Source organism: Streptomyces aculeolatus, assembly GCF_020400605.1.
GTDB classification, from domain to species: Bacteria; Actinomycetota; Actinomycetes; order Streptomycetales; family Streptomycetaceae; genus Streptomyces; species Streptomyces aculeolatus.
Genome location: NZ_JAINRD010000004.1, coordinates 343433 through 458775 on the forward strand (window position 1 = coordinate 343433; position 115343 = coordinate 458775).

105 protein-coding genes, 1 tRNA gene and 3 pseudogenes (1 of these 109 cut by a window edge) are annotated in these 115343 nt (G+C 70.9%); 50 read left to right on the forward strand and 59 right to left on the reverse strand.

Annotated features, from left to right (window positions below; translation table 11 throughout):
• The 6 genes from LG396_RS10105 to LG396_RS10130 all read left to right on the forward strand — a co-directional run.
• Positions 1-1619 carry the 3' portion of a tetratricopeptide repeat protein gene (locus LG396_RS10105; RefSeq protein WP_225794459.1) on the forward strand. 961 nt of this gene lie to the left of the window's left edge, so only the last 1619 of its 2580 coding nucleotides appear in the window; its start codon lies off the left edge, out of view; the stop codon is at positions 1617-1619.
• Between the two features lie 73 nt (positions 1620-1692).
• Positions 1693-3171, forward strand: a complete 1479-nt coding sequence (locus tag LG396_RS10110; RefSeq protein WP_130456037.1) for a vWA domain-containing protein — start codon at positions 1693-1695, stop codon at positions 3169-3171.
• The gene (locus tag LG396_RS10115) at positions 3168-4154 is read left to right on the forward strand and encodes a GlnX family signal transduction membrane protein (RefSeq protein WP_145897349.1); all 987 of its coding nucleotides are present in this window, start codon (positions 3168-3170) and stop codon (positions 4152-4154) included. The genes LG396_RS10110 and LG396_RS10115 overlap by 4 nt, the downstream gene beginning before the upstream one ends.
• A gap of 2 nt (positions 4155-4156) precedes the next feature.
• Entirely contained in the window at positions 4157-5431 is a 1275-nt protein-coding gene (locus LG396_RS10120) for an extracellular solute-binding protein (protein ID WP_372483481.1), read from the forward strand.
• Positions 5432-5581: 150 nt separating this feature from the next.
• Entirely contained in the window at positions 5582-6307 is a 726-nt protein-coding gene (locus LG396_RS10125) for an ABC transporter ATP-binding protein (RefSeq protein ID WP_225794460.1), read from the forward strand.
• On the forward strand, positions 6304-7371 hold the full coding sequence (locus LG396_RS10130) for an ABC transporter permease (RefSeq protein WP_225794461.1): 1068 nt from the start codon (positions 6304-6306) through the stop codon (positions 7369-7371). Before LG396_RS10125 ends, LG396_RS10130 begins: the two co-directional genes overlap by 4 nt.
• A 39-nt stretch (positions 7372-7410) precedes the next feature.
• Here LG396_RS10130 and LG396_RS10135 read toward each other — a convergent pair whose 3' ends face one another.
• A complete protein-coding gene (locus LG396_RS10135) occupies positions 7411-9234 on the reverse strand; it encodes a serine/threonine-protein kinase (protein WP_308190083.1) in 1824 nt (607 codons plus the stop codon).
• Positions 9235-10446: 1212 nt separating this feature from the next.
• Here LG396_RS10135 and LG396_RS10140 point away from each other — a divergent pair.
• The 5 genes from LG396_RS10140 (at position 10447) to LG396_RS10160 (ending at position 18797) form a co-directional block, all read left to right on the forward strand.
• Positions 10447-10863, forward strand: a complete 417-nt coding sequence (locus LG396_RS10140) for a hypothetical protein (protein WP_225794463.1) — start codon at positions 10447-10449, stop codon at positions 10861-10863.
• Between the two features lie 13 nt (positions 10864-10876).
• Positions 10877-11281 (forward strand): globin, encoded by a 405-nt coding sequence (locus LG396_RS10145; protein WP_037752727.1) that lies wholly within the window; start codon positions 10877-10879, stop codon positions 11279-11281.
• A gap of 133 nt (positions 11282-11414) precedes the next feature.
• Complete coding sequence (locus LG396_RS10150) at positions 11415-14864, forward strand: ABC transporter permease (RefSeq protein ID WP_225794464.1); 3450 nt, start codon at positions 11415-11417, stop codon at positions 14862-14864.
• Positions 14865-14923: 59 nt separating this feature from the next.
• Positions 14924-17803, forward strand: a complete 2880-nt coding sequence (locus LG396_RS10155) for a hypothetical protein (protein WP_225794465.1) — start codon at positions 14924-14926, stop codon at positions 17801-17803.
• Between the two features lie 31 nt (positions 17804-17834).
• A complete protein-coding gene (locus LG396_RS10160; RefSeq protein WP_225794579.1) occupies positions 17835-18797 on the forward strand; it encodes an ABC transporter ATP-binding protein in 963 nt (320 codons plus the stop codon).
• 116 nt (positions 18798-18913) lie between these two features.
• Here the strand turns inward: LG396_RS10160 and LG396_RS10165 are convergent, their stop codons facing one another.
• From LG396_RS10165 to LG396_RS10195, 7 genes are all read right to left on the reverse strand, one after another.
• Complete coding sequence (locus tag LG396_RS10165) at positions 18914-19741, reverse strand: DUF8185 domain-containing protein (RefSeq protein WP_225794466.1); 828 nt, start codon at positions 19739-19741, stop codon at positions 18914-18916.
• Positions 19738-20226, reverse strand: coding sequence for an acyl-CoA thioesterase (locus tag LG396_RS10170; protein WP_225794580.1), 489 nt, complete (start codon positions 20224-20226; stop codon positions 19738-19740). The genes LG396_RS10165 and LG396_RS10170 overlap by 4 nt, the downstream gene beginning before the upstream one ends.
• Position 20227: 1 nt before the next feature.
• Entirely contained in the window at positions 20228-21892 is a 1665-nt protein-coding gene (gene ettA / locus LG396_RS10175; protein WP_037752739.1) for an energy-dependent translational throttle protein EttA, read from the reverse strand.
• 386 nt (positions 21893-22278) lie between these two features.
• Complete coding sequence (locus tag LG396_RS10180) at positions 22279-23697, reverse strand: thioester domain-containing protein (protein ID WP_026276012.1); 1419 nt, start codon at positions 23695-23697, stop codon at positions 22279-22281.
• A gap of 294 nt (positions 23698-23991) precedes the next feature.
• Positions 23992-24495: a single-stranded DNA-binding protein gene (locus LG396_RS10185; RefSeq protein WP_037752741.1), complete on the reverse strand. Its 504-nt coding sequence runs from the start codon at positions 24493-24495 to the stop codon at positions 23992-23994.
• A 118-nt stretch (positions 24496-24613) separates the two neighbouring features.
• Entirely contained in the window at positions 24614-26710 is a 2097-nt protein-coding gene (locus LG396_RS10190) for a GTPase (protein WP_225794467.1), read from the reverse strand.
• Positions 26711-27480: 770 nt separating this feature from the next.
• A complete protein-coding gene (locus LG396_RS10195; RefSeq protein WP_225794468.1) occupies positions 27481-29379 on the reverse strand; it encodes a GTPase domain-containing protein in 1899 nt (632 codons plus the stop codon).
• A 294-nt stretch (positions 29380-29673) separates the two neighbouring features.
• Between LG396_RS10195 and LG396_RS10200 the strand changes: the two genes are divergently transcribed.
• Positions 29674-29746: transfer RNA gene (locus LG396_RS10200), tRNA-Arg, on the forward strand.
• Positions 29747-30003: 257 nt separating this feature from the next.
• Here the strand turns inward: LG396_RS10200 and LG396_RS10205 are convergent.
• Together LG396_RS10205 and LG396_RS10210 are read right to left on the reverse strand one after the other, a co-directional pair.
• On the reverse strand, positions 30004-31179 hold the full coding sequence (locus tag LG396_RS10205) for a tyrosine-type recombinase/integrase (RefSeq protein ID WP_225794469.1): 1176 nt from the start codon (positions 31177-31179) through the stop codon (positions 30004-30006).
• 197 nt (positions 31180-31376) lie between these two features.
• Entirely contained in the window at positions 31377-31574 is a 198-nt protein-coding gene (locus LG396_RS10210) for a helix-turn-helix transcriptional regulator (RefSeq protein WP_225794470.1), read from the reverse strand.
• Positions 31575-32679: 1105 nt separating this feature from the next.
• On the opposite strand from LG396_RS10210, the gene LG396_RS10215 reads away from it, so the two are divergent.
• Positions 32680-33186 carry a hypothetical protein gene (locus LG396_RS10215; protein ID WP_225794471.1) on the forward strand — a complete coding sequence of 169 codons (507 nt, stop codon included), beginning with the start codon at positions 32680-32682 and terminating at the stop codon, positions 33184-33186.
• A gap of 228 nt (positions 33187-33414) precedes the next feature.
• On the opposite strand, the gene LG396_RS10220 is transcribed toward LG396_RS10215, so the two are convergent.
• The 14 genes from LG396_RS10220 to LG396_RS10285 all read right to left on the reverse strand — a co-directional run bounded on the left by LG396_RS10220 (position 33415) and on the right by LG396_RS10285 (position 48450).
• Entirely contained in the window at positions 33415-33759 is a 345-nt protein-coding gene (locus LG396_RS10220) for a cyclic nucleotide-binding domain-containing protein (protein WP_225794472.1), read from the reverse strand.
• Between the two features lie 482 nt (positions 33760-34241).
• Positions 34242-34703 carry a LexA family protein gene (locus LG396_RS10225; RefSeq protein ID WP_225794473.1) on the reverse strand — a complete coding sequence of 154 codons (462 nt, stop codon included), beginning with the start codon at positions 34701-34703 and terminating at the stop codon, positions 34242-34244.
• Positions 34704-35082: 379 nt separating this feature from the next.
• Positions 35083-35802, reverse strand: a complete 720-nt coding sequence (locus tag LG396_RS10230; RefSeq protein WP_225794474.1) for a hypothetical protein — start codon at positions 35800-35802, stop codon at positions 35083-35085.
• A gap of 352 nt (positions 35803-36154) precedes the next feature.
• Positions 36155-37135, reverse strand: coding sequence for an ATP-grasp domain-containing protein (locus LG396_RS10235; RefSeq protein WP_225794475.1), 981 nt, complete (start codon positions 37133-37135; stop codon positions 36155-36157).
• Positions 37136-37357: 222 nt separating this feature from the next.
• Positions 37358-38332 carry a hypothetical protein gene (locus LG396_RS10240; RefSeq protein WP_225794476.1) on the reverse strand — a complete coding sequence of 325 codons (975 nt, stop codon included), beginning with the start codon at positions 38330-38332 and terminating at the stop codon, positions 37358-37360.
• 920 nt (positions 38333-39252) lie between these two features.
• Entirely contained in the window at positions 39253-39837 is a 585-nt protein-coding gene (locus LG396_RS10245) for an NUDIX domain-containing protein (RefSeq protein ID WP_308190084.1), read from the reverse strand.
• Positions 39838-39908: 71 nt separating this feature from the next.
• Positions 39909-40424 (reverse strand): HAD family hydrolase, encoded by a 516-nt coding sequence (locus tag LG396_RS10250; protein ID WP_225794478.1) that lies wholly within the window; start codon positions 40422-40424, stop codon positions 39909-39911.
• Between the two features lie 1009 nt (positions 40425-41433).
• Entirely contained in the window at positions 41434-42648 is a 1215-nt protein-coding gene (locus LG396_RS10255) for a cytochrome P450 (RefSeq protein WP_225794479.1), read from the reverse strand.
• Positions 42645-43259, reverse strand: a complete 615-nt coding sequence (locus LG396_RS10260) for a GTP-binding protein (RefSeq protein ID WP_225794480.1) — start codon at positions 43257-43259, stop codon at positions 42645-42647. Before LG396_RS10260 ends, LG396_RS10255 begins: the two co-directional genes overlap by 4 nt.
• Complete coding sequence (locus LG396_RS10265; protein WP_225794481.1) at positions 43246-43584, reverse strand: DUF742 domain-containing protein; 339 nt, start codon at positions 43582-43584, stop codon at positions 43246-43248. Before LG396_RS10265 ends, LG396_RS10260 begins: the two co-directional genes overlap by 14 nt.
• A gap of 8 nt (positions 43585-43592) precedes the next feature.
• Positions 43593-44066 (reverse strand): roadblock/LC7 domain-containing protein, encoded by a 474-nt coding sequence (locus LG396_RS10270; protein ID WP_225794482.1) that lies wholly within the window; start codon positions 44064-44066, stop codon positions 43593-43595.
• Positions 44063-46408 carry a sensor histidine kinase gene (locus LG396_RS10275; protein WP_225794483.1) on the reverse strand — a complete coding sequence of 782 codons (2346 nt, stop codon included), beginning with the start codon at positions 46406-46408 and terminating at the stop codon, positions 44063-44065. The genes LG396_RS10270 and LG396_RS10275 overlap by 4 nt, the downstream gene beginning before the upstream one ends.
• 639 nt (positions 46409-47047) lie before the next feature.
• Positions 47048-47614 carry a hypothetical protein gene (locus LG396_RS10280; RefSeq protein WP_225794484.1) on the reverse strand — a complete coding sequence of 189 codons (567 nt, stop codon included), beginning with the start codon at positions 47612-47614 and terminating at the stop codon, positions 47048-47050.
• Complete coding sequence (locus LG396_RS10285; protein ID WP_308190088.1) at positions 47611-48450, reverse strand: SAM-dependent methyltransferase; 840 nt, start codon at positions 48448-48450, stop codon at positions 47611-47613. Before LG396_RS10285 ends, LG396_RS10280 begins: the two co-directional genes overlap by 4 nt.
• Positions 48451-48652: 202 nt before the next feature.
• Between LG396_RS10285 and LG396_RS10290 the strand changes: the two genes are divergently transcribed.
• Together LG396_RS10290 and LG396_RS10295 are read left to right on the forward strand one after the other, a co-directional pair.
• Positions 48653-49123, forward strand: a complete 471-nt coding sequence (locus LG396_RS10290) for a DNA-processing protein DprA (RefSeq protein ID WP_308190085.1) — start codon at positions 48653-48655, stop codon at positions 49121-49123.
• Positions 49124-49138: 15 nt separating this feature from the next.
• Entirely contained in the window at positions 49139-50476 is a 1338-nt protein-coding gene (locus tag LG396_RS10295; RefSeq protein ID WP_225794486.1) for an NsdA family TPR-like regulatory protein, read from the forward strand.
• Positions 50477-50963: 487 nt separating this feature from the next.
• Here LG396_RS10295 and LG396_RS10300 read toward each other — a convergent pair whose 3' ends face one another.
• The gene (locus tag LG396_RS10300) at positions 50964-51413 is read right to left on the reverse strand and encodes a hypothetical protein (RefSeq protein WP_225794487.1); all 450 of its coding nucleotides are present in this window, start codon (positions 51411-51413) and stop codon (positions 50964-50966) included.
• 69 nt (positions 51414-51482) lie between these two features.
• Positions 51483-52697, reverse strand: a complete 1215-nt coding sequence (locus LG396_RS10305; RefSeq protein ID WP_225794488.1) for a helix-turn-helix domain-containing protein — start codon at positions 52695-52697, stop codon at positions 51483-51485.
• A 130-nt stretch (positions 52698-52827) separates the two neighbouring features.
• On the opposite strand from LG396_RS10305, the gene LG396_RS10310 reads away from it, so the two are divergent.
• The 8 genes and pseudogenes from LG396_RS10310 to LG396_RS10345 all read left to right on the forward strand — a co-directional run bounded on the left by LG396_RS10310 (position 52828) and on the right by LG396_RS10345 (position 58923).
• On the forward strand, positions 52828-53514 hold the full coding sequence (locus LG396_RS10310; protein ID WP_225794489.1) for an HAD family hydrolase: 687 nt from the start codon (positions 52828-52830) through the stop codon (positions 53512-53514).
• 50 nt (positions 53515-53564) lie between these two features.
• The gene (locus tag LG396_RS10315; RefSeq protein ID WP_225794490.1) at positions 53565-54041 is read left to right on the forward strand and encodes a hypothetical protein; all 477 of its coding nucleotides are present in this window, start codon (positions 53565-53567) and stop codon (positions 54039-54041) included.
• A 50-nt stretch (positions 54042-54091) separates the two neighbouring features.
• Complete coding sequence (locus LG396_RS10320; RefSeq protein WP_225794491.1) at positions 54092-54406, forward strand: hypothetical protein; 315 nt, start codon at positions 54092-54094, stop codon at positions 54404-54406.
• A 146-nt stretch (positions 54407-54552) separates the two neighbouring features.
• Entirely contained in the window at positions 54553-55356 is an 804-nt protein-coding gene (locus LG396_RS10325; protein ID WP_308190086.1) for an NUDIX hydrolase, read from the forward strand.
• 31 nt (positions 55357-55387) lie between these two features.
• A pseudogene (locus tag LG396_RS10330) lies at positions 55388-55712 on the forward strand (dTDP-4-dehydrorhamnose reductase); the annotation flags it as partial.
• A gap of 68 nt (positions 55713-55780) precedes the next feature.
• A complete protein-coding gene (locus LG396_RS10335; protein WP_308190087.1) occupies positions 55781-56242 on the forward strand; it encodes an NUDIX hydrolase in 462 nt (153 codons plus the stop codon).
• A 122-nt stretch (positions 56243-56364) separates the two neighbouring features.
• Positions 56365-56970, forward strand: a complete 606-nt coding sequence (locus LG396_RS10340) for a 3'-5' exonuclease (protein WP_225794492.1) — start codon at positions 56365-56367, stop codon at positions 56968-56970.
• Positions 56971-57162: 192 nt separating this feature from the next.
• Positions 57163-58923 carry a hypothetical protein gene (locus tag LG396_RS10345; RefSeq protein ID WP_225794493.1) on the forward strand — a complete coding sequence of 587 codons (1761 nt, stop codon included), beginning with the start codon at positions 57163-57165 and terminating at the stop codon, positions 58921-58923.
• 59 nt (positions 58924-58982) lie between these two features.
• Here the strand turns inward: LG396_RS10345 and LG396_RS10350 are convergent, their stop codons facing one another.
• Together LG396_RS10350 and LG396_RS10355 are read right to left on the reverse strand one after the other, a co-directional pair.
• Positions 58983-59354, reverse strand: a complete 372-nt coding sequence (locus LG396_RS10350) for a hypothetical protein (protein WP_225794494.1) — start codon at positions 59352-59354, stop codon at positions 58983-58985.
• A 66-nt stretch (positions 59355-59420) separates the two neighbouring features.
• Positions 59421-59753, reverse strand: a complete 333-nt coding sequence (locus LG396_RS10355; protein WP_225794495.1) for a hypothetical protein — start codon at positions 59751-59753, stop codon at positions 59421-59423.
• A gap of 47 nt (positions 59754-59800) precedes the next feature.
• Here LG396_RS10355 and LG396_RS10360 point away from each other — a divergent pair, with 47 nt between their 5' ends.
• Positions 59801-60814, forward strand: coding sequence for a hypothetical protein (locus tag LG396_RS10360; RefSeq protein ID WP_225794496.1), 1014 nt, complete (start codon positions 59801-59803; stop codon positions 60812-60814).
• A gap of 468 nt (positions 60815-61282) precedes the next feature.
• On the opposite strand, the gene LG396_RS10365 is transcribed toward LG396_RS10360, so the two are convergent.
• Complete coding sequence (locus LG396_RS10365; RefSeq protein ID WP_225794497.1) at positions 61283-62167, reverse strand: phosphotransferase enzyme family protein; 885 nt, start codon at positions 62165-62167, stop codon at positions 61283-61285.
• Positions 62164-63558 (reverse strand): helix-turn-helix transcriptional regulator, encoded by a 1395-nt coding sequence (locus LG396_RS10370; RefSeq protein ID WP_504968055.1) that lies wholly within the window; start codon positions 63556-63558, stop codon positions 62164-62166. The genes LG396_RS10365 and LG396_RS10370 overlap by 4 nt, the downstream gene beginning before the upstream one ends.
• Positions 63559-63721: 163 nt before the next feature.
• Here LG396_RS10370 and LG396_RS10380 point away from each other — a divergent pair, with 163 nt between their 5' ends.
• Entirely contained in the window at positions 63722-64234 is a 513-nt protein-coding gene (locus LG396_RS10380; RefSeq protein WP_225794498.1) for an ATP-binding protein, read from the forward strand.
• Positions 64235-64401: 167 nt separating this feature from the next.
• On the opposite strand, the gene LG396_RS10385 is transcribed toward LG396_RS10380, so the two are convergent.
• Positions 64402-65598: a helix-turn-helix domain-containing protein gene (locus tag LG396_RS10385; protein ID WP_225794499.1), complete on the reverse strand. Its 1197-nt coding sequence runs from the start codon at positions 65596-65598 to the stop codon at positions 64402-64404.
• A 6-nt stretch (positions 65599-65604) separates the two neighbouring features.
• A complete protein-coding gene (locus LG396_RS10390; RefSeq protein ID WP_225794500.1) occupies positions 65605-66021 on the reverse strand; it encodes an NUDIX domain-containing protein in 417 nt (138 codons plus the stop codon).
• A 126-nt stretch (positions 66022-66147) separates the two neighbouring features.
• On the opposite strand from LG396_RS10390, the gene LG396_RS10395 reads away from it, so the two are divergent.
• The 10 genes from LG396_RS10395 to LG396_RS10440 all read left to right on the forward strand — a co-directional run bounded on the left by LG396_RS10395 (position 66148) and on the right by LG396_RS10440 (position 77810).
• A complete protein-coding gene (locus tag LG396_RS10395) occupies positions 66148-66993 on the forward strand; it encodes a TauD/TfdA family dioxygenase (protein WP_225794501.1) in 846 nt (281 codons plus the stop codon).
• Positions 66990-68123 carry a sugar-transfer associated ATP-grasp domain-containing protein gene (locus tag LG396_RS10400; protein WP_225794502.1) on the forward strand — a complete coding sequence of 378 codons (1134 nt, stop codon included), beginning with the start codon at positions 66990-66992 and terminating at the stop codon, positions 68121-68123. Before LG396_RS10395 ends, LG396_RS10400 begins: the two co-directional genes overlap by 4 nt.
• A 19-nt stretch (positions 68124-68142) precedes the next feature.
• Positions 68143-69075 (forward strand): hypothetical protein, encoded by a 933-nt coding sequence (locus LG396_RS10405; RefSeq protein ID WP_225794503.1) that lies wholly within the window; start codon positions 68143-68145, stop codon positions 69073-69075.
• A gap of 39 nt (positions 69076-69114) precedes the next feature.
• Positions 69115-70518, forward strand: coding sequence for a cysteine--tRNA ligase (gene cysS / locus LG396_RS10410; protein WP_225794504.1), 1404 nt, complete (start codon positions 69115-69117; stop codon positions 70516-70518).
• Positions 70470-71069 carry a 2OG-Fe(II) oxygenase gene (locus tag LG396_RS39645; RefSeq protein ID WP_225794505.1) on the forward strand — a complete coding sequence of 200 codons (600 nt, stop codon included), beginning with the start codon at positions 70470-70472 and terminating at the stop codon, positions 71067-71069. The genes cysS and LG396_RS39645 overlap by 49 nt, the downstream gene beginning before the upstream one ends.
• 360 nt (positions 71070-71429) lie before the next feature.
• Positions 71430-73382: an ABC transporter ATP-binding protein gene (locus tag LG396_RS10420; protein ID WP_225794506.1), complete on the forward strand. Its 1953-nt coding sequence runs from the start codon at positions 71430-71432 to the stop codon at positions 73380-73382.
• Positions 73383-73432: 50 nt separating this feature from the next.
• Entirely contained in the window at positions 73433-74056 is a 624-nt protein-coding gene (locus LG396_RS10425) for a DUF5753 domain-containing protein (RefSeq protein ID WP_225794507.1), read from the forward strand.
• 195 nt (positions 74057-74251) lie between these two features.
• Positions 74252-74872: a 2'-5' RNA ligase family protein gene (locus tag LG396_RS10430; RefSeq protein ID WP_225794508.1), complete on the forward strand. Its 621-nt coding sequence runs from the start codon at positions 74252-74254 to the stop codon at positions 74870-74872.
• 216 nt (positions 74873-75088) lie between these two features.
• Complete coding sequence (locus LG396_RS10435) at positions 75089-75904, forward strand: SAM-dependent methyltransferase (protein WP_225794509.1); 816 nt, start codon at positions 75089-75091, stop codon at positions 75902-75904.
• Between the two features lie 136 nt (positions 75905-76040).
• Positions 76041-77810, forward strand: a complete 1770-nt coding sequence (locus LG396_RS10440) for an NUDIX domain-containing protein (protein WP_225794510.1) — start codon at positions 76041-76043, stop codon at positions 77808-77810.
• A 66-nt stretch (positions 77811-77876) separates the two neighbouring features.
• Here LG396_RS10440 and LG396_RS10445 read toward each other — a convergent pair whose 3' ends face one another.
• Entirely contained in the window at positions 77877-78248 is a 372-nt protein-coding gene (locus tag LG396_RS10445) for a hypothetical protein (RefSeq protein ID WP_225794511.1), read from the reverse strand.
• A gap of 305 nt (positions 78249-78553) precedes the next feature.
• On the opposite strand from LG396_RS10445, the gene LG396_RS10450 reads away from it, so the two are divergent.
• Positions 78554-79126 carry a hypothetical protein gene (locus LG396_RS10450; RefSeq protein ID WP_225794512.1) on the forward strand — a complete coding sequence of 191 codons (573 nt, stop codon included), beginning with the start codon at positions 78554-78556 and terminating at the stop codon, positions 79124-79126.
• A 44-nt stretch (positions 79127-79170) separates the two neighbouring features.
• Here the strand turns inward: LG396_RS10450 and LG396_RS10455 are convergent, their stop codons facing one another.
• Both LG396_RS10455 and LG396_RS10460 read right to left on the reverse strand, forming a co-directional pair.
• The gene (locus tag LG396_RS10455) at positions 79171-79947 is read right to left on the reverse strand and encodes a helix-turn-helix transcriptional regulator (protein WP_225794513.1); all 777 of its coding nucleotides are present in this window, start codon (positions 79945-79947) and stop codon (positions 79171-79173) included.
• Between the two features lie 210 nt (positions 79948-80157).
• The gene (locus LG396_RS10460; RefSeq protein ID WP_225794514.1) at positions 80158-80964 is read right to left on the reverse strand and encodes an MmyB family transcriptional regulator; all 807 of its coding nucleotides are present in this window, start codon (positions 80962-80964) and stop codon (positions 80158-80160) included.
• Between the two features lie 1272 nt (positions 80965-82236).
• Here LG396_RS10460 and LG396_RS10465 point away from each other — a divergent pair.
• The 8 genes from LG396_RS10465 to LG396_RS10500 all read left to right on the forward strand — a co-directional run bounded on the left by LG396_RS10465 (position 82237) and on the right by LG396_RS10500 (position 89364).
• Entirely contained in the window at positions 82237-83130 is an 894-nt protein-coding gene (locus LG396_RS10465; RefSeq protein WP_225794515.1) for a helix-turn-helix domain-containing protein, read from the forward strand.
• A 7-nt stretch (positions 83131-83137) separates the two neighbouring features.
• Complete coding sequence (locus tag LG396_RS10470; protein WP_225794516.1) at positions 83138-83836, forward strand: zinc finger domain-containing protein; 699 nt, start codon at positions 83138-83140, stop codon at positions 83834-83836.
• A gap of 129 nt (positions 83837-83965) precedes the next feature.
• The gene (locus tag LG396_RS10475; protein ID WP_225794517.1) at positions 83966-84607 is read left to right on the forward strand and encodes a WhiB family transcriptional regulator; all 642 of its coding nucleotides are present in this window, start codon (positions 83966-83968) and stop codon (positions 84605-84607) included.
• A complete protein-coding gene (locus LG396_RS10480) occupies positions 84604-86241 on the forward strand; it encodes a hypothetical protein (protein WP_225794518.1) in 1638 nt (545 codons plus the stop codon). Before LG396_RS10475 ends, LG396_RS10480 begins: the two co-directional genes overlap by 4 nt.
• Positions 86238-86432 (forward strand): hypothetical protein, encoded by a 195-nt coding sequence (locus tag LG396_RS10485; protein ID WP_263978913.1) that lies wholly within the window; start codon positions 86238-86240, stop codon positions 86430-86432. Before LG396_RS10480 ends, LG396_RS10485 begins: the two co-directional genes overlap by 4 nt.
• Entirely contained in the window at positions 86432-87058 is a 627-nt protein-coding gene (locus LG396_RS10490; RefSeq protein ID WP_225794519.1) for a plasmid mobilization protein, read from the forward strand. Before LG396_RS10485 ends, LG396_RS10490 begins: the two co-directional genes overlap by 1 nt.
• Positions 87055-88791: a relaxase/mobilization nuclease domain-containing protein gene (locus LG396_RS10495; RefSeq protein ID WP_225794520.1), complete on the forward strand. Its 1737-nt coding sequence runs from the start codon at positions 87055-87057 to the stop codon at positions 88789-88791. The genes LG396_RS10490 and LG396_RS10495 overlap by 4 nt, the downstream gene beginning before the upstream one ends.
• A 123-nt stretch (positions 88792-88914) precedes the next feature.
• Positions 88915-89364, forward strand: a complete 450-nt coding sequence (locus LG396_RS10500; RefSeq protein ID WP_225794521.1) for a hypothetical protein — start codon at positions 88915-88917, stop codon at positions 89362-89364.
• Positions 89365-90645: 1281 nt separating this feature from the next.
• Here the strand turns inward: LG396_RS10500 and LG396_RS10505 are convergent.
• The 4 genes from LG396_RS10505 to LG396_RS10520 form a co-directional block, all read right to left on the reverse strand.
• Positions 90646-91167, reverse strand: a complete 522-nt coding sequence (locus tag LG396_RS10505) for a hypothetical protein (RefSeq protein WP_225794522.1) — start codon at positions 91165-91167, stop codon at positions 90646-90648.
• Between the two features lie 331 nt (positions 91168-91498).
• The gene (locus LG396_RS10510; RefSeq protein ID WP_225794523.1) at positions 91499-92434 is read right to left on the reverse strand and encodes an IS110 family transposase; all 936 of its coding nucleotides are present in this window, start codon (positions 92432-92434) and stop codon (positions 91499-91501) included.
• A 60-nt stretch (positions 92435-92494) separates the two neighbouring features.
• On the reverse strand, positions 92495-93310 hold the full coding sequence (locus LG396_RS10515) for an SPDY domain-containing protein (RefSeq protein ID WP_225794586.1): 816 nt from the start codon (positions 93308-93310) through the stop codon (positions 92495-92497).
• Positions 93311-93331: 21 nt separating this feature from the next.
• Entirely contained in the window at positions 93332-93604 is a 273-nt protein-coding gene (locus tag LG396_RS10520; protein WP_225794587.1) for a hypothetical protein, read from the reverse strand.
• 490 nt (positions 93605-94094) lie between these two features.
• Here LG396_RS10520 and LG396_RS10525 point away from each other — a divergent pair.
• A pseudogene (locus LG396_RS10525) lies at positions 94095-94391 on the forward strand (SAM-dependent methyltransferase); the annotation flags it as partial.
• 288 nt (positions 94392-94679) lie between these two features.
• Here LG396_RS10525 and LG396_RS10535 read toward each other — a convergent pair.
• Positions 94680-96287 carry a hypothetical protein gene (locus LG396_RS10535; RefSeq protein ID WP_225794524.1) on the reverse strand — a complete coding sequence of 536 codons (1608 nt, stop codon included), beginning with the start codon at positions 96285-96287 and terminating at the stop codon, positions 94680-94682.
• A 660-nt stretch (positions 96288-96947) separates the two neighbouring features.
• Here LG396_RS10535 and LG396_RS10540 point away from each other — a divergent pair.
• Together LG396_RS10540 and LG396_RS10545 are read left to right on the forward strand one after the other, a co-directional pair.
• Positions 96948-98528 carry an ISL3 family transposase gene (locus LG396_RS10540; protein WP_225794525.1) on the forward strand — a complete coding sequence of 527 codons (1581 nt, stop codon included), beginning with the start codon at positions 96948-96950 and terminating at the stop codon, positions 98526-98528.
• Positions 98525-99073 carry an SAM-dependent methyltransferase gene (locus LG396_RS10545; RefSeq protein ID WP_225794526.1) on the forward strand — a complete coding sequence of 183 codons (549 nt, stop codon included), beginning with the start codon at positions 98525-98527 and terminating at the stop codon, positions 99071-99073. Before LG396_RS10540 ends, LG396_RS10545 begins: the two co-directional genes overlap by 4 nt.
• A gap of 135 nt (positions 99074-99208) precedes the next feature.
• Here LG396_RS10545 and LG396_RS10550 read toward each other — a convergent pair whose 3' ends face one another.
• The 3 genes from LG396_RS10550 to LG396_RS10560 all read right to left on the reverse strand — a co-directional run bounded on the left by LG396_RS10550 (position 99209) and on the right by LG396_RS10560 (position 101462).
• On the reverse strand, positions 99209-99754 hold the full coding sequence (locus tag LG396_RS10550) for a hypothetical protein (protein WP_225794527.1): 546 nt from the start codon (positions 99752-99754) through the stop codon (positions 99209-99211).
• 445 nt (positions 99755-100199) lie between these two features.
• On the reverse strand, positions 100200-101033 hold the full coding sequence (locus LG396_RS10555; RefSeq protein WP_225794528.1) for an HNH endonuclease family protein: 834 nt from the start codon (positions 101031-101033) through the stop codon (positions 100200-100202).
• A gap of 174 nt (positions 101034-101207) precedes the next feature.
• The gene (locus LG396_RS10560) at positions 101208-101462 is read right to left on the reverse strand and encodes a hypothetical protein (protein WP_225794529.1); all 255 of its coding nucleotides are present in this window, start codon (positions 101460-101462) and stop codon (positions 101208-101210) included.
• 329 nt (positions 101463-101791) lie between these two features.
• Here LG396_RS10560 and LG396_RS10565 point away from each other — a divergent pair, with 329 nt between their 5' ends.
• From LG396_RS10565 to LG396_RS10575, 3 genes are all read left to right on the forward strand, one after another.
• Positions 101792-102403 carry a hypothetical protein gene (locus LG396_RS10565; protein ID WP_225794530.1) on the forward strand — a complete coding sequence of 204 codons (612 nt, stop codon included), beginning with the start codon at positions 101792-101794 and terminating at the stop codon, positions 102401-102403.
• Between the two features lie 340 nt (positions 102404-102743).
• Entirely contained in the window at positions 102744-103061 is a 318-nt protein-coding gene (locus LG396_RS10570) for a hypothetical protein (RefSeq protein ID WP_225794531.1), read from the forward strand.
• The gene (locus LG396_RS10575) at positions 103061-103378 is read left to right on the forward strand and encodes a hypothetical protein (RefSeq protein ID WP_225794532.1); all 318 of its coding nucleotides are present in this window, start codon (positions 103061-103063) and stop codon (positions 103376-103378) included. Before LG396_RS10570 ends, LG396_RS10575 begins: the two co-directional genes overlap by 1 nt.
• A 516-nt stretch (positions 103379-103894) precedes the next feature.
• On the opposite strand, the gene LG396_RS10580 is transcribed toward LG396_RS10575, so the two are convergent.
• From LG396_RS10580 to LG396_RS10655, 16 genes and pseudogenes are all read right to left on the reverse strand, one after another.
• On the reverse strand, positions 103895-104485 hold the full coding sequence (locus LG396_RS10580) for a hypothetical protein (RefSeq protein WP_225794533.1): 591 nt from the start codon (positions 104483-104485) through the stop codon (positions 103895-103897).
• A 525-nt stretch (positions 104486-105010) separates the two neighbouring features.
• A complete protein-coding gene (locus tag LG396_RS10585) occupies positions 105011-105412 on the reverse strand; it encodes a hypothetical protein (protein WP_225794534.1) in 402 nt (133 codons plus the stop codon).
• A gap of 124 nt (positions 105413-105536) precedes the next feature.
• The gene (locus tag LG396_RS10590) at positions 105537-105977 is read right to left on the reverse strand and encodes a hypothetical protein (protein WP_225794535.1); all 441 of its coding nucleotides are present in this window, start codon (positions 105975-105977) and stop codon (positions 105537-105539) included.
• Positions 105978-106010: 33 nt separating this feature from the next.
• Positions 106011-106880: pseudogene (locus LG396_RS10595) on the reverse strand (SPDY domain-containing protein).
• 44 nt (positions 106881-106924) lie between these two features.
• The gene (locus tag LG396_RS10600; protein WP_225794536.1) at positions 106925-108157 is read right to left on the reverse strand and encodes an ATP-grasp domain-containing protein; all 1233 of its coding nucleotides are present in this window, start codon (positions 108155-108157) and stop codon (positions 106925-106927) included.
• A 47-nt stretch (positions 108158-108204) separates the two neighbouring features.
• On the reverse strand, positions 108205-108507 hold the full coding sequence (locus tag LG396_RS10605; RefSeq protein ID WP_225794537.1) for a hypothetical protein: 303 nt from the start codon (positions 108505-108507) through the stop codon (positions 108205-108207).
• A 38-nt stretch (positions 108508-108545) separates the two neighbouring features.
• On the reverse strand, positions 108546-109781 hold the full coding sequence (locus LG396_RS10610; RefSeq protein ID WP_225794538.1) for an MFS transporter: 1236 nt from the start codon (positions 109779-109781) through the stop codon (positions 108546-108548).
• Positions 109778-110293 carry a regulator gene (locus LG396_RS10615; protein WP_225794539.1) on the reverse strand — a complete coding sequence of 172 codons (516 nt, stop codon included), beginning with the start codon at positions 110291-110293 and terminating at the stop codon, positions 109778-109780. Before LG396_RS10615 ends, LG396_RS10610 begins: the two co-directional genes overlap by 4 nt.
• The gene (locus LG396_RS10620) at positions 110290-111060 is read right to left on the reverse strand and encodes a winged helix-turn-helix transcriptional regulator (protein ID WP_225794588.1); all 771 of its coding nucleotides are present in this window, start codon (positions 111058-111060) and stop codon (positions 110290-110292) included. Before LG396_RS10620 ends, LG396_RS10615 begins: the two co-directional genes overlap by 4 nt.
• Before the next feature lie 98 nt (positions 111061-111158).
• Positions 111159-111557, reverse strand: coding sequence for a hypothetical protein (locus LG396_RS10625; RefSeq protein WP_225794540.1), 399 nt, complete (start codon positions 111555-111557; stop codon positions 111159-111161).
• A 10-nt stretch (positions 111558-111567) separates the two neighbouring features.
• Entirely contained in the window at positions 111568-112011 is a 444-nt protein-coding gene (locus tag LG396_RS10630; protein WP_225794541.1) for a hypothetical protein, read from the reverse strand.
• On the reverse strand, positions 112008-112475 hold the full coding sequence (locus tag LG396_RS10635) for a hypothetical protein (protein ID WP_225794542.1): 468 nt from the start codon (positions 112473-112475) through the stop codon (positions 112008-112010). Before LG396_RS10635 ends, LG396_RS10630 begins: the two co-directional genes overlap by 4 nt.
• A 284-nt stretch (positions 112476-112759) precedes the next feature.
• On the reverse strand, positions 112760-113503 hold the full coding sequence (locus LG396_RS10640; protein ID WP_225794543.1) for a hypothetical protein: 744 nt from the start codon (positions 113501-113503) through the stop codon (positions 112760-112762).
• Positions 113504-113519: 16 nt separating this feature from the next.
• Positions 113520-114233: a winged helix DNA-binding protein gene (locus LG396_RS10645; RefSeq protein ID WP_225794544.1), complete on the reverse strand. Its 714-nt coding sequence runs from the start codon at positions 114231-114233 to the stop codon at positions 113520-113522.
• Positions 114230-114706, reverse strand: coding sequence for a hypothetical protein (locus LG396_RS10650; protein ID WP_225794545.1), 477 nt, complete (start codon positions 114704-114706; stop codon positions 114230-114232). Before LG396_RS10650 ends, LG396_RS10645 begins: the two co-directional genes overlap by 4 nt.
• Positions 114703-115254, reverse strand: coding sequence for a DUF4913 domain-containing protein (locus LG396_RS10655; protein WP_225794589.1), 552 nt, complete (start codon positions 115252-115254; stop codon positions 114703-114705). The genes LG396_RS10650 and LG396_RS10655 overlap by 4 nt, the downstream gene beginning before the upstream one ends.
• Positions 115255-115343: the final 89 nt, after the last annotated feature.

A 115343-nucleotide genomic window follows, 5' to 3' on the forward strand; every position in this document is an offset into this window, starting at 1 on the left:
TCGGCCGCACGCTCCAGGAGCTGGCCCGCTTCGCCGCCACCCGCGACATCCCCGGCACGGGCATCACCTCCTTCCGGTACGTCGTGGAGTGCGCCACGGCGCCGGAGCCGGGCGACCGGTTCGCCTCCGCCGCCGAGATGAGCGAGCAGCTGCGCGGCGTGCTGCGGGAGATCCGGGCGCTGCGCAACAAGCCCGACCGGCCGGAGCCGTCGGCCCTGTTCATGCCGACGCGGCTGCTGCTCGACGCCGGTCTCGGCCAGTTGCCGCCGCTGCGCAGGCTGGTGGAGCGCCGGGCGCCGCGGCGGAGCGCGCGGCAGGTGTCGGAGCCGCTGGACACCCGGCCGCCGGAGGCGGGCGACGTGGCGGCGGCGCTGCCGGTGCCGCACCCGCACGCGGAGGACGGCCAGCGCGGGCTGTTCGGGCTGTCGTCGACCCACCCGGGCAAGAAGCTGCACCAGCCGGCGGGCGAGCCGTCCGCGGAGATCTGCTTCCACAACGTACGGCTGCATCTGCGCAGGTGGCCGGCGCTCGCGCGGGCGCGGGCGGCGGCGGACGCGGAGTTGGCGAGAGCCAGGAGGAAGGCGAAGGCCAAGGGGAAGGGGAAGGCCGACGCCCGGCCGGCGGAGGCGCGGGCGGCGGCGGCCGAGGCGGCGGCGGAGGGCGAGCTGGCCGCCGCGGCGGCCGAGTTGGCCGCGGCACGGGAGATCCTGGCCGGCAGCCCGCACCGGGCCTGGCAGCTCGACTGGTACGAGGGGCTGGTCGACCTGGTACGGGCGCAGGCCGCCGCGGCCGTCGCCCCGGAGGGTGAACCCGGGACGGGCGACGCGGTGTCACCCGAAGTGGCGGCGCTGAGCCGGGCGTACGGCCACTACGAGAGGGTCTACCGGCGGCTGCCCGGCGAGTACGCGCCGAAGCTGGCGCTCGGCTACTGCGCCGAGCGGCTGGCCGCCGCCGGCCCCGCCGCGGCGGCCGGCGGGCGCGCCCCGGAGGAGCTGCGCCGCATCGCGACCGACCACTACCGCACCGTCTGGTACCGCAACCGGATGCAGGGCAACGGGGCGTTCGGCCTGGCGCGGCTCGCGCTGGCCCGCGGCAGCCGGCAGGAGGCGGTGGACGTGCTGGACAACATGCCGATGGACTCCCCCGACCACGGCGCCGCGTGGATCGCGACCCTGCGCGTCTCCTCCGCGCGGCTGGGCCCCGGCGACGGGACGCTGCCGCCGCTCGGCGAGATCGGCAGGGCCCGCGACCGGCTCGCCGCCGCCGCGGACGACGGCAGCGCGGCACCGCGGCATCTGGCACAGGAGCACGGGCTGCTGCTGGAGGCGGAGTTCCTGGAGTGGGCGCTCGACCTGGTCACGGGGTCCGGAGCGGCACAGGAGGACGCGGACTTCCCGTACGGCCGGCTCTTCGGCGAGCCGTACCGCCCGCGCGTCGGCGAACGCCGCCTGCCCCACGCCCTGCCGACCCGGGCGGCCGCCGCCCGCGACACCCCCGAGCGGAAGATCCGGCTGCTGCTCGCCGCCTGCTACCGGAAGCTCTCCCGGCACTGCCGGGACGACGACCGCGCGAAGCTCGTCGAGCTGCACAACGCGGTCCGCCCGCCCACCGTCAGCTGACCGCCCGCGCCGCCCGGCCGCCTGCCCGGCCCCGCGCACCTACTGCCCGACCGCCCACTGGAGGCGAGACCCGATGGACACGCTGCGGTTCGGCGTCACCCTCGCGGACGCCGCGGAGGCGCGGCACCGGCTGCGCGCCGACGTCGCCGCGCACACCGTCGACAGCACCGTGGAGATCACCGCGGAGACCGCGGGCGGCCCGGCCCCCGCGGCCGCCGACACGGGCGTCATCGTGGCCCTCGACTTCGCGCCGGAGCGGCTCGCGGAGACCCGCCGCGCGGTGGCCGCAGCGATCACGGCGCTGCCCGACGGCACGGCGTTCGCCGTGCTGCACGGCGGGGGCGCGCCGCGCATCTGCTACCCGTACGACGCCAGCGAGGTCTGGGCGTACGCGGACGGCATCAGCCGCAACACGGCGCGGTTCGAGGCGGAGCGGCTGCTGCCCGCCGGCGGCGCGGGCAGCGCGGGCGGCGGCACCGGCGGCTACGCGGCGTGGCTCGACGCCGCCCGCGCGCACGTCGCCCGCGAGCCGCGCCGCATCGCCCACCTGCTCATGGTCACCGACGGCCGCGGCCACGACGACGGCCGTCTCGACGCCGCGATCGACGCCTGCACCGACACGTTGACGTGCGACGTCATCGGCGTCGGCGGCGACTGGGAGCCGGCGCTGCCGGCCCGGATCGCGACCCGGCTGCACGGCAGGGCGGAGCTGGCGGAGGGCGCGGAGCCGCTGGCCGCGCGGCTCGCGGACATCGCCGGGCGGCTGCGGGCGACGCGGGTGCCCGCGGTGCGGGTCGAGGTGCGGCTGCGTACCGGTGTCGCGCTGCGGTCCTTCCGCGAAGCCGCCCCGGTCAGCCGGGAGTTGCGGCCCGACCCGCGGCCCGCGGGCGCGGACCCGTGGCGGTACGTGTTCACCACCCGGCTGTGGGACGCCGGCGTCCGCCGCTACATCCTGTCCGTCGAGGCCCGCCCGGACGGCGATCCGGCGGCCGGGCGGGACGCCGACCCGCTCGACACCGACCTGCTGCTGGCCCAGGTCGCGCTGGAGCCGGGGCTCGCGGCGGCGCCGGAGGCGGCCGCGGCGGCGGTGCGGGTGCGCTGGTCGTACGAGGCGGCCCCGGGCGGGGTGCGGGCCCGCGGCGCGAGCATGACGTACCGGCTGCGCGACCGGCTGGCCGACGCCTTCAACGCGGGCTGCACCGCCATCTCCCGGCGCGACCTGCGCACGGCGGAGGCGATGCTCGGCGAGGCGGCGCGGCTCGCGTACGAGCTGCAGGACCGGGACTTCCTCGACCACGACCTCGACCGCGTCGCCGAGGTGCTCGACGCGCGCAACGGCGTCGTACGGGTACGGACCGGCGCCACGGTCGACCGCACGGCGCTGCTGCGCAGCCGGCTGTCGCGCGGGCAGCACCGGCCGCTGGACCTCCCCGCGGCGGCGCCGGCCGGCGTCCCCTGCCCCGACCCGGCCTGCACCCGGCTCTCCACCGCCGCGGCCGGCTTCTGCGTCGCCTGCGGCACCCGCCTCGCGCCCGCCGGGAGCCCGCGGTGAGAGCGCGGCTGCGGCGCCTCGCCCGCGCGCTGCTGTTCCCGGAGACCGTCAAGTACCGGCTGCTGCGCCTGCTGACGGCGGTGCTCGTGCTCGGCGCGGTCGGCAGCACCGCGCTGCTCGTGTCGTACGACAAGGTGCACCGGGTGCCCGCGGAGCTGCAGGCCCGCTCGGTGCCCGCGGTCCAGGACGCGGTCGCGTTCCGCACGGCGCTGCTGGCGGCGGATGAGCAGGCGCACCAGTCGTACGTGAACGGCCTGATGGACACCGTCGGCCCCGGCGAGCGCTACCGGCAGCAGAGCGGCGCCGCCGACCAGGCGCTGTCGCGGCTCTCCGACCGGCAGATCGAGGGCGACGACGGCCGCCGGGTCGTCGAGGTGCTGAACGTGCTGCACAAGGCGTACCAGGACGCGGTGTACGAGGCCGCCTACTACCGCGGCGCGGAGAACCGGCCGATGCGGGAGCAGAAGCTGCGCGAGGCCGAGGTGGTGCTCGGGCGGGATCTGACGGGCATCGTGCCGCGCCTCACCGAGCTGCAGCGGGACCAGCTCGCGAGCATCGAGGACGAGACGGACGTGAGCGCCGCGGAGAAGGCCGGCTGGATCGCCGCCGAGTCGGCGCTGCTGCTGCTGGCGCTCGTGCTGGTGCTGGCCTGGCGGGTGCTGTGGCGGTCCTGCGGGCGGCTGTTCAGCGGCTGGCTGGCCGTCGCGCTCGTGCTCGTCGGCGTCCTCGGCGCGGTGCCCCTGGCGGCGACGTACGACACCCAGGAGAAGTTGGACGCGGTGCACACCGCCCTGGTGCGCGTCGACCGCACCGAGGAGCAGAACCGCATCGACGACGGCGCCGCGACGGTGCGCGACACCATCGCGTCCACCTCCGCGGCGGCCCGCGCCCTGCCGTGGGTGGCCGCGGGCTGCGGCGTGGCCGTCGTCTGCGCCGCGGGCGGGCTGCTGTGGCGGCTGTACGACGACTACGGGAGGGACTGACCGTGATCCGGATGTCCCGGCTGCGCCGGGTGCTCGCGGCGGCCGCCGCGGGGGCCGTGCTCGCCGGCTGCGTCGGCGGGCAGCCGCCGGTCGACGAGACGGCGGACCGCCCGGTCACCGTGCTCGGGCCGTGGACGGGCACGCAGGAGGACACGTTCGAGGAGCTGCTGGCGGGCGAGGGCTTCGACTACGTCTACCAGGGCACCGCCGCCCAGCGCGAGGTGCTGCTCTCCCAGGTGCTGGCCGGCACCCCGCCCGACATCGTGATCATGCCGAACACCGGCGAGCTGGCGGAGTACGCCGCCGAGGGCCTTCTGGAGCCGCTCGACGGGCGCGGGCTCTACGAGCCGGACCAGTACGACGCCCCGTGGACGCCGCGGGCCACCGGGGAGTCCGGCGAGCATGTGTACTGGGTGCCGGTGCGGGCCGCGCTGAAGAGCATCGTCTGGTACCGGGCGGCCAACGGCAGGCCGGAGTTCGTCGGGGCCCGGGAGTGGTGCATGGGCATGGGCGACGACGGCGCCGCCGGCTGGCCGGGCAGCGACTGGATCGAGGACCTGGTGCTCCAGACCGCCGGGGCGCGCACCTACGCACGCTGGGCGCGCGGCGAACTGGAGTGGACGGCGGAGCCCCTCGTACGGGCCTGGACCGCGTGGGGCGAGCTGATGAAGTCGGACGGCACAGGACCGGCGCGCTGGGCGCTGCTCAACGACTACCGGGGCGCCGCGGGCGAGGAGGGGCTGCTGTTCGGCGGGCGGGTGGAGACCGAGGAGCGGTGTGTGGCGGAGCACCAGGGCTCGTTCGCCCGCGACCTGTACGGGGAGGCGGCCGGCCGGGCGGACTACGCGCCCTCCACCGCGTACCTGCCGGGTGCGACGGTGCCGCGCGGGCGGGAGGTGAGCGGCGACTTCGCGGCGCTCTTCGACGACCGGGCCAAGGCGCGGGAGGTGTTCCGGTTCCTCGCCTCCCGGGACGGGCAGCGGGTCTGGGCCGCGTCCTCGGAGTCCCCGGTGTACAGCGCCAACTCCGCGCGGGGCATGCCGCGTCCGGAGGACGCGGTGACGCAGCGGATCGTCCGCGACCTGGAGGACACTGCGCTGCCGCGCTGCCTGGACGCCTCCGACGTGATGCCGCCGGCGGTGCGCGACGCCTTTTACAACGCGGCGCTGCAGTACCTCGCGGCGGACGGCCTGGACCCGCTGCCGTGGCTGCGCAGCATCCAGAAGGTGCAGGAGTTCGAGAAGCGGCGGCCGTGGATGACAGGCATCTGCGGCTGATCCGCCGCCCGGTACGGGCCCGGCCGCACGGCCCGTACCGGCCGCGCACAGCCCGCGCGGGCCCGCATCCGGCCGGTGCACGGCCCGCGAACTGCATGAACGGCGCCCCGCCCCTCCCGAGGCCCGCACTCCGCCATTAGGGTCGGCCCCATGGCCACCGCGATCTCCGTCCAGGACCTGCGCAAGCGCTACGGCGACGTGCACGCGGTCGACGGCGTCAGCTTCGAGGTCCGCGAGGGCGAGTTCTTCGGGCTGCTGGGGCCGAACGGCGCCGGCAAGACCACCACCCTGGAGATGGTCGAGGGCCTGCGCCGCCCCGACGAGGGCCGCGCGGTGCTGCTCGGCGAGCCGTCCTGGCCGCGCAACCCGGCGCTGCTGCGGCGCATGGGCGTCCAGCTCCAGGCGTCGGCGTTCTTCGAGAAGCTGACCGCCCGCGAGCAGATCCGCACCTTCGCCTCCCTCTACGGCATCGGCGACGAGCGCGCCGACGCGATGCTCGCCGAGGTCGGCCTCACCGAGAAGGCCGGCACCCGCGAGGACAAGCTCTCCGGCGGCCAGGCGCAGCGGCTCTCCATCGCCTGCGCGCTGGTGCACGACCCCGAACTGGTCTTCCTCGACGAGCCGACCACCGGCCTCGACCCGCAGGCCCGGCGCAACCTGTGGGACCTGCTGCGCGGCATCAACGCGGCGGGCCGCACGGTCGTGCTGACCACGCACTACATGGACGAGGCCGAGGTGCTCTGCGACCGCGTCGCGGTGATGGACGCGGGCCGCATCCTGCGCATCGGGGCGCCCGCCGAGCTGGCCGCGGAGCTGGAAGCGGACTCGCTGGAGGACGTGTTCCTGCAGCTGACCGGGCGGGAGTACCGCGAGTGAAGCCGTTCGTCAGCCTGTCGAAAGCCATGGCGCTGGGGCTGCTGCGCGACCGTGCCTCCGTGTTCTTCATCCTGATCTTCCCGCTGATGTTCCTCGCCCTGTTCGGCGCGCTCTTCAAGGACGCGGGCGTCTCCCGCGCCACGGTGGTGCAGGTCGGCGCCGTCGAGGTCTTCGACGACCTGCCGGCGAAGGCGCGGGCCGGCCTCGACGACGTCCTGGAGATCGAGAAGTCCGGGGACCGGGCCGAGGCGCTGGAGAAGGTCCGCGACGGCGACGCCGACGCCGCCGTGTGGGAGGAGCCCGGCGGCAAGGTCCAGATGCGCGTCTCGGCCGCCGACCCGGTGCAGGCGGGCAGCGTCGGCGGGGTCCTCAGGTCCGTCGTGGACCAGGCCAGCATCGCGGCGACCGGGCAGGAGCCCGCGTACACGCTGACCGGCGGGCAGGTCGAGGACGAGTCGCTGAAGGCCATCCAGTACTTCACCCCCGGGCTGCTGGGCTGGGCGGTGGCGATGGGCGGGGTGTTCAGCGCCGCGCTCGGGCTGGTCAGCTGGCGCAAGAAGCGCATCCTGCGGCGGCTGTGGCTGGCGCCGGTGCGCGCCGGTCCGGTGATCTCCGCGCGCCTGGGCGTGAACATGCTGCTGGCCTTCGGCCAGACCGCCATCTTCCTGCTGGTGGCCACCATCCCGTACTACGGGCTGAAGCTGGACGGCGACTGGTGGCTGGTGATCCCGCTGGTGGCCTGCGGCAGCGTGGCGTTCATGTCGATGGGCTTCGCGATCGGCGCGTGGGCGAAGACCGAGGACGCCGCCAACGGGCTGGCGCAGATCGTCGTGCTGCCGATGGCGTTCCTGTCCGGCTCGTTCTTCCCGCTCGACGAGGCGCCGCCGTGGGTGCGGACGATCTCCGAGGTGCTGCCGCTGAAGCACCTGGTGCAGGCGATGCAGGACGTGCTCACGCGCGGCGGGAGCTGGTCGGACGCGCTGCCGGTGATGGGCGGGCTGCTGCTGACGGCGGCGGTGTTCACGGCGCTGGCGCACCGGCTGTTCCGCTGGGACGCCTCGTAGCGGGCGGGCGGTGGGCATCTGGTACGGGCCGAGGGCGGCTCAGTCCTCGGGCGTGGCGGTTCCGGCGGGCAGTTGAGAGTCGACTCCTTCGAGTCCGCATGTCACGATACGAAAGCCTTCGTCCCAGTCGTCGGAATTGGCCCAGCCGAAGACGTCCTGCTGCTGGGTGCGCACCCACTCCTGTTCGAACCGGCTGGCGCAGATCGCGTACATGCTCACGTTCTCGTAGGGAACCTCTTCGGACACCTTGACATGCCCGATGACCTGCTGGTCGTGCGGCTGGGTACAGTCCGCCAAGATGATGTCGTCGTCCTCGTCGTTGACGCAGTCCCCGACGCTCAGTTGCGAGATGTAGAGGGAGGAACCCTCCTCCCGGCGTTCGCCCAGATTCCCACCGGTGAGGATGCCGCGTTGGAAGACCAGGCACGCTGCCTCGGCCTGTGTGGCGGAACCGCGCTCGTCATCAGGTCGCAGGACGGTCAGGACGGGGTCGGCCAGACTTCCGCGCAGTTCAGCGGTTCGCTTGTGGCACTCCTGGCGCACGGACATCTCGCCGTCCTCGGCGTCGGCGTCGGCGTCCGGAACGGTGGCGACGACCTGGCCTGCCGGGGTGGGGCTCGATTCCGTCTCCACACAGTCCACGGTCACCACATCGGTCAGAACCGTGTAGTCCTCGTTGTGGGTGCCGACGATGACGCAGTCCCCCGCCTCAAGTGGCTTCCGCAACCCGACGTCGGTGCCGTAGAGCACCCCGGCCTGGGTGCCGGCTTCGCCGGTGCCGGCCTGACCGGTACTGCCGGTCCGCTGCACCGAAGAGTCCGGCCGGTCGGTGCTCCTCTCGTCGTCGCTCAGGGCCACGGCGGTCAACGCGATGGCGCTCGACGCGACCGCGCCGGCAATCCCCCACGCAAGAATCCTGGGGGACCGGTGAGGGAGGCTCTTCCGGGTCGGGCTCCCGTCAGAACCGCCGGATGGGGCCGCCGCGGCGCGTGCGGCCGCTTCGACAGCGGCGAGTTCGGTGATGGCGGTGTGCAGGGTGGGGCGGTGTCCGGGCTCTTTCGCCAGCAGGGCCACGATGATGTCGGCCAGCGGGCCGCAGGCATGCGGGGGCCGGGGAGGTACTTCGGTGAGTGGCGCGACGAATGTGGCGGTGCTGTCGCCGTCGCCGTCGTCGCGGTGAAAAGGAGGGTGTCCCTCCGAAGCGCAGTAGAGCGTGGCCCCGAGGGAGAACAGGTCGGAAGCCGGTGGTTCCGCGCCATGGACGCGCTCCGGTGCCATGTAACCGGGAGTGCCGATCACACCGTTGGTCATCCGGGTCTGCCCGGAACCCGCATAGAGGGAGATCCCGTAGTCGGCCAGCATCACCCGTCCGTACCGGTTCCCGGAGTGATCCGGGGCCAGGAGGATGTTGGCGGGCTTCACATCGCGGTGCACGATGCCCAGAGAGTGTCCGGTGCTCAAAGCCTTCAGCACGGCGATACCGACGCGGGCGATGTCCGCATCGCACAGCCTGCCCTGGTCATTCACAACGGCCCGCAGGTCACTCGCGCCGGTGACGTACTCCATGACGATCCACGGCAGCCCGTCCTGCTCCACGATGTCCACGACGTTCACCACGTGCGGATGGCCGCGTAACTGCGCGGCGTTGCGAGCCTCTGCCCGAGCCCGTGAGATGCGCTGTGCGCGGGTGCCCTCGCCCAGGTCACTCGACACGTCGATCTGCTTGATCGCGACCTGGATTCCGAGGTTCTCGTCCTGGGCCAGCCATACGCTGCCCATTCCGCCGGCTCCGAGCAGACGGAGCAACCGATACCGCCCCACCAGCGACCCACTCAACTCCGTCACTGCCGTTCTCCGTTTCACGCCCGACCGTCGACCAAGCCCTTCAATCTCGCCACTCGACCGGGCCTCCCGCAACCACACCGACCGGCTGTTGCCCTTCCGGTACAACCGCCGTGCGGTTCCGCCGGCCTGCCGGGACGTACGGACCCCGGCTCCGGCCTCCCGCTGGCACGAACTCGCGGTAGCAGCGGCCCTGGCCCAACGCCTGTTCCGCTGGGACGCGACGTAGCGCGTACGCGGGCGGGCCGGAGGCGGGCAGCGCCGCTCTCCCGGCTTGAGTACCCGTACTCAGGACCGACGTGACGAAGGTGGGCGACGCTGGGGGCCCCGGGCCCGGGCCCGCCTGACTCCCGCGAACGGAGCGCCACGTGTTACCGAAATCGATCGCCGCATTGGTCGGGTGTACCGGCCTCGGGACGGGGGTGGCGTGGGTCGGCGTCAGTCTCTCGGATGCCGCCGGCGCATACGAGCGCGAAGAATGCGGAGACTCCCCCACCCTGTGCCTCACCGGTGCCGAGCCGGCCGCCGCGGTCGGCTGGTTCCTCCTCGCGGTGTTCGCATTCGCCCTGCTCATCGGCGTGATCGTCCGCGAACGACGCCAATGGCTGTACGGCCGGGCTTCTCGTCGGGTCCGCTTCCGTCCTTGTGCCTCTGTGGCTCGAAGAACGTCTGGGCGACGGGGTGGGCCCCGCCTCGGGGGTCGGCACGTCGGCCATCTTCTGGGCGGGTTCCGCGATGGTGCCCGGAGCGCTCGGATACCTGCTCACCCGGAGGGCGGCCGCTGACGCCGAGGGCGTAGCGCGTGAACGTCACCGGTCCCCCACTCCCGAGAGGGGCGGGCCTCCGCCGCCCCCTCCGACCGAAGCCGAGGCCGCTCACGCCGAGTCAGAGCAACCCCCGAAAGACCCGCGGCAACGCGCCACGCATCGACGCTCTACGCACGACCAGGGCCTTACGACGTGACCCGGCGGGGGCGACGCGCTCGCCCTCTCCGGCCGCGGGCTGTTCCTGGTCGGAGAACTCGCGGATCGGTGGGGCGCGGTCCGAAGGCTCGCGGGCACCAGCGTATGGGCACGACTGGCGATCCCCGTGACCGCGGCGAAGGCGGCGTACGAGCCGTCGGACGGCATGCCCTCGGGCAGCAGCGGACCGTGAGTTCCGCGAGGCCCTGCACCGGGCCGCGATCGGCGGCCCGCCTCGATCCGCTCACGACGAAGAGACGAGGGAACAACAATGACCAACGGAGACACGACGAGGGGCCCGGCCGAGGAACCGTCCGCGTCGGTCCACGTCACGAGCTTCACCTACGCGCACGGTCCGGTCCCCGTCGCGGACATCACCCTCGACCTGCGTCGGTTCGGCGACTCCCTGGATCTGGAGCCCGGCGACCTCACCGGCATCCCCGTCTGCGACACCTGCTCCCCCCTGCCGCCGGAGGCGGACGGTCTTCCGGAGCTGATCGAGGGGATCGTCCCCTTGGTACGTGCGCTCCGGAGCGGGCCGGGTGACGGGCCGGTCACCGTGGCCGTGGGAGGCGCGGAGGGCCGTCTGGCCGCGACCGTCGCGGCCGCGATGCACCGGCGGATGGGCCATCGCAGCCGCGTGACGGCCACAGGTCCTACGACTTCGGTCCTCGGCCGGGCGGGATGAGACGATGGGAACGATGACAGACATTCCAGTGGGACCGCCGCCGCCAGGGACGTTCTACGAGCAGGTGGGCGGCGAGGAGACGTTCCGCCGCCTCGTCCACCGGTTCTACGAGGGCGTGGCGGACGATCCGCTGCTGCGCCCGATGTACCCCGAGGAGGACCTCGGCCCGGCGGAGGAGCGGCTGCGGCTGTTCCTCATGCAGTACTGGGGCGGCCCGCGCACGTACAGCGAGGAGCGCGGCCACCCGCGGCTGCGCATGCGGCACGCGCCGTTCGCGGTGGACCGCGCGGCGCACGACGCCTGGCTGCGCCACATGCGCACGGCGGTGGACGAGTTGGAGCTGCCCCCGGCGCAGGAGAAGCAGCTCTGGGACTACCTCGTGTACGCGGCGGCGTCGATGGTCAACACCCCCGGCTGACCGGCGGATTCCGTTCCGTACCGGGCGGGTCGGGACCGGTCACGATCAGGTCAAGTTCCGCCGCCACTCGCTACCGCGTGCGAACGCACTCTGACAGCATCCAGACAATTCGACGGTGGTGTCAGGGGGATGCGTGACGGGGTTCGTTCTGCTGCGGGCACGTGCCCACCGGCTGCTCCTCGCCGCTGCCCTCCTCGCCGTACTGCTCACCACCGCCGTACTGGCCACGCTCGCCGCCTTCTCCGGCACCGTCGGCGACGCCGCGCTGCGCCGCACGCTGGCGGGTGACGCGGCGGCCGACGCGGCGCTGACGCTGGAGGTCCCGTACCTGTCGGGCGGGGACCGCGCGGCGGCGGGCAAGGCGGTCGAGGCCAACGCGCGCGACGCCTTCGCCGGGCTGCCGGTACGGGTGCAGAGCCTGGACCGCTCCGGCCCCTACGAACTGCCGCGCCGGCTCCAACCGCCGGCGGCGCGGGCCGGTGAGGACCCGGACCTGACGCATCTGGGGGCGCTGGAGCGCTCGGAGGTCACGCTGGCGGCGGGCCGCTGGCCGGGGGCGGCGGACAGGGCCCCCGACTCCGGCGGCGCCGCGGACTCCGCGGACTCCGGCGGCTCCGCGGACGGCCCGGACGCCCGCGCCGTGCAGATCGCCGTGCCGCAGATCGCCGCCGACCGGCTCGGCCTCGCCCCCGGCGACACCCTCACCCTCGCCGGCCGCGGCGACGACGACCCCCCGCTGCCCGTCGAGATCACCGGCGTCTACCGCCCCCTCGACCGCGACGCCCCCTACTGGCTCGCCGACGAACTCCGCGGCAAGGGCGTCCAGCAGGGCGGCTACACCACGTACGGCCCGCTCCTCGCCGACCCCGGCTCGTTCGCCTCCGGCCGGGTGGCGCAGGCCGCCGGCGCCTGGGTGCTGCGCGCCGACTTCGACGAGATGACCGCCGGCCGCTCGGACGCCCTGCGCACCTCGGTGAAGAAGGCGACCGGCGCGCTGGCGGACGAGCCGGTCTTCGACGGCCGCGCGGTGGCCGCCACCCGGCTCCCGCAGCTCCTCGACGGCACCGAACGCGCCCTGCTCGTCAGCCGGTCGACGCTGCTGATCGTCGCCCTCCAGCTCGTGCTGCTCGCCGGGTACGCGCTGATGCTCGTCGCCCGCCTGCTCGGCGCGGAGCGCCGCGGCGAGACGGACCTGCTGCGCGCCCGCGGCGGCTCGCGCCGGCGCATCGGCGTGCTGACCGCGGCCGAGTCGATGCTCCTGGCGCTGCCCGCGGCGATCGCCGCGCCGCTGCTCGCCGGGCCGCTGATCCGGCTGCTGGCCTCGCGCGGCCCGCTGGAGCAGGCCGGGCTCACCCCGGACTCCACGGCGGGCAGGGGCACCTGGCTCGTCGCCGCCGCCTGTGCGCTGGGCTGCGCCGCGGCCGTCGTCGCGCCGTCGCTGCTGCGCGGCGGCGGCGCCGACGGGGTGCTGTCCGCGGGCCGTACGGTACGGGCCAAGCCGCTGCCCGCGCCGCTGCGCGCGGGCGCCGACGGGGCGCTGCTTGTGGTGGCGGGCGTGGCGTACTGGCAGCTCGACCGGCAGACCTCCGGCAGCGGCACGCTCAGCGGCGACCGCTCCGGCACGCTGGGCATCGACCCGGTGCTGGTCGCGGCGCCCGCGCTGGCGCTGCTGGCCGGCACCGTACTGACGCTGCGCCTCCTGCCGCCCGTCGCCCGGCTCGCGGAGCGCCGCGCGGTGGCGGGCCGGGGCCTGCCCTCGGCGCTGGCCGGCTGGCAGTTGAGCCGCCGCCCGCTGCGGGGCGCGGGTCCCGTGCTGCTGCTGGTGCTGGCGGTGGCGATCGGCATGCTGGCGCTGGCCCAGGGCGCCTCGTGGGACCGCTCGCAGCGCGACCAGGCGGACTTCCACGCGGGCACGGACGTACGGGTCCTGGCCAGCCGGGTTCCCGAGCTGGGCCAGGGCGGCATGATGGAACGCGTCCCGGGGGTCGCCGCTGCGGCCCCGGCGGCCCGCTGGGGCATGAGCCTGTCGGGCGGCGAGTCGGCGGAGGTGCTGGCCCTGGACACGGGCCGGGCGGCGGCGGGCCTGCGCCTGCGGCCGGACCTGGCGGAGGGCGCGGACGGTGCGGAACTGCTGCGCGGGCAGGCCGCGGAGGGCGGCTCCGGGAAGGACGCGGCGACGGCCGCGGGGAAGGCCGCCGGCGGGCTCGAACTGCCCGGCGCACCCGGGGAGTTGCGGCTCGTGGCGCGGCTCGGCGCCGACGGGGGCGGGGGCGCCGCGGTGACCGTGCTCGTCGAGGACCGGTACGGGGCCGCGTACGAACTGCCCGCAGGCGACCTCCCCGCGGACGGCCGCACGCACACGCTCACCGCCGATGTCGCCGCCGCCGCGGGCGCCCCCGACGGCCGCCCCGCCGGGCCGCTGCGGCTCACGGGGCTCCGGCTCGTACACCCGCAGCCCGCGGACGGCGCGGAGCGCCGGCTCGACGTCGAGCGCGTCGAGGTCGCCAAGCCCCTCGGCGGCAAGGGCGAGGACACCGGTGCCCGGGACGTGCCCCTGCCCGACGGGTTCAAGTGGCACGCCCGCGCGGTCTCCGAGCCCGAGGCGCTGCACGACGAGATCCCCGCCTCGGTCGTCGACCGGCCCCGCGCCACCGGCGGCTCCGCGCTCTCGCTGCGCTACGACACCGGCGACCAGTACTACGACGACTGGAGCGGCCCGCCGCTGGTCACCCTCACGGTCACCGCCGCGCGCGGCGCGACCCCGGAGGCGACCGCGCTGGCCACCGACAGGATGCTGCGCTCCACCGGGTCGAAGGTCGGCGACACCATCAGCGTCCCCGTGCCCGGCGGCAGCCTGTCCGTGAAGATCACCGGCGCGCTGCGGGAGCTGCCGACCACCGGCCCGGGATCCCCGGCCGCCACCGCCGAGCCGTCGCGCGCCAAGTTCGGCGGGGCGCTCCTCATCGACCTGCCCACCGCCAACCGCGTGCTGGGCCAGCGCGGCCTGGCCACGCTGGTGCCCACCGAGTGGTGGCTGACGACCCGGCCGGGCGAGACCGGCACCGCCGTCACCGCGCTGCGCGACCGCGCCGACACCGACCCCGGCAACGTCCTCGTACGCGACGAGCTCGCCGGCGAACTCGGCAGCGACCCCCTCGGCGCCGGCCCGCAGGCCGCGCTCGCCGCCACCGCCGTCGCAGCGGCGGTGCTGGCGGCGCTCGGCTTCGCCGTCAGCGCGGCGGCGTCCGTACGCGAACGCACCCGCGAGTTCGCCGTGCTGCGCGCGCTCGGCGCCCCGCAGCGGCAGTTGGCGCGCACGTTCGCCGTCGAGCAGAGCGTGCTCATCACGCTCGCGCTGGCCGCCGGGTCGCTGCTCGGCTGGGTGCTGGCCCGCGCCGTCATCCCGCTCATCACCCTCACCGGCCGGGCCGCGCAGCCGGTGCCGCCGGTGGCGGTGGAGCTGCCGGCGGGGTCCGTGGTGGTCCTGCTGGCGGCGGTCGCGGCGGTTCCCGTCCTCGTCACCGTGCTCGTCGCGCTGCGCCGCGGCGACCCGGCGACGGCACTGCGCCTGGGAGGCGAGTGACATGCCGCCCGTACGGACCGCGCCACGGCCGGCCGGCCAGACACCGGGAGGTCGGTGACATGCCCCCCGCACAGGACCCGCGGGAGACCCCGGAAGAACCGGAGACCCCGGAGCGCCCGGACCCGGCGGACGCGTCCGGCGCCCCCGCCGGGCCGAAGGCCCCCGGTGCCGCGCCCTGGGTGCGGACCCGGCTGAAGGCCGCGCCCGGCGGCGCGGTCGCCCTCGCGCTGCTCGTGCTCGTGACCGCGTTCCTCGCCGCCGCGTTCCCGCGCGGCGTCGACACCTTCGAGGACCGGGAGGCCCGCCGGCTGGTCGAGGACGCCTCGGCCGCCGACCGCAACGTGTCGCTCACCGCGCAGGCGGACCCCGAGGTGACGTTCGAGGACCAGGCGGAGTCGATGTCCGCGACGGCGGTCCGGGCGTTCGTGAAGCCGTTGCTCGAGGAGTTCCGCGACCCGCTGCGGGCGGCGCGGGACCAGGTCTCGTACGGCGTGCGGACCGAGCCCGTGCTCGTCACCGACGACCCGTGGCTGCCGAAGACGGACGGGCAGCGGCCCGAGGTGCAGCTCGACGCGCGCGCCGGTGTCGAGGAGCACGCCCGCGTCGTCGACGGGCGGCTGCCGGAGCCCACGGAGTTCGCGCCCGCCGGCGGCGGAGATGTCGTCCTCCAGGCCGCCGTCTCCGCCGCCACCGCCGACAAGCTGAGCCTGCGCGTCGGCTCCCGCGTCCACCTCCCGCAGGCCGAGGGCACGGTCGTCGTCCACGTCACCGGCATCGTCGAGCCGAAGGCGCCGAAGAGCGACTACTGGTCCGTCGACCCGCTCCTGCGCACCCCCGAGCTGCGCCAGCGGCCCGCCACGCTCGAACCACAGCGCTACTGGGCCGCCGCCTTCCTCCTCCACCCCGACAGCGCCCCCGCGCTCTACGCCGCGACGCAGGCGTTCGGCACGTCCTTCGAGAACGCCGGGACCTCCCCGTACTGGAACGTGCCCGTGGCCGGCGGCGCGCTGCGCGGCCGGGACGTGCCCGCGGTGCTCGACGCCCTGTCGGCCCTCCAGGAAGGCCCCGGCTTCGAGCGGCTCGCCATGCGGACCGGCGCCGGGCTCGACATCTCCTCCGGCGTCAGCGGGCTGCTCGGGAGCTACCGCGGCGTGCGCGAGGCCGTCACGCCCGTCGTGGCCGTCGCCGCCTTCGGCGTCGGCGCCGTCGCCGCCGTGGTGCTGGGCATGAGCGGCGGCCTCGCGCTTTCCCGGCGCCGCGCCGAACTGGCGCTGCTCCGCTCCCGCGGCGGCTCCCTGCGGGGCATCGCCGTACGCCTCCTCGCCGAGAACGCCGCCGCCGTCCTGCCCGCCGCCGCGGCCGGCTACGGCCTCGCCGTCCTGCTGCTGCCCGGCGGGCGGCACGGGCCCGCGCTGCTCGCGGCGGGCGCGACGGCCGCGCTGGCGCTCTGCGCGCTGCCGGCGCTCGCGGTCGCCGCCGTCCGCCGGCCCAGGGCCCCGGTACGCAGCGACCTCATCCGGGCGCGGCCCTCGCGGCAGCGGCTGGTGGCGGAGCTGACCGCGGTGGTGCTGGCGCTGGGCTCCCTGGTGGCGCTGCGCCGCAGGGGCGCCGCGGACGGCGGCGCCGACGCGCTGGTCAGCGCGGCGCCGGTGCTCGTCGGGGTGGTCGCCGCGGCCGTGTTCGTACGCCTCTATCCGCTGCCGCTGCGGCTGGCCGCCCGCCCGGCCTCCTGGGCGCGCGGGGCGATCGGCTTCCTGTCGCTGGCCCGCGCCGGGCGCGCCCCCGCGGCGTCCGCGCTGCCGCTGCTGGCGCTGCTCGTGGCGCTGACCACCGCCTCCTTCGGCGGCTCCGTACTCGCCGGGGTGGCCGACGCGCGCACGACGGCCTCGCTGCACACCGTCGGCGGCGACGCCCGCCTCACCTCGGCTGCGCCGCTGCCCGACGGGATCGCCGAGAAGGCGGGCGAGATCGACGGCGTACGGCATGTGGCCTCCGTCAGCACCGAGAGCGGACTGCAGGTCATCGGGCTGAGCGGCGAGGTGACGCTGCTGACCGTCGACGCCGGCGCGTACGCGCGGCTCAGCGCCGACCTCGGCCTCGGCCCCTTCGACGCCGGGCTGCTGCGGGACGAGGACGGCGGCAAGGCGCTGCCCGCACTCGTCTCCCCCGCCGTCGCCGACCTGATCGGCGACGGCACCCTCGGACTGCAGTCGTCCCGGGGCCGGATCACGGCAGAGGTCGCGGCGGTACGGCGGTTGACCCCGGCGCTGACGGGCGGGCAGTTCGCTGTGCTGGACGCCGAGAGCGTGGCGCGGCACCTGCCCGGCACCGAGGCGGTGCCCGAGGCGCTCCCCGACACTCTGCTGCTGGCCGGCGGCGGCCTGGACCGGGCTGCTCTGCGCACCCTGGCCCGCGACTCCGCGCCCGCCGCCGCCCTGCAACTGCGCGGCGACGTGACGGACGAACTCGCCGCCTCGGAACTCCAGCGCGGCGCGGAGCGGCTCTACGCCGTCGCCGCCGTCGCCGCCACCGGCTACGCCCTGCTCGCCGTCCTGCTGTCGCTGCTGCGGGCCGCGCCCGAGCGCGTCGCGCTGCTGGCGCGGCTGCGCACGATGGGCTTCAGCCGGCGGCACGGGCGGCGGCTGCTGGTGCTGGAGGCGATGCCGCAGCTGGTGGCGGCCGGCCTGGTCGGGGCGCTGGCGGGGCTGGTCACCGTACGGCTGCTGGGCCCCGGCATCGACCTGACCGCGCTCGCGCTCGGCGAGGAGAGCCCCGACCTGCTCGGCCCCGGCGGCGCGGAGCTGCGCGCGGACCCGCTGGCGCTGGCGCTGCCGTCGGTGGCGGTGCCGGGGCTGGCGCTGGCGGCGGTGCTGATGCAGGCGTGGTGGGGCGGCAGAAGGCGGGCCGTACGGGAACTGCGGGCAGGGGACGGGGAGTGAGATGGCCCAGACGCGAGAGGGCACAGGCGCTATGACGAGCGGCACGACTCTGGAGGACCTGGAGCGGCGGGCGGCGGAGCAGCGCGCCAAGCCGGCGTACGGGCACGACGCGCTGATCTCGTGCGACCAGCTCGTGCGCATCTTCCGCACCGACGGCGTCGAGGTGCAGGCGCTGCAGGGGCTCGACCTGCTGGTCGCCGAGGGCGAGCTGCTGGCCCTGGTCGGCGCCTCCGGCAGCGGCAAGTCCACCCTGCTGGGCATCCTCGCCGGCCTCGACGTCCCCACCGCGGGCACCGCCACGGTGGCGGGCTTCGACCTGCTGGCGATGGACGCGCGGGCGCGGCTGCGCTACCGCCGGGAGGTCGTCGGCTTCGTCTGGCAGCAGACCGCGCGCAACCTGCTGCCGTACCTGACCGCCGCGCAGAACGTCGTGCTGCCGATGCAGCTCAGCGAGGGCGGCGGCGGCCGGCACGCGCGCCGCCGCCGGGTGGCGTTCGCCGAGGACCTCCTGGGCCTCCTGGGCCTCGCCCACTGCCGCGACCGCCGCCCGCAGCAGATGTCCGGCGGCGAGCAGCAGCGCGCGGCGATCGCCGTGGCGCTGGCCAACTCCCCCGCGGTGATCCTGGCGGACGAGCCGACGGGCGAGCTGGACTCGGCGACGGCGGAGCAGATCTTCGCCGCCTTCCGCACGGCGAACGAGGAGCTGGGCACGACGATCGTCATCGTCACCCACGACCAGGCGGTGGCCACGCAGGTGCGCCGCACGGTCGCGATCCGCGACGGCCGGATGGCGTCGGAGGTGGTCCGCCGCACGGAGGTCGACGCGAGCGGGCAGGAGCGGGTGGTGGCCCGCGAGTACGCCGCGGTCGACCGCACGGGCCGCCTCCAGCTGCCGCAGCAGTACACGGAGGCCCTGGACATCCGCGAGAGGGTGGTCCTGGACCTGGAGGAGGACCACATCCGGGTGACCCCGGACCGGGAGAACGGGACGTAGCCGCGGACTTCGGCGGCACGGAGGCTGGACGGGCGGCCCGCCAGGGCCAAGGCCCGCCTCGCCGGGCGCCTGCGGCGCCTGCGGGCGGCGGGCGCGCAGTCTCGCCCTCCGGGGGGTCAGACCGGGGTGACGCCCAGGCGGCCCAGGCCGCCCTGGCGGCGCAGCGCCACCGAGCCGTACGGGGTGCGCAGGCGGAGCCAGTTGCCCGCGGCGAGCAGCGCCGGCTCCGCGGTGTCCGCCGTCGGCGGCAGCAGGCCGAAGACGCGGGCGGCATGGGCGGCGCGCAGCGGGAGAGGGGTGTCCGCCAGCGTGCGGCTCCAGATGTCGCCGCCTATGCGGTCCACCTCCGTGCGCGTCCGCTTCTCCTCCGGCAGCGCCTCCACCCGGGCCTTGAACTCCGCGACCCCCGCCGCCACCGCGACGTGCAGCTCCTCCGGCCGCGGCAACCCCGCCACCGGCTTCCAGCCGCCCCGAGGCGGGAGCAGCCCGGCCCACCCGGGACCGCTCACGGGCTGCGGCAACGCCACGGCCGACTCCCGGAACTCCCGGCGTACGGGCGGGGATCCGGACCCGCTGCCGACGGGCTGCCCGGCCCCGGTGTCCGCACCGGTGTCCGCGCCGGATTCCGCACCGGTGTCCGCACCCGCGTGCGCCGCCGCGTCGATGGCCTCCGCCAGCTCCCCCGCAGACACCGTCTCGTCCAGCTCCTCCGCCGACGCCGCCGTCAGCAGCGCCGTACGGACCACGATCACCTCCAGCGCCGGCGCGTGCCCGAAGACGGCCAGCGCCGCTCCCCCGGCCCCGCCGCCGGCGCCGGGCGCCGCCGCACCGGGTGCCACCCGCAGCCGCACCGCCGCGCCCCTGTCGTACCGCAACAGCCGCCCCAGAAACACCGCCAGGCCCTCCGCCTGCCGTGCCTCGGCGAACACCAGCCGCCGCGTCATGCCGCCGCAGCCTCCCCCGGCTCTCTCCGCCCGGCCCGGCCCGGGGGCGGCGGGCCCAGGTACTTCTCCAGGAACGACCGCTCCGCCTCCGTCAGCCGCCGCGGCCGGCCGGCCTCGAAGTCGAACGGGACGATGACCGTCGACGCCTGCGCGTACACCGCACCGCCGTCCTCCGGGTCGTCCTTCACCTCGTACGCCAGCTTCGCCGACGCCGCCCGGATCTCCGTCACCCACACCTCGACCGTCACCGGGTCGTACCGGTGCACCAACTGGCGCCGGTAGTCGATCTCGTGCCGGGCCACGACCGACCCGCCCGCGAAGGAGGTGCCGCCGCCGGCGGCGGCACCTCCTTCGGCAGGCGCCAGCCGGAACATGAAGTCGATCCTGGCCTCCTCCAGATAGCGGAGGAACTCCACGTTGTTGACGTGGCCGTACGCGTCCATGTCCGCCCACCTCAGCGGGCAGCGGTAGACGTGCTTGGCCACGTCAGCCACGGGTGAGCTTCTTGTACGTGGCGCGGTGCGGGCGCGCGGCGTCCGGGCCGAGCCGCTCGATCTTGTTCTTCTCGTACGACTCGAAGTTGCCCTCGAACCAGAACCACCTGCTGTCGCCCTCGTACGCCAGGATGTGCGTCGCGATGCGGTCCAGGAACCAGCGGTCGTGGGTGATGACCACGGCGCAGCCCGGGAACTCCAGCAGCGCGTTCTCCAGCGAGGAGAGGGTCTCGACGTCGAGGTCGTTGGTCGGCTCGTCGAGCAGCAGCAGGTTGCCGCCCTGCTTGAGGGTGAGCGCGAGGTTGAGGCGGTTGCGCTCGCCGCCGGAGAGGACGCCGGCCGGCTTCTGCTGGTCGGGGCCCTTGAAGCCGAAGGCCGACACGTACGCCCGCGAAGGCATCTCGACCTGGCCGACGTTGATGTAGTCCAGGCCGTCGGAGACGACCTCCCACAGCGTCTTCTTGGCGTCGATGTTCCCGCGGGACTGGTCGACGTAGCTGACGTTCACGGTGTCGCCGACCCGGATGCTGCCCGAGTCGGGCTTCTCCTGGCCGAGGATCATCTTGAACAGGGTGGTCTTGCCGGCGCCGTTGGGGCCGATGACGCCGACGATGCCGTTGCGCGGGAGCGTGAAGGACAGGTCTTCGATGAGCAGCTTCTCGCCGAAGCCCTTGCTGAGCTTCTCGACCTCGACGACGACGCTGCCGAGGCGCGGACCCGGCGGGATCTGGATCTCCTCGAAGTCGAGCTTGCGCATCTTCTCGGCCTCGGCAGCCATCTCCTCGTAGCGGGCGAGGCGCGCCTTGGACTTGGCCTGCCGGCCCTTGGCGTTGGAGCGGACCCACTCCAGCTCTTCCTTCAGGCGCTTCTGCCGCTTGGCGTCCTTCTGGCCCTCGACCTTCAGGCGCGCGGCCTTGGTCTCCAGGTACGTGGAGTAGTTGCCCTCGTAGGGGTAGGCGCGGCCGCGGTCCAGCTCCAGGATCCAGCCGGCGACGTTGTCGAGGAAGTACCGGTCGTGGGTGATGGCGACGACGGTGCCCTCGTACTGCGCGAGGTGCTGCTCCAGCCAGGCGACGGACTCGGCGTCGAGGTGGTTGGTGGGCTCGTCGAGGAGGAGGAGGTCGGGGGCCTCCAGCAGCAGCTTGCAGAGCGCCACACGACGGCGCTCGCCGCCGGAGAGGTTGGTGACGGGCCAGTCGCCGGGCGGGCAGCCGAGGGCGTCCATGGCCTGTTCGAGCTGGGCGTCGAGGTCCCAGGCGTTCTCGTGGTCCAGCTCCTCCTGGAGCTTGCCCATCTCCTCCATCAGCTCGTCGGTGTACTCGGTCGCCATCTGCTCGGCGATCTCGTTGAACCGGTCGAGCTTGCCCTTGGTGTCGGCGACGCCCTCCTGGACGTTCTCGAGGACGGTCTTCTCCTCGTTCAGCGGGGGCTCCTGGAGGAGGATGCCGACGCTGTAGCCGGGCGAGAGGAACGCGTCGCCGTTGGACGGCTGCTCCAGTCCGGCCATGATCTTGAGCACGGTGGACTTCCCGGCTCCGTTGGGGCCCACGACACCGATCTTGGCGCCGGGCAGGAAGTTCAAGGTGACGTTGTCAAGGATGACCTTGTCGCCGTGCGCCTTGCGTGCCTTGCGCATGGTGTAGATGAACTCAGCCAAGAGAAACCGTCCGGCAGATCCGAGGTGGGCAGATGCACCCATCTTGCCGCACGCGCCGCCCCGCGCGAAAACGCCCCCGGTCGCGCCCGCCGCCCGCGGCGGCCGGGGCGGCCCGGGACGCGGACGCGGGCGCGGTACGGGGCGTATGCGGCAGCGCACGGGCAGGCCGCACGCGCGCGGCACCCGCGCCGCGCGCGAGGCGCGCGCGAGGCGCACAGCGCCGCGGGGAGCGCCTCGCGGGCATGCGAAACGGGCATGCGAAAGGGGCCGGATCCCGAAGGATCCGGCCCCTGTGCCGTGCAGAGCGTCAGCCGTCAGCCGACGTCCGCCGGCCGGCACCGCTGGGCGCGGTCACGCGCTTCCCGGCGCCGGCCGGAGGGTCGTCGTCAGGCGGCGTCGGCGCCGCCGCCGGCGCGCCGGCGGAGCAGGAAGACGGTCGCACCGCCGACCACGACCAGGCCGATGGCCACGCCCGCGATCACCGGGGTGGCACTGCTGCCACCGGTGTTCGCCAGGTCGCCGCCGTCGTCACCCGCGTCGTCGCCGCCGGCGGAGCCGCCCGCGGAGGCCGGGCTCGGCTCGCTCGGGGCCGGAGTGTCGTTGCCCGCGGTCTCGCAGTCGAGCACGCCGGTGAACTTCTCGCTGAAGCCGTCGTCACCGTTGATGGTGATCTCGTACGCCTGGTCCTCGGCGACCTCGACCAGCACGGTCTTGGACTCGCCCGGCGCCACGGTGTGGGACTCGCCCGCCAGCTCGAAGGAGAAGGGCTGGTCGCCCTTGTTCTCGGCGGTCACGTCCACGCCGCCCTTGGCGCAGTTCTTGTCCGCGGACAGCGCCGGGATCGGACCCTCGCTCGCCCACGTGGCGGTGGCCTGGGCGGTGACGGTGGTGTCGCTGGAGCCGGCCAGGATCTGGGTCTGGCTCTTCGCGTGCTCACCGACGCCGGCGAAGGCACGGCCGACCGGCACCTGGGTGGTGGCCTCGGCGGTCAGGGTCGCGGACCCGTCGGGGGTGCCCGAGGGCACGTCGAGGAAGACCTCGGCGCCGTCAGCGGCGCTGGTCAGCGCCTTGCCGTCGGCGTCGACGACCTTGACGCCGGCGGACTCGGCCTCCGGCGACAGCGAGAGGTTGGCGCTCGCGGCGTCGGTGTTCACCGTCACCGGGCCGAGCTTCTCGCCCGACTTGCCGGAGACGGCGGTCGGACCGAGGTTCAGCGAGGCCGCGGGCTCCTCGATGGCCTCGGCACCGGCCTCCAGGTAGTCGGCCAGCTTCTCCGCCTCGGGGTCCTTGGCCTCGACGTTCACCTTGTCGGAGAAGCGCCAGATGGCGATCTGGGTGCCGGCCGCGGCGGTGTTCTCGGTCAGCTCACCCGCACCGGCCTTCTCCGCGAGCGCGGCCAGGTCGTCCACCTGCGGGTAGGAGTTCTGCAGAATCCAGTTGATCTTCCCCGCGTCGGGGTTGTTCTGCAGCGAGGAGGAGCTCCAGGCCACCTCCTGGTACTTGGCCTCCGGCTGGGTCGGGTTGCCGAAGTCGATGCAGTAGGTCTGGATGGAGCCGCCCTGGTCGACGGCCATCTCGAACAGACCGGCACCGATCTCGCTGTCACCGCTGTCACCGTGGACGATGGCGGTGTCCTTGATCGTGAGACCGCCCAGGGTGGCGGTGGCGCCGTTGGCGGGCGGCGCGTCCTGCGCCGCGGCCGGACCGGCGCCGGCTATCGCACCGGCGGTGGCCAGGCCCGCGGCCAGCACTGCCGCGGTAAGCCGAGCGGACCGTCGGTGTGACGGCCTCCGAACAGAAGTCATGGTCGAAAATCCCCTCCGGGCGGGTTGGTCAAGGCTCGGATTGCCCCCGCCGTAAGAACGCCTTCGCTCCGGGCTCGTCGAGCCGCTCGGAATCCTAGGGACTCCCCTCGTCCCGCGAACCTCAAATGCCCCATGGGGACAGGGTTTTAGAACGCAATCGTTACATCGGGCGACGACTATTCCGGGCAGACCCCAGCGGACCGGCAGAAGTTCGAGTCGCGCACTCGAACTGATCGTCTCGGAACCGTCACCAGCCAGCCACCGGCAGGCCCACCGCCGGCCATGGGTTCCGGATCAGCCGAGGTCCGGTGTCAGCACCGGATGGCGCTCCCCCTGCTCCGCCGCGTCCGGCGCCCCGCCCGCCGGCACCGGGGCCAACGCGTCCCGCACCGCTGCGTCGAGGTCCCCTCTGGGCGGGTCCGCGAACGACGGCTTGAGCCGGGAGACCCGGCGGAACGCCGCCGTGCCCCAGCCGAGGTCGTGGCCCACCGCCGTCGCGTCGATCGTCGGGTCCGTGCAGCGCACGCCCTCCTTCTCGTACTCCCTGACCCGCAGCCGGCCCCGCACCAGCAGCGGTTCGCCGATGGCCACGGAAGCCGCCACGTTGTCCGCGAGCTGGCGCCAGGCCCAGACCGTGAAGAAGTTCGTGTACGCATCGGTCCAGCTGCCGCTCGCCTGGTCGAACCTCCGCACCGTCGCCGCCAGGCGGAAGCGCACCGCCGGCACCCCCGACTGCGTCGTGCGGTAGTCCGCGCTCGTCGCGGCGTTCCCCACCACGGTCACCATCGTCTCGTTCATTTCCAACGCACCTCCCCCGTCCGGGCACTTCACCTGCCCGCTGACCCCATGCTGCCCCCTGCCACCCGAACCCCGCGACCCCTGTGGATAACTCCGGCCCGGGTGGCGTAATCGCAGGTCAGGTCCGTGCACTGCCGCCCGAGGCAACGGCGTACTGCTCCCGCACCTCGCGGTAGCGCAGCAGCTCCGCCGCCATCGGCTCCAGCACCCGCGCCCGCCCGCTCGCGGCCGCCGACTCCCGCAGCCGGCGCTCCGCCTCCTCGCCGTACCGCCGCGCCGGGGCGCGGGCCACGAACCGGCAGGCCAGCGCCAGCCCGGGGCCGCCGGCCGCGGCGACCGCCACGAGGCCCAGCGGCAGCAGCCACGGCCCGCCGGCGACGCCGAAGAACGCCGCCACCAGCCACAGCAACGCCAGCGCCTGGAGGCCGAGCAGCCCGCGCTGCACCGCACCCACCACCGACCACCACCGCGGCCGCGGCACAGGCCCGAGCCCGGTCCCGTCACCGGCACCCGGACCGGCCGCACCCGCCTCGCCCGCGTCACCCGCACCGGACCCGCCCGAAGTCGGTTCACCTCCGGACGCCGCCGTCTCCGCACCCGGGCCCGGGGCCTGCCGCGTCAGCCCGTCCGCGAGCCCCTCCGCACCGCGCACCCCCGCCTCGCGCACCGCCTTCGCCCACGGCGCCGGCAGCCCGGCGCCCGCCTCGTCGGCCACGGTCCGTACGGCCTGCTCCACCACCGCCCGCGCGGGGGCCAACCTCCGCTCCCCGTCCCGGGGTTCCGGCATCAGCGCGCCCGCGTCCGCGGCCGGCCGGTCGGCCGCACCGGCGGCCGAGCCGCCCGCCGTCCCCGCCCGCCGGCGCCGCCACAGCTCCACCAGCCGTGCCCCGCACGCCTGTTCCGCCGCCCGCAGCCACAGCTGCTCCGCCGCCTGCCCCGTCGCCGCCGCCCCCACCGCCTCCGCGAGCCGGTCCTCGAACTCCGCCCTGATCCGCTCGTCGAGCCCGCCCCCGCCGCCGTCGCCGACGTACACCTCGCGCAGCCGCGCCGTCGCCTCGTCCACGTCCGCTGTCAGCCGGCTTTCGGCCGCCCGGCGCTCCGCGATGAACGACACCAGCTCCGCGCGCAGATCGCCCACGCCCTCGCCGGTGAGCGCGGACAGCGACAGCACGCACGCGCCGGGCTCGCCGTGCTCGCCGAGCGCGAGGCCGTCCTCGTCGAGGAGCCGGCGCAGGTCGTCGAGCACCTGCCCGACGGCGTTCGCGGGCAGCCGGTCCAGCTGGTTGAGGACGACGAACATCACCTCTGCGTAGCCGGCCAGCGGTTGCAGATAGCGCTCGTGCAGCGCCGCGTCCGCGTACTTCTCCGGGTCGACCACCCAGATCACCGCGTCCACCCGGCGCAACAGGTCCTCCACGCGGCGGCGGTGCTCCTCCACCGCCGAGTCGTGGTCGGGCAGGTCGATGAGGACGAGCCCGCGCAGCCCCAGGTCGTCGCGGAGCGGGCGAGCGGCGCGCGCCGGGAGGCCGAGGCGTTCGAGGAGCAGGGTCGGCGCGTGGTCCCCGGCGCCGCGCCAGGCGCACGCGGACGGCAGCGAGGTGGTGGGCCTGCGCACGCCGACGTCGGAGAGGGGGGCACCGGCGAGCGCGTTGAAGAGGCTGGACTTGCCGCTGCCGGTGGCGCCCGCGATGGCGACGACGGCGTGGTCGAGGGAGAGCCGCTGCCGGTCGGCGGCCTCGTCGAGTACGCGGCCGGCCTCGGCCAGCGTGCGCCCGTCCAGCCGCGTACGGGAGAGGCCGACCAGTTCCCGCAGGGCGTCGAGCCGCCCGCGCAGGGGGCCTTGGGCACGCGGTACGAATCCTCCGGGCGTCCCCGCGTCCTCCCCGTGGCCCGCGCGCGCCCCGCCGCGACCCCGCCCCGCGGCACGCAGCACCGCACCGTCCCCGTCGTACGCACCGCCGCGCCCGCCGGCGTCCGCGAAGTCGTCGTCGTTCAGGCCCGCACCTCCGCCCGCACCGCCCCCGAAGGCGTCGCCACCGGACCCCGCACCGGAGCCGTCCCCCGCGCCGTCGACCGGCCCTGCGCCCGCGGACACACCGTCATCCGCTCCGCCCTCCCCGGACACCTCCGCACCGGCGCCGCCCGCCTCCGCCGCCGCACCACCCGCCGGCTCCGGCACCCCCGCCGCCACGTCCGACCCGCCGTCCGCACCCATCTCCGCGACACCGCCCTCTCGTCCACCGCCGTCGCCCCCGGGGGAGCCCTCCGCACCAGCGCCGCCCCGTGCCTCGGCCCGGCGCCCGAAGTCCACCCCGCCCGAACCCGCAGCCCCGTCCCCCGAACCCGCAGCCCCGTCCCCCGAAGACCCCGCTCCCGCTTCCGCAGCCGAACCCCGAGCCTCCGCCCCCGAGACCTCCGCTGAGACCTCCTCCTCCGCCGCCAGGACCGCGGCCCCCGCACCGGCCTCCGCCGCCGAAGCCCCCGCTGCTCCGCTCGCCCCGCTTGCCCCACTCACCTCGACAACCTCAACCGCCCCATCGTCCACACCAGTTGCCGTCGAGCCCTCGGACGGATCAGCGCCCTCTCCCCCCGGCCCCGGCACGGATTCGGCCACCCCCGTGCCGCCCCCGCCCCGAACCGCCTGCCGCTGGCCCCGCCGCACGCCCCACCGCGCCGCGCGCCGCGCGATCAACCCGTCGTCCCACATCCCGCCGGCCGCGGGCGCCGCAGCCCCGGCCTCGCCGTCCCACGCGTCCCCGTCAGGGGCATCCGCAGCCCCCGCGACCCCACTCAACTCAGCCAACTCATCCGCCCCCTCACCCCCACCGGCCACCGCCACCGGCTCCGCCGCCTCCTCAATTGGAACCGGAACCTCCGCCGACTCGCCGCGTCCCGGGGCCTCCTGCGCACGCACGTCGCGCCCCTCGCCTGCCTCGCCCATCTCGCCCGCCTCGCCCATGCCGCCCACCTCGTGCACCTCTTCCCTCACTTCTCCCGCTGCAGCACCGACATGGCCGCGATCAACCGGGCCTGCTGGCCCGACTGCGCCTCCAGGGCGTCGATCGCCGCCAGCCGGCGATCCCGCTCCCCGTCGAGCACCCGCTCGAAGTACGTGCCGAGCAGCCGCCCGCCCCGGCTCCGCAGCCGCAACCCGTCCTTCGCGCCCAGCAGCGCCGCCAGTTCGTCCGCCGCCCCCTCCCCCTCAGCGCCGCCGAGCAGCGCCACCGCCAGCAGCGCCGCCACCTCCTCCGGCTCCGCGTCGCCCGGCCGCTCCGCCGCGCGCAACGCGTCGTCGGCCAGCTCCTCCAGACACCGCTGCCAGCGCCGTACGAGCACGCCCACCCGCTCCTGCGCCCCCACGCCCGCCTCGCCGAACGGCACCGCCGCCGCGCCCGGCTCGCGCCGCAGCTCGGCGGCGAACCGTTCGTCGGCGGCGGCCACGGCGCAGTACAGGACGGCGGCGACGCTGCCGGTCAGGGCGTCGAGGAGGTCGACGGAGGCGCCGGTGAGGGCGCGGTTGCGGTAGTGCGCCAGGGCGTCGCCGGCGAACGCGGTGCCGCCGACGAGGTCGGCGTGCGCCTGCTCCGCCGCCTCCTCGTACGCCCGCTCCACGCGGTGCGCCATCCGCGTCGACGCCGCGTGCTGCGCGGCGCACGCCCCGGCCAGCGACGTGACCCGCGAACGCAGCGACGCGAGCACGCCGTTCGCGGTCCGCACGGACGCCTCCGCACGGGCCGCCGGGTCCTGTGCGCGGTGGCCGAGCCAGTCGCGCAGCTCCCGCACCGCCGTGGCGGGCAGCAGCCCGCTGCCGCCGCCCGCGGACTCGGGGAGTTCGGGGACGGTGAAGCGCGGCACGTCGCCGAGTCCGGCCTTGCGCAGCAGCGTCGCGTACTGCAGGGAGATCTCGCCGGCGACCTGGTGCGGCACGCGGTCGAGCACGGTGACCAGGCTGACGTCGTACTCCTTCGCCGTGCGCAGCAGGTGCCAGGGCACCGCGTCGGCGTACCGGGAGGCGGTCGTCACCAGCACCCACACGTCCGCGGCGCACACCAACTCGGCGGCCAGCTCGCGGGCGTGCCCGGCGAGGGAGTCGATGTCGGGGGCGTCGAGGAGGGCGAGGCCGCTCGGTACGTTCTCGTCGACCTCGATCCGCAGCAGGGTCCCGTCGGGCCCGCCACCGCCCTCGCCGAAGGTCGCGGCACCCCGCCCAAGACCATCACGTCCGAGGCCGTCCCGGCCGGGGCCGTCCCCGCCCAGGCCGTCCCGGGTGCGGTACGGGTCACGCACGCCGTACGCCGCGGAGGCACCCCTGTTCGCCCCGTACGCCTCCCGGGCGGGGGACCCGCCGTACGCGCCGCGCGAACCCCCGCCGCTCCCGTACGACTCACGCGTCCCCCGGCCGTCCCCCTCATCGCCGTGGTCCCCGTACGGCTCCGCAACCTCCTGCGCTTCGTAAGCGCCGTAGGACTCGTACGCCTCGACGCGCCCGTGCGCGGCGTCCTGCCGCGGCATCCACACCCGCGTCAGATGCGGCAGCACCCGCTGCCCCGCGAACCAGGACTGGTCGTCGGGGTGGCAGACGAGCACCGGCATCCGCGTGGTGGGCCGCAACACGCCGGACTCGCTGACGCATCTGCCGACGAGCGAGTTGACGAGCGTCGACTTCCCCGCGCCCGTCGAGCCGCCGACCACCGCGAGCAGCGGCGCGTCCGGCCGGTGCAGCCGGGGCACCAGGTAGTCGTCGAGCTGGGCCAGCAGTTCCGCTCTGCTCCGCCGCGCTCCGTCCGCCCCCGGCAGGGGGAGCGGAAAGCGCGCCGCGGCGACGCACTCGCGGAGCGCGGAGAGTGCGTTCAGCAGGTCAGGCCGTACGTCCGAGGTCGCCACATGCGAAGAATGCCCGCTTCCATCCGAATTTGAAAGCGTTTAGCCCCGCAGCGCGCCTTCTTCATCCCGGAAGCTTCCGCCACGCGGGCATAACGACTGCACAACACCACCGGCACCACCCGGAAAAAAGCGGTGCGCGATTCGTACTCGCCTGCGATTATCGGGACGCTTCACTGAACCTCCACAAGGTGGTGCCGGAGTGAAGCTACCGGGTGTGGCTCAACGGAGCCCTATCCTTGACCCCTGGCAAGGTCACGGATCCGCCGAGCCCGGCCACCGTTCCACGCCACACCGGCCCCCGTAGCTCAGCGGATAGAGCAGGCGCCTTCTAAGCGCTTGGTCGCAGGTTCGAGTCCTGCCGGGGGCGCAGGGCTGCCCTCCTCCCCCAGGGAGGGCCCAACCTGCAGGTCAGAGGGTTATCCACCCTCCCCCAGCGAGGGGCTCGACACCGATAGATGATCATGCTCTCTGTCCAGTTGGCACGGGCCAGAAGCGGGCCTCTACGGCTAACTGTCCCCCATACGTCCCCCGCGGACACCTCCCCTCGGCGCCGCCCCCGCCACATCACAGGGGGGCGTAGCGAAGCGGTCCGGGATGCGCCCGCGCAGGGCCCGGACCGCTCCATCACGCCACCGGCAGGTACCGGAGTCCTTCGATCCGTTTCAGGTAGTCGGTCAACTGTCCAGTGACACATCTGGCGTAGATCGCCAGGAGGACCGGGACACTGTTGCCCGCCCACTCCGCGACAGTCGCGGGGGGAACGCCGGCGTTCAGCCACCCGGTGAGGCAGGTGTGGCGGAGGTCGTACACACGTTTGCCAGCGGGAGAGGCGTACTCGTGTGCTGCGAGGACCGCTTCGCGGGCCTTGCCCCACACGCGCCGGTAGACCGAGCCTGCCAGGGTGTCCCCTCCTGCGCCGGGGAGGAGGAGCCCATCGGGTTTGAGCTCGTACTTGGCGATGACGCGGCGGAGGAGAGCCACTAGATCCGGATGGATCGGGACGGTGCGGGTGTCACCCTCGGCACGGCCCTTCAGGTCGCGGACCTCGTGCACCTCTCCGCTGTCCGTCCACTGGCCGCCCACCTCTGGATGGGCCTTGTGGACGATGATCTCGCCCCACCCTGTTTCGGGCAGGACAGCATCGGCGACATGCAGCGCGACGGCTTCCTCGGGACGTAGGCCGGCGTAGCAGATTGTGGCGAAGAACGCCTGGTACAGCAGTCCACGGCGAGGCCGCTGGCCTATCCATTCGAGCAACGCGGTGACCTGAGCCGGATTGAGCAGGGACCGCTTGCTGATCGCCTGCCCCACCCGCAGGCCGCTCTCCCGCTTGCCCAGCGCAGCCAGAGGGTTAACCCTCAGGATGTTGTGCTGGACTGCGCGGTCCAGGGCGAGACTGAGAATGCGGCGGTTTCGCATCACGGAGCTGGCTGCGGCTGCGGTGCCATCAAGCAGCGTGCTGATCGCCGCAACCACCTGCTCGACTTTGGCGGTGTCCTCCCAGGCGGACATCGGCAACGTGTTGCGCTCGACCCAGTCGAGGATCTCCCTCACTTCGCCGGGCGCCGGCGCACTACGCCGCTTCGTGTTGAAGGCGAACTCCCGCAGCGCCGTGCGGACGTCTCGATCGTCGAACTGGCCGGGCTGCGTACGAAGCAAGGCGACTGTGGCGGCTGTCATCGCCTTGGCCGTGTTCTTACGGCTGTTCCCGCTGGTTCGGACCCACTTCCAGTCCACGTACTCAACCGCGAATGAATACCAGCCCGTTTCCGCAGCCTTGCTGGCGAAGCTGACCGGCAATCCGGTCGCCGGGCTGAAGGGTTCTCCCCTGCTCGCTGCCGTCTTCAGCTCGGCGCGACGGGCGTCTGCCTGCCCCTTCGTGGGGTAGGTCTCACTGTGTTTACGTCTGTCGACGGCCCATACGACGCGATAGCTGTATCCCGTCTGGCGCTTGCGGCGCTCGATGCTGAATATCCGGACGTTGAATGTTCTCGCTGTCAGGTGTGATCCTCACAATCAGTGAGCCAGTTTTCGAGATCGCCCCGTCGTATCCGCAGGGAGCCGTTGGGAAGGCGGATGCAGCGTGGACCACGCCCCTTTTGCCGCCAGTCGTAGAAAGTCGATCGAGCGATCTGCAACTCGGCGCAGACCTCATCAACGGTCATCTTCTGACCGGCTCCGGCTGCTACTGCCATTGGCCTCTCGCATCAAGCCAGAGGGCCGAGCAAGCAGGGTGATCCTCAACTAGGGTTGACGCCTGAACTCGGAGCAACGCGGGATAGGTCACGTTTCGAGGCATGGACAGGTGTTTCCTTGCGGGGAATGAGGGACAGCATGGACAGCGCCAATACCTCGCGTAGCGTATGAAACTGTCAAACGCCTGCTGACGGTATGCGCTGGCCACGGCGGGTGTGCCGTGGGCTGGGCAACTCCGCGCCTTCTCTCGACTGCACGATTGCCCCGGCGTTCGCCCCTGGCTCCACCGCCAAGGTGCGCCGGATGCGAACACCCCTCAATGATGGTGACGATCGCCGGTTTGGCTAACCGGCGATCGTCGGCTATGTTGCCCCGCGCCGCGACCCTCGTAGCTCCCATGTGAGAGCAGCAGAGTGTGGTCGCGCTGCTTCGAACCGTTCTAGGTTCGCTTGCTTCGCCGCGTCGTTCCAGTCTTCTACGCCACCACCCTGTCTGCCGTCGGCGAACCGGCACGCGCAGATCGACCAGCCGGGAAGCAGGGTGTATCACCGTGCCCGTGTCCTGTCCTCGATGCCCCACCCCGCCGGTGCCCGAGTTCGACTATCTCCCCACAGAATGACGCTCTCCGGGGTTTCAACCGCCGGCTGCCGCCACCGTGCGGGACTAGCCGTGGTTTTCAGCGGAATCGGCGTGAGAGGGCGAGAGTTCACGCTTCGCGCACGTCGTCGTCCGGGTGGGTGACACAGCTGGCGGTGTGGTTCAGGACACGGTGAGCCGTCGCCATGAGTTGCCGGGGCCGGCTCAGTCCGCGTCGGAGGAGCCTCGGTGCCGGCAAGGTCGGAATGAGCCAATTCGGCACCTTCGGACCCGATCGCAGGGCCCAGGCGGTGCGGTCCCTGGTGCAGACGGTCGAAACCGCCTTTCCAGGCTAGAGTTGAGACCACCGGAGCCGCCGCACAGATGCCTCCGCGGGCGAGGCAGGCGCCGACCCATGAGAGTCAGCCCGCCCGGTCGAGTGAAAGGTGCACGACGCTGCTCCGACTAAGAATCGCCACCGGGGCCGTGTTGGCCGTTGCACTCGTTGCGGCCGGGTGCGAGATCACGGTGAACCACGACTCGGACACGGCCGAGCTTCCGCCTGCGGCGACCCAGAGTAACGGCACCGAGGTATGGGATCTACGCCATCCGCCGACGGCAGACCAGATCGGCATCGATTCCGGCAGCGACACCGCCATCTACGAAACGCGGCCATCGCGTCGACTGCTGCTGCGTCTGCCCGAGGGTACGCGCCTTCGTCTGTCGGCCCGCTACCTGGCATTCAGCTCGATCGCCGACGAGGACGGCGAGCCGGTGAACGTCGACGTGAAGACCGCGACGAAGCCGCTCGGCGACACCGTCGAGACGTACCGATCGATACTGAAACAGCTCGGTCTGCCCACTGCCGCGATCGCGCAGTTCCGGGAGGCTGCCCGCGCGGCATCGGGTACCGAAAGTGTCCACAGCGACCGAATTTCCGGTCAGTACGGTGACCTCGACATCGGCGTCGTCGCCAGCTATAGCCCTCACTCCGAGACCGGGAGGATCGCCGTCATCGGCAATTGGCAACCGTGAGGACGACCGCCTGCCTACTTGAACAGGACGCACTGCGCGATCACCCTGGCCGTGGACCAGGAGCGTAATGACGTGGAGCCCTGCTCGAGTGATCAACACCTGGATGACGGCCCTGTCCTGATCTCGGTGGTCATTTCCGCTGGCGCCCCGGAGGGCCTGTTCCCCACAGACAACCGCCCCGGGCACTTCGAGACGCCGACTGCCAAAACACCGCGATACCGACCGCGGCTACGCGGTGCTGGAGATGTGCTCCAAGGCACGGGGATCCATCACCACGAGTTGCCGATACCGGCTGTCGATCGCCTCGTGGTCGACGCGCAGGCGGTGCAGGACGTTTTCGACGGTGGATTTGCCGAGTTGCAGGGTGCGGGTGATGTCGCTCTGCCGGAGCCCGTTGATCGTGATCCGGTCGGGGGCAGGAGGGGTCTTGATGCCGGCGGTGTCGGCCAGGTGTGTCAGCAGGGTGGCCACGCGGGCGAGTGGAGACCGGCCGGTCATGAGGTAGATCTTCTCGTCTGTGCGGTTGCGGTCCTCCAGGCTCCGCAGCAGCGCGAGCTGCACCTGCGGGTACACGCGCATCATCTCGTTCGCGGCCTGCGGTGCAGGGCATGATCCAGGTGGTGCCCACGCAGGACACCTGCATCGGCGACCAGGCGTCGATCAGGTTGGCCTCGCCGAGGAACTGTCCCGGACCGCGGAACCGGGCGAGGACACCCCCGCCGGGGCCCATCGGGTAGCGCTCTTCCCGGGCCAAGCCGCCCAGGACGATGAAGCACGTTCGCTGGGCCGGGTCGAGCGGCAGCCGCTCGCCGTGCTGGAAGGTGCGGGCGTCGCGGCCCCATTCCTGCACGAGCGTCGGCCACAGTCGGCGGGGGAGGTGCTGCAGGAAGCTCCCGGCCGGCCAGGGCCGATGTCCGGCGAGCACCTGCGCGGGGTGGAAGCCGCAGTCCTTCATGGCGGCATTCACTGGTCTTGCCCTCGTCCTCGCGGCGGTCTTCGCCCGCAGGGTGGAGGCGGAGGAGGGTTTGTGGGACGCTGCGGCAGGAATCCAGGATTTAGGCATCGGTAGACTCCTGGGCGGGTGCGTCCGTCTGCGCGGCAAGGCTTGTGAATACGGATTTCATGAGGCTGCGGCTGGCCTGATTGAATTCCTCAACGGCCTCCGGAACGGCGCCGAGGTCTGCGCATCGGCGACTGAATTCGAACAGTGTCTTGAGCGCAGCGGTGGGTTGACCGAGTCGCGGCAGCGGCTGCATTTCCCCGGTCCGGGCGTCAGTAAGGCCGTATGGAGCGCGCGGTGAGTTGCGAACTCGGTCAAGATACCCGAGATCGCACAGCCGTTGGACCTGATAGGCCACTGAGGACGTCGACTTGAGGCCGACGGCATCGCCGACCTCACGCAAGGTGGCCCATTTTCCGGCCCCCTGGGATTCACGGAAATAGTCGAGGATCGCCTGTTGCCTCGGGGTGAGCTTGTGGTCGGTGTCGTTGCCGCATTGTTTGGTCGGGCGTGTCATTGGAATGGTTCCTCACGTGATTAATCGGGGTCGTCGCAGTTGCGAGTGCCCGCCGTCCGAAGGCCGCGCGACACGTCCCGGGGCAGCGGAAGGGGATTTTTGATTGCGGGCAAGCCCTTGCATTTCGGGTGGGGAGGGCGGCAGGCGTCAGGTTGAAGCGGTGGGCTTCCAGCCAGTCCCAGGCCGCTGCGTCGGTGTCGAACGCGGGCATGGTGGCTCGGGCGGGTAAATGTAGACGCGCTCCAGGGCGTCCTGACGGTGCGTGGGGGTTGACATGGGGAATGCCTCTCCATGGGGTCGGGGTGTTGGGTGATTGCTGAAGGGGTTGGTCTCCACGACTGGCGCGGCTTGTTCGTCACTTCGGTTATTGGGCTTGCGCTCAGACTCGGATGACGCTGTGTTTGCGCGCTGCTACGGAGTTGGACGCGCCGAAGGATTCAGGTGTGCGGCTGGGCGATGACATCTTCGATGGCATCTGGTTGCCGACGAAACGGGCGGCGAGCTTCTTGAACTCGGCCTGTGCCGTGCCTTCGATGACTTCGCGGGTGATGTCGTTGCCGTCGCTGCTGTAGATCTGCGACATGTGGGAGGTGTATATCGCGCCGCGGCGAACGTGGTGCTGGTACCAGCGTGCTCCGTTGGGGGCGCTGTAGCAGATGACGTACCTCAGTCCGTGCAGTCCGACGGTGACGTCGCCTCCGTGCTCCCTCATCCCGTCGCGGAATACGGCAAGGTCCTTTCGCACGGACAACGGCAGCTTGTGCTCTGGGGGGAGCGGATCGAGCTCCAGGAGTTCGGGTTTCTTCCCGTGCTCGATCCTGTTGAAGATTCGGGCGTAGTCTTCCCATCCGTTGGCTTTCTCGCGCTGTTCGCCGTCCTGGAAAAGAGGTGAGACGCACAGCCGCCATCTTCCTTCGTAGTTGCGGCGGTAGTTCAGCTCCAGACGCAGACGCTTGCCCTCATGGATGACACGCAGGGTCTGTTTAGTGGGCCGTTCAATCCGGGGCTCGATGTCGGTGTGCTCAGTCAGCCACTCGATGTCATCGTGGATCAATGTGGGCACGAAGAAGGGGGCTTCCGAAACAGGGACGGATTTCATGTGCATTTCTCCTGGCGGGCGGAGGGGCGGGAGGCCCGTTTATCTGGCAGTTCGGGGGGAGGGGGGTGGATCACCGTGCCCGTGTCCTGTTCACGGTGATCCACCCCGCAGGGCCGGTTTCCTTCGCGGGCGGGGTTGTTGCCGCTGGGGAACCCGGCTGGGCCCGGGGTCGCCTGTCCCCCACGGACGGGTGGCCCCGGGTGTTGAGTCCGCAGCTACAGCAGCAGCGAGAGCACGAGCGGGTTGGTTGATGCGCTGAGCACCGTGGTGAGGGCCAGGAGCCCGATGGCGAGCCGCTGTAGGCGGTGTTCTCGCTCGTGGTCGTTGCCGGTCACCGCGTTCGGCTCCTCTTCTAGTTCCAGGTGCGGGCGGGGGCGCCGTGGACGCTGAGCAGCGCATGGTGCTGGGCCAGGCGGACGTGGGGCGCATAGCGCAGTCGGCCGTGGTCGACGGGCCGGCCGAACAGGCCGCCCATGAACTGCCCGAGGTAGTCCGCGCCGGCCGCTGTGGCGCACGCGAACCCGCAGATGTGGGCATCGATGCCGGTGATGACCACGGCGGGGCGTGGGGCAGTGCGGATGACGCCGCGGACGCAGGCCGGGCCGCGGATGCCGGCGGCCTCCAGGGCCTGCTCGACCACGGCGGCGGCACGTGGGTCGTGGAAGGTGGAGGTGACCATGGACACGCCGCCTTGGATCGCGTGGCGGTGGCGCAGGATCACCGATGCCTGGCCGTGGTTGTCGACGAGGCAGTCCGCGGTGAACTCGGCGCCGTGGAGGCGTTCTTGGATGGCGGCGGGTTCCAGCAGGGCGCACAGCATGCGGGCCTGTTCCCGGGAGTGGCAGGGAATCGGGGCGAAGATGGGCTTCGTGTGGTCGCTGGTGGACACGACCTCGACCTCGACGCCGTGGGGGATGTCTGCGGTGCGCTCCGCTGGCCACCATCGTGGCGTGGGTACGTCGCGGTCGGCCAGGAGGGTGTAGAGGAGGCGGTGGTCCAGGCAGGCTTCGGCGGTGCGTGTGCTCGGCAGCCAGGTGCGTACGCCCATGCTCTGCAGCCGGCCGGCCAGGCGGCCGAGGAGCGGCAGTTCCTGCGCGGTGGTGGGGATCAGTGCGTGCGGCTGTTCGAGGCTGCACAGGCGCAGCAGTTCCTCGGTGTAGCGCTTCTTGTCCGCGGCGGCGGGGAGCTGGTGGGCGGTGACGCCGGGGATGTGCAGACCGGGTGCGTGGGGGTCGGCGTCCGCGGCGATGACGTCGGCTTGCGGTAGCAAGGCCCTGGCCAGGGCGAGCCCGGGGGGCGTGGCGACGCCGGTCACCAGAATCCGGGAAGTCATGACTGCTCCGATGAAGAGGGGGTGCGTAGTCGTTTGCCGAAGGGCGAGGAGGAGGGGGTTTCCCGCCGCCCGCCGTCCGAAGGCCGCTACACACGTCCCCGGGCGAGCGGCGGGAGCTGGTGCCCGCCTCCCCCAGGCGCACGAGGGGGAGGCGGGGCTCTGCGTGAGCGCCTCGGTCCGGGCCCGGCGGTGTCGGCCGGCGCGCCGGTTCGGGTGCTCGCGCTACCGGCCCACGGGCCCGGTAGCGGCGTGGGAACCAGCGTCGGCGGGTGCCGGATTCTGGTCGCCTTGGTGGAGGAGCCGCCACAAGTTCGCGATCAGCGCCAGCGGGAGAACGATCTTGGCGAGGGCGGCCGTCGGCGGTGCACAGAGCAGAACGGCCGCGTCGGCGATGGCGTGGCCAAGGAGCAGCGGCAGCAGGCGTCCGTAGCGCAGGAAGAGCCAGGTACGCAGCAGCGCGTAGGGCACGAACGCCAAGGCGGCCAGGCCGTAGTGCAGGTGGAAGGCCACTTCGATGACCGTGATGGTGGTGTAGATCATCCAGGCGGGTCGGCGGGCGATGTGCAGCAGTGCGGCCACGGCGCCGACGAGCAGGACGTCCTCCAGGACCACGGCGCCGAAGACAGCCGGGAAGACCTCCCAGGAGTCGAAGACGACAGCATCGCCGGGCGGGGGAAGCGGCAGCGACCCATACGACGCCAGGTTCGCCCTCAACCAGCCGATCAGGTCCATGGTGAGAAAGCAGACCACCGCAACCGTCATCAGCAGCACCGTTTCCCGGATACGCGCCTGGTCGGTGACACCGCCCGGCTGCGGCAGCAGGCCCAGCCGGGTCGCGGATATGCCGTGCCGGCGGCAGACCTCCAGCACCAGCCAGCCCAAGACCGTATGGAAGACGACCTCGCCGAGGGTCCCCGACACCTGCCCGGTCGTCTGCCAGGGCTCGGGGACCTTCGCCACCACGGCCAGCACCCCGGCCACCACGGCCACCAGGCACACCCACCGCGCCGCGCCCCGCTCGATCAGCAACCAGGACAGCCACAGCAGCACCGCGGTGGCGGCGAGCACGGAGGAGACGAGCATGACCGCATCCTCGTGCGGTGCCTGGTACACGCCGCACAGGTCGGCGAAGGCGTAGACCGACCCCACGCAGACCGCCGCAAGGACAATCAGCAGCAGTCCACACGCATCTGCCACGGCCCGCCCCGGGCTCACCCGGTCGACGGTGAACACCGCAGGCTGCTGCGCACCGCCTGATGGGGCCCGCGCCGCGTCACCTACCCCCGGGGTGCTCTCAGGTCCAGTTGTGGACGAGCGGCCGGCGGGAGGCTCGGGGGAATGTGCGGGTGGCGGAGGAGTGGGGGCGGGCGGTGCGTCGGCCGCGGCGGTGTCGGTTGCGGTGCGATCGGTAGCAGATGGCAAGGGGTTCATGTCCTGGTTTCTCAGCGTGATCAGCAAAAACGAGGTCGTACGGGTCAGATGGGGTTTACGCGGGGGCACGGTCCGAAGGGCTGTACACGTCGCACGGCCCCGCCGCCTGTTGCGCCGGGGCCGAGGGCAGCGCGACCGGCAGCGACGACCCCGACGCGGGCCGCGAAAGGGCCTGCAGCCTGGGCAGTCCAGCTCGCGCGAGACGGTCAGCGAACGCCACCAGTTCGACAACTCCCCGGTATCTGCGGGCAGCGGACCCTGCCACACGGCGCGCGTCAGACTGCCGAGGATCTGCGCCGTGGGCACCGGAGGGTCGCCGTGCGGGAGGCGTCCGTGGAGGTCGGCGAAGAAGTGCCCGCCGGGGAAGCGGTCGCTGACGTGGTGGAGCAGCCTCGTCGCAAAGGATGTCTTGCCCGCCCCTCCAGGCCCGTGGAGGGGCGGCAGTTGCAGCGCGTCTTCCGGCTGGTCGGCAAGCCATCTGCCGGCATCGGCCAGTTCGGCCTCGCGGTCGACGAACGCCGCCGAGACGGCCGGCAACTGCCGCGGCACGGGAAGCGCCGGAAGTGGCGGGGTGTGCACGTTCACACCGCCGTTGATACTGCCTGCCTGCACGCTGGCTCCGACCCTGCCTCCGCCCAGGTGGTTGGTGATCGAATATCGGTCCATGGCGGATCCGGTTGTTCTCCTCACTTCTTCCTCGTGCGCGGCGAAAGCGGCGCATACCTCATCGGGGGAAGTTCCACGTGACCTGCGTCGAGGGCTTGTAAGGCCGCCCTGATACGTCGTTCCGTCAGCGGGGCGACATGGAGGTTGAGAGCTTCCGGCCGCACCAGAAACTTGCCGGACAGTTCAGGAGCCAGACGAACGCTCTCCCATTCTCCGGGGGCGAGGACGTCCACGTCGTAGACGAGATTGATGCCGGCGGGCTTCTCCCGTTTCGGATCCGCATCCGCCCACTCCGTCACCAGCAGACGTATGGGTGCCCGCTCCAGTCCTAGCTCCTCGGACACCTCGCGCCTCAGAGCACCGTAAGGGTCTTCACCCTCTTCAACAGCGCCGCCGGACAGGAGTAAACCCCCGTCCCTGTTCCGGTAGGCGGGTTTGAACAATGCCACACGTCCACGCGTATCACGCAGCAGCGCCTGCGAACCAAGGGCCCAACAGGGCCATTCACGGCTCGATTCAGCAGGTGGATTGGGGAGCGGAGCGGGCACGGTTCTCCAGAGAAATCGTCGACAGATGGTCATACGGTGCCGCACGTGGCAGCACATGCGGTGGGCGGGTTACCGATTCCCAGCGATGGCGGCTGCCATGGTCGGGCATAGGACCCCGCCAGCGGCAGCTAGCCCTCCCAGTAATCGAGGTGTTCCACTTTGAACTGGGAGAAGTGCGAGAGAACCAGTGTGCCGTCGGCCTCGCGTTCCGGGGGGAGTCCCTTGTCACGGCGACGGTCGACGAAGGCGGTTCTCATCCCGGCGAAACGGGGGCCGCTCACATCGTTGCGCCGGTTATCACCGACGAACACAATCTCGTGCGGCTCCACCCCGGCAGCAAGGATCACCGCATCGTAGAAAAGAGGATGCGGCTTCGCAACGCCTTCCTCCGCGGATGAGACCACCTTGACGAAGTCCAGGCCGAGTCGCCGCATGGTCTCCTCGCGACGCCCGACCGGACGGCAGGAGTTCGTGGCGATCACATTGCGCAGGCCGTGTGCGTGAAAAGCGTGAAGGGCCTCGATATTTTCCCGGGGAACAGGGTGGTCACCGACACGGGACCACATCCGGTCTAGTAATGAGACCAGTTCGGCGGGAAGCTCGACTCCCTGCGCTTCAGCGACGACACGCAGCAGCATCTCCATGGAATCCGGGAGGGATTCTGCGTACCACGAATCCCGTGATAGATCAAAGAGATGGACAAATGCTTTCGGGTCGGGAACGCGGATACCGGAATCGAGGAGAAACCGCACGAGGAACTGTCCCGTGGGGCGGCATCTCTTCTCCTGGAACGAAACGGTGCCGGCGAAGTCGCTGGCTATCGCAAGGATCTTCCCGGCAGCTGGAATCGGTCTTCTGCGCGTGGCGCCCTGGGACGCCGTGCCTCCTGGCCAGGGAGTGGAAACGCAGGCAGAGGCGCAGGCTGCGGGCTGCCTCCCGGGCCCGGCGGACCGACTGAGTCGGGTGTCCCGCGGGAGGAACGGGAAGCTTGCCGCGGCGGGTGCTGCTCTGGGCAGCCGATCGCCGGGCTTGTGGGGTGGGGCACCGCCGTCCGGTGCCCCACCCCTCCCTTCCCGCCTCAACGGGGCCGCAGGCGAGAAGGGGGTCGTGGGTCTGATGCGCGGGGTCGCGTGCAGCCCCGGTGTGCGGGCCCCGTCGCCTGCCGGGCGTGGCCAGCGCCCCTGCAGTTCATCGGCGCTCCCCGCACAGGGCAGCCCGTCATCGGGCCGCCGACCTGCATCCGCGTGGTACGTCACGTCCCTTTCCGTGGCCGGCCATGGTGGATGGGGGACGGGCGGCGGTGTGGCAGTGACAGCCCCGGAAGGGGTAGTGGCCGCGCTGCTCCGGAGGACGACGGGGGTGGACGTCCTTTCCGGAGCAGCGCGGTGGCCCGCGTGGCGGGCCGGTCCGCCCCCTACGGGGGGTTCGGGGGCGGAGGTCTCGTGGTGGAGCCGGGCGGTGGCCGGTGCCGTCGTGCGAGCGGAGGTAAGGGCGGTGTGGCCGGGCACGGTGGGCCTGTTGGGCGCCGCCGCCTCCACGGCGGTGGTGCCCGCGGGTGTGCGCGGGCTCATCGCGGCGGGTAGTCGGTTCACGCTTCGGCCCTGCTCCTGGGTGTGTGGTGGGTCGGCTCGGGCTGGACGACTGGGAGGGGGGTCAGGGGGCGAGGGTGAACTTGATCGGTACGCGGGACATGCCGCGCAGGGTGTTGTTCAGGGCGCGTTGCGGCTCGCCGGCGGGTTCGAGGGCCTTGCAGCGGGCGGCCACGGCGTTGAGCAGGCTGATCGCCTGCTGTTCGGCGAGGTGGTTACCGGCGCAGCCGTGGACGCCGTGGCCGAAGGCGAGGTGGTCGGCGGTGTACTTGCGGCGGACGATGAAGTCATCGGCGCGAGCCCCCCAGCTGCGTTCGTCGCGGTTCGCGGAGCCGTAGAGGACCCATATCTGGTCGCCGGCGGCGAGGTCGACACCGTCGAGGCGGGTGTTGCGGGTGACGCGCCGGCCGAAGCCCTGGACCGGGGCGTCGAAGCGCAGGGCTTCACGGAAGACCCTGTCGGCGGTGACGAGCCCGCCTCGGAAAGCCGTCCACTGCTTGGGGTGGGCGGCCAGAAGATGCAGGGTGGTGGACAGTCCGTAGATGGTGGTGTCCATGCTGGCCGTGGTGTAGGCGAGCATCAGCGGCACCACGTCGCCTTCGTCTATCTCGCCCCGGTCGGCGGCCCTGTACAGGGCGTGCATCCAGGAGTTGGGCCGTACGGTCTCCCGGCTGACCGCGTCCTTGAGGAACTCGATCATCGCGGCGGCGATCGGCATCGCGGTCTTCCACCGCTGGTTGTCGGGGCCGAAGAGGTCGAACATGGCCCGGGCGGTGGAGAGCAGCTTGTCGCGAGTGTCCTGCGGCAGGCCCATCAGGTCCATGACGGTGTCGGCGACGAGGTTCCCGGCCAGCGCCGCGGCGTCGAAGATGCCGGCGGGGGTGTCGGGGCTGTGCTGGGCGAGGTGGTCCTCGACCAGGGCGGCGGCGCGCTCGTCGATCGAGGCACGCAGCCTGCGCACGGCGTCGGGGCGCAGTTGGCGGGACAGCGGCTTGCGCAGGCGGCGGTGCTGGGGGCCGTCGGTGCCCAGCACCGTGCCGGCCAGGGCCGCTTCGTTGGCCTGCTTGGTGAGTGCGACGCCGTTGTGGCTGGAGAAGGTTGTGGGGTCGGCCAGCACCGCTTTGACCGGTTCGTGGCGGGTGATGGCCCAGATCTGGTGGCGGGCCATCCACACCGCGGGCCCCTGTGCGCGGAGGCGGGCGTAGCCGGGGTAGGGATTGGTCAGCTGGTCGTCGCAGAACAGGTCGAGGCTGGACTGCGCGCGGGTCGCGGAGGTCATCGCGTCTCCTGTCCATGGTTCACGGTCGGGGTGTCGGCCTGGAGGATGAGGTGGTCCAGCAGCTTCAAGAGCACGTCGCGGACCGCGGTCTTCTCCCGGGCGTCGACGGTCAGAACCGGGGTGGTGCGCGGGTCGATGCGCAGGGCGTCGGCGAGCTGAGTGGGGGTGAAGGGCTGCTGGCCGTGGAAGGCGTTGGCGGCGACGACGAAGGGCAGGCCCCGGTCCTCGAAGTAGTCCACCGCAGCGAACGAGCGGTCCAGGCGGCGGACGTCGACCAGGACGACGGCGCCGCGTGCGCCGGCGAGCAGGTCGTCCCACATGAACCAGAAACGTTCCTGGCCGGGGGTGCCGAACAACATCACCATGTCCCGAGCGAGGGTGATGCGGCCGAAGTCCATCGCCACCGTGGTGGCCGTCTTGTCCGGCACACCCTTCAGGTCGTCGATGCCGGCGCCGATGTTGGACAGGCGTTCTTCGGTGCGCAGCGGTTTGATCTCGCTGACCGCGCCGACGAACGTGGTTTTGCCGACGCCGAACCCGCCAGCGACCAGGACCTTGACCTGGCCGGTGACGGCGGTGCCGCCGCGCCGGGCGGTGTCAGATGGCCTCAAGGCCACGGCGTACCCTCCTGAGAATTTCGATGTCCGCTAACTGGTCGGCCGACACAGGCTCCTGGCAGGTGACCAGGCCGCAGGCGAGCAGTTCGGCCAGCAGCGCGCGCGTCGGTGCCAGGCACATGCCCAGCCGGGCGGCGATCTCGGCGACCGCGACGCCGGGGCCGGCGCACCAGCGCAGCACCGTCTGCCACTCCGCGGGGGTGGCCTCGATGGCCACGGGTGCGGGCCGGGCGGTGATGAGCGTGTGCATCGACAACCCGGCCCCGCTGGCGCGGCCGGCTGCCAGGGCGTACGGCCGGGAGGCGCCCGCCGCTGACACGCCGTGGATCATGACCTGCGCGGGGCCGTGGCCATCTGGCTGCCGAAGGCGCGGGCGATCCGGATGATCTCGCCGATCGCCACGCCGATGTTCGCTCCCTGGTGCACGTAGGCGATCAGGCTGCTGCCGTCTCCGCAGGAGGTGGCGACGGCAGCGTGCCCGCGCTCCAGGCTCACCACGTTGTGCAGGACGGCACCGCCGTCGACCAGGGCGGACAGACTCTCGCCCAGGCTGAGGATCCCCGAGCAGGCCGCGGCGCCCGTCTGCGCGTCGTCCATCTCCAGGCCGTAGGCGCACGCGGCCAGGCCGTCGCCGGACAGCAGCACGATCGCGAACACCCCGGGAACCGCGGCGGCGTTGTTGCGCAGGTTGTCGAATGCACTGGCCCTGCCCGGGTCGGCGACGGCGATGGCGTTGGACTGGTGCTGCAGACGGCCCGGGGCGCCCACGGAGGTGACGGTGGTGTCGTTGTCGGGGGTCATCGGTGGTCGGCTCCATCAGGGGAAGGGGTGAAATCGATGGTCGGGTTGAAGGCGCTGAAGTCCGCGGCGATCTCCTGCGGGCTGCGCTGATCGGTCGGGGCCGGGCCGCGCGTGCGCCGCCCGGGACGACCGGAGCGCCCCGGGGGAAGGTCGTCGCGCAGGGGGTGGGCCAGGTTCGCGCCGCGCACCCGCCGCGGCAGCCCGTGCACCACCTCCCCCACCGCGCCGGCCGGGCCGGCTGCTGCCGGCTCGGCCGGGCGGGCCCGGCGGATCTGCAGCCCGCCGGCCGTCCGCAGCGGCGCCGTCGCCGGCTCAGAAGGCGGCGCCAAGGGCACAGGGTTCGGGGCTTTGGTTTCGTAGTGCGGCTGGGAGTCCTCGTCGGGCGGTTCGGGCACGAGCAAGGTGGGGGGCACCAGCACGACCGCGGCCAGGCCGCCGTAGACCGATTCCCGCAGGGCCACCTGGACGCCCAGGCGGTCCGCGAGCTTGCCGACCACGAACAACCCGAGCTGCTGATCGCCCAGCTCGGCGAAGACAGCCGGCCGCCTCAGCCTGGCGTTGAGCTGCTCAAGAAATTGCGGGTCCATCCGGCCGCCGCGGTCTTCGACCTCGACGGCCACACCCGAGGTCACCGGCAAGGCGCGGACGGTGACCTCCATCTGGGTGAAGCGCACGGCGTTGTCGATCAGCTCGGCGAGCAGGTGCGTCAGCGCTCCCGCAGAGTGCCCCGCGATCCAGCAGGCGGCGCCGAATTCCGGCTGCACCCGTTTCAGGTCGTCCGACTCTCCGCGGGCGTTGACCATCACGTTCGCGATGTGCACCGGATGGTCGTCGGGCAGGCTGAACGCGTGGTCGGAGTCGGACAGGATCAGCACGTTCTCCTGCAGTCGGCGGATCCTCGCCACCTGGTGATCCAGCTCGAAGAGAGCCTGCACCGCGCCGTCGTCGTTGCCGAAGCGGCGCTGCAACTCGTCCATCTGCGGCACTGATTGCCCGATGATGATCGCCAACGCGCGGTAAGCCAGGCCACTGGCGAACCGGGCCACACCGCGACGCTCCTCATGAACCGTGCCAGCAGAGTCAACGGCGCCGGCCGCCAGGGCGGCGACGGCGTTGTGGAGCTGGTCGAACTCATCGCGAACACCGCGCTCGGCCGGCAGCCAGGAGACATCCGCACGGTGGCCGTGCTGCAGGTCCTCGACCACCTTCGGCAGCCGCACCTCGGCCACCTCCAGCGCCTCAGCGCTCACCTGCCGGCTGCGGCGGATGACGGTGCGCACCAGCCCGATGATCAGCGCTCCGATGAGGACGGCCACGGCAAGGCTGCCGCCGACCTTCCACATCACCCCGGCGCGCACCTCATCCGCCCGCTGGTACCCGGCGTCCAGCAGCCCCTGGGTACGTGCGGCGTTCAGCTCGGCGATCTGCTGTGCGACCGTCCCGTAGGCGGCGTCCCACTCGTCCAGCTCGGCCGGCAGGTCCTCCACCGCCCCACTCGGCGCGCTCGCGGACGCGCTGATCAGCGCCTGCTCGATACGCTCCTTGGCCTGCCAGGCGCCGCTGCCGGTGATCCTGCGGTAGGCGGCCTTGTCGTCGGGCGGCAGGGACGGGGCGATCCACCGCCGGTACATCACCTCCTGCGTGCCGTACGCCTCGGCGAACGCCACCCGCAGCCGGGCGCTCATCCGCCCCTCGGCACGGGCCTGAGCGATCAGCATGTCCTGCTGCGCCAAACCCTCCGACGCCCAGAACAAGCCCACCAGCGGCCGGGTCTGCAGATTCAGCGCGGCGTCGTCCATCTGGCTGAGCGCCTGATAGAACTCGATCATGGTGGCGAGCAGATCCGTGTAGTAGCCGGTCCTCTCCGCGATCGGCCCCTGGCGGGCGTCGACCTGCCGACGCACCTCCTCCAAGCGCTCAGCCTCGGCGTAGATCCGCTCGACGTACTCCCACTTGCTCCGGTGCTCGTGTTCGAGGTCGCTGCCCGACAGCCGGCGGAACGACGCCAGGCCCTCGTCCGTCTTCTGCCGCACCTGCGCCAGCGTCTTCTTCAGCGCGGTGCTCGGGCTGGGATCGGCCAGATACGCCGCAGTGACCTTCCGTTCCTGCTGCGCCCCGATGAACAGCGGCAGGCTGGCCTTGCCGCCCAGATCACCGGTGCGGGTGTCGTTGCGCAGCTCCACATGCCGCTGCCAGTCCGGCACCGCACTGAGCAGCACGAAGCCCACCAACCCGGTGATCGCAAGCACCGCGACCGCAACAAGCCGGAACCGCACGGTCAACACCGGCGCGCGCCGCCGACGGCGGTGCGTGCGAGGCTCAACAGCAGGTCTCGTCGTCATGGCTCCTCAGCCCCGGGGTTGATCGTCAGCGGATCGGACAGCAGCAGTCCGGCGAGCAGTCGCCGTGCTCGCAGGGGCCGTCAGCGCGGCAAACACGACGGTCGGGAGCCTCCGCCAGCCGCCGCCAGGCTCTCGGCTCGCCGGCCGAACGCCCGACGACCACGACCGGCGCGCCGCCGAACCACGGCATGCAGCCCAGGCCACCAGGCGGAACCAGCGCCGGACCCGGCCCGTCGCCGGCTGCCGGATCAGCTCGCAACTCGCCGGGCACCGCCTGGCCGACACTCCCGTCCGCCGACCTGCCATCGGCGGGCCTTCCGCGCCTGCGTGTGACCGTTCTGACCGACTCCGCGCGCCGTTCACCGCGCCCCCAGCGAACCCAGCCATGATCAAGAAGGCCGGCACAACCGGCCCCGGCAGCGGCATCATGCCGACCGGCCCGACCGGCGCAGATGGCGCAGGAGTGATCGGATGGGCCTGACCACCGAAGGCGGCGCGGTCCTGGCCGCTCGCCGGGGCGGGTACCCCACACGGTTCCACGTGACAAAAACTCCGAAAGAAATAGAAAAAGGGCGGCATGGGTGATGGGGCCTCAGAGTCGTGGGCTCGGATCTGAACAGAGGTCAGGGGTAGGGCGCTTCAGCCGGTGGTCGGCCGGGGCACCTGTCTGACGGCTTGCGTGTTGAGGTCTTCGGCTAGCCGGTGGGCCCGAGCGATCGGCAGGTGCCGAGCCGCCTGCGGGTCGCCACCTGCTCGGTGTGCGTAGGAGCCGGCCTCATCGATGACGCAGTAATCGGTGCCGTCGGACTCGGCCTCGATGACGTACGGGCCGCCGCTCCCCCGCCGGCACCAGAGCACCAAGAGCCGCTCGGTGACGACCCCAAGGCGGCGGGTGCGCTCCCACGCATGGTCAGCGGAGAGATCGGCGAAGGAGAATGCCCCCAGCAGCAGGTGAAGCCCTTCGCCGATCAGGTCGTCCCACTCCTCCTCATCCCGGCGTGCTGGACGGCACTGCACCAGAACGATCAGGTGACCAAGCAACTCCTGCGCATACCCGCGCACGACGTGCTCCCCCGGCGCCACCGTGCGGGGCACCGCCAGGCGGCGCAAGGTGTTCCCGATCACCGCCACACGCGGCATCTCGCCCACGGCAACGGCCAGATCATCCGCCGCTCGCCACCGCGTCCCGGAGGGCTCGACGCTCATGCCGCCGCCCCTTTGAGGCGGCCGACGCCGCCGTAGACCCATGCCCGCCCCTTGCAGCCGACCTCCACCAGCCCGTCGGGGCGCCACGCATCCACCCGCACCACGCCCGGCGGCACCAGTTCACATCCATCGAACAAGGTCGCGATCTCGGCGTGTGTGCGGGTCGTCACCCACCCGGTCGCGTTGGACTTCTGGTAGACCGACGCTGCCGCGCTCGCCCTCTTCGGATCGATGTCGTGCGTGGCGTGCGAGACCACGAGGTGGCTGCCCGGCGCCAGCGCGTCTGTCAGCGTTGCCAGGATCTTCCGAGCCGCGGTGAGGTCGCTCACGAAGTGCAGCACGGCGATGGCGCTCAGCGCGACCGGGCGGGAAAGGTCCAGCGTGTCCCGAAGTGCGGGATCGGCCAGGATGCTCTCCGGATCGCGCATGTCGGCGCTGATGAACGCGGTTCGGCCCTGCTGAGTGCTGGCCATCAGCGCCCGCGCGTGGGCGAGTACGAGGGGGTCGTTGTCGACGTACACCACCCGGCACTCCGGAGCGACGTCCTGAGCCACCTGATGGAGGTTCGGCTCGGTGGGGATCCCGGTGCCGATGTCCAAGAACTGCCGGATCCCCGCCTCCTCGGCCAGGTAGCGGATAGCCCGGTGCATAAAGGCGCGGTTCGCCAGAGCCGACGGCCGGGCCTGCCGAGCCTCCCGCATCACCGCATCCCCAAGGGCACGGTCCACCGGGTAGTTGTCCTTGCCATAGAGCAAGTAGTCGTACACCCGTGCCGGATGTGCCCGGCCTATGTCGATGGGCCCGACTTGCTCAGCAGGAGAACGACCTTCACTCACCGGAATCGCCCCATTCAGACAGTCGGCCAGCGCGCAGGGTGACAGCGGCGCTGCAGCCGTTCTGCGCGGAGAAGCCGGGCGCGCTCCATGACGGCGCAAACGCTGGCCGGCGGACAGGTGTGAGATCGTCGAGGTCCACGCCGCGAGCATCTCGGTCCGGACGGCGCGATGGGATATGACAACCTATGACACGAAGTTGATCATGGACGAGATGGTGAACCGGGCGGTGACCATTACGGGCACCCGGGCGACGCGGCATCGCCGGCACAGCGACTTCGCGGGCCTCTTCGGCGCCTACCTCGCCCCCTTCGCCGCCCACGAGGCAAGCGTCTTCTACCTGGGCGGAGCCAAGGGGATCGACACCCTTGCCCTCACGTGGCTGGCCGAGAACACGGCGGTTCAGCTCGTCGTGGTGGTGCCGGGTACGCTCGACCAGCAACCCGTCGAGGCCCGCTCCGCACTCGACCGCCATCAAGCGCGGATCGCGCAGATCATCGAGCTGCGAGCCGAAGCCCTGAACACCGAGGCGTATCACACCCGAAACCGGTACATGGTCGACCGCAGCGGGATGACGATCGGCTTCCCGCACGCCGGCGGCGCCGGGTCGGGCACGTGGCAGACCCTGGATTACACCGCCGAGCTGGGCAAACCGCGCCTGATCGTGCCCGTTTAAGGGCACGATAGGACCATGAACGACACGGCCCGCGGCGCGGCGATGCTCAAGGCCCTGCGGCGCCGAAGAGGGCTGTCCCTGGCCGGCACCGCCAGAGCGCTGCGCGACCTCGCCGAACAGTGCGGTCAGGCGAACATGTCGCTGCCGTCGATCGCCAGCGTGCAGCGGTCGGTCGCCCGCTGGGAGAGCACCCGCCCCACCCGGCCCGACGACCGGTACCAACTGCTGCTCGGCCACCTGTACGCCCGCACTCCCACCGGCGACCTCGCCCTGGGCCCAGGCTCGGACTTCGCCGAACTCCTCGACGCCCTCGCCCACCTCGGCGAAGGCGCCCAAGCCCTGACCGAACTGCGTCAGCTCCTCCTGCGCTCGGCCGCCGAGCACGGCGCCGGCATGCTCGCGCTGCTCTCCCCCGCCCTCGAAACCCGCCTCACCGCCGCCCTGGCCAACCCCACGCAGGCCGACGAAGACCTCCTCGCCGGCCTGCGCGCGGCCGTAAGCGACGTCAACGCCCACATCGGCGGCCTGCCCTTCACCCGGCTGCAGCTCCTCCTCGCTCCCACCGTCGACGCCTGCCGACGCCTGCTGACCCTCGACGTCCCCGAGCCTCTGCTGCCCTACCTGCGCGACATCGCGGTCGCCGCCCACACCCTGGCAGGACGACTCGCCTTCGAAGTACGCGACGACACCGCGTCCCGCGCCCACTACACCCGCGCCACCCAACAGGCCGCGCACCTGCCCCGATGGCGACGCGCCACCGTCCACATGAGCCACGCCCTGACCACGCTGTACTCCACCCCCGGCCTGGAAACCACCCAGCACCTGGTCGACGCGGCCGTACAAGACGCCAGCAACGGCGAAAGCCCCAAGATCCGCGCCCGCGCCCACGCCCTGCAAGCCGAACTCGCCGCCCGCGCCGGCCACCAACGACCAGCCCAAGGAGCACTCCAACTCGCCCACCACGACCTGGTCACCAACGGCGACGGCGATCCGGCACGAACCAGCTTCACCGACTCCCACCTGCGGGGCTTCGAAGGGCTGTGCGAGCTGTACACGGGGAACGCGGCAACCGCCCACGACCAACTCGCCCAAGCCGCCAGCAAGCTGAGCACGACACGCGAACAAGTCCAGCGCACCATCATCAGCACCGACCAAGCCCTCGCTCGAGTAACTATGGACGAACCTCACGCCGCCGCCGAACTTCTCCACGACTGCGTAACCGCGGCAGCGACCACCGGCGGCCGAGTCCCCACCCTCCGCCTGCACCACGCACGCCGCCGTCTGCGGCCCTGGCGCCGCGAAGACTTCGTCGCAGACCTCGATGACCACATCATCGAAACCCTCGGACGTTGAAGCTGCTGAAATCGCTCGACGCCCCGACCCACGAGGGAGAGGACGCGGCCAGTCGTGGTACGGGCCAACTCCTGCCTGCCCTAGTGGGAGCGAGGGCACCTCATTGGTCGGAGGCGGCATCCTGATGTCACGAACCGTGACGTAACAGGTGCAACAGAAGTGTCGTAGAGCGGCGTTCCAGCGTGGTCGAGAGCCAATGAGCGGCGCGTAGGAAGATCGCGCCATCGACCCGGTCGGGTTGACACAGTTGAAGCCGCCGACCAGGGACACCGCGGAGGCAACGGTCTGCTGGATGGCGCTGGGGGGAGCGCTCCACTCGAACTGCGGTGAGATCGTGTAATCCCCGCGGTCGACCCACTCTCCAGCCACGGCCCAGCCGCGCTCGACCGCGTGCTGCCGGCACCGCGCCAGGCGTTCTGCGAGGAAGGCATCAGGTAGCGCCGCGCTCCGGTCGTAGACGAACGCGAGGGCGGGCCTGCCCGGGACCTCACTGCGCTCGTTCAAGGCGGCCTCCCTCGTGAGGACGGGGCTCGGTCGGCCCGCTGGGGACGACGGCGCGCGGTTGAATCACGCACAGCAGCTCGCGGCGCAGGTCCGCTGTGGTCGTGCGCCGCCGGCCGCGGCCGGGGGCGATGAGCCAGTAGGGGCCGGGCGGTGCCTCGCGATGCAGGGCCGGAAGCACGACGTGTGCCGCGAGGCTGAGCGCCGTGGTCTTCGGTACGTCCCATCCTGCGGTGGACTGCGGAGGGACGAGGAAGTAGAGCACCGGCGGGGCCGAGGCCGGATCAACGGCGACCGCACCCGGGCGGGTCAGTTTGCCGAGGGCGAAGAGGCCCGCGTATCTCGGCACCTTGATCGCGTCCCACTCGACGCCGGCCGCGACGATGCTTGTACATCCCGGTCCCGGTGTCACCGCTGCTCTGGGAAGGCTGTGCATGGGGCAGACCGTATGAGCAGGCCGACGTACGGACCCGAACTCCTGGTTCGGGTGAACTCACGGTTCGGGTCAGGGCAGGAAGCCGAGCCGCTCGGCAAGCGCGGTCACCTGGCGCTGGTAGGTCGGCCGTACGCGCCGCTGCAGACCGATGATCATGTCGCGGGCGAGCAGGCTGCGCTGCAAGTCTTCTGGGGCCAGTTCCTCCAGGTCGAGGAGATGTACCAGCACGGAGGCGTCCTCGCGGCGGAGGTCGTAGCAGCGGGCGACCTCAAGGCCGAAGGTGAACCGCCTCTCGCGGGACGGCATGACAGAGGTGTCGACCTGGTCGGCGAGGTGCAGGCCATCGGCGGCTTCGCCGGCCAGCATTTCGATGCTCAGGGCATGCAGGCCCACGTTGGTGGGGCCGAAGACGGTCCACATCGGATTGCCTTCACCAGCCCGGTCTGCGAGCGGCGCGGCCTTGTCCTCCAGGCGCCGGCGGGCGTCCCACCATCGTCGCTGCATGGCATCGGCGACAACGGCAACGAGTTCCAGCGCGCCGCGCATAGCCGCTGCCTCGTCTGTTTCCGGTTGCTGCCGGAGTTCCTCGGCCGCATGCAGCGCAACCTCATGCGCCTCATCAGCCGCGCCTGGCCGCGAGAGGAGCACGTGCCCAAGGTTCCACTGAGCTGCCGCGATCCGGATGGGATCGTCGGCGTCCTGGGCGGCGCGGATGGCCCGGTCTGCGACCATCAGCGCCAGATCGAGCCGGCCGTTGCGGCGGCAGTAAGAACGCAGCAGCCCGTACAAGTCCGCTGCGGTCCGCAGGACCTCGCGACGGGCAGCAGCGTCGTTGCCGGCGCGGTGAACGCGCGCGGCGTGCTCCACGTCGGCGACCAACTCGGGTAACGCCTTGTCCGCCTCGGTGAAGCGTTCACGGCTCTCCTGCCACAACCGCCATGCGTCCTCGACTCGCTCGCGCAGCACGGCAGGTGACAGGACCGGGCTACTGCGTGGCGGTCCGTAGTCCATCAGGGCCGCGGCCACGGACGGGCCTGCGGTCCCCGGGCCCGTGTCACTAGGCGCCGGAACACTCTCGTCGAGGAGCGCAGAGACCGGGACTCCGAGTTCAGCAGCGAGCCGGGCCAGGAGATCCGTCGACGGAGTCCTCTTCCCGGTCTCGATCAGCGACAGGTAGCGCTCGGTGATACCGCACAGACCGGCGATCACCGCCTGCTTGCGGTTGCCGTTCTTACGCCGGTAGTAGCGGACAAGCTCACCGATCGCAGGGCCCGGGACATCCACGGCCCTCACCTCCCACCGCCAGCTTCGCGTCGGCACCAGCGGATGACGGCGGATTGATTCCCCGGCACCATGGCGCCCGAACCCGTGAGATGTTGAGCCAGGCAGGCTACCGCAGTTGGAGGAGGCGCCCATGGCGCGGCTGGTCCTGTGGGACATCGACCACACCCTGATCGACACCGGCGGTGTCGGCCATGAGCTGTCTGGCGAAGCGTTCCGTGAGGTCACCGGCCAGACGATGGAGAGACAGGCGAAGGTCGACGGCATCACCGAGTCGGTCATCTTCCGCGAGACCGCACGCCTGCACGGCCTTACCACCGATCGGAGCACCTTCGAGCGCTTCGCACGCGCCCTCACCGAACAGCACCTGAAGCGGGCCGGCGATCTCCGCGAGCGGGGCCACGCACTCGCCGGCGCGGCCACCGCCCTCGACGCCCTTGCCGCCGACACCGCGCTCACGCAGTCGGTCGTCACGGGCAACGTCCGCGCCGTCGCCGAGATCAAGTTGCAGGTCTTCGGCCTGGACCGGCATATCCGCTGGGATGTCGGCGCGTATGGAGAGGAGCACGACGAGCGGGCCCGCCTCGTCGCCCTCGCCCTGGAACGCGCCGGCGTGCCAGCCACGGACGCGGTGCTGATCGGAGACACACCCGCCGACGTGGCGGCCGGAAACGAGCGAGGCGTGCGGGTCCTCGCGGTCGCATCTGGCAGCAGCGACGAGGCCCAGTTGCGCCAGGCTGGGGCCGATATCGTGCTGCCGAGCCTGGAGGACTCGCACCTGCTGGTGAAGCTGGTCCACGGGCGCGATGTCGAGACGTGACCGGCCCGGCACGTACGTGTGACCCACACCAGCCGGAAGGGACACCCCACATGCGAGTCGGCATCACCGGGCACCGCGACCTCCCGAAGGACGTCGAGGATCGGGTACGCACCGCGCTGCGCGTCGAAGTCGAACGGCACTACCCGTGGGAACTGGTCGGTGTCTCCTGTATCGCCGACGGCCCCGACAGCTGGTTCGCGCGGCTCGTGCTCGACCACGGCGGGCGGGTCGAGGTGGTCACCCCTGCCGCCGAGTACCGCGACGGTCTGCCCGCCGACCACCACGCCGAATACGACGCCCTCATGGCCGCTACTGCTGAGGTGTACCCGTCCGGGCTGGAGGCGTCGGACGCCTGGGCGCACATGGTCGGCTCGGAGATCCTCGTCGGCTTGGTCGACGAGTTGCTCGCCGTGTGGGATCGGCAGCCGGCCCGCGGTTACGGCGGTACCGCCGATGTGGTCGCCTACGCGCAGCGCAACGGCGTACCCGTGCGCGTGCTCTGGCCGGAAGGCGCGACGCGGGACTGACCTGAATCTCGGCAGCAGCATCGCGAGAGAGCACCTTTAGCGTCGAACGCATGAGCGATGCTATCGAGGCGCCGCCCTGGAACGAAGACATGGGCCGGCCACCGCGCGTCCGGATCTACTCGACGAGGCACCCGCCGCGTCTGCTCGTCTTCACGGATGGCGACTGGCGCCCGGCCAGCGTCATGGCCAGACACGACTGGCCGGACCGCACTGTCAGTCTGCAACCGACGATCCGACTCTCCGCCCCGGACCTCGGCGGAAGGATCGAAACCTTCTGCCGCACCTACCGGTGGGACGCCCGCGTGATGCTCGTCCTGTCGACCGGGGAGCGGGCAATGGATCGCCCCCGCGGCCAGCGCCGGTGAGCTGAGCGCAAGGGCGCAGCGCCCTCCGCTGCCGTAGTCTCTGCCGCCACCATGAGAGTGGCCATATGGTTCGCCACCCAGGGCCCGCGGAGACCACGACTGTAATCGAGCGCCTGGAATGACACGGGCGGCGACATCCTGGTGTAGTGGCGCTCCTGCTCGCGGCGTGGACCGGGGATTTGCAGCGTTCACGGTTCTACGATGAGCCGGTGACCGCGACCCTGCCCCCTGTGGGCATTGACATCCTTGATGTCGAGCAGCTTGTGCTCGCCGAAGTTGAGGAGCCTCCGCTGCCTCTCCAGGATGCCGAGGCCCGAGATCGGGTGTGGGAGAAGGCAGTTCGGGCCAACCCCGCCCTCTTCGACGGTCCCGTGGTCGCGTGCGGAGGGCTGGAGTGGCTGGGCCCGCGGATGCTGCGTCTGTCCTGGGTGCGAGTGACCTACCGGCACTACGCGCTACGTCGTGTCCCTGGCGCGACCGCGCTGCCCTCGCTGTTCGTCAACGTCCTCCAGCCGGTTGACGATGGTCGCGTGCTGGCGGCGAGGATGGCGCCTTCTACGGCCGCCCCGGGCCGTTGGCAACTGCCGGGAGGTTCGGTGGAGCCTCCCGCGGCAAGGGAGGTGCTGGACGAGTCGGCTCTGGCCGGCCAGGCCGCACGGGAACTCGTCGAGGAGGTGGGGATCGGCGTGCTCGCCGAGGAGTTGCGGCTGTGGATCGTGACCCACGGCGAGTCCGGCAGTGTCGGCTTTACCTACCTGGCCCCGGCGCGGTGCGAGGTGGCGTTGCGGGCTGGTCTGGCCTCTGCTGCGGCGGTTGAGCGCGCCCGGGGGCGTGAGCCGGAGCTTGACGACATCGCCCTGGTGTCCTCGCCGGAGGAGGTTGGGGGTCTGGCTGGTCCGCATGCGGACTACCTGGAGCCGGTCGTCCATCACTTCTGCGAGCGTCGCTGAGCGGGGGGGCAGGCGCTGGTGAGGAAGTCCCGGACGCACGCACGGGCTCCTGTTCACCGACGATATCCGCTGCCCAGTGCACATCTCAGACCTCACCGCCGCAATCCTCGAACTCGCTACTTCTCAGCACTCCGGAGTCCGCCATGCCGCCGGCCCGGACGCGATCAGCCGACACGAACTCGGCCTGCTGATTGCACGCCGCGACGGCCTCGACCCCACAACGCTTCCCCACGGTCGACGCGCCGACAGCTTCGCCCCCGGAGCACTGGACATCCGCCTGGACAGCAGCGCCACCCAGTGCACCTCCAACCAGGCTGTGTGGAGCGTATGAGTTCCTGTCTGCGGCGGCGATGTAGACGAAGAGCACGCCTCCGCACGCTTACATCCACCCCAGCCAATGTCGACGCCACCACGAGGAGCTGTTGTGATCGTATCTGCACCCGTCGATGAAGCCCTGCTCCAAGCACTCACCGCCGCAGCCGATGCCGACGGCATCACTAAGCACGTCGTCGGTGCCGTCATTCCCGACAACACCGGCCGGGTGCTGCTGCTACACCGGCCCGCCGGAGACTTTCTCGGCGACCTGTGGGAGCTGCCCTCCGGCGGTGTCGATCGCGGTGAACCCCTCCTCGACGCCCTGCGGCGCGAAGTGGAAGAGGAGACCGGTTTGGTCATTACCGGCATCAGCAGCTACCTGGGGCATCTCGACTACACCTCAGGCTCGGGCCGGCCCACCCGCCAGTTCAACTTCGCCGCCACGGTCGAGGGATCCGGGGTACGGCTCACCGAACACGACGGCTATGAATGGGCCGACTCCACCGGGCAGCAGAAGACTTCCGAAGCGGTCCAGACGGTCTTGGCCGCCTGGCACCAGCACACCACCTGACCAAGGTGGGAGAGTCGCACGCCCTCGCTCGGCGTGTGACCAGGCGGCGGGGGCATACCGATCAGAGTTACACCGCCGGTTCCGCCGTCGGCGGCCTGCTCACCCCAGGAAGAGGGGTCCTCGTGAATCCCACGGATTGGCCGTCTCGGCTGCTCGTCGTCGATGTCGAGGGAAACGGCACCAGCCAGCCCGACCTGGTTGAAGTCGCCGCCCTCCCGCTGCGCACGGGTACGCCGGACGTCAGCACCGCACTCGCGTGGCTAATCAGACCGCCCCGCCCCGTCACCCAGCACGCGACCCGGGTGCACGGCATCACCAACGACCAGCTCGCCACCTGCCCAGCCTGGGACGAAGTCGCCGACGAGGTCCGACACGTGCTCGACGGAGCGTGGATCGCCGCTCACAACGCCGGTACCGACTACCGAGCCCTCGCACGCCACCTCCCCGGCTGGGAACCGGCCGGAGTAGTGGACACCCTCCGACTGGCCCGAGTCACATATACCGACGCCCCTCGGCACGGCCTCGACGCGCTCATCGACCATCTCGACCTGGACCTGTCCCAAGCCCCTGCGCAGAGACATCGGGCCTCCTTCGACGCCTACGCCGCCGCACAGGTGCTGCTCCTTGCCGCCTCCCAGTACACAACCTGGCACGAGCTGATCTCCGCTGCGGTCCCGCCCGGAATGCCGGGAGCACCAGCCGACGAGGCCGCACCCACCCTTTGGTGATGACGCCCGGCGCAGAGGGAAAAGGCCGATTGGGCTGACCGGGGGAAGCAGGCCGTAGCGGAGAAGAGGGAGGCGGGTGCAGGTCGGGGAAGGGGACGTTCGGCTCCTGTCGAACGGATACCTGCGGATCTATCGTCGGCGGGGGCGATTGGGGGCGAAATCGTGCGGGATACGCGGCTGGTACAGACGGCTGTGGTCGGTGACGAGCACTCGGACGTGCCCGTCCTACTGCCGACCGAGGCGATCGAGTTAGACGTTTTCCGTCGCGCGCACGCCCACGACACTTTCTGGTGCGGGCTTCTGCTGGGCGGCTGCGGCGCCCAGCTCGCTCACAAGCTGTACGTCGACCGGCTGTGCCACTTCCAGCACTATCCGCAGGCAAGGGGCGCACCGCACGCCTGCCGTCGGCCGAAAGTCGGCGAGTCCAGCGCCGACCATCTGTATGTGAAGTCGGCGATGACACAGTCGCTGCTGGAGCACGGCCGAGCCGGCCGCTTCGCCTTCCCGCCGCCGATCGGTTCCCTGCTGGACGTGGACCTTGAGGACGGCATCACCTTGCGCGTCCACATGGACCAGGCGGTACCGCCCAACTGGGCAGACGGCCGCATCCCCGTTCTGGGCCCGGGGGTGATTCCGGATCCTGGCGCGTTCTCCCGCTGCCCGTACGTGTACCGGGTGCGGTGCGAAAGCGACGGCGCCAGCCGTCGGGTGTGGATCGGCACCCAGAGCCTGGCCCACCCGACCGAGTGGGTCCCCGTCGCCGATTGCGCGTGGACCGACGACGGCCTCATCACTCCGGCCGCCACCGAGATCCTGCGGCAACGCCCCCCGACAGCTGATGCTGCGCCGGCCGCGACGGCACGACGCTCGGGAGCTTTACCCAAGAGCGTGATTCGGTTCATCCGCGGGCTGGAGACCGCCCAGCGCTCCGGGACCGTCGAGCACGTACGGCGCTTGTGTGACGGCAGCGGCGCCTTCCTCGAAAGCCTGGGTGCCACAGCCCGCACCGAAGCAGAGGTCGCCCTTCAGGAAGCCCGGACGTGGCTGGCCGGCCACGAGGACTACCAGCGGCGCGTCTTCGCCGACCTCGCCAAGGCGGTCACCGAGAAGCGAGCCTTCGATGTCCGCTCCCAACTGCCGTCGGCCGCGACACTCACCCGGCGCGGCGCCAGCGCCTCCGAACAGCGCGTCCTGGCGGCGGCCAGGGCCTTCCTCCGGGAGCAGAATCGCCTCCCCGACCCCCGGTCGGGCCTGCCCGTGCTCAAGTCCCTCCCCGGGTCACCGTGCAGCAAGCGCACGCGTTCCCAACCGCGAAAGGTACCCCAGCCGCAGGCGGCGGCGAAGGAACAGAACAGCGCCCGGATGCAACGGCGGGAACGCCGCGCGGCAGTGCGCCGGGCCAGGAGTATCCTTCAGCGCCTCGACCAGCGCTTCCATCGCTCCGCTGACGAGCGGCGGGAGCTGGCGCAGGAGCTGGAAACGGTCGTGAAAGCCGCCGGTGACTGGCTATCCGCCGATGAGCGGCGCGAAGCCAGGTCCTGGATCGGGAAGGTGTCCCAGCCCAAGAAGCCGGGCTGTGAACCCCAAGCGCGCAGCGAACTCGGACCGGACGTCTTGGAATCGGCTGCCGCTGCCGTGCGCGGGGCACTCAAGAAGGCAGCCCGCGAGCAGACCACCACCAGCTGGGCCCGGTTGACGCAGCAACTCGGTTCCGCGCTGCCTCAGATGACCCTCGCAGATCGCATCCAGGTCCTCACCCTCGTCGACCAGGCCACACCCGCCGACCAGGCGCTGTTGTCGTCCCTGGTCGCTGCGGGAGACCCGAACATGACGACGCCTTACCGCGAGGTCGCCCGCTCGCTCGGCCTTGAGGTACCTGCAGCCGAAGATGACCTGCGCGACGTACTCGAAGCAGACGTACAGCAGGTCCACTACCACTGGCGACACCGATAGCCGCGTTCTGCTGGCCATTTGCCCAATCCGAACCCGGCGGCCGAGCGCCCCGCGTACGGTCACACCCGGAAGTTGGTGACCGTCTGGTCACGGCAGGTCAACATCCCTTGGGAGGCGGCCACATGATCAATGCCCGGACGTACCCGATGTGGCAGCAACTCGCTGAAGCTGAAGAGCTGCCGGATGAGGCGCTGCCCGCGGTGATCGAGGCGCTGTGCACGCCGGCCCGCGACCTCTACGACCTCGACAGGCGAGGTGAACAGCGGCGGAAGAAGGCGTTCGGGGCCGCGTTGCCCACCCTGCTGCGGCGTACGACGGCACCGGCCCTGCGCCGTCGACTCCTTCAGCAGGCCGAGGACCAGCAACTCGCGGATCTCGCCGCCCAGGGTGTGATCACGACGGCTGACCTTCCGGCGATTCTGCGCACCCACCGTCCGACACCAGATCTGGTCATCGGCCTGGCCCGGCGCCCCGACCAAGTCGACGACGCGATCTGCCTACTCCCCCGCCTTGACGACACTGACCTGGAGCGTGTCATCGACAAGTGGGACCCCAACCGCTACCGCCCACGCGCCGAGCAGGCCCCGCCCGTTCCGCCGGCCCTCCTCGATGCCGTACTGGACTACGCCCTCACCCCGCTCGTCCGCCTTCTTCACGATCCCGGCAAGCACGAGGGATGGAAGTTGACCGAGCGCCTCGACATGGGCTTGCCCCACGAGTTCGGCGAGGGCGCCCCCTGGCGAATCCTGGCGACCTGCCCCGAACGGTGGCCCGCGCTCGTCGAACACCCCACCCTCGGCGCGGCCGTCCAGCACCTCCTGCTCGACCATGCCGAAACAGAGCAGCAGCGCCGCAGCGTGCTCGCCTCCACTCGGACATGGGATTCGCCGAGCAGCCAGAGCCATCCCCGGCACTCGGCAGCGACCTTCTGCGGGCCTGCCTGCCCGCCCTGTGCCTGCCGGAGATGGCCGGCTTGGCCAAGCCGAGCGTCACCGCCCGCCACCGGCTCCACCACACCGCCCAACGGGCGCGTTCCAACCCCCGCCTCCTCGACATCGCCGCTGAGCGGTTGCACACCGCAGCAGACGATTGCGTGCGCCGCGGCAGGCTGCTCACTCCACCCCGCAAGCCCAAGGACGGCTACCACCAGCAGGCCGTCACCGTGGTCGAAGACCTCGCTCTGCTCAGCATCAACCCCGCGCACCTTGCCAAGGCATGCGCCCTGCTCACCACACTCGAACAGCCCGCAGTCGTGTCCAGCCCGCCCAGCCCACACCTGGCGCGCATCACCGCCGGCACGGACTGGAACAGTCCCGCACGCCTTCTGGAGAGCAACTACCAGCACCGGCGGGCCGCCGCGCTGACGGCTCTCGCCGGCAACCCCCACACCCCGCGCACCGCGGTCACCGATACCCTCCCCGCGCTGCACCCGCTCGAACTCTCCTGGATCGGCCGCCAGAACCGCGCCCCCGACTGGCTGCAGACAGCCGCGGCGGCCCTCGCCCCGGACGACGTCAACGAGGCCGTTCTGCGGCTGCTCACCGACGACGAACTCGACCGCCACCCCGACCCGGGCGCCGTGCTGCAATCCTGGCTGGACGCCCCGGAATCCGAGGGCGTGTGGTCAGAGCAGGAGGTGCACCACGCCGTCCTCGGCTCCCGCCACCACACCCTGCACCATCTGCGCCAGCTACCCGCCGTCGAAGTTATCGTCTGGCACGAACCCAGCCTCGCCCTGCCCCACCTGATCGCACAGTGCGGCACCCAGCCGGAACACTGGCACACCCTGCTCACCGCACTCGACGACAGCCCCGCTGACAAACCCGTCACCTTCGGACAGCTCCTCGACAACATCCAATCCGCCTCCCGCGCCCCGGCCGGCACCGCGTGACAGCAGCACGGCACGGCAATCCGCCGACACTCCACTGCTGACCGCGTCAGGCAATGCCCGGCCAGCCCCAGGGGCGCGGCGCCGCACGGCCCCGGAGGCAGTCGACGCGGTGCTGGGCTTCTCGGCGTCATGTGGGCGGATCCGCGCGGGCAGGATCTCTTCCGTCAGCTCGAACTCGGCAAGATCAGGCAGACGGAGTCTCTCCCCTGCTCTCGACTCCTCCCGGTCGCCCGCCCGCCTCGCTGAGGGCCGACCTGCCGGCGAGTTCCCTTGACGCCAGCGGCCCTCCGCGGGGTGCACGTTGAGTACGGCGGCGTGGGCATGGAGATCGGCGTCGACGGGAATGGAGGACTCGGAATGGGGCCCGTGGCAGCCCGGTTCTGCTTGTAAGTGCCGGGATCACCTCGGGCCGGCATTCGGTCCGGTTGCCTTGATGTAAAGCGGTGCCGCTTCTGCACTGTTTACAGGTCAGGCGATGCCCTTCCAGTGCCAAGGGCGGGGCGCGGTACGGCCGCGGAGGCAGTCGACGCGGTGCTGGGCTTCTCGGCGCCACTCTGGTCGGGTGGCGGCGTGCTGGGCGGCGTAGGTGGTCATGCGTAGTTCGCGGGCGGCGGCGAGCAGCTCGTAGCCCTTCCACTGGGTGACGTCGGTGCCGTATCCAGCGCAGAACTCGGCGTACTCAGCGCGGGTGACGCCGCCGGTGGTGGTCATTTTGACGGCGGTGGAGACCAGGTCCCATTCCGGTGGTCCGATCGACATCCGCTCGAAGTCGAGCAGTACGGGTCCGTCTGTTGTGCGGGCGACGTTGCCTGTCCAGGCGTCGCCGTGGACGACGCACTCGGGCAAGCCTTTGGGGCGATCAGCCCACCGGGCTTGGAGCTCTGCGAGGTGCCGGCGTAGCCAGGTGCGGTCGTCGTCCGGGATCGAGGTGGACGCTTCGATGCGCTCGGCCACCATGACGAACGGGTCCAGCCGGCCGAGCGGCAGGTCGGGGATGGGCTGCGGGTGGAGCTGCTTGAGCAGCGTCACCACGTCGATGACCGTGCCGGGTTGGTGGCGTGGGAGTTCGTGCCACCAGGTCACCGGGCGGCCGAATGCTTCGACGGGCTGCTCGATCGGCAGGGCGCGCACAGCGGGCACCTCATTGTCAGCGAGCCACCGGGCGACCTGCACCTCGCGGACGGCGGCCGGCCACTGGCCGGGGCGGGCGATACGGGCGATCACCTGCTCGCGGGGCAGGCGCCATATCTCGTTCTCGGCGACCCGCACCGGTTCGGCGCCGGTCGCATCGAAGCCGGCACTGGTGCAGGCGGCCTCCACAACGGAGCGGTCGAGAGCGGCCGAGTTCGTCATGGCTGCAAGGTCGCTGCGATCCGCTGGCGGAGATACATCGTCTCTTCGCGCTTGGGGTGGCGCCCGGCGAGGCGGCCGAGTTCCTTGAGGTCGTCGGCAGCGCGCCGGGAGGTGAGGCGGCCGGCGTCGTCGAGGGCCTGGTGGCCGAGGGCGGTGGCGTGGTGAGGATCGCCCGTGGCCATGAGCAGGCTGGCCCACTTGGTGCGGGAGATGGCGCGGGAGCGGGCGAAGGCGTCGCCGTGTCCGTTGACGGCGATCTCGAAGCGCCGTCCAGCTGGTCCCGGGTGCTGGTCGGCGTGGAGGGCCAGGTCGTACAGGGCGTGTGCGGTGTCGCCGTGGTGTTGCGCGGTGTCGTAGTACGCCATCCAGGGTGGATCGTCGTCCGGGTTGGACTGGGCGAAGGCGTCGTCGGCCGCCCCGACCGCGGCCAGGGTGCCCTGCACGTCGTGCATCTTGCCGAAGGCACGGGCTCGGGCGCTGTGGAGCATCGCCCGCTCGGTCGCGGTGAGCCGGTCGGCGCGGACCAGCCCTTTCTCCGCGTGGGTCAGACCGGCGTCAGGATCGCCGATCCAGATCTCCTGACGAGCAAGGAAGCTGAAGGTCTTGGCACGCAGGTGCCAGTCGCCGGCTTCTTCCGCGCACTCGGAGGCGATCTTGAAGGCCACCCGGGCGTCGTCGTGGGCGTAGGCGTCGAAGTGGCTGGCGCCGACCACGATGCCCAGCCGGGCGACGGCGGCCAGGAGCTGAGGGCGAAGGGGCTCCGGGCAGTCGACAGGAAGGAGCCGTACGGCCCATTCCATGGCGCGGCTGGCGACCTCGCCGACGAGGCCGCCGCCGCCTTGGGCGTTGTCCCAGCGGTGGATGCTGTCGGCGACGCGGTAGAGCTGGTCGACCTCCTTGGCGTCGATCTGGTGAGGAAGCTGTGGTGGCCCGACCGGGGCTACGAGGTCGGCGAGGTCTATCGGGGTGAAGGCGGCCAGGCTGCTGGCGGCGAGGAAGGCACGGCGGTCCACTGGCGCAGGGCTCCCGGGTCGGGCGGAGGTGTCTGTGCCCAGGATGCGACGGTCGTGCACCTCTGCGGTGCCCCTGCGAGGGCCCAGAGCCTGTTTATCCGCATCACGCCGCGGTTTTTCCGCATCAGCGAAGACCATCGCCCAGGCGCGTTCCAGCACCCCTCCGGTCTGGAGCACCTCATCCAGGCGCTGGGCCAGGTCCAGTCGGCACCTGTAGACGCCCTTTTCGATTTTGGAGATGACCGATGGGCTGACCTGCACCTTCGGGCCTAACCCGGCTGCGGAGAGTCCATGCTGCTTACGCCAGTGGCGGACTTCGGCACCGAACCAGGCCCGTGGGGAGGCATCGGGGGTGAGTGGCTTCTCTGGCTGCGGCATCGAGGGACTTCCTGGGTCGTGATGCGGATATCTGCGTCCTCCGCATCCAGATCTGCACGTGGAGCACGTGCCCTGACTCAATGGTTGCTGACCGATTCGCAATCAGTACACACCGCAGTCCGATCTCGTTGACGAGATTTCCGCAGACCGAAGTGGGCCCGCGATGACCAACCTTCTGACAGCACCCGCCGCCGAGGCATGCGGGACCCGCACGATGACGAGCAGCACCCCGGGGCAGCTGCAGATGGACTTGGTGGTGGTGCCGGAAGCAGTTTCCGCCGTCCGCTCCGTCGTGCGTGCGCACCTGAGGCTGTGGGGCCATGCCGGACTCATCGACCGTGCGACTCTGGCGGTCTCGGAGCTACTGACCAACGTCTGGAAGCACGCCGAGCCGTCAGCCGGCACCAGCGCGACGTCCGCGCGGCTGACGATCACGCGCATGCCGGGCGGGCTGTTCCTGTGCGTACGAGATCCCGACCCCACCCCACCGCAGTCACCGCCCGCGCCGGGCGTCGAAGCCGTACGCGGACGTGGACTACACCTGGTGATGAGCGTGGCCGACAGCTTCGGCGTCTCCCCGGCCAGCATGGGCAAGGACGTCTGGTTGACGCTCTTGCCCAGTGGCGACCCTGAACCGACCGCCGAGCACGAAGGCGACGAGCGATGCTCGGCATGACCGCCGTGAACACAAGTGCCCGGCACCGGTCGAGGCGTGGTCACCAGGTCCGCGGGCCGGCATCCCGGCAGCCTCTCGGGATCGCCGAGCGCCGCGGCGACGCATCAGCGGACGAATCGAGCAGAAGCGTGGTGCGGGCGGAACGCACGGGACTGGTCCATCGGCACTCAGGCCGCCATCTCCCTGCGCAATCGGTGCAGTTCGGTGGCCGCTGCGTCCTCGATATCCGGCAGAGCACCGCGGCTTGTGCGCAGGATGCGCTGCAGCTGGTGGGGCAGGCGCTGGCGGGCGGCCTCGGTGACGGCCGCGGCGAGACGGTCGTGTGCGCCGCGCGGGTCGCCGGCGGTCATGTGTACGCGGGCGCTGGTGATCAGTCCGATGACCTGCCATTGGGGTGCGACCGTGGTGGTCAGCGGCGGTTCGTCTTGGGCAAGTTGGATGGCGGTGCGGGTACGCCCGGTGGCAAGCAGCCCGCGCAGGCGAATCTCGTGCAGAGCGAAGGGGTTGAACAAGGAGGTCTGATCGGTCTGCTCCAGCAGGGCGGCAGCTTGCTGGAGGGTTTGGTCGAACAGTTCGTGGTCCCCCAGGGCGCCGGCGGCCCGAGCCAGCAGCGGCAAGACGGCTGCCTCGGCAGCGTGATCGGTTGCCAGGGCCAGGGCATGGCGGAGACGGTCGACGGCGGCGCCGTTCAGCAGGGATTTGCGCAGTTCGTTGCCGTGCATCCGCATGACCTGGCAGGTGAAGCGGGTGTCTTCGAATCGGCGGGCGATGACCAGGCTCTTGGCCGTCCAGCGGGCGGCTGTACTCAGCCGCTCCTCGGGCAGCACGTTGCCCAGGGCGACCCCGAGGCCGAGTCGCGCCCCGGCGAGCAGGCGCAGAACCTCACGCTCTCCATGTCCTTCGGCAAGCCGGGCCTCCAGGCGCGCTACGAGCGGCCACAGTTCAGCGACCGCTTCGGCGGCGTGGCCGGCCTGGCGGGCGATCTCGGCCAGGCGGATGGTCGATTCGCCGAACTGGACCATGGCTCGATGGTCGACGTCGGCGGAGTCGGTCACGCCGAGCACGTGCGGCGGCAGGCCGAGGCGCTGGGCGATGCGGCGGCGGGAGGCGATGTCGTCTACGGAGCGCTTGCCCAGTTCAAGGGCGGAGATATAGGTCTTGTCGTAGCCGAGGCGTTCGCCGAGAGCGGTCTGGTTCGTCCCTGTTATCTTCCTGTGGAAGCGCAGGATGCCGGCGAGGTCGCGGCGGGCGAGTACGTGTTCGGCCTGCGGGGTGGCCCAGTGCCACAGCACGTGTGCGGGCACCGCAGCCGATGCGGTCAGCTCCGCTTCTCCGTCAGCGTGCTCGGCGCGTTGTTCGGCCATGGGCGGTTAGATGCGGGCGTACCAGTTGGCGATCGAGCGCTTGTAGCCATCCGGCATGCGCAGTTGTGGGACTTCCTCTTCGGTGAACAGGCCGATGTCTTTGTGCTCGTGGCTGGCTACCGGTACCGCCTCGGGGGTGAGTACCTGACAGCCGTAGGTGACGATGACCACCCGGCGCTCGGGCAGCGTGTCGGGCAGGGGCTGGTAGATCCACACATCCAGCAGGGGTCCCGCCTTGACCTCCCACTCGGTCTCCTCCCTCACCTCCCGCTCGACCGCGGCCTCGGGGACGGGGTCGAGCGGATCCAGCCGGCCGCCGGGCAGTTCCCACTCCTCCCGCTCGTTCTTCAGCAGCAGCACGCGCCGGTGGGCATCTACGACTACGGCTTTGACGGACACCGGCCAGGTCGGCGAGGGAGCCATCACAGGTCCTCGGGGTCGACGGCGAATGGGAGATGTCCGGAACGTAGCACGCGCCCGGTCAGCTCTGCGGGTGTGTGCCCGGATTGTCGGAGTCGACAGGTTGTCGCTTTACCACGGCCCCCGGCGGTGCCGACTCTGAGCTTCAGCTACCGCATCTGGAAGGACAGCGACATGTCTGGTCCTCTGCCTGACTCGGCCGACGTCTTCGGAAGGCACTTCGTCGACCACACCGCCGCAGGCGCCGGGGAGGTCATCGCGGAACGGCTGAGGGCACGCGGATTGGTCGCTCTCGGGGGATTGACCACCCGAGGCGCGGTGTTGGATCTGGCGCGCCGGCTCATGACCATCACGGCACATCGCGACAGCGACCCCGACGGATTGACAGCCCTTCATCCATCGCCCCTGCGGGCCGGCGGTCCTGGCAGCGCCGGATTCGGCTCCGGGGAGTTGGCGGTGCACACCGAAGGTTCCAGCACACCGCGTCCTCCCCGGCTGATGCTGCTGGCCTGCGCCCGCCCGGCGATCAGCGGCGGGCAATGTGTACTGGTCGACGGCCGCGAGGCGTACGAGCACCTCAGCAAGTGCGACGCCCGTGCCGCGGCATCCCTCGCGCGACCTCGGACGGCGTTCTTCGGATCCGGCGACGGGCACCTGGGCCAGGTGATCACCGTCACCGGCAGCGGACGCGTGCGGATCCGGATGCGGCAGGACGACCTCGTACGCTTCAGCCCGCTCATCCAGCCCCACCTCGAACAATGGAAGACCGCCCTCGATACCCACCGGCACGTGCTGAGGCTGGGCACCGGCCAGGGCTACGTCCTGGACAACCACCGCTGGCTGCACGGCCGTCGACCCTTCAGGGGACCGCGGCAGTGCTGGCGTGCCCTCGGTGAGCCGGCCTTCGCCTTACCGGACGGATTCGAAGCTCGGCACGATATCGCTGCCGAACTCACGGCCGGGGGTAGGCGATGACCAGCCGTGGGCGCGCGATCAACCTCAACGTCCGCCAAGCGGGAACGGAGGACCGCTTCCGGGCCAGGGTCCTTCCCCGTCTGATGTGGCCGGGGTCGTTCGGCTACCAGGCGCGGCAGTTGCTGGCGGAGCACCTGCCGGTGATGCGGGGAGAGGAGGACCGGAAGTCCGCGTGGCGTATGGGCCGGGAGTTGCTGGCGCTCGGGCGCCATTGGAGATGTGTTCCCTTTCACTACTTCCGTTACAGGCTCTACCGGCGTGGTCTGGACTTGGCGGAGTGCCGGACGTTTCTGCCGGAGACGGTGCTGTTCGCACGGCTGCTCCCGCAGGTGAACAGGGACACCGTGCTCCTGGACGACAAGATCGTCTGCAAGCGGGTCCTCACGGCAGGAGGTGTCCCCCAGCCGCGGCTGCTACTCAGTGGCGATGCCAGCAGCGCGTTCTGGCCGGACGGCATGCGGTTGCCGCTGCAGGCGGCGATGGGGGCGTTGCCGGCGCACGCACCGATGGTGATCAAGCCGGCCCGGTACTCCAGTGGCGGAAGCGGCGTCACGCTGCTCATGCCGCGGCCGGACGGAGAGGATTTCTCGCTGTGCGACTACGCCGGCCGCTGGGGATCCTGGCTGATCGAGGAGCACGCCTCGCAGCATGAGGAAACGGCCAAGCTCAACCCCTCGGCACTCAACACCTTCCGCGTCATCACCTGCCTGCGGGCGAGCGGCGCGGAGACGCTGTACTCCATGTTGAAGCTCGGTGGCAGCACCGGCCATACCGACAACTCCGGTGCCGGAGGGCTTCAGGTCCGGGTCGATATCGACACCGGTGAACTCGACCGCTTCGGCTACGACCGGACAATGCATCGCCACCAGTGCCATCCGGTAACGGGAAGGCGCTTCGCCGGCCACAAAATCTCCGCCATCAAGGGCATCACCGAGCTGGCGGAGCGAGCAGCCCACCTCTTCCCGCAGACCCCCCTTATCGGCTGGGACATCGCACTCACCCCCCAGGGCCCCACTGTCATCGAGGGGAACAGCGGGCCTTCACTCGCACACATCCAACGCACCCACCAAATGGTCGCTCCGATTCTCGTGAGCCGTCTCAAAGAACTGCGCAACCGTCCACTCATCTGACCAAGGAGCACGGTCCGCCTTGACATCCACCACCGAACTACGAGCACAGGCACGGCGATGCGCCAGCAACCTCATTGCGGAACTCGGGAAGAACCCCGAAGTCCAAGCTCTCTACGTGCTGTCGTCGTCCGCTGATACGAGCGAGAACGTAACAGTCTTCGGGGAGGATTCGGACTTCGACCTCTCAGTCGTTCTCGACGTCCCGCTCCGTTCGGACGAGTGGCGGCCGAAGCCAGAGCAGACCTATCACCTCCTCGCCGATCGGCTGCCGGACTGGGTGCCCGAGTTCAGCTTCTATCTGCCCGTTCCGTGGGGAAGGATGGAAGTAAACGTTCACCAGCTCGTCTACCAGTACGAAGCGGATGTCCGTACCGTGTGGAACAGCGATAAATGCGACGCCTATGCGAACAAGGGAGAACCGCTGCTGGATCGCGCAGGGCGATTCGGCGACCTCATCGCGCTGAAGACACGGGAGCAGCAGCATCTCCAGCAGCAGCAGAGGCTTCATCTCCTGAACCGCATCACCTGGGACTCACGAGAAATCGCCCTCAAGCAGGCCCGCCGAGTGGGGCCGCCGTCCGGCCACGTCGTCTTGTCCATGGCACTCGATGAAGTCATCGACTGGATATACATCACCTGCAGCAGGCTCGTCCCCAACCGGAAGTGGAAGCTTTTCCAGCTCCGGGAATTGGGGATGATCACGGAGGTTCAGGAGCAGCTCGTACTGCGGGTTCTGACGTGCGATCCGCACTCGATGGCTGACCTCGGACGCCGCATTGACGACCTGGAACAACTGTGCGCTTCCCTCGGGATCGTACTGGATCAGCAGAACACGCAGTCGGTTCGTAGGACGTACCAGCTCAGCAAGCAGCTCCTCGGCGAGCGAGCGGCCACCTACCGGGACAGCCCGGCGCCTTCCCTGGTGCCCCACCCCAGCCCGGTGCACGCCTAGATAGGCTGCGGCATCCCCAACCAACGAGGAGGCGTAGCCATGCCGCTGACGATCCATGACACGCTGACCAACACCAAGGAACCCTTCACCACGCGCACCCCCGGCGTCGTGGAGATGTTCGTCTGCGGACCTACGGTCTACGACCTCAGCCACGTAGGGCACGCCAAGACCTACACGCAGTTCGACCTCGTCGCCCGATACCTGCGGCACAGCGGATTCCGAGTAACCTACGCGCAAAACATCACCGACATCGACGACAAAATCATCCGCCGCGCCCAGAAAATCTCCGCCGACCCTCGGGAACTCGCCGAGAAATACGAACGCCGCTACCGCGAGGACATGGCCGCGCTGGGAAACAACAGCGTCGACATCCACGCCCGCGCCCACGACCACATCGACCAGATCATCGAGCAAGTCCAACAGCTCATCGAGCGGGGGTACGCCTACCGACTGGATGACGGCTGGTACTTCGACCTGGCGTCCTTCGCCGAATACGGAAAGCTCTCCGGCCGCACCGACATCCGGCCCGAGGACTCCCTGTCGCGCATCGACGAGCATTCGGGAAAGAGGAATCCCGGGGACTTCGCGCTGTGGAAGGCGCGGAAGCCTGGTGAGCCGTTCTGGGACGGCGCTCTCGGTGAGGGCCGACCTGGCTGGCACATCGAAGACACCGCCATCACCAACGCCCTCTTCGGTCCGCAGTACGACCTGCACGGTGGAGCGGTAGACCTCATCTTCCCCCACCACGAGGCCGAGATCGCCCAGATGGAATCCGCCTCCGGGAAGGCACCGCTGGCCCTCCATTGGATGCACACCGGCCTTCTGCGGGTCGCCGGCTCGAAGATGTCGAAGAGTTCCGGCAACTTCACCACCATCCGCGACGCCCTCGCTCAGACCGACTACCGCACCCTTCGGTACACGTTCTTGAGCCAGCACTACCGCTCTTCAACCGACTACAACACCGAAGCGCTTCACCAGGCACAGGCCGCCCGGCGCCGGGTCGAGAACTTCGCCAGGACCATCACCGCCACCGACACCGCGGAAACCGCCGGCACGGCGGCGGAGGCGCGCACCGCGTTCTACGCGCACCTGGACGACGACTTCGACACCCCCGGCGCGCTCGCCGTCCTCTTCGACTACATCCGCGCAACCAACAAAGCCACCGCGGCACCGGGGCCCGCCGCGGCCCAGCTCCTGGCCGACATCAACGACCTCTTCGACACCTTCCACCTCAGCACCGAACGAGGCACGGACGAGTCCGCGGCCATCGAAGCCGCCCTCCAGCAGCGTGAAATCCACCGCAAAAACAAGGACTTCACTGCTGCCGACCGCATCCGAGATGACCTGGCAGCCCAGGGCATCACCATCGAAGACACCCCGGAAGGAACCCGCTGGTGGCCGACACCGGAACAACAAACTGGCGCACCGCTGCCCCTCTCGTAGCCAACGCAGGCATCGACGCCGAGCTGTGCACCGACCTCATTAGCTACGTCGGCACCGCCGCGCACAGGCCCCGCACCTACCAGGGGGTCCTCGATGAGTCGCAGCGCAAGAGCGACTACACCGAGATCCCGGGCCCTCTGGAGGAACGGCTGTTCAGCCAGGTCGAACCCATGCTGCAGCGCCACTTCGGCGTCCGCGTCCAGCGCATCCCCGCCCAGCAGTGCGTCGCCTACCGATACGGCGAGGGCGTCGGCTTCGTCGCCCACCACGACGAGGTCACCGACGTCGAACGCGAACGCGCACGCACCAACGGCCAGCCGGTCGTCGGCGGCGACATCACCGTGGTGACCTGGCTCAGCGGTCCAGACGAGTACCAGGGCGGAGCGCTGTTCTTCCAGGAACCGCCTACCGATCTCCGCCCTCCCCGAGGCTCGGTCGTCGCCTTCCCCGCAACCCGAGACCACGTCCACGGTGTCCGCCCCATCACGGCCGGCCTGCGCACCACAGTGGTTCTGCGCGTCGCCGTGGCCGACGGAAGCCAGCCCCGCTAAGCAGCACAGGGGGAGAACGCCTCAGCAGGTCACTCGACAGCGTCCCCACCGAGCGCTTCACACGCGCGACAGCAGGGACGCCGAGAGAGGCATCGCGAAGACTGAGTGCAGGCGCGGGGCAAGTAAGGGCGGCCGAACCGAGCCGGTCGCGCAATGCACCCATACCACCCCGGACGCCATCGGGCCGGGAGACCAGCACATTCACCGCCCGCGGTGCCGGCCCTGCCGGCGCTGTACATCAGCGGGCCCGAAGGCATACCGGGCCAGCCTCGGAGAACAGGAAACCCGATTGCTGACGGGAATGGAGGGCGTTCGGTGAAGCGACGGGGCGCACAGGATGCGCAATCCGGGAACGAGAGGGTGTCGGAGTCGGAGGAGCTGCTGTTCGGCGGGCCGCTGCTGTACGACGCGAGTTGGGCGCAGTACGAGGACTCGCGCTACGCGCTGGGTATCCGGAAGAGCGCGGCGGCGCTGCCGCGGCTGCTGGGTTTGGCGGTGTCGTTGTCGTGGCGGGCGGACCGGCGTGCGGTGCTCGTCGTCACCGGCGCGGAGGTCGTGAGGGGTGCGGCGCAGGCGGTGGTGCTGCTGGGCGTCAACGCCGCCTTGTCCGAACTGCTGGCCGGCGGTGCGATGGAGGAGCGGCTGCGGCAGGTGCTGCCCATCGCCGTACTCCTGGCGGCGGTGTCCGCGGTCGCGGCGGTGTGCAAGGCGGTCTCGACGCGGTTCAGTGAGCCGCTGGGGCCGCGGGTGGAGCGGGTGGTGCGCCAGACGTACCTGGAGCGGGCCTGCCGGGTGGAGATGACCGCGATGGAGGACCACGGCTTCCACCGCCTGCTGGAGAGCGCCCGGTACGGCACTTCGTCCGCGCGTCGCATGGTCGACCAGAGCGTCATGGTCGTCACCTCGTTGCTGTCGCTGGTCGCGATGGCCGGGGTGCTCACCCGGCTGCACTGGGCGCTGATGGTGATGCTCGCGGTGATGGTGCTGCCCAACGCCTGGGCCACCCTGGCCGTCGCCCGGCACCGGTACGAGTCGTTCCAGCGCTGGCTGCAGCACGACCGCGCCATGGGCAAGCTGTGCGAGTTGCTCACCGACACCGACACCGCCGCGGAGGTCCGGGTTCACGACGCCGGCGGTTTCCTGCTGACCCACCACCGGCTGATGTCCGAAGCCGCCGAATCAGAGCAGGAGCGGCTGGCGAAGGTAACCGCCCGGCTGGAGCTGGCCGCCGCCGCGCTGACCGGGCTGGCCACGGTCGCCACCTACACGCTCCTCGGCGGTCTCCTGTGGACTGAGGTCCTCGCCCTGGCCGGCGCGGGCACCGCGGTGCTGGCCATCCGCCAGGGCGCCAGCGGCCTGGACGCCCTGATCACCCGGGTGAACTTTCTGCACCGCGAGTCGATGCACGTCGCCGACCTGCGGCGGCTCCTGGACGAATCCGCGGACCGCCTCATCCCCACCGGCGGCAAGCCCCTGCCCAGCACGCCGGCGGCGATCCGGCTGGAGAACGTCACCTTCACCTACCCCGGCACCGACACCACCCCGGCGCTCAACGACGTCACGCTGACCATTCCCACCGGCGGCATCGTCGCCCTGGTCGGCGAGAACGGCAGCGGGAAAACCACCCTGGCCAAACTCCTGTCCGGCCTCTACCTTCCCGATGACGGCCGCATCCTGTGGGACGACATCGATGCCACCGAAGCCGACCGCGCCGACGTCTTCAGCCGCTTCGCGCTGGTCCAGCAGGACCACGTGCGCTGGCCCATGACCGCGGCCACCAACGTCGCCATCTCCCGCACCGACAGGCCGCGCGACGAGGACCGGCTGGCCGCCGCGGCCCAGCACGCCGGCGCCGGCTTCGTCGACGACCTCCCGTTCGGCTGGCGCACCCTGCTCTCCCGGACCTTCCAGCGCGGGGTGCAGCTCTCCGGAGGCCAGTGGCAGCGCCTGGGCATCGCCCGCGCCCACTACCGAGCAGGCGAGATCCTCATCGTCGACGAGCCCACCGCCGCCCTCGACGCCCGTGCCGAGGAATCCACCTTCCGCAAGATCCGCGCCCTGGCCGACCAGGGGCAGACCATCCTGCTCATCACCCACCGCATGGCCTCCGTCCAGCACGCCGACCTCGTCTACGTCCTCCACGAGGGCCACGTCATCGAATCCGGCAGCCCGACCGACCTCCTCGCCGACCCGGCCGGCCACTACCGCGCCCTCTTCGACATCCAGGCCGCCGCGTTCACCCACCGGGCGAACGACCCACAACTCCCCCGCCCCCACCGGCACCCCCGCGCCGCCGACAACACCGCGTCATAAGCCCCGGCCCGGCGCCAGACCGGCCAGCTGAACCCGATGCAGGAGGCACCATGGACCAGCACATCCCCTGGCAACAGCGCCTGAGCGACGGCACCGCACCGGTACAGGAAGAGATCATCGACCAGTACCGCGCCGTGCGGGACAGCCGCTCGTGGATCCCCACCATGATCTGGGGAACGCTCCAGACCCGCGCGTACGCGAGCGTCATCCTCCGCCAGGTCGTCGACTTCCTCGGCACCCCCGACGACGTCGAGGCAGGCGTCGCCGCCCGGATGGAACGCCAGCAGGTCCTCTACGAGCCCGGACGCCACTTCGACGTCCTCCTCGGCGAGCAGGCCCTCTACACCAACATCGGCGGCCCGGCCGTGATGGCCGGCCAGATGGACCGCCTCCTGGCCGACTTCGACCAGCCCACCCTGCGGCTGGGCATCCTCCCCCGCACCGCGGAGATGCCGACCCTTCCGGTCAACGCCTTCAACCTCCACGACAACAGCGTCGTGCACGTCGAACTGGTCTCTTCCGGCCTCGACATCACCAGCCCCGACGAGATCGCCCTGCACATCAAAGCCCTCGACCTGCTCAACGACGCGGCCGTCCACGACGACGCAGCCCGCGCACTGATCGAGCAAGCCCGCACCTACTGGCGCCGCGCCACCACCATCCACACCTCGTAGGAGCCCGGCGCCGACCGGCGCCAGGACTAGACCCCGAGTCCGCGCAGGAAGTCAGCGACGGGCGGGGACGCACCGCGCGCCTCGGGCCGCCGGCGCCATCGGCCGAGAACGCGCCACCGCATCTGGCGCGCACATGGACACAACACGAAGACCGCCGCCGGAAGCGGAACCGCCGGCGAACCCAGGGAGGACATCTTGGAGAACTTCTTCGCGCGAGTGGAGCGTGACCACCCCTGGCCGGCCGGCCGCGAGGATCTGCACTGGCACCTGCTGCCGCCGGCGCCGGTGCGCCGCGCCCTGACCGACCGCTACCGGCCGGTGGCCACCCTGCCCGGGATGGCCGCAGTCGCCCCCGAGGACGTGCACCTCACCGTCCAGCACGCGGCGCCGCTGGACGACTACCGGCCAGGGGAGATCGACGCGATCAGGGCGGGGGTCACCGAGCGGGCCCGAGCCATGGACCCGGTCGAAGTGGTGCTCTCCCGACCCGCTCTTGGCACCGTGGCGCTGGAGTGCGGCGGACATCCGGGTGAACCGGCACGGCAGGTCTGGAGGATGGTCTGCGACGTCCACGACAAGGTCACCAACGGCCGGTTCCCCCGGATCTCGGCGAGCTACGACCCGCACGTAACCCTCGCGTACGGGACAAGCCAGGCGCCCCAGCTCAACCGCGCCGCAGCCAAAGCGCTGCTCTCAGACCTGCCCGGCGACCCGGTCGTCCTGCGGCTCGACACGCTCATCATGGTGGCCCAGTCGCACGACCGCCGACACATCACCTGGCGCGAGCTGGGAAGCGTCAAACTCGGAGACGCGTAACTGCCCGCACGTCGCTGCGGAGGCCAGCCCCGCCCCGTACGCACGTGCAACACCGGGCCTCTTCGGCATCCACGTCCATGCGCAGCCCGGGCCCCGGGAGGAACTCCTTCGCCGCGCTCGGCATCCGGGATCCTGTGCACGTGGGCCGCCTGCGTCCCCCTGATGTACGTTCGCCGCTGACACCCACCGCACCGCACCTTCGAGGAAGCAACACCTATGACTGAGGACTCAGCCAGAGACGCCGAGCGGATGGACATGCCGATCGATCCGACCCGTCCGCACCAGGCCCGCGTGTGGGACTTCTGGGTCGGTGGTAAGGACCACTACGCCGCCGACCGGGAGATGGCCGCCCAGGTCATGGACGTCTTCCCCGGCATCGTCGACGTGGCCCGGCAATCACGCGCATTCCTCCGCCGCGCCGTGCGTCACCTGGTCGGTGATGCGGGCGTCCGCCAGTTTCTCGACATCGGCACCGGCCTGCCCACGGCCAACAACACCCACGAGGTCGCCCAGGCGATCGATCCCGCCTGCCGGATCGTCTACGTCGACAACGACCCGCTGGTCCTGGCCCATGCCCGCGCGCTGCTCACCTCCAGCGACGCAGGCGTCACCGAGTACGTCGACGCCGACGTCCGCGATGTGGAGCGCCTCGTCGACGAGGCGGCCAGGACGCTGGACTTCACGCAGCCCGTTGCGCTGATGATGCTGGGTGTCCTGGGCAACATCCCCGACTACGACCAGTGCCGCGGCATCGTCACGCGCCTGCTCGACTCGGTGGCGCCGGGCAGCTACCTGGTGATCAACGACGGCATCGATACCGAGCAGCGGATGCAGGCCACCGAGGAATACAACGAGAAGGCCGCGAGCCCCTACACCAACCGCAGCCCGGATCAGATCGGCGCCTTCTTCGACGGCGTGGAGCTTCTGGACCCGGGGGTGGTCTCCACCTCTCTGTGGCGTCCCGAAGCCCAGCAGGTCGGCGGCCCGCCCGCAGAGGTCGCGGCCTGCTGCGGCGTCGGCCGCAAACGCTAGCCACTGTGCCCGAAAGGGCGAGTTGGGTGGTTTCGGACGTGGCACGGCGCAGGCGGGCGGACTGGCGACTAACGTCCGCACCCGATGGGCCCGCTGGCGGTGTGCTGGCCTGTGGATGGTGACGAAGGAGCGCAGGATGGCGATTCCCCTCCCGCACATTCACGATGTGCTGACCGCCTACCTCGGTCGTTATCCTGCCGAGCGTGGGCTCCTCGACCCGCTCCTCGACCTGTTGGCGGCCGGCGGCGCCGGCTTCGACGGCCGCGTGAGGATCTCGGGTGTGGTCGTCAACGACGGCGACGAGGTCCTCCTGGTCCACGACGAGGCATCCGGGCGGCGCTTCCCGCCCGGAGGTTCGTGCGGGCCGGGCGATCGCACCCTGGCCGGCGCCGTACAGCGGGTGATCGAGGAGAAGACCGGTATCGCGGGCCTGAAGCCGCTGTGCGGCGGCGAACCGCTCCTGATCGAGGTCGAGACGATCGAAGCCTGCCCGGAGCCTCACGAGCCGGCACACCAGCGCATCGACGTTAGCTTCCTCTTCCGCACCCGCGGCACCCCCGGGGTACCCGTGGACGCCGCCGAGCCGGCCCGCGCCCAATGGGTGGGGCCCTCGCAGCTGGGCGATGCCGAGTTGCGCGCCCGTGTCCTGAGCGCGCTGGGGCGCCCACGGCACGGCCGCCCGGCCGAGGAGGACCCGTACGGCACCTTGGTGGTGATCACCAACGAGGCCGGTGAGGTCCTCATGCACCTGCGAGACGACAAGGAAGGCATCTGGGCGCCGGGCACCTGGGCACCGCTGGGCGGCGGCGCCGAACCCGGCGACGCCGACCCCCTGGCCACCGGCGTCCGCGAACTCCGCGAAGAGGCGGGCCTGGAGGGCGTCGCGCTCACCTTGATGTTCCGCGTCGACTCTGACCGCTACCCCGTTCACGTCTGCCACGGCCGGTGGAACGGCGATGCGAAAACGCTGATCCTGGGCGAAGGTACCGATCTTGCGTTCATCGCGCCAGCGGACTTCGACCAACTGCCGATGAACACGTCCGTGAAGGAGGACACCCGCCGCGTGATGGACCTGATCACGGCGAAGGCACCCCCGTACGGCTACGGCACCCTCGCGCTGATCCGCAACACCGCAGGCCACCTCCTCATGCACCGCAGGGACGACAACCCCGACATCTGCTGGCCCGGCACCTGGTCACCCAACGGCGGGAAACCCGAAGCCGACGACGCCGGCCCCGCCGCCACCATCCGCCGCGAAGTCCTCGAAGAGATCGGCCTGCAGCTACCCCTGGAGCACCTGTTCACCCACACCGCCGACTCCGGCCACCACACCTACGTCTTCCAAGGCCAGTGGGACGGCGACCCCGACACCCTGGTCCTGACCGAGGGCACCGACCTCGCCTTCATCGACCCCCGCGACATGCAACGTCTGCCGATGAGCCCGCTGGCCCGCTACGCCGCTCTTCGCGGGCTCTCAGCCGATCTGGAGGACCAGGCCCACGCCGACGGCATCCGCGACCTGGCCTGCGCGGCCCTCATCGTCCACGACGACGCCGTCCTGTTCATGCGGCGCCCGCCGGACACGCACCTCGACGGAACCTGGGAACTCCCTGGCGGGCACTGTGAGAAGAACGAATCCGTCCTGGACTGCCTCACCCGGACGGTCCGCGGAACGACCGGCCTGCCCTCCACCCCGGTCGACCGATACCTGGGCCACGTCGACTTCACCAACGCACGCGGCGGCCTGAGCCGGCAGTTCGTGTTCACCCTGGCCACCGATCAACCCGGCCCCGTCGTCCTGACGGGACACGACCGCCACCAGTGGATCCCCCAGACCGACGGCCTTCCGTCCACCACGGAGGAACTTCGGGCCTTCCTGCTGGCCGCTCACAACCCACGAAGCTGACACACGCCCGCCATCGCATCGGCTCAGGGCGCAATGGGCAAGGCGCCGGGGTTTGAGTTGCGGTAGCTACTCGGGCCGGGGACCGGACCCGTTGAGGGCGGCCTGCCGCAGGTTGTCGAACAGAGTCATGACATCAGACTCGGTGGCGGCGTCGCTCATGGCGATGAGAAATCCGGTGACGGCGCGGGCGATAGTCTCAGTGTTTTCCGGCGTACTGTCCGCGGCGAGCGTCTTGAGCGTTTCGATGAGCACCCGGGAGACCCGCACGGTCGGATCGGCATCCATTTCCCCTGCTGCGGCTTCGAGTTCCTCCGCGGTCAACCCATCGCGGATACCGAACTGGGCGGGGAAAATCCACTGCATGAGGTTCTCACCAAGTTCGGTGAGCAGAGTCGCCGTCGGTTCTTCCGCAGGCTCGTGCTGCAGCAGCGCAGCCATGGCCCCCGTATCCGTGCGCCAGACCGCTTCCATGTACGCACATGCGCGAAGGACGTCCTCGGGCGCCATCGGGTAAGCCACGTCGCCCCCTCCCCTCCACGCGCCGTCTGTTGCCGGCCCTGCTCCCCGGACAGCGCTGGTCCGCACACTGAAGACGTTGTGTTGCGAAGCACTCTACGGGCCGCCGGCACGACGTACGCGGCGATCACGACCAACGACGGTCCCCCGCCCGGTGGAAGGCGGGTGCGCACCAACCGTGCCAGCAACCTCCCCACAACCCGCCCCGGTTCCGTACGGTTCCGTAGATGAGCGAAACTGCGGACCGGCTGAGCGAGATCGCATGGTCTCTGAACCGCCACGAGTGGCAGCCCACCGACGAGGAGATCGAACTCGCCAGTGCCTTCTTCGAGGTCCTGGTGAAGGCGCCGAGGTCGGTCCCGGACTTCCCACGGGGGGCGGATCAGGGGGACCGCTTGTACACGGAGAGCTTCGCCGTGCTCGCACGGCGGGTCGAAGCCGTGCAGGCGGAGCTGCTCCCTGCCTGGCGACACCGGCTGGACGGCTCGCCCATGGTGGAACTCGTCGAGTTGTACGCCGGCGCCGCGCAGCCACTGCTTCCGCATGCGGAGCGCCTCCTCACCGCTTGGGCGAGCACCTCCTTCGCCGAGCCCACCGCTCGCGAGATCGCCGACGAAGCCAGGCGGCTGAACGTCACGGCAGCCCAGGGAGAGGCCCACCTGGCGTACCTGAATGCCTCCGCCTGGGAGGAGAAGCTGTTTCCGCCTTCCGTCCTCGACGACCTTCTCCGTGTTTGGGATCGGCTGCTGGCGGTGGCCGCCACGATGACGGCCGCAGTCACCGGTGACACGGATTTCTGACCGTGTTCGCCAGCGGAGTATCGACCGCGCGGCGACTGACGTCGCTAGGGAATAGGGGTGAGGACTCCGACTTGGTGGTTCCGGCGCCCTGAGGAGTAGAGCACCTGGATAGCGATCTCGACGCGCTTTCCTTCGTGGTGGGGGAGCTGCAGGGCGAATCGCTCACCGCCGATGTCCTGTTGGGTGTCGGTGCGTTCGCGCCACATAGGGCGCAGCGTCGAGTCGGTGGCTACGCGTTCCACGATTGCTTCCACGTCCGGGTGGCCGGCGACCGTTTCCTGGGCCTGTCGCAGTATTCCGAGCCAGCTTCTGGTGTGCTGACTCCAGTCGACGATCTGCTCCCTGGCATCGGGATGACTCAGACACCAAAGAAGAATGTTCGCTCTCGGCAGGCGGACGAAAGGGAACCAGGCCGCCATGGCTTCGTTGAAGACCACCACGTTCCAGGCGACGTCCAGCACGACGGCCGGTGTCGGGTCGAAGCAGTCCATCAGCAGCTGCGAGTCTGTGAGGATCGCCGCATGGGCGGCTTCGCTGGTTTCGGGCATTCCCCGGGTGGCGAGTAGAAATAGGGTGGTCCGCTCACCGTCCGACAGCCCGAGCAGAGCTGCCAGGCGCTCTGCCTGGCCGGGTGTGATGAGGGGGCGGCTGCGGCCTGTTTCCAGGTCCTGGTACTTGCTCAGCCCCAGGTCGGCTCCTTCGGCTAGTTCTTTCTGAGTGAGGCGCCGCGGCAGGCCGCGGCGGCGGTGGGCGCTCTTCCGCCAGGACTTGAGGAGTGCGCCCAGTTGGGGCTGCGAGACGCGGGGCTGCTTGTCCTGCATTTCAGCATGATCATTCATGCAGGTCGCATACGCAGCCTCGGCACGCCGGGGTACCGGGATGGTCAGCACCCCTGTACAGCACCGTGCGGTTCTGGGCTCCGTCTTGGGAAATTACTGCGCCGGAGAAGTTCTCGGGTTATAGATTGACCGATCTCAGCTCGCGGTTCACGCGCGTTGCAGGGAGTTGTCTGCGCACCCCTGTCTCCTCACTCACGACTCCTCCATCGCGGGGACAGGTGTGATCGGGGTGAGGACGCCGACTCTGTAGTGCGGGGCCGCGGTCGGGTGGAGTACGTGGACGACGACCTCCACTCGCTTTCCGCCGTAGCAGGGCAGGCGCAAGGCGGAGCGCTCACCGCCGAGGTCCTGCCGGACGTCGCGGCTCTCTTCCCAGATGGGCTGAAGGTCGGGGTCGGCGTCGATGATCGCAAGGATCTCCTGCACGCCTGGTCTGTCGGTGCCGTATACCGCTTGGTAGTTGCGGAGTATGGCGAACCACAGCCGCACGTACTGCGACCAGTCGACGATCTGCTCTCTGGCGTCGGGATGGCTCAGGCACCAGCGCACCAGGTTAGCGTGGGGCTCGCGGACGTAGGGGATCCACGTGGCCATTGCGTGGTTGTGCATGTGTACGTTCCCCATCGCGTCGAGCAGGACTGCCGGTGTCGGCTCGGCGCTGTCGAGGACGAGGCGCAGGTCGGCCAGCACCGCCGCATCGGGGCCGGCGGCATGGGCGGGGCCCGGCCTGACCCGGGCGCCGAGCAGGAAGAGCAGATCTCGATCGCCGGCTTCCAGGTCGAAGACTCTGGCCAGCGCGTCGGCGGTGTCGGGCGAGAGGCGCCTGCGCGGCTCGCCGAGTTCCAGCCCTTGATAGGTGCGGGCGGCTATGCCGACGCGTGCAGCCACAGCCTTCTGGCTGAGCGGCCGGCTGCGGCCCAGGCGGTACTGGGTACGCTTCCGCCATTTCTTCAGCAGCTCGCCCAGCCGAGGCTGGGAGACGCGCGAATCATCGCTCACCTCTGCATGATCAGCATCATTCTGGCATATGCCGCAATGACACGCCGAACGCGACACACGCGCCCGGATCCGTCGTCCGACCTCCAGCTCCACTGCCTTCCCGGCAGCGGCTGAGCGCACGCGCCTCCGCGTCGACACGGGCCTCGTTCTTACAGGCGTTATGAAACTGAGATCGCCCGCTGCGGGCGGGAAACACCTCAGCGCTGACGCATTCACCCGGAAAACGTCCACGATGTGAGACAGGGAGGGCGGCGACGCCCCGTCCAGCCGGGTCTCCGACACAGATAGCTCACCCTTCGACAGCCCCAACTCATTGTTGACCTAATCGAGTTGGTTCAGCCCTCCCGGTCATGCTGTTCATCAGGCAGTGAAAAGAGCTCCCTGATGGAATTCCACGCGGTGGTGGTCTCGTCGCCCGTTGACGCACTGTTGGAGGGGCTTTTAGGGTCGCCTGACAGCCGACGCCGACACCGGCCGGCGGCTTCGAGGGAGGGGCAACTGTGGGCACTGCGGATGGACTTCACGCGGATAGTCCTCAGCTGGTCACCGGTCCTTCGCCGGGCACGCCCGGACACCCGCAGCAGGGCGGCAGAGCAGCTACGACGGCGACGAAATTAAGCCGGGCCCTGCGCGAGCAGTCTGAACTCTTTCACGAGCACCGGCTGATCCCGCCCTTGTGCTGAGGGACTCCCTCTCACCACGCCCCGCGCGGCACACCAGCGCGGGACCTGCCTCTCGCGTACAAGGTGCAGTCCTGCCGGCCCGGGAGTCCTAGGCAGCCTTCAGCTCTGCGACTTGCGCGCACTCCTGGGTCCCAATGTCACTGTCACTGTCACTGTGTGCGACTAGTACAGAGTTTTAGAGCCAACTCTGGATCTCCGCAACGGGGTGTGCGTATGTTCGTCGTCCCCCGGGGAGGGAGCCCGCCCGGTCCCACGGATGAAGGGAACGACCGGCAATGCGGTCGGGATCCCGGGGGCGAATGCAGCGTGGGCGTCCGAGAGCGGGAACTCTCGGACGCCGACGCCCACGGCGTAACCCGCCCTGCCAGGGGCGGAGTTTGCCCGACATCACCACGCTGATCCCCTTGCACCGGGCACGTCAGCGTGGCGACTGAAGAGGAGATTCTTGCATGCCCTGCGCACCGTGTAAAAGACACAGGCGCGTCGCCGAAGCCGCAGCCTGCGTCTCGGCTCCTTCTCGCCCCGGCCCGTGGCACCCTGCCTCGGCCTCGAAGTCCGAAATTTCCCGTGTCGGGGCCGGGAGCGGCCGGTGAGCACCGATGCCCGTGAGTGGGTGTGGGAAAGCAGCTCCAGTCGCGGGACCGCACGGCTGGTGCTGCTGTCGATAGCCGACCGGGTAGCCGACGAACAGTGCGTGTCCTGGGCCTCGTTGACATCTCTAGCCGCCCGCACGAACGCCTCCGTCTCAACGGTTCGCGAGGCCATCGGCCGACTCGTCGAGGCCGGTGAGTTGGAGCAGCTCGACGACCTGATCGGCCCGCAGCGCAGCACGGTCTACCGCCTTCCTATGGCCGCCCTGGCGATCGCACAGGCCCTGCGACAGCAGCAGGACGGCGATGAGGAGGCACCCGCCGAGGATTCCAAGTCCCCGCCCACGTTGCGGCTCTCCGCGCTCGGGCAGTACGGAATCCGTCCGCGCGAGGTGCCGGTTTCCCCCGCGAGGTGCCGGAAACCGGCAGTACCGGAAACCGGCACCTCCAGCGGAAAACCGGCACCTCGACGTACCGGAAACCGGCATAGCGAGGTACCGGAAACCGGCACCCAGAACAGTAGTGAACCTGAAAGGAACGGGAGTAAGAGCAGCAGCGCGCGTGGCGCCGTCACGCCGGCCGCCGGATGGCAGCCCGACCCGGCAACCCTGACCTGGATCCGCGAACAGGGACACCTCGACCGCCTCGGCGAGCAGGCCCTGCAAGCCGCCGACGCGAAGTGGCGCACCCACCGCGCCGACCTCGCACCACGCCCCGCCGCGGCGTGGGCCGCCGACTGGCGCTCCTGGATCGCCCGGGAGCACTCCCCCCACCGCCCCAGCCTGTACGCCGTACCCGTCAACTCCCCCGCCCCGCCCGGCGGGATGACCCGGGCCCAGGCCCACACCGCCGCCCTGCTGGCCGCCCTCGACGAGCCGACCGGAACGGAGTAGCCAGAGAGTGGATCGCCGTGAAACCGCCGCCCTGCTCGCCTACATCGGCCGCCTCGACCCCCGCACCATCCGCACCGACCAGGGCGAAGCCCGCGACCAGCTCGCCCAGTGGCACGAGCTGCTCGGCGACGTGCCGATCGCCACCGAGTACGGCTGGGACGCCTACGCCGCAGCCCGCAGGCACATCCGCATCTCGCCGTACCCGATCGTGCCCGCCGATGTCGCCCGCCCGTGGGAGAGCCACCGGCGCGAGCGCATGCTCCGCCACACCGACCCCACCCCGACCGCCGACCCCGACGACCAGGCCGCCTGGACCGCCGAACTGGCCCGCGCACGCCAGGCTGTGGCCGCCGGCACCGCTCAGCCCGTCCGGTACCGGGCCATCAGCCAGGGTCGCGGCCGGGTCGACCCGGAGCTTCAGGCGCGGTTGCGGGAGGTCGGCTCCTGCATTCCCCCCGCCGCCCGGGCCGCCCTCGCGCCCTACCGGCCCGCCCGCGCGGCGCGCGAGGAGGCCGTCGCCGAGGGCCTGCCCGACGCCTTGTCGGTGCGGTGCCAGTGGTGCCGGGCCCAGGCCGGGGAGCCGTGCCGGCGCCGGCGGATCGGCCCCGACGGCTCCGCCCGCGGCACCGCACCACGCGCCACCCCCCACCCCGGCCGACTCGACCTCGCCGCCGACCAGCACCCCGAACAGCGCGCGGCGTCCTGACCGACCACGCAGACCGGGCGGCATCCCCCGGCCCGGATATCCCCTCAACTCCGCTGCGACACCCCTGGTTGTTCGGCAGCGGTGCCCGACGTCGCGTCCGCCCAGCGCGCAGCCCATCGGAGACCGTTCGTGCGATACATCACCACCCACGAGGCGCCGGCCACCGGCCTGCGCGGCATCGCCGACACGAGCTGGCACAGCCGCGGCGCGTGCTACGGCCTTCACCCGGCGGAGGCCGACGAGGTGTTCTTCCCGCCGCCGCGGGACCACATCGCCATCGCCGAGGCGAAGGAGCTGTGCGCCCTGTGCCCGGTGCGCGGCGACTGCCTGAACTACGCCTTGGAGAACGGCCTCAAGGAAGGCATCTGGGGCGGGCTGACCGAAGCCGAGCGGCGCCCGTGGCACGAAGGGCTGCACCGGCGCCTGGACTACCGGCGCGTGCGCGCGTTCTTCGACGGACGCGACGTCCACCTCACCGAAGCCGAGCGGCAGCTCGTCATCGACCACGCCTACCTGCGTGGCTGGCGGCCCGACAGGCTCGCCGCCGCCCTGCAGATCGGCCACCGGCACGCCCGAGACCTGCTCCGCCAAGCCGCCTTGAAGGTCTTCGACCGCGACCGGACCTACGGCGTCCCCCAGCCGAAAAGGAAGCGAAGGACGACCAGTCCGTCCCCGGACGCTCCCGCCCCGAGCAGGCCCCGTACACGGCAGCCGATACCCCGAACCGCCGCGTCGACCACCGCATCCACCCCTGCTGGAAAGGCCCTATGACCGCGGTCCTGCCCCCCGTCACCACTCCGGAACCGGACCTCCTCCTCGCCACCGCACTGCTCGCCGCCTTCGCCATCGTGCTCACCGTCCGGGCCCTCCAGCGACACGGCGCCCGGCCACGGGACGGTCGCGGCAGTGCGGCGGTCACGGTCGCCGCCCTGGCCGCCCTGGGCTGCACCGCCTACAGCGCCGACACCTCGTGGCGGTTCGCCGCCGACTACCTCGACATGGCCGGCACCGCCGAACGCGCCGCGATGTTCGCCGCGGCCGAGCTGGCGCTCTTCGCGACCGCGCTGATGGCCCGCCAGAACCTGACCACCCAGGGCGCCCCTGGCCTGCCCGGCACCCTGGTCTGGATCATCAGCGGGGTCCAGGTGATCCCCGCCTACGCCGAAAGCGGCCCGGTCGGCGGCACCGTCCGCGCCTTCGTCGGCCCCATCATGGCCGCGGTGCTGTGGCACCTGGCCATGGGCATCGAACTGCGCCTGCGCACCCCCGGCGCCGCCTCCCGCTCCCTGATCGCCACCCTCGGGCGCGAAGCCCGCGAACGCCTCCTGTCCCGCCTGGGCATCGCCGCCCGCGACCGCGACGCCGCACAGATCACCCGGGACCGGGCCACCGACCGAGCCGTCGCCCTCGCCGCCCGACTCGCCGGCCAGACGACCGAGCAGCAGCACAGCCGCCGCGGCCGGCGCCTGACCCGCCGGCTGTCGAAAGCCCTCGGCAAAGCCGAGGTCGGCACCGACCCCCAGCAGCGCGCACGCCTGCTCAACCAACTCGCCGCACGCCGCCACGCAATCACCCTCGCCACCATCCCCCTCCCCTCCCCCTGGACCCCGCCCACCATCGGTAGCCTCGGCACTGCGGTCCCCGCACCGACGTTCCCCGACCAGTCGGTCCCCGAGCAGGCGGTCCCCGCCGCCGGGGACGGGGGACCGAACCGGCTGCGGGGACCGGTCCCCGCACCCGCACAACACCACCCGAGGGCCGGCACAGAACGACAAGGCCATGAACCGGGGACCGCGCTCACGCCGGACCGGGGACCGGTCCCCACATCCGTGGAAGACCAGGTCAACCCGTCGACGGTCCCCAGCTTGCCGGTACCAGCACCCGGTCCCCACACCCCGGCCGAAGCCGGGGACCGCGGACCGAAACCGCCACGGGGACCGGTCCCCGCCGACGCACAACACCACCCGGGGACCGGCACGGAACCAGAAGACCGTGAACCGGGGACCGCGATCACGCCGGACCGGGGACCGGTCCCCGCACCCACGGACAACCACCCGGGGACCGAGCCCAACCCCCTCCGGGGACCGAGCCGGGACCGGGGACCGGGGACCGCGCGGCGCAAGAAGGCGAACGCGAAGAAGAGCAAGGGCAAGCACAGCAGCCGGTCCCGCACCCCTCGGCAGCAGGACCCGCCGCTTCCGGTGGACCAGCTCGTCCAGCAGGTGCGCCCCCACGTCCCCGCCGTGCTCGCCCGCGACGGCAACGCGGCGATCACCCGCGTCCAGCTCCGCGAGATCCTCCGCCGCGAAGGGCTCCAAGGCGGCCGGAACTCCCAACTCAGCCTCGTCCTGCGCGAACTACGCAGCGACGACCACGCCACGACGACGAAGGGCACCACCACATGATCAGGACCTGCGCCGGCTTCACCGCCCTCCAAGCGGTGTACGAGCGGGAAATCGGCTACTTGAAGGCCCACTCCGTCCGGCACGAGGGCCGCCCGGCGGCGAGATGCAGCGCGACACAGGCCGCATCGACGAAGGCGCGGATGGCCCGCGCCCTCACCAGCCACCTCGCCCGCTGCCCGGAATGCGGCTGATGCCAACTCCAGCGCCGAACGGGAACACCCCCCAACGTGCCGCCGACATCAACTCGGTCCCGGGGCGAGCAAGTTGGGGCGGAAGCTACGCTTCCGCCGAACCCGCCCCCGAGGGGGCGGGCCAGGACCTGCACCGGGGGGCGCAGGTCCAGCAGGCTTCGACCGAGGGCGGATCGAAGCCGGGGAAGAAGGAGAAGCCCACCGACCGCCGCGCCCGCCGCCAGCGCGCCGCCCGTGCGCGTCAGCGCCCGCGTCAGCCGCCCGAGAAGAAGCGCCTGCACCAGCCCAACACCCGCTTCAACGACGACGAGTTCACCCTGATCAAGTCCGCCGCCGCCCGGTGCAACCTGTCGGTCGCCGGGTTCCTCGCCCGCGCAGCGCTCGCCGCCGCCCGCGACCTTGAGCGCACCAGCGCCGAGATCGCCGACGAACGCGAAGTGATCACAGCCCTGTTCGACTGCCGACGCCGCCTCGGCTGGGCCGGCAGCAACCTCAACCAAGCCGCCAAGGCACTCAACTCCCAAGCAGACGCCCCCCAGATCGAAGCGGCCATCGCCGCCGTACGACGAGCCGCCGACACCACCCGCGAAGCCGCCGCACTGCTCATCGACCGCCGCAGCTCGTGATCCCCAGCGTCAACGAGTCCGGTTCGCGGACCATCGGACTCCTCGCCTACCTCTACGGCCCCGGCAAGGCCGAGGAGCACACCGACCCGCACCTCGTGGCCTCCTTCGACGGCATGTCCCCCGACCCCGGCCGCGACCCGAACGCCACCCTCAAGAACCTCCAGCAACTCCTCGACCAGCCGGTGATGGCCGTCGCCCGGCACGCCCGCCCGGCCAAGCACGTGTGGCACACCTCCGTGCGCGCTGACCCCAGGGACCGGGTCTTGTCTGACGAGGACTGGGCCGTCATCGCCCGCCGGATCGTCGCCGCCACCGGCATCGACCCCGGCGGCGGACAGCCCGGCTGCCGCTGGGCCGCGATACGGCACGCGGACGACCACATCCACATCGTCGCCACCCTCGTCACCGAAGACGGCCACCGCCCCGACGACTACCGCTCCGGCACACGAGCACAGGCCGAAGCCCGCCTCATCGAGAAGGATCTCGGCCTGCGCCAGGTCGCCCCCGGCGACGGCACCGCAGCACAGCGGCCCACCAGCGCCGAACGCCACAAGGCAAAACGGCAGGGCCGCGAACGTACCGCCCGCGAAGAACTGCGCGAGACGGTACGGCAGGCGGTGGCCGGCGCGACCAGCGAAGACGAGTTCTTCGACCGGCTCGCCGACGCCGGTCTCCTCATCCGCAAGCGCGCCGCTCCCTCCGGCGACCTCCTCGGATACAAGGTCGCGCTGCCCGAGGACCGGAACAAGGACGGTCAGCCGGTGTTCTATCCGGGCGCGCGCCTTGCCCCGGACCTCTCGCTGCCCCGCGTCCGGGAGCGCTTCACAGGCGGCACCCTGCGAGAGGGCGAGCGTGGTCCCCGCCCGCAAGACGCCGCAGGCGCAAGGACGGGGGCTCCGGCGACCGCCCGACGCCAGGTGGCATCGGCTGCCTGGCGGGCCGTGCTCGTCGTCGAGCACGGCGACGACCGGGTTGCCGCTGCCGACATCGCCGCAGCCGGCGAAGTCCTCGACGCGCTGGCGAAGACGTCCGCCGCCCACACCCGCCGCGAACTCCGGGACGCGGCGACCGCCTTCGAACGGGCTTCGCGCTCCCACATCCGCGCCGTACGCGGACACGACCGCGCCCTGCGCAAGGCAGCGCGCGACCTCGTCCACGGCGGTCCCGCACTCGGCTACGGCGAAGACGGCGCCACCACCGCCATGGCCATCGACATGCTGTTCTTCCTCATCACCACCACCGCGCACTGGCACGCGAAGAAAGGCCACGCACAGCAGGCCGCCGCCGCCCGCCAAGCCGCCGCACACCTGCGCTCCGCCTACCGGGCAGCCGCCCCTGCACCGCTGGCGACACTGGCACAGCGCGGACGGCGCCTTCCCCAACCGCAGCAGCAGCGCCACGCCGCCCAGCTCCGCGAGGCCCTGCCGGAACTGGCCGAGCAGATCCTCAGCGAACCCGGCTGGTACGCCCTCGCGGCGACCCTCGCCGACGCCCAACGCGCCGGCCACGACCCGACCGCCCTGCTGGCCCGGGCCGCCCGACGCCGTGAACTGGACACCGCGGAGTCCGTCAGCGACGTCCTCGTCTGGCGGCTGCGCCGCACCGCCAACCTGCCCCTGGAAACCCCAGAGCGCGCCCCGAGCGCCACGCGGAACTCGCCACCCACGCCAAGGCCGTCTCCGCGTCGAGCAGCACGTACGGCGCGCTCCGGCAACGGAACCACCGGGTCATAGTGAGCAGCCGCCGAAGCGAAGGCTCGACGGCCACCGGCACCACCCCCGCGGACTGCAGACCTTCGAGCCCAAGACACCACCACAGGACCCGACACGATCTACGAGGAAGGGGAGGACGACAGGGTGTTTCACCGGATACGCCGCCGGGCCGCCGAGCCGAGCGAGGCCGAGCGCCGGTTCTTCGAACGGGCGATGCAGATGGACGGGCAGGTACCGCCGGAGGTCGAGCGGATGCGCGCGGAACTGCAGAACGCCGCGCCGGCACCGGCACCGGCTGGGGACGACTTCCTCCCGCCGGAGCTGCGGGTGCCCAGCCACGACCAACTCGACGGCCGGATGATGCCCTGGCCGCAACCGCTCGCCCTCGACGGCGAGCTGGTGACCTGCACCGGGTGCGGCGCGTACCGGGACTGGCTGATCCTGTCCACCCGCGATCAGATCTGGCTCCGGTGCCGGGCGGGACACCAGCACCACGAGACCCGCCTGGACACCGCCTGGTACAACCGGCACGCCGGTCCCGCGGACGCCACGCACGCGACGTTCGAGGACTGCCTGCGCCACCTCGGGCACTGACACCCGCCCCTACGACCCCACCGGGCCCGAAGGCCCGAACCGCCACCGCCCAGCATCAACAGGGCGTTCCACGCCCGTGCGCATCGCCACCGCCCTCGGCGTCACCGCAGCCCGCTCTCCTGACGATGCCTGCCTGCGCCTACCGAGGATCCACCGTGAAAGCGGCACTCGTGAGAGAGCACCAATCACGTGATGACACTGGGAGCCTGCCAGCCGCACGCGCATTCTGTCGCGACACTGATCAGGTTCGCAATTGAAGCTCTAGAACTGCAATGCAACCTGTAGCCTGACTGCAAGTTGCGCTTCAACTCCACCTGCAAGTGGCGTGGAGGCGCAGCCCCACGGGACGGGCCGGCCCCGAAGGGCCGACCCGCAAACGGTGCCGCCGGACTAGCGGCTGAGCCAACCGATCAGGTCCAGGTAGAGCTGGCCCGTTGCGATCAGCAGGCTCCAGTACGCATAGTCCGGCGGTTCTCCTTGCCTCATCTCTCACCTCCTTCCCCCGACCGGAGGAGAGGACTGGCAAGGATCAACCGTCTGATCAAACCCTAGGTGGCATATCTGACCGTCCTACGCCGTCGACCGGAAAGTCTCCGTTTCTCACCAGATCTCGACCGACAGCGCAAGAGGGCGACATCAAGACGCTCTATGCGCGTTCCTATCTGTCGAATATTGATCGGCCTTCCCGACGCTCCGATCGTTCGGAACTTGCCAGTGGCATAAAGAATGGGCGAAGTGGCACCGGACAGCGACGGCATGAAGACGACCGGGACCCGTTCGGCCACGGCTGGGCGAGCCGGCGACGTACCGTCGGCCATCACCCGCCGCCCCGCGTTGATCAGCTTGGCGCGCGGGTCTGCCGACAGACCATGGGCGCTGTCCGTCCGGATGACCAGCGGGACCCAGGGACGGCCCCTGCGATGTGTGCCGCATCGTTGCGGGAGCTGCAGGCCGCTGCGGGGGCGACGAACACTGCGAGGGCATGAGTAAAGCCCGGCCTCCCGCGAACGGGAGACCGGGCTTTGTCGGGGGTTCTGGGCAGTCGGGAGCCTTGCTCGCCTGTAGACCCCAGGCGGCGGGGACGGGAAGTGCGTGCCCTGGTCGCACGGTCCTCTCCGCGGTGGTGCCGCGCGGCCGGTCATGGTGCCGACCGGTGCTCGTCGAACAACGCTGCGGTCTGCTCCCACCAGGTCTCGTGCAGGGCGGGGTTCTCCCGGGCCTGGCGGCATAGCCTGCGGTGCTCGCCTATCTGTCCGTTCAATCCAGGTTGACGGATGGCGGCTACAGCTGCCGCGGCACCAGGGCGTTGCTCGGGTCGGACATCTGCGAGCTTTCACACGTCGGGCTGATCGGGTCGTCGCTGCAGTTGTACATGTAGCCGATCCGGACGGTGAACTTCTCTGCGCCTCGGACCTTGTCCAACTGGTACTGGTACGAGCAGCCGCCGGAGCCGAAGTCCTCACTCGCGCAGACCCGGACGTTGTACACCCAGGGGTCGCCGGTGTCGTTCCACGACCAGTAGTGGACGCCCACACCGTCGGCCTCGATCCGGATGTGCTTGAACGCGCCGGCCGGAATGCTGTCCGGACGGACCGGGCGTTCGAACTTCAGGCTGACCACGCCGGACTCATCCGGCGCGCAGGGCGCCTGGCATCCCGCCACGGTCGCGTCGAGCAGGTTGATCGGCGGCGGCTTCGGTGCGGTGGTGTCGGCGGCATCCGCCGCCGGGGACCCGGCCAGCAGCAAGCCCGCCGTCGCCAGCGCCGCCCCGAGAGCCTTGGCCATACGTGCATGCGTGCGCATACAGCATCTCCTTGTGTCGAATGGACGAAGCACGAGACCCACGCCTTGTGTCGCATGCGTCCCGCACCCCCGTACGGCCCTCGGATCCGGCGCGTTCAACAAGCGATTTCTAGCAGTGCTTGGGCGGGTTCACGACTTCCGACAGCGGTTGTTCACAGCTGTCCTTCGACGATGAAGTCAGTCGGTTTCAGCACTTTTACCTGGCCGGGCTGACTCCGTCGTCAAGGCGTCGGGGCGGCCGGGGGGCCCTGGCAGATGTCGCAGTAGGGTCCCGTCACCGCTCGTCAAAGCGACCTGAGGTTGACGCAGGGCCTCAGGCTGACACAGGGTGTCATCGGTCGTTCTCCTCGGCCAGGGCGCGCAGCAGGGCGGCGGTCTGGGTGTCGGTGAGCCCGGTGCCGTCGGCGCGGCGGCGGGCGTCTTCGGCGGGGCCGCGCTCCGCGTCAAGGGCAAGGAGCGCGGCGGGCAAGTCGCTGGCGGGTGTGGTCCCGGCTGGGTGGCCGAGGCAGATGAGCGGCTCGGGCAGGTCGGGACACCGGGGGCACTGCAGGGCGTCGGTTCGCGCGGCGGCCTGGTCCAGCGCGGTGACCAGGTGCCGGATGTGCACGGCCTCGGCGTCTTCGACACGGGAGTCGAGGAGCATCGCGGGGCGGCTGAAGATCATATGGAGTCTCTCGGCTTCGCCTTCCACACTGCGGTGCCTGCCTGCCGCGCTCAGCAGGGCGGCCAGGACGGCTCGTGCCTGGCCGCTGCGCAGCCCTCCGCTGCCGGTCGGCCATGCCGATACGGCGGCCGGCCAGATCCGCATCAACGCCGCCCGCAGGGCGTGCAGGACTTCGACGCGGTGGGCCACGGCCGCGCGGTGGGCGTGCGCCACGATCCGAAGTGCCTGTGCCTCCGGCGAGGAGGCCACAAGTGAACGGCCCTCCCCCGCCAGGGTCATCGAGGCGATCAGCCGCGCGTCGACGCGGTCAGATTTGGCGGTCCCCAGGGCCGCGCGGTGGCGGGCGGCACGAGCGGGGTCCACCTGCACGACCTCCATTCCCGACGCCGCCAGCGCCCGGGCGAACACCAGGTTCACGTCCTCGATGCCGGTCACCGTGGCACGCCACCGGCGCGACAGCGGCGCAAGGAACTCCCGGAAGTGGGCGACGGGGTCCGGGCTCTCGGCGTAGACGATGCGCGTTTCCCCGACGACCTTCCCAGACCGGTCTAGGACAGCGAAGTCGAGCCACCGATCCGACCAGTCGCACCCGGCGACCAGCAACAAACCACCTCCCAGCGGAGAACGAAGAGCGTTTCCAGACGGCGAGCCAGACCCCGTGTCCTAGCCGGCGGGCGTCCACAGGAGCCGCTCGCGGGTCACCTCGGGCACCACCCGGCGCAGGACCGACGCCGTCGAGCTGAGGGAGGCGGCGAACGCGGCCACGAGGTCGTGCGGGACGGACGCGGAGAACGACACCGCCCACAGGCACGGCGCGCCCGGTGCGGGCTGGGCCCATGCCTGCCATCCACCGGGGGCCGCCTCACCAGATCCTGTGGTCAGGGTGCGCGGGTCGGCGTCCTGGATGAGGGGCGGTACCTCACCCAGGCTGACGTGCGAGATGAACGTGGGATCCGTCGCCCCCGCCGAATGGTCGGCGTCGCGGCGCCACCCGTGGGCGGTGACGGCGTCGAGGACCAGCTCGGGGCGAACGTGCGGCACTGCGGGGTGGGGGCGTGCGTCGAGGGCGGTGAGGAAGTCGGCCACCGCCTCGCCGGGCACATCGGGCGTGAAGTAGGCCGACCAGTCGGCCGGGCTGCTGGTGTCCGTACGGGCGGAGACCTGCCAGGCGATCGGCAGATCCCCCAGCTGGAACGGCTCGTCGGCCAGCATCCACTGGGCCCAGCACAAGCCATCGGGGCTGATGTGCAGGACGGTGCTGCGGATGACCTGGCGGTCCTCCGGCTCCTCGTCCGGCTCCTGCCGGCCGCGGACAATCGTCAGGCTCGTCCAGCCCAGGCCGCCGAGCGCGTCGGCGACGGTGTCGTAGAGGCGGCCGTCGTCACCGGCCAGATGACGAGGACCGACCCAGTAGGCGCGCTGTGCACCGGTCGAATCGGACGGGTCGAGCGGGAAGCCGGAATACAGGGGCGCCTCCAGAATGGGGGGGGTCGGCTGCGTTCAACTGCCGGCGGTGCCGCGGGAAGGGCGCGGGCGCGGCTGGACGGGGCTCTGCCAAGCCAGGGCGACCGCCACCTCGGGCGGCAGATGCCCGAGCTGGCTGTCCTCGTCGCGCCCTTCGGCGAGGTAGACCACGGGCAGGCCCATCTCGTCGACGGACGGCACCACCTGCGCGAGGCGATGGGCCATCGGGAAGAACGGGTTCATCGCCTGACGGACCGGGGCGCCCCGGTCGCAGGCGGACAGCATGTCGATGAGATCACCGACGGTCATCTCCGGGTACCCCCGCTTCCGCCGCACGGCGTGGAAGCCGCTGGAGCGACCGTTGCGCATGGGAGCCGCGGTCACGAGAAATCACCTCTCTGACCTGGGAGTTTCACACAAGGTCGTCGATGTTGACATGCCCTCGCCCAGCTTGGCCAGTCGGTTCGCGATCTTTCTTGTCTGCCGCCGGCGAACTTCCGGCTCCGGGTGCCCGTCCACGTACCCGCGAGTCTTCACCGGGGAGAACCGGGCGCTGAGCACGTCCGCGATACGGGACGGAGCCTCGGTTCGCGCTGTGCCCATCGGCAAGGTCCTCGCGGTGGGGACTGGGTGGTGGGCTCTACACCTTCGAGGGCCCTTCGGCGGGAGCGCTGCGGTGAGCGAGGGGTATCTACCTGGGCCCTCGCTGGGGCGGGAGAAGGGCTGCGGCTACGTTGTCGGCTGACCCGTTCCCCGCATACCAAGGACGGCCCTCGTGGGAGACCGTAGTGATGCTGTGATGAAGATCGATCCGACTGTGGCGCATTCGGCTCGGATGTGGAACTACTGGCTGGGTGGCAAGGACAATTACGAGGCGGACCGCGTTGTCGGTGACCAGGTCCGAGAGGTCTATCCGACGATAGTCGACGTCGCGCGGCACTCCAGGGCCTTCCTCGGCCGGGCGGTGCGGCTGCTGGTGCAGGAGGCGGGGTTACGCCAGTTCCTCGACATCGGCACCGGCCTGCCCACCGCGAACAACACCCACGAGGTCGACCAGAGTGTCGAGCCGGCCTGCCGGATCGTCTACGTCGACAACTGTTCCCTGTCATCCAATCGAGTCGTTTGACATCGAACGCAGTCGTTTCGGGCTTCCTTGACAGCGAAACCTAGTCGTACGAGGTGACGTACCGGGGTGCCTTGCGGGTGAAAGGCATCGCGCGCCGTGCTCGCGTTCGCGGGTAGCTCGCTGCCCTCAGTCTGGAGGAGGTCCGCTGGGCACTCCACGTTGCCACTGGCGTTCCGGCGGTGGTCTTCGACGCCAGTGAGCACGGCTCGGTGCGCGACCCCTACTAGCGCCCGCAGGGAGCTGACCGCGGGCGAGCCCCTAGCCGGAGAAGAACGCCGTCAGGGAGGCGAGGATCGCCAGGGCGGGCTGGGCGATGTCCGCGCCGGAAGACAGCAGGGCGCGCAGCCGTTCGATACGGGTCCTGGCGGCTGGCAGGTCCGGCTCCGGGTCCGCACCGATGCGGGCGAGGTCGTGGATCTCGCTGGCCGCGGCGTTCCGGTTGGCAGCGGCCATGTCCCGGCTCGCCAGCACGAGTTGCAGCAGCCGGATGAGATCGTCGGCGTGCTGGATCGTGCCGTAGGTGTTCTGGAAGTCCCGGATCACCGTGTCCTGCGGGCGGTTGATGAATGTGGTGTTTTCGCCCTGGAAGTAGAAATTTTCCGTCACTTCGGCTCCTGAGGTCCTTGAGACTACGACGACTTGACTGTTGTGCACGGCGAGCCCTGCCGCGGACGGAACCACGGACCGCAACGCTGACTTGATCGCCTGCTCGGCCTCGCGGACGGCGGCGAACGCAGCCGCGTCGGCGGCACGGCCCGGGGCGAGGAGGTTCTGGAGGGCATCGGGCGCTGGGGCGTGTACCTCGGTCTCGAAGGGCGCCGCGTGGTAGGTGTAATAGTCGGAGGTGGGCCCGTACCGCGCCAGCGAGCGGCGCTCCTCTTCGGCTTCCGGCGTCCGCATGGAGTCCGTGACCGGACGCAGGACCCTGTCGATCCCGCCGAAGAGGGACCGGAAGTAGGCCGTCGAGGTGTGCTCGATCCGAAAGACGATCTTCTCGCCTTCATGGAGCGGACCCTGCGGGGAATGGAAGACGACCAGGCAGGGGAGGAGTTCGGGGCCGAGACCGAGCAGCGAGGCGATCTCGTAGGCGCCCTGCGGGTCGTACGGTGTCCAGCGTAGCCAGCGCAGAGTGGACATGACGCGGTACAGCTCGGGCTCCAGATGTCGCCGCCAGTACTTCTTGGCGGTGGACCAGTCGGTCCGCCGTTCCACGACGAAGACCCGGGTGGCGGGTCCGGACAGCACGTTCAGGTCGTCGAAGTGGGTGCGCACGTATGTCGCGAGCTCAACGTCTGCGTCGGTGTAGAGCAGCACGCCCCACAGGCGGGGGCCTCCTGCGGGGGCATTGGCGTTCTCGGCCAGTTGGAGCCATTGCAGCAGTGCGGCCGGGTTTGGGGGCCCGGCCATCATGTAGCTGGCCTCGGCCGGGTGCATGATGCACAGGGCCAGCAGGTCGCCGTCGGTCAACCCGGCCTCGGCCAGAGTGAGGTGCCCGGGCAGATGTTCGTCCGTCGCAGAGTCGGCGAGCCACTCCTGCAGGACGTCACCGTGCCGGTACAGCGGTCGGAAGGTCCGAACGGCCTCGGATTGCTTCGGCCGCGCGACTCGGAGACGACGGGCCTCGCTCAAGCACAGGGACTGGAGCTGGTGCACAGTCATGCCCCACACGTCGGCGTCGGGCACGACGATCTCGAAACTCCCCTTACGTGCGCGCCGATCCAGCTTCAGCCATCGTCCGGCACCGGCACCGGCGTCGAATTCCCCCGAGCTGATCAGCGCGTCCAGGGCCCGTGAGTAGCATGCGCCGTACGGACTGTGGGTGACACTGGCCCAGTCTCCCTCACGAACATCAATGTGCAACCGCATACGTCGTGCCCCCTCATGAAGTCCCGTTTCCTGTCCGGATTATGGGGGACGGCATGGGGGACGCGGTATCGGTTCGTGAAGGGACCACCAATAGGGCCCGGCCAGGTTGGTATTGGTTCTGCGTGTTGCGGTGACAGGTGGGCAGTCGCTGGGCCAGACCGTGATTTGCCATCCAATTCAGTCGACGCAGGTCAGCGCGAGCTGAGCAACCAACTGCTGTCAAAGGACAGTAGTTCGTATCCTTTGACAGTTAGTTGTGCGGAGCCAGGTGACCTGGGTCGACTGGGGTGGATGTCAACGAATCTGCTCGTGCTGAGGCCGCTCGGGGGCCGAAGGCCCGGCGCACCGTATTGCGGGAGGCCGACGCCGAGGCCGACCGGCAGCTGAACACCCTGGCCGGATGGAGGAGGTTCAGACACCCCCAGTGTGATCACCCCTCCGACTAAATTCACTGCCAGAAAGGCCGAAACGACTGGGTTCGCTGTCAAACGCCTCGATTGGATGACAAAGGACAACAACGTGGCCTTGTTCACGACTCCCGGTTCTGGCTCAACTTCCGTGAAGCGTGACGGTGAGTGACGGCTGACGCTGGGATGGGCCTCCGGGAAGTTGCCTGAAAATGATCAGTGGTGATCTCGGTGTGGCCAACAGTTCGGCGCCGTGGAAGAGACGGTGCTCCGGCTGGAGGAACTGCTGTTCTCGTCGATCGCGGACGTGGCGGTGCTGTCTGTGGACGTGAACAACGAGGCGATACGCGTTGAGGCCCGCCGGACGACGGCCGGCTCTACTTGTCCGGACTGCGGAGCCTGGTCAGGGCGGGTGCACAGCTCCTACCTGCGGTTTCCGGCCGACGTGCCCACCGCGGGGCGGCGGGTGGTGCTGAGCTTGCTTGTCCGTCGGTTCTTCTGTCCGAACGCTTCGTGCGGACGGCGGACGTTCGTCGAGCAGGTGCCGGGGCTGACCCGTCGGCATGGCCGGTGGACCGAGCGGTTGCGTTCGACGCTGGCCTCGGTCGGCCTGGCGCTGGCCGGCCGGGCCGGGGCACGGATGGCCCGGGTCTTCGGGGTGCCCGTCAGCCGAAGCACAGGGCTGCGGCTGGTCGACGCACTGCCCGAGCCGCAACCTCCAGCCCCTCGGGTGGTCGGTGTCGATGAGTACGCCACGCGCAAGGGCCGCGTATACGGCACGATCCTGGTCGACGTCGAGACCCGACGGCCTGTGGACCTCCTACCCAATCGGGAGGCATCCAGCCTGGCCAGGTGGCTCGCCAAGCGACCCGGCATCGAGGTCGTAGCCGGGACCGCGCTCCCGGCCGGGGCGCCCCAAGCGGTCCAGGTCGCCGACAGGTGGCATCTGTGGAACAACCTCGGCGAGGCCGCCGAGCGAGCCGTCGCCCGCCACCGCCAGTGCCTGCGCGTCCTGGTCCCCGAGCCGGTCGGCAAGAAGGCCGAGGAGCCCACGCCGCCCGAGGAGACACCGGACTCGCCGTGGCGAAGCCAGCGGTTCGCCAACCGTATCCGGGCCAGGCACGCCACCGTCCACGCAATGCTGGAAGCCGGCCACAGCCGCCGCTCGATCGGCCGCCAACTCCACATGACCCGCTGCTCCGTCAAGAGCCTCGCCGACGCCGCGAAGCCGGAAGACCTCTTCCGCGGCCAGTGGCAGTACAACCGGACCTCCGCCCTGGACGAGTACAAGCCCTACCTCGATGAACGCTGGGACGAAGGCTGCACCAACGCCTGGAAGCTCTGGGAGGAGATCGTCCTGCTCGGCTACCGGGGCAGCTACGGCATCGTCAGCGCCTACATGAGGAAGAAGCGCACCTCACCCCGCCCGGTCACCGCACGACCCCCAGCACCCCGGGTGGTGACCCGATGGATTCTCAGCAGACCGGAGACGCTCACCGAGCTCGAACAGCTCCGGCTCAAGGCTGTGCTGGCCGAGTGTCCCGAACTCGAAGCCCTCACCGGCCACGTCCGGGCCTTCGCCCAGATGCTCACCGAGCGCCAGGGCGAACGGCTCCCGCAGTGGCTCGATGCCGTCCGCCAGGACGACCTGCCCAGCCTCCACACCCTCGCCTCCGGCATCGACCGAGACCGCGACGCCGTCATCGCCGGCCTCACCCTGCCCTGGAACTCCGGCGTCGTCGAAGGACACGTCAACCGAATCAAGATGCTCAAGAGGCAGATGTTCGGCCGAGCCGGCTTCCATCTGCTCCGCAAGCGGGTCCTCCTCGCATGACGGAGAGCTACCGCTTCAGGGAAGTTGAGCCAGAACCGGTTCTCGCATCCAAAGCCAACAACGACCCCCTCGTCCTCGCGCACGCCCGCGCCCTGCTCGCTTCCACGCGCGAAGGGGCGTGCGCGTACGTGGACTGCGACGCCCGCGACCCGGAGGCGATTCTCGACGCGGCCTCCCGCACGCTGGACTTTACGCGGCCTGTCGGGCTGATGATGCTGGGCATCCTGGGGTCCGTCTGGGACGACGAGGAGGCGTACGCCATCCGGGACCGGCTGGTCGCGGCGCTGGCACCGGGGAGTTACCTGGTCTTCGAGGACGGCACCAACGCGATCAACCGCGAGGCCGCGGACGCCGCAGAGAAGACGCGGGCCGAGGACGGGGATCCCTACCGGCTGCGTGACCGCGGGCAGATGACCCGGTTCCTCACCGGCCTTGAGGTGCTGGAGCCCGGGCTGGTGTCGGTGTCGCAGTGGCGCCCCGAAGAGGGCCGCTGGGCGGTGCCCGACGCCGTGAACGCCTTCTGCGCGGTCGCGGCCAAGCGCTGATCCATGCCGGCTGTGCAACCGCGGGTGGCAGGCTGAACGGCGGGGAGCGCGAGCAGGAGGCGCATCCAGCGGGCGGTTCGTGGCCCATGGTTCTTCAGGCGGCCGCTCACCGTCGAACCCCAAGGCGCCGTTGGACTAGACCAGTTCATTGGTACTGGCGGATATCAGTGGGCGACCTGCATCGGAGCGCGCAGACATTGGAAGTCCCTCGCGAAGGAGGGGAAGGAAGCGGCTGGGGTCGCCGAGGACGGCTTCGCCTTCTCGCGGCCACAGTTGGGCATCGGCCAGGGCGACGCCCAGATATGCCGTCGTCGGATCAGGCTGGTCCCAGGTGGGATCTACGACGCCTCCGTCCGGGTCCACACACCAGGCGTGGGGAAGAGGAAAGCCATGCGTCGTGGCGAATCCCTCGGCGTAGATCAGGCCGCGGTCGCGGTGAGCACGGGCGGTCCTTGCCGCGTTGTCGTAGCACTCCCGATCGGGCAGCTTCCGGACCTCGGCCGGCCGACGCTCGTACGTGAAGAGGCGACCGTGCGTCAGCAGGAGATGGAACTGCGTGGGGTGGGCCCAGCCCGACCGGCCAACGACGCCGGCTACTTCGGCGCCCAGGCGCACGAAGGCCGTCAACTTCCTGTCGGCAGAGTCGTAGGGAGGCGTACCGGCGTCGACGTTGCTGGCCATAGCCGAATCGTCCTCCGTTCCGGGCGGCACCGGAGGCGATTCGGCCGATCGTCTGGCCGGCGATCCGACGGGGTGTTCAACGGGCAGGCGCCCGGCAGGTGGGTTTCCGCGGTCGGGCCCGCAGACGCAGGTTCTGAGGCAGTCAGGTGGGTCCATCATCCAGGAGGGATGGGCCGGCACTACGTGGAGCAGATCGGCCCAGGTGCTTGGCTACGTCAGCGGACGCGATCTCTGGTGCGCTCTTGGCTGGCTCGGACCCATCGAGGTCGGACGCGGGCCTCCCGGCGCGGCCGGGTCACCTCTCATGCAGAGCGGATCATGATTCGGGGGAGCCCGCTCGGCAGTCCCGTCGCCCGGCTGGCCGCGCCGCGAACGCGTCGGCATGTACAGCGAAGAACCCCGTCGCCTTGACCGAGGGCCAGACGACGGGGTGTATCGGCAGTGGCTATGCCGCCGGCGTGAACTCTGACTGGCGTGGTGACGGCTCGACACGTGTCGATCGAGCGAGGACGACGGTGATCTCTGGGTCGTCGCAGCCCGCGGCGATTCGCTGAATAGCAGCGTGCTCCCGGCCGTCCGCAGACAGGCCCCAGCGGACCTTAACCACGACCCAGTCCGTGATGTAGCGGCAGGGCGCCGCTACGGCAGGCGGCATCCACTCGGCGGGGTCGCGGTCCACCTTCGACTGATTCGACTTGTCGTGGACCGCGAGGAGGGCACGCGGGTCGTCAAGATCGTTGGCGTAAGCCTCCCGCTCGGCCGCAGTCCACGTCCGTGCTCCGGAGTCCCAGGCTTCACCCAACGCCACCATATGGTCGATATCGACGTCGAGCTTGCTGGTCTGCGTGGTGTCGTCATACCAGGAGTACCAGGTGCCGGTGTCCTTCGCGATGGTGCACCGGCCGGTGATCTCCGGGGCCGTGACGGCGTCTCTGAGCAGCACTTCGGCCCGCGTGTCGCAGCCGTCGCGATCCGAGTCGACCCAGTGCTTGAACTCACGACGGTGGTAGCCGGCGCGGGGGCCCTCCTTCTCAACGGGCAAGCCAGTAATCAGCTCCGACAGCGGAGCTTTCACCACCTCGCCCTGTGCTGCTACCGCAGAGCCTGCGGGCAAGAGCAACAGCGCGAGGACCAGGCCAGTGCGCCGACCACCCCATGGGCGAACAGTCTCTTGATCGATTTCATGAACCCTGCATAGCGCCAGCACGGACTCTGGCAGCTGCGCCGCGCCGCCCTTCACTCCTTCGGGAGTGTCGGTCAGTCCACGATGGTGCCGCATCCGGCAGAGTCCCCGGCCTCCGAAGAGGGCTCAGCTCAGACACGGCGTGGGCGACCTGGTCCCTGAGTGAGAATCAGAACACCGCCGTGAAGGCAGCCCACGGGCGAGCGGCTGTTCGCCGTCGCGGCGGTCCGGCACCGCGGCGCCGCGATCGAGGCCCCGCTCGGCCGTGGTCTAGTCGAACTCTTCCTCAATGACGTCGTCGACGATGTCCCGGATGGTGTCGGTGTCGAGGCCCTCGCACGCCGGCGGCAGCACCGTCTGGTCGACGAGCTTGCGGGCGGTCTCGGCGTTCTCGGCGATGCCGAGGTTCTCGGCGGTTGCCTCCTTGCAGGCGGTCTGTGCTTCGCCGGAGCCCCCGTCGTCGCTGGAGCAGGCGCCGATGGTTAGAAGCAGACCGGCGACCGCGGCCACGGTACGCATGCGCATGGTTCCCCCTGGACGTGTCGTGTCAGGTGCATCGTGCAGCATGCGCGCACGCTCGTCCGCCGAATCGACCAAGTGCAGACAACGGCCGGCCCGTTCGAGACATCGTGCCGGATGCCGCGCGGCGGACTCGTGCTCGTCGGCTGCCCGCAAGTAGCGCGAGCACCTGCAGGAGTGCCGCGGCTGCGCCGCCGGGCATGTACGGCATCGGCGGGATCACGCGGGCATCATGTGACGCAGAGAGTCGGGGAGTCGAAGCGGATCGGGGATCGCGTCCGATGGCGGTCACCGGGCCGTGCCGGCCACGACGTGATCGGGGGCGGGCCTTGGGCATGGGCATCTTCGTCGGCTGCGTCATCGGTGTGGTGGGCATCGGCCTGACGGTCTACGGCATGCTGACCGGCGGTAAGCGGGACCGCGCCGCTGTGGCCGCTCTCGAATCGGCGCTCAGGCAGTGGGCCGTCGCGCACGGGGCCGGCGAACTGCACGACGTCGGCGATCCGGCCTCGCTGGTGGCGTCCTGGCCGCAGCGCCGTATGGACGAGGTGCTGCTGGCCTGCCACGGCCACCGGCGCAGCGGACGATTTACCGTCGTCGCCTTTCTCGAACACGACGAACCCGCCAACCACCACCTCCTGCTGATCAGGCTCAGCGTCGGCGGCCAGTTGCCCGCCCCGTCGAAACCCTCCGGTGCGTCGCGGCACGGCCGCAGGCGATGGGCACGCGAGACGGCGGCCATGCTCGGCTACGACGACACCGCCACCCACATGCTCGAACAGGCCGCGGCCGCCGTCGACGGCTCCCTCCACCTCGTTCGCGACCAACTGTGCGTGCTGCACTGCGGACTGCCCCGCACCGCGGTACGCGACCTCGAACCGCACCCCGACGCGCTGGTCAGCCTCCTCGACTCGGCGACCGATCTCGCAGAGCAGTTGTCGCGCTGAAGCGACCGCGCCGCCGGACCCCCGGTGGAACAGCCCGTGTCCGGAGGCACTCCTGCGGACACGGGTCGGGTGCCCGCGACAGCGAGTACCGCAGGCATCGGCTCACCCGGGGGCGGGTGAGCCGGTCACCGTACGTCCACCCGGGGGCCTCCGGCCGCACGGTATATCCGGATCACATCCCTTTTCACCCGCGGGCGCCCTGCCGCCGACGACCCTCAGCTCAGGACTACAAGAGCACCCCGTGGCGGGTGTCTTGCAGGTCCCGCATCCACCTCACCCGTACGAGGCGCGGTGTGCCGCAAGGGCCCGGCCCGCGGGGCGGGCCCGTAGGCTCGGCGCTGTGGCAGACATCCAGAACACCCAGGGCTTCAAGGCCCTCCTCGCGCAGACCGAGGCCGAGCTGCTCACCCGCGGCCTGGACGTCGTGCCCGTGGGAGTGCGCAACGTGCTCACTCACGCGGTGAACACCGTCGCCGAGCGCATGAGGATCCAGTCCCGCTCTGCCCTGCGCTACGTCGACCCTTCGGTCATCGCCGACCAGATCGCCAAGGCCGGCGCCGAGTCCACCGACGGCTCCGAAGCAGCCCACGGCATCCTTCCGCTCCGGCTGGACAACCGCACGGTGCCCACCGCCGGTGGGTCACCGGGCGCCCCCTGATGGCCCTGGCCCAAGCCGCCAAGTACGCCACCGCCAATGGCGATCCGCGCGCCGCGCAGCACGCCCTCGACCTGATCTGCGAGATCGGCGCCGCCATCGCCGAGCTGGACCGCGACCACGCGCCCGTTCCGGCCGGGGTCCTCGACGAGACCGTGCAGATCCTGGAGCGCGTCGCGCAGAAGATCGAGAAGGAGGGGTGGAGCATCTGCCCGTGCGGCGAGGACCACGGCCAAGCCCGCGCCGACGCCGCGGTCCCCGCCGTCATGCGCGCCGACGCCGGCCTCGTCCGCACCGTGCGGACCAGCATCGACCGCTGACTACCCACGCCCCCGGCTCTGGCCCACCAGGTCGTCGCCCCTCGGAACCAGTACCGGTACCGGGCTACCGCTGACTTCCGTTCCGGGGGCGTGTTGGACGGGAGCCGGGTGGGCAGGGCCGGCCAGGGTGCTGTTGTGCTCGGCTGCGACCCAGGCACCGGGGAACCAGATCCCGGTGTAGTACTCAAGGGCAGCGCGCAGCACCACCTGACCGAGGGGTCGGCACCCTCGCCGTCCTGCCGAGCGGCGTCAATCGCAACGATGTCACCCAGTTGATCCCGCTGCTCGATGCGATCCCCGTCGGTTCGTGGCCGGGCAGCATTCTTCCGGCTACCGCCGCGGTGCCCGGCCCGGAACGGGGCCGGGCACCTATCCTCGAGTGGTCGAGCGAATATCCGCCGAACTCGTCTGCTGACTCATCCCCCACCGACAGCTCAGCTCATCGTGCCTGCCGCGGAAGCCTACCGGCAGGGCCCCGTTTCGTGCCGTTGCTGACGAGGTTGCGGATCGGTAGCGTCAGCGGACGACGTGGCCGATCACCTTGGCGACGACGTCGGTGATCAGGGGGCCGCACCCCTCGGGTGCGCGGCCGGTGAACTCCAAGGTGAAGCGGTCGTCGTCACCGGCGATGAACTGCAGGCTCTTGTTGACCGAAGCGAAACGAGGGCCGATTGGATTGTACGAGTCGCCCACGGGGTCTCCGGTGGGGGCAATCACCTGGGCGCTATAGGACTGTTCGCCCATGTCCTTGGCGCATGAGGGGTCGGTGTTACGAGCGTGCTTCCAGGTGATGTTGACTACGGAGCCGGTGTCCGCCTCGAACTCCTGGGAGATGCTTCCCGCTCCGATGTCGACCGCCTGGTAGGTGTACTGGGTGAGGGCGCGGCTGTAGAGGGTCACCCCGCCACGGGCGTCGGCCCCGGCGACCTGCCAGTCGCCGATGCTCTCGCCGTCGTAGAACTCCACGACGCCTCCCGCTGGGGCGGCCGGCGCAGAAAACGTGCCGTTCTTGATGAGGTTCCCGGCCGCAGCCGCGGGGTTGACAGCGCCGGTGACGGCCAGGATGGCGGCGCCCAGCAGGGCTCCGACGGACATGCGCTTGTTCATGCCATTCCTTCATTCGTCGAGTAGATGATCCGCCATTGCCGCAATGGCAGTCGTATGGATGGACAACCCCCGCCCGGACCACGAGAGCCGGATGGCCAGCACCCTGCGCCAACGGCAATAGGTGGCTCCCCAGCGAACGAATCCGGAGTGGTCAGGGACGAGCGGTCCGCGCCAGCAGGTGAGGTGGTACGGCACCGACCGTGCACAATCGGAATCGGTCCGTCTCCCAGGCCGAAGGCGTTCCCTACGCGCGTTGTCTCACCGAGGACTGCCCTGCATGGGCGACGATGCCTGGCGGAGCCCACCGGCACATCAGCCGATCACGACCAGGCTGCACCAGCGGTCCGGGCATTCACGACAGGCGGTGGGGTGCAAGAGTCGATGCTGGCCGCAAGAGGCACGCACAGGTGGATCAGAGCGGGGGCGCCGTAGCGGCCAGCAGTATCTGCGACGCGCCCATGGCGCCGCTGGGAACGGTGGGTGCCCCTCGACTCCTGAGCGGCACCCGCAGCTCACCTTTCGCTGTCAACTGAGGCCGAACAGCGGGTCGATGTGCCCTAGAGCCTTGCAGGAATAATACTGTTCGTCGCCGCTGTACTCGACGGAGTAGCCGGAGATCTCCCCTTCGACTGAGGTCGTGATGTCGCTGATACTGCCGTACTCCATGGTGGCCCATCCCTTGTCGTCGGTCTGCGACGTGCCGAGAAACGTACCGTGGTCGCCGACGTACCAATCGATGTCCGCATAGGACACCGGCTTTCCCTTACTTGTCAGCCGGCACTTACCGCGCCCATGCAGACCGGAGGCGAATTTCCCCTTGATGGGTTCGGCCACCAAGGTCGTCGGCTGCTTTCCGGACGGTTGTTCAGCAGGAGGTGTTGTCTGTGATGGCTGGTCGCCACCGGCTGGGATTCTCTTTGGTGACATGACGTCTCCACTCGATTATCGAACGCGTGTCCCGCGCTCTGTGCGAAAACAGCATCTCACGCCATGGCGCCTTTTTACCTTCACATGGGAAACGAATCGCCGATCCCCTAGGCAATCAAGACCCTCACGGAGTACATGAGGTTGCGGTGACGCGACACAGAAGATGACGGGTCAGAGATTCGTCGACAGCAGGCGGCAAGTCCCGGAATCTGGGAGCGCTTGTTCGGCAGTCCGCAATGGGCACTTCCTCACATCGCCATCGATCGCGGAAGCGTACTCCGTCCGTCACCCGCGCGATGGGTGTGTTGTGGGCTTTGTCGCGGCGGTGGAAGGTGCCGTAGTCAAGGAAGGTGAGCGCGACGGCGTCGATCACACCGCGGTCGGAGTGGATGACCACGGCACGCAGCCCGCCGTAGACCTCTGCGTTGATGGTGGAGGCGAACTCGATTCGCAGCCGCAGCGGCGCGTCCGGCACAGGTGAGGCGTAGCAGGTGTTGCCCACGACGACGGCGTCGTGGAAGGGGAGGCACAACTCGTCGAAGAACTCGCGGGCATGCAAGGACACCTTGGATCCTTCGTTTCGGGATCGGCCGCGGGGTCATCGGCGCGGGCCGGGCAGGGCTGGTCGGCTGCTGGTGCTCCGGCGCGGGACGCTGGCCGCGGGTAGCGCGGCCGGGCGGCGGGCGGCAGCCCGCCGGACATCGAGGGGCGAGGGCACCGGCGGCAGCGGCGCCCGGATGGGGGTGGGCTGGGCCATGCCCTCGACGTAGCTGGAGGTGGCTTCGCGCCACCGGGGCAGCGGGGCGGGGTCGGCGACGCACCGGGTGACGGCGGCGAGCAGCGCGACGGGGGTGTCGGCGCTGGCCGTTGCATACCAGGCGGGCCTGTCGATGGACCGGCCCGCCCAGAGCTGCCATCGGGCGTCCCGGCTGGTCACTTCGGCTTCCGGGTCGAGGTCTCCCCCGGTGTACTCCAGACCGGCACGCCGGTCCGGAGCATCGACGGTGAAGAGCCCCAAGTAGGGGCGGTCCAGTGTCCAGCCCTGTTGCAGAAGGGGGTCGATGATGCGGATGGGGTCGCGCTAGGCGATCCCGGCCAGCGGCCTGGCGAGGTAGGCGGCGCGGCCGGCTTCGTAGGCGGTGGCGAGTGCGCTGGTGAAGACGGTCACGAACTCGGTGGGGGTGGCATCGTTGAAGCAGACGGCCCAGGCGGGCGGGCCGAAGGGGTCGCGGTAGGCGTTGATGCGCCACACTCCGTCGTCCTCGCCTTCAGGGAGGTAGCCCAGACGCACCCGCCGGTCCGGGGCGGCGGTGTAGGCGTTGCCGAGGCCGTCGTAGTGCAGCTCCCAGCCCAGGCGCAGGAGCGGGGCGAGAGCGGGATCGCCGGTGCCGGTGGCGGTGGCGGCGGCGAGGTACCGGGGGGTGACGTACACGTCCCCGTCGATGTCAGGGTCGTTCACTGGATACATCCGAAAGATGGGGTTCGCAGATGGTGCCGAGTCAGGGGGGCGGTCTACGCGGGAGCGATCCGGATGGTCAGGTTCCGGTACGCCTCGGTGGACCGGGCCCGCGCCTCGGCGGCGGTGGTGCCGGTGGTGATGACGAAGCCGATGCGGGCGGTGAACATGTCCCCGTCCGGCGGTAGGACAAGGCGGTCCCCGGGGTCCCGTTGGAAGGTGACGCGCTCCAGCCAGTCGGCGCGGTGGGCGAAGTCGGTGTCGATGTCGCGGGTGGTGAGGGTGCCGGAGTGGGCGGGGTAGATCATTCGGATGGCCGCGGCCCGGTTGCGGGTGGGGGTGAGGTCGGGGGTGTGGCCGCAGGCGATGTCGGCGGCGGCGCGGGCCAAGTCGATGCCGGTGGTGAGGTGGACGAGGTGTCCGATCATGTCGCCGGCCAGGCGGGCGTTGACCTCGATCAGCCGCAGGCGGCCGTCGACCAGGCGCATCTCGACGTGGCTGACGCCGTCGGTGACGCCGAGGGCCTCCAGCGCCGCCGTGGCCGCCGCGGCGACCCGCGGCAGCAATGGATCGTTGGCATCGACGACGTGCGCGAGTTCCTCGAAGCCGGGGGGCATGCCGACGGTCTTGTGGGTGACGGCGACCGCGGTGGTCCGGCCCTTGTGGGTGACGCACTCCACGCTGATCTCCGGCCCGTCGAGGTACTCCTCGACCAGGACCTGGGGGCTCTCCACCTGCCGGCTCGCGGCCCGGGCGGCGTGGCGGTAGGCGAAGGACAGTTCGTCGTCGGTGTCAGCGCGGGTGACGCCCATGCTCGCGGCGAGCGAGGCCGGTTTGAGTACGACGGGGTAGCCGACGCGCTGGGCCGCCTCACGTGCCTCAGTCTCGGTGCGGATCCTGACGCAGAGCGCTGAGGGCACCTGTCCGCGGGCGAACGCGGCCCGGGACGCGGCCTTGTCACGGCACCGGCGCAGCGCGGAAGGAGGACTGGTTGGCAGGTTGAGGCTGCGGGCCAGGTGGGCGGTGGGAACGAGGTACCACTCGGTCCACGTCATCACCCCAGCCACAGGATGCCGCCGGCGCAGCGCACGGCCGGCGGCCAGCAGAGCCTCCTCGTCGGCCGGGTCGGCGACCTCGGCGTCGATGATCCATGGGCGCTGCCACATCGCCTCCGCCTCGGAGATAAGGACGACGTCGTAGTGGGCGGCGATGTTCTTCAGGCACCATCCGCGGTACGCCTGGGCGTCCCGGTCGGCGGCGACGATCAGCAGGACGGGACGGGCGGTCAACGAGGCTCCGATCAGCAGACAGCGGGATGACGAGCTGGCCGGTGGGGTCAAGGTGCGCGGCGTTGGCGCAGTTCGAAGGCTGGGGCCCACTGCGGGTGGTCGGCGATCAGCTTCCGGGCGTAGAGGGCGGTGTAGTTGTTGTTGAGCCCGCCGGCGCTGGGCGGGAGCTGGCGGCGCAGGTCCTCGAAGAGGTCCTTGAGGCTGATGCGCGTGAGGCCGGCGGCCAGGTGCCGGGCGGCGCGGCGTTCGAGTGCGCGGTAGATGTGCGGGTTCTGCTTGTCGAAGGCGTGGAACCGTTCGGTGATGGTCCGACCGCTGGCGCAGGGTGCCTCGGGGCGGGTTGGTGACATGGCGGGCCTCCTCGGTCTGCGGGAGCGTGGGCGGCGGGTCAGGTGTGCAGGGCGGGGTCGGTGCGCAGGCGGGTGAAGGCGAGGAGGAGTCCGAGGGCCTGTATGGCGGCGCAGGCGGTGATGACGTGGCCGAGGTCGTCGGGCGGGGTCAGCGCGGTGAGCACGCCGGCGAGGGGGAAGGGCAGCAGGAGGATGAGGATGGTCGCCGCCAGGGTGCTGCCGAAGACGGCCGTCGGGATGAGGCGGGCACGCAGGGTGCGCAGCACGACGGTCATGCCGCCTTCGGCGGCCATGAGGAGGGCGATGAGGATCAGGTAGGAGCGGTAGGTGGGTGCTTGGGCGGCGGCCAGGCAGGCGAGCGAGGCCAGTGCGGCGCAGGCGGCGCCGACCGTCCACAGGCCCAGCCGGTCGATGGCGAAGCGGCATAGCGCGACGCTGGCCAGGGTCGCGGCGGCGGCGGTGGACCACAGCAGGCCCACGGCGGTGGTGGACTGCCCGAAGTGCTTGACGACGATCACGGGGGCTGCGGCCTGGAGGAAGCCGATGGCCAGGTTGGACAGGGTCAGTCCGGTCACGAGCCAGCCGAGTGCGGGCAGGGAGCGGATGGTGCGCCACCCCGTCACCAGCCCGCCACCGGCCCGGTCCTTCGGTGCCCTGGCCGGAGCGACGGGCGAAGGCGGGGTGCGCAGGGCAAGGAGCGCGGCGAGCAAGGAGATCGCCGCCACCACCACGAGCATCTGCGGCGCCCCGGCGAGCAGCAGAACCCCCGCGGCGGCAGGGCCAGCCAGGGTGGCGGTCTGGTCGATACCCAGGAGGACGGCTTGGACGCGGTGGGCCCGCGGGCCGGCCCGGCGGCCGGCGGCACCGCCGGCGGTCTCGGCGGCGATGTAGCTGAACTCGGTGAGCACGCCGGTCGAGGCGGCCAGCGCCATCACCGTCGCGCTCGCCACCGCGCCCGCCGGATGGAGGTGGAGGAGGATGGCGCCGGCGGCCAGGGCGAGGGTGCGTCCGAGGGAGGCGAGGCAGAAGACGACCGATGCCCCGCGCCGGTCGACGACCGATCCGGCCCACCCGAACGCGGCCAGCCGGGGGATCCACTCCAGGGCGAACGCGAACCCGGTCAGGGCGGCGGAGCCGGTGGTGTGCAGGACCAGCAGGGGGATGCCGTAGGTGGACATGGCGAACGCCGCGGCGTCCGCGGTGCGCGGCAGGTAGATGCCGCGCGCCAGCCCGGCGGTATGACGTGCGTGCCGGGGAGCGAGCGCGGCGCTCACGCGGCAAGGCCGTGCTGGGTGCCGGGTTGGGTGAGGTGCGGGTTGTCCGTCAGCCACCGGATCAGGTGACCGGGCAGGTCCTCCTCGGTGTCCTGGCCGTTGGGCATGTCCGTTCCCGGGTGGCGGTGGTGTCCGGCGGCGCTGTCGGTGGCAAGGACGTGGATGAGGAGGTCGAGGGTGTGCTGGATGCGGGTGGTGAAGGTGCTGACCGGTCCCGGGTAGGCGTGGTGGCGGGCCCAGCGGGCGGTCGCGTCGTAGAAGGCGGCCAGGTGGCAGCCGGAATCGGTCAGGTCGAGACCGCCTGCGGGTCCCGCCTGCACGAGACCGTGAGCGCGGGCAATGTGGACGGCGCGGCGCGCGCTGCTTCTCGTCAGGTCGGGCAGGGTCGCGGTCAGCATCCTCGGCGGTATCGGCCCGTTGTCGTCGATTTCGGTGATCAGCCGGATCAGTGCCGGCGAGGACAGCACGCGGGCGGCGGCGCGCAGTTCGGTCGGGCCCAGCGTGGTGGTCATCGGTTCGGGCCTCCCGCCGGGAGCGCCGCTGGCGGCCCGGCAGGGGTGGCGTGTGAGAACAGATCGCTGTACGAGGGCCGGGCCCCGGCGTGCTGTGGCGCCGCGGGGGGCGTGGTGGTCGGCCGCGTGGGGTGGCCGGCCTGCGGCTTCGGCGTGTACGGGGCCTGTGTGTGGCCCCAGACGGGGTGGTGGGCGGCGTGGTTGAGGGGCTTGCCGGCGGCCCAGGCGGACAGGCTGGCGAGCACCGGCCCGAGGCCCTCGCCGGCGGTAGACAGCCGGTAGGGCTGGCCGGGGCCGTCGGTGTCGACCAGGCCGTCGGAGGTGAGCTGGCGCAGCGGCGGGTAGATGTTGCTCCAGGCGCTGTGGGGCATGACGAGTTGGAAGAGTGCCCGGCCGCTGGTCTCTCCGCGGCTCTTGAGCGCCCACAGGATGCCCGCGGCGTGGCGCCGGGTGAGCAGGGTCAGGCTGTCTTCGATCTGGTCGATCGTGGAGGGCGGTTGGGCGGCTTCTTCGAGGTGTGTCTCGGCCCAGGTGACGATCACTGGCAGGACCGGGAGAAGAGCAGCGCCGCGGTCGGTGAGTCCGTACGTGACGTGCCGTGTCGTGTGCTCGGTGCGTTCGACGAGGCCGGCGTCGCACAGGGTGCGGGTCTTCGGGTGGGACTGGCTGTCCTTCAGCCAGGGCAGGCGGGCGGCCAGTTCGTGGTACCGCAGCGGCTCGGCGGAAAGGGCCAGCAGGATCCGCACGTTCCACCGCGGGGTGATCATGGCGAGTGCCTCGGTGACCCGGGCGATGTCCGCGTCGGTTTCGGGGGAGAGGCCCAAAGGAGAACTCCTGGGTGATGAGGGCAGGGGGCGCCTGCGGCTCAGCGGCTGCGGGCTGCTGCTGTCGGGCGGGGCGGCGGCGAAGGAGGCGCGGTCGTCGCCGGGGAGGCAGCTGGGCGGGTCAGGCTCTGCAGGACGGCGGCGGCGGAGGTGGCCTGGACGTCGTGGACGGCGACGGCTTCGGCGAGCCGGCGGGTGCCGTCGAGGAGGTGGGAGACCTCATGCGGGCCGAGCTGCCGGCCGGGGGCAAGGAGGCGGGTGAGGTAGTCGCGGTGGAAGGTGATGCTGTGCTCGGCGTGGGCGAGGGCCTGGTGCATGCCGAGCAGGGCGGCGAGCATCCCGGGCCGCTGGGCCTCGGGGTGTGCTTTGAGGTCGGCGAGCGGCTCGCCGTACAGGTCCTCGATCCGCCCCGCTATCCCGGCGGCGGTGAGGTCGGGCAAGCGGGTGCTCTCACCGCCCCGGGGTGGCAGTCGACCCGGTACGCGTGGCCGCGGGGGTGGCGGTCGGCGGCAGCGTGGTGACGGCCCTGTGCTGGGTGATGCGGACGGGGCGGGAGGCGGCGGGTGCGGGCATGGTGCGCAGCAGCTCGGCGAGCGCGGCGCGGTAGCCGTCGCGGGCATCGAGCGCCGCCTGCAGCCACTGCGCGTCGCCGCGGAGCTTGTCCGCGGACAGCTCGCCCATGTCCCGTTGTGGCGCGGTGTCGGCGTGCACCCGGTCGCGGACCCTGGCGACCTGCTCCTCCGTCAGGGCGAGGAACGCGCGCAGTTCCAGGGCGCGGACCAGCGCAGGAGCCGGGTCGGACCCGGCCGTGCTCGCGTGCAGGGCGTCGAGTCGGGCGCCGAAGAGTTTCTGCAGCTCGTCGTCGGCGCTGCTGGGCCGGACGTCCGCGCTCACGAACGGGCCCTTCCCGCTGCCCGCGGGCTCGCCTGCGCCGACATCGAAGCGGGCGCCGCCGCGGGGCGAGACGGGGCGGTGGTCTGCACCGCCGGTCCCTTTCGCCGCGGGGTGGTCTGCTTGCCGACCGCGTCGGGGTCGAGGAGGTAGCGCACGACCAGGGCCCGGCCGTCTCGCGCGGTCACCGCGGCGTTGACGAACTGGGCAAGGTCCATCGTGGGGTCGTCGACCTCGCCGGGCTGGGTGTCCAGCGCAGCCAGGAGGTCGTCCTCCGCGCGGTCGAGCACCTCCTGGGATTCGACGAGGAGACCGTGCCACTTCACGACGTCGGTGGCTTGGGGATTCGCGTCCGGCCGGGCGGCGACCGCCGCCTGCAACTCATCGATTTTCATGTCGAATTGGGCTTCGATCCGTTCGGTGAGCACGCCCACGACGTCAACGTTCTCGGGTATGTCGTCGGACAAAGGAACTCCGTTCAGCGAGAAAGGAAGGAGAAGGGCCTGGCCGTTCGCGAGCCGTCATATCCGTATCCGCGGTGGGGGACCCCGGCACGCGCCGCGCACCGGGCACCGCGGGGGCTCGGGAGATTTTGGGTGGAACGCATGCCGGTATGGCCTCCATGCGGGGACGCAGACAGCGGTGGAAAGTGGCCCGGGTGTTCCGGGCGGTATAAGGGTCCACAGATTCGCCGGTTTGGCTAACCGGCGATCGTCGGCTATGTTTCGCCCGGCCCCGCGGTCATCTGCGCTCAGCGACAGGGTCCGGCAGGGCGCCGGACAGGGGCCCCGGGCAGCCCGGGCGGGCGTGGATTCGCTGCCGCCGGACGCATCGGCGGCAGGGGGCCGGCGTCGCCGGTGAGCCGGTCCCAGCACCATCCCCAGGCGTCCTGCGGGGTGGCGAAGCCGCCCTCCCGCAGGGTGTACGTCTGCGCATCGGTGTCGACTTCCTCGACCACGACACGAAACGGCGGCACAGCGTGCTCGTCCTCGGCGCCCATGGCCACGACCGTGACGAAGTCCTCCGGGTCGTCCCGGTTGTAGGAGAAACCGACGCCGTAGTCGTCGCCTTCGAACATCAGGCGCCGCGCCAGCACCCGCGTCGCCTCGTCCGCAGGCTGGGGACCCAGCTCGGGATCCAGGGCGATGGCGTCGGGAGGGCAGCCGCGGCGGATCAGCCAGGACTGCACCATCGCGGGCAACGGCAGCACGTCCTGGTCGAAGCCGAAGGTCCGCTTGTCCGCATCCCGCTCCAGGTACACACCGAGGTACGGGGGCTCGCCCGGATGCCCCCAGGTTGCACTGGAGTCGAACAGGACGTAGTAGCTGCGGCCGTCGGCGGAGTGGTGTTCGGCGAGGGGGACCAGGCTGTCGACGTGGAGGCCGACGAGGACATAGAAGGCGCGGGAGACCTCCTCGTCGGCATCGAGCTGGTCCACGCCGAAGTCGACCTCGGAAGACTTCCTGCGGGGCGGCTCGGCTTGGGTGGCAGGCAACGAGAACCTTTCGGAATCAGCGCCGGCGGGCAGGGGTGGAGGGCCGGGTCACAGGCCGGGCACCGGGCTTGGGCAGCGAGGTGGTTGGCGGCCGGCGGGCGGCGAGCAGCGCGGCACGCCCGGTGTCGGTCAAGGTGACTGGCTGGCCGGCGTGGAGGGGGTGGGTTGTGTCCCGGGCGACCAGGCCGGCGGCCTCCAGCCGTTGCAGTTCGGCGTAGGGAATGCGCGTGCCGGAGGCAGCAGTCACGGACACCTGGCCGCTGAGCAGGTGCTGGTAGAGCTTGGCTCCTCCGGCGATGGCGAGCAGGGCGCGCTGTTCCGCCTCGGAGAGGTGTGGTGGGCCGGGCGTCGTGCTGGTGGCGGTGGCCTCGAGGGGCTCCAGGGCTGCGGATACCCGCCCGGCGGCGGCATCGCGGGCGGTGGTGGCGTTCTTCAGTGCCGCGACGGTGCGGTCGATCCGCGTGAGAAGGGCGTCATCGACGGGCAGCGCGCCGTCGGCGAGGCGGTGCAGAACGCGGAGGTAGAGGTCCACACTGGCCCCCGCCCTGGCCAGCGCATCGTGCTCGTCGACGAGGCGGGCATGCGTCTCGTCGAGGACGCCGCGGTTGCGGTAGGCCCGCAGTGCGGCAAGGCCGTGGCCGGTGACGGCTTCGATGCGATCAGCCAGTGGCGATTCCGCTTCCCGGCCGGATGCAGGGTTGCCAGGCAGGGGTGAAGCTTGGTGCGTCAACGGGTGCGTGGCCGCGGGGCGGCAGGGGTGGCAGGCCGAGGCGCTGGAAGCACGTTGGGCGGGGGGCCGGGACGGGGCACGGGCCCGGGTCGGGTGAGCTGGGGGGAGCGGGAGCGTGCCGCGTGGGTGCGGGCGCTCAGCGGCCGTCGGGCCAGGCCCAGACGGTGGCCGACGGTGTCGTAGACGTCGTTGCCGGCACGGGGCCTGACCGCGATGACGTGGATCTCCTGCCGGTGCGGCGAGTCCTGCGGCGCCGGGCGGAGGCCGTAGATGATGCGCCAGTCCTTGCGGTCCATGGCGACCTTGCGGTAGCCCGCCAGGTCGCCGTCGAGACGTTCCCCGAAGGCCCGGGCGTTCACGAGGTCTTCCAGGTAGGACAAGGTGAGGTCGCGGATGTCGCCGGGCGCCTGCAGCAGATCGGTAAGAGCACGGGGATCGAAGCTCAGGCCGAAGGTCTGCCGGTTCCCGGTCACGACCCTGCCCCGTCCGCTCCAGCGCGCCGGGCACTGTCCGCCGCGCTCGCTGCTGTGCGCGCGGACGGCGCCGGGCCGGGCAGGATGCGGTGTGCGGGCCGGTCGGGGGAGGTCATGCAGGCCGACAGCGGACCGCCCGGTGACCGGATCGCCGCGACGGCGTGGGTGAGGAAGTCCCGGTGCCACACGAACAACCCGGCCAGTCCGGTGTCGGGTTCCTTGTGCTGCTGGTAGGCGAGCCACAGGGCGTGGAGCCAGGCGACGACGTCGTCGTGCTCCTGCCACTGCAGGCACCAGGGCGCAGCCGTGGTGACCTCCGCCCCATAGACCGGGAGGAGAAAATCATCGACCCAGTCGCTGAGGGCGTCGAGTTCGTCCTCGCGTTCCTGGCCCTCAAGTTCGAGGATCGGGCGGGGCTCCGGCGGCGCCGCGGGAGGTCCGCCGAGCCCGGGCATCCCGAAGGCCGCGAACGGCGAGGCGCCCGACCCGGGCGGGGGCGCGGCGGCGAGGCGGTCGAGCTGCTGGGCCTGCTGCTGCGACTGCTGCATAAGGCGACGGACGCTCGCCTCGACCCCCTCCAACTGAGGGTCCGGTACGCGAACGGGCTCCACCCCGTCGGTGGAATCGGATTCGGGCA

What these genes read in the sequence shown, in the direction of transcription:
- LG396_RS10110 (WP_130456037.1), top strand. Translation starts at nt 1,693, where the DNA reads ATGGACACGCTGCGGTTCGGCGTCACCCTCGCGGACGCCGCGGAGGCG.
- LG396_RS10125 (WP_225794460.1), top strand. Translation starts at nt 5,582, where the DNA reads ATGGCCACCGCGATCTCCGTCCAGGACCTGCGCAAGCGCTACGGCGAC.
- LG396_RS10140 (WP_225794463.1), top strand. Translation starts at nt 10,447, where the DNA reads ATGACCAACGGAGACACGACGAGGGGCCCGGCCGAGGAACCGTCCGCG.
- LG396_RS10145 (WP_037752727.1), top strand. Translation starts at nt 10,877, where the DNA reads ATGACAGACATTCCAGTGGGACCGCCGCCGCCAGGGACGTTCTACGAG.
- LG396_RS10155 (WP_225794465.1), top strand. Translation starts at nt 14,924, where the DNA reads ATGCCCCCCGCACAGGACCCGCGGGAGACCCCGGAAGAACCGGAGACC.
- LG396_RS10160 (WP_225794579.1), top strand. Translation starts at nt 17,835, where the DNA reads ATGACGAGCGGCACGACTCTGGAGGACCTGGAGCGGCGGGCGGCGGAG.
- LG396_RS10165 (WP_225794466.1), bottom strand. Translation starts at nt 19,741, where the DNA reads ATGACGCGGCGGCTGGTGTTCGCCGAGGCACGGCAGGCGGAGGGCCTG.
- LG396_RS10180 (WP_026276012.1), bottom strand. Translation starts at nt 23,697, where the DNA reads ATGACTTCTGTTCGGAGGCCGTCACACCGACGGTCCGCTCGGCTTACC.
- LG396_RS10185 (WP_037752741.1), bottom strand. Translation starts at nt 24,495, where the DNA reads ATGAACGAGACGATGGTGACCGTGGTGGGGAACGCCGCGACGAGCGCG.
- LG396_RS10190 (WP_225794467.1), bottom strand. Translation starts at nt 26,710, where the DNA reads ATGGGTGCGGACGGCGGGTCGGACGTGGCGGCGGGGGTGCCGGAGCCG.
- LG396_RS10210 (WP_225794470.1), bottom strand. Translation starts at nt 31,574, where the DNA reads ATGGCAGTAGCAGCCGGAGCCGGTCAGAAGATGACCGTTGATGAGGTC.
- LG396_RS10225 (WP_225794473.1), bottom strand. Translation starts at nt 34,703, where the DNA reads ATGACACGCCCGACCAAACAATGCGGCAACGACACCGACCACAAGCTC.
- LG396_RS10230 (WP_225794474.1), bottom strand. Translation starts at nt 35,802, where the DNA reads ATGAAATCCGTCCCTGTTTCGGAAGCCCCCTTCTTCGTGCCCACATTG.
- LG396_RS10235 (WP_225794475.1), bottom strand. Translation starts at nt 37,135, where the DNA reads ATGACTTCCCGGATTCTGGTGACCGGCGTCGCCACGCCCCCCGGGCTC.
- LG396_RS10245 (WP_308190084.1), bottom strand. Translation starts at nt 39,837, where the DNA reads ATGTGCTGCCACGTGCGGCACCGTATGACCATCTGTCGACGATTTCTC.
- LG396_RS10250 (WP_225794478.1), bottom strand. Translation starts at nt 40,424, where the DNA reads ATGGAGATGCTGCTGCGTGTCGTCGCTGAAGCGCAGGGAGTCGAGCTT.
- LG396_RS10255 (WP_225794479.1), bottom strand. Translation starts at nt 42,648, where the DNA reads ATGACCTCCGCGACCCGCGCGCAGTCCAGCCTCGACCTGTTCTGCGAC.
- LG396_RS10270 (WP_225794482.1), bottom strand. Translation starts at nt 44,066, where the DNA reads ATGACCCCCGACAACGACACCACCGTCACCTCCGTGGGCGCCCCGGGC.
- LG396_RS10275 (WP_225794483.1), bottom strand. Translation starts at nt 46,408, where the DNA reads ATGACGACGAGACCTGCTGTTGAGCCTCGCACGCACCGCCGTCGGCGG.
- LG396_RS10280 (WP_225794484.1), bottom strand. Translation starts at nt 47,614, where the DNA reads ATGAGCGTCGAGCCCTCCGGGACGCGGTGGCGAGCGGCGGATGATCTG.
- LG396_RS10290 (WP_308190085.1), top strand. Translation starts at nt 48,653, where the DNA reads ATGGACGAGATGGTGAACCGGGCGGTGACCATTACGGGCACCCGGGCG.
- LG396_RS10295 (WP_225794486.1), top strand. Translation starts at nt 49,139, where the DNA reads ATGAACGACACGGCCCGCGGCGCGGCGATGCTCAAGGCCCTGCGGCGC.
- LG396_RS10300 (WP_225794487.1), bottom strand. Translation starts at nt 51,413, where the DNA reads ATGCACAGCCTTCCCAGAGCAGCGGTGACACCGGGACCGGGATGTACA.
- LG396_RS10310 (WP_225794489.1), top strand. Translation starts at nt 52,828, where the DNA reads ATGGCGCGGCTGGTCCTGTGGGACATCGACCACACCCTGATCGACACC.
- LG396_RS10315 (WP_225794490.1), top strand. Translation starts at nt 53,565, where the DNA reads ATGCGAGTCGGCATCACCGGGCACCGCGACCTCCCGAAGGACGTCGAG.
- LG396_RS10320 (WP_225794491.1), top strand. Translation starts at nt 54,092, where the DNA reads ATGAGCGATGCTATCGAGGCGCCGCCCTGGAACGAAGACATGGGCCGG.
- LG396_RS10355 (WP_225794495.1), bottom strand. Translation starts at nt 59,753, where the DNA reads ATGGTCGAGCAGGAGGTGCTGGACGGCCGCGCCGAGGGTGGGGTGTTC.
- LG396_RS10360 (WP_225794496.1), top strand. Translation starts at nt 59,801, where the DNA reads ATGGGATTCGCCGAGCAGCCAGAGCCATCCCCGGCACTCGGCAGCGAC.
- LG396_RS10365 (WP_225794497.1), bottom strand. Translation starts at nt 62,167, where the DNA reads ATGACGAACTCGGCCGCTCTCGACCGCTCCGTTGTGGAGGCCGCCTGC.
- LG396_RS10370 (WP_504968055.1), bottom strand. Translation starts at nt 63,558, where the DNA reads ATGCCGCAGCCAGAGAAGCCACTCACCCCCGATGCCTCCCCACGGGCC.
- LG396_RS10380 (WP_225794498.1), top strand. Translation starts at nt 63,722, where the DNA reads ATGACCAACCTTCTGACAGCACCCGCCGCCGAGGCATGCGGGACCCGC.
- LG396_RS10385 (WP_225794499.1), bottom strand. Translation starts at nt 65,598, where the DNA reads ATGGCCGAACAACGCGCCGAGCACGCTGACGGAGAAGCGGAGCTGACC.
- LG396_RS10390 (WP_225794500.1), bottom strand. Translation starts at nt 66,021, where the DNA reads ATGGCTCCCTCGCCGACCTGGCCGGTGTCCGTCAAAGCCGTAGTCGTA.
- LG396_RS10400 (WP_225794502.1), top strand. Translation starts at nt 66,990, where the DNA reads ATGACCAGCCGTGGGCGCGCGATCAACCTCAACGTCCGCCAAGCGGGA.
- cysS (WP_225794504.1), top strand. Translation starts at nt 69,115, where the DNA reads ATGCCGCTGACGATCCATGACACGCTGACCAACACCAAGGAACCCTTC.
- LG396_RS10425 (WP_225794507.1), top strand. Translation starts at nt 73,433, where the DNA reads ATGGACCAGCACATCCCCTGGCAACAGCGCCTGAGCGACGGCACCGCA.
- LG396_RS10435 (WP_225794509.1), top strand. Translation starts at nt 75,089, where the DNA reads ATGACTGAGGACTCAGCCAGAGACGCCGAGCGGATGGACATGCCGATC.
- LG396_RS10440 (WP_225794510.1), top strand. Translation starts at nt 76,041, where the DNA reads ATGGCGATTCCCCTCCCGCACATTCACGATGTGCTGACCGCCTACCTC.
- LG396_RS10445 (WP_225794511.1), bottom strand. Translation starts at nt 78,248, where the DNA reads ATGGCTGCGCTGCTGCAGCACGAGCCTGCGGAAGAACCGACGGCGACT.
- LG396_RS10450 (WP_225794512.1), top strand. Translation starts at nt 78,554, where the DNA reads ATGAGCGAAACTGCGGACCGGCTGAGCGAGATCGCATGGTCTCTGAAC.
- LG396_RS10455 (WP_225794513.1), bottom strand. Translation starts at nt 79,947, where the DNA reads ATGCAGGACAAGCAGCCCCGCGTCTCGCAGCCCCAACTGGGCGCACTC.
- LG396_RS10480 (WP_225794518.1), top strand. Translation starts at nt 84,604, where the DNA reads ATGACCGCGGTCCTGCCCCCCGTCACCACTCCGGAACCGGACCTCCTC.
- LG396_RS10485 (WP_263978913.1), top strand. Translation starts at nt 86,238, where the DNA reads ATGATCAGGACCTGCGCCGGCTTCACCGCCCTCCAAGCGGTGTACGAG.
- LG396_RS10490 (WP_225794519.1), top strand. Translation starts at nt 86,432, where the DNA reads ATGCCAACTCCAGCGCCGAACGGGAACACCCCCCAACGTGCCGCCGAC.
- LG396_RS10505 (WP_225794522.1), bottom strand. Translation starts at nt 91,167, where the DNA reads ATGCGCACGCATGCACGTATGGCCAAGGCTCTCGGGGCGGCGCTGGCG.
- LG396_RS10520 (WP_225794587.1), bottom strand. Translation starts at nt 93,604, where the DNA reads ATGACCGTCGGTGATCTCATCGACATGCTGTCCGCCTGCGACCGGGGC.
- LG396_RS10535 (WP_225794524.1), bottom strand. Translation starts at nt 96,287, where the DNA reads ATGCGGTTGCACATTGATGTTCGTGAGGGAGACTGGGCCAGTGTCACC.
- LG396_RS10545 (WP_225794526.1), top strand. Translation starts at nt 98,525, where the DNA reads ATGACGGAGAGCTACCGCTTCAGGGAAGTTGAGCCAGAACCGGTTCTC.
- LG396_RS10550 (WP_225794527.1), bottom strand. Translation starts at nt 99,754, where the DNA reads ATGGCCAGCAACGTCGACGCCGGTACGCCTCCCTACGACTCTGCCGAC.
- LG396_RS10555 (WP_225794528.1), bottom strand. Translation starts at nt 101,033, where the DNA reads ATGCGGCACCATCGTGGACTGACCGACACTCCCGAAGGAGTGAAGGGC.
- LG396_RS10560 (WP_225794529.1), bottom strand. Translation starts at nt 101,462, where the DNA reads ATGCGCATGCGTACCGTGGCCGCGGTCGCCGGTCTGCTTCTAACCATC.
- LG396_RS10565 (WP_225794530.1), top strand. Translation starts at nt 101,792, where the DNA reads ATGGGCATCTTCGTCGGCTGCGTCATCGGTGTGGTGGGCATCGGCCTG.
- LG396_RS10575 (WP_225794532.1), top strand. Translation starts at nt 103,061, where the DNA reads ATGGCCCTGGCCCAAGCCGCCAAGTACGCCACCGCCAATGGCGATCCG.
- LG396_RS10580 (WP_225794533.1), bottom strand. Translation starts at nt 104,485, where the DNA reads ATGAACAAGCGCATGTCCGTCGGAGCCCTGCTGGGCGCCGCCATCCTG.
- LG396_RS10585 (WP_225794534.1), bottom strand. Translation starts at nt 105,412, where the DNA reads ATGTCACCAAAGAGAATCCCAGCCGGTGGCGACCAGCCATCACAGACA.
- LG396_RS10605 (WP_225794537.1), bottom strand. Translation starts at nt 108,507, where the DNA reads ATGTCACCAACCCGCCCCGAGGCACCCTGCGCCAGCGGTCGGACCATC.
- LG396_RS10615 (WP_225794539.1), bottom strand. Translation starts at nt 110,293, where the DNA reads ATGACCACCACGCTGGGCCCGACCGAACTGCGCGCCGCCGCCCGCGTG.
- LG396_RS10620 (WP_225794588.1), bottom strand. Translation starts at nt 111,060, where the DNA reads ATGATCACCCCGCGGTGGAACGTGCGGATCCTGCTGGCCCTTTCCGCC.
- LG396_RS10655 (WP_225794589.1), bottom strand. Translation starts at nt 115,254, where the DNA reads ATGCAGCAGTCGCAGCAGCAGGCCCAGCAGCTCGACCGCCTCGCCGCC.